110 protein-coding genes, 3 tRNA genes, 2 rRNA genes and 3 pseudogenes are annotated in these 98,367 nt (G+C 47.9%); 93 read left to right on the top strand and 25 right to left on the bottom strand.

Going from position 1 to position 98,367, the window contains the following annotated elements:
* The first annotated feature begins 188 nt into the window (after positions 1–188).
* The 5 genes from rrf (HPC37_RS04655) to HPC37_RS04635 all read left to right on the top strand — a co-directional run bounded on the left by rrf (HPC37_RS04655) (position 189) and on the right by HPC37_RS04635 (position 2,209).
* Positions 189–304, top strand: a 5S ribosomal RNA gene (rrf, locus tag HPC37_RS04655).
* A 49-nt stretch (positions 305–353) separates the two neighbouring features.
* Positions 354–469 (top strand): 5S ribosomal RNA (gene rrf / locus HPC37_RS04650).
* A 12-nt stretch (positions 470–481) separates the two neighbouring features.
* A tRNA-Asp gene (locus HPC37_RS04645) sits at positions 482–558 on the top strand.
* A gap of 7 nt (positions 559–565) precedes the next feature.
* A tRNA-Trp gene (locus tag HPC37_RS04640) sits at positions 566–641 on the top strand.
* 281 nt (positions 642–922) lie between these two features.
* The gene (locus HPC37_RS04635; protein WP_208122028.1) at positions 923–2,209 is read left to right on the top strand and encodes a tyrosine-type recombinase/integrase; all 1,287 of its coding nucleotides are present in this window, start codon (positions 923–925) and stop codon (positions 2,207–2,209) included.
* Between the two features lie 194 nt (positions 2,210–2,403).
* On the opposite strand, the gene HPC37_RS04630 is transcribed toward HPC37_RS04635, so the two are convergent.
* Complete coding sequence (locus HPC37_RS04630; protein ID WP_208122027.1) at positions 2,404–2,673, bottom strand: hypothetical protein; 270 nt, start codon at positions 2,671–2,673, stop codon at positions 2,404–2,406.
* Positions 2,670–2,981 carry a DUF6378 domain-containing protein gene (locus HPC37_RS04625; RefSeq protein ID WP_208122026.1) on the bottom strand — a complete coding sequence of 104 codons (312 nt, stop codon included), beginning with the start codon at positions 2,979–2,981 and terminating at the stop codon, positions 2,670–2,672. Before HPC37_RS04625 ends, HPC37_RS04630 begins: the two co-directional genes overlap by 4 nt.
* Before the next feature lie 229 nt (positions 2,982–3,210).
* Here HPC37_RS04625 and cspE point away from each other — a divergent pair, with 229 nt between their 5' ends.
* Complete coding sequence (gene cspE, locus HPC37_RS04620; protein ID WP_208122025.1) at positions 3,211–3,420, top strand: transcription antiterminator/RNA stability regulator CspE; 210 nt, start codon at positions 3,211–3,213, stop codon at positions 3,418–3,420.
* A gap of 105 nt (positions 3,421–3,525) precedes the next feature.
* Here the strand turns inward: cspE and HPC37_RS04615 are convergent, their stop codons facing one another.
* Positions 3,526–4,347, bottom strand: coding sequence for a KilA-N domain-containing protein (locus HPC37_RS04615; RefSeq protein ID WP_208122024.1), 822 nt, complete (start codon positions 4,345–4,347; stop codon positions 3,526–3,528).
* A 380-nt stretch (positions 4,348–4,727) separates the two neighbouring features.
* On the opposite strand from HPC37_RS04615, the gene HPC37_RS04610 reads away from it, so the two are divergent.
* The gene (locus tag HPC37_RS04610) at positions 4,728–5,231 is read left to right on the top strand and encodes a YagU family protein (protein WP_208122023.1); all 504 of its coding nucleotides are present in this window, start codon (positions 4,728–4,730) and stop codon (positions 5,229–5,231) included.
* Positions 5,232–5,338: 107 nt separating this feature from the next.
* Here the strand turns inward: HPC37_RS04610 and HPC37_RS04605 are convergent, their stop codons facing one another.
* The 10 genes from HPC37_RS04605 to HPC37_RS04560 form a co-directional block, all read right to left on the bottom strand.
* The gene (locus tag HPC37_RS04605) at positions 5,339–5,812 is read right to left on the bottom strand and encodes a hypothetical protein (protein ID WP_208122022.1); all 474 of its coding nucleotides are present in this window, start codon (positions 5,810–5,812) and stop codon (positions 5,339–5,341) included.
* Positions 5,813–5,943: 131 nt separating this feature from the next.
* Positions 5,944–6,393: a single-stranded DNA-binding protein gene (gene ssb / locus HPC37_RS04600; RefSeq protein ID WP_208122021.1), complete on the bottom strand. Its 450-nt coding sequence runs from the start codon at positions 6,391–6,393 to the stop codon at positions 5,944–5,946.
* Positions 6,394–6,402: 9 nt separating this feature from the next.
* A complete protein-coding gene (locus HPC37_RS04595) occupies positions 6,403–7,014 on the bottom strand; it encodes a Sak single strand annealing protein (RefSeq protein WP_208122020.1) in 612 nt (203 codons plus the stop codon).
* Positions 7,014–7,502 carry a siphovirus Gp157 family protein gene (locus HPC37_RS04590; protein ID WP_208122019.1) on the bottom strand — a complete coding sequence of 163 codons (489 nt, stop codon included), beginning with the start codon at positions 7,500–7,502 and terminating at the stop codon, positions 7,014–7,016. Before HPC37_RS04590 ends, HPC37_RS04595 begins: the two co-directional genes overlap by 1 nt.
* Positions 7,503–7,512: 10 nt before the next feature.
* Positions 7,513–7,743, bottom strand: a complete 231-nt coding sequence (locus HPC37_RS04585; RefSeq protein ID WP_208122018.1) for a hypothetical protein — start codon at positions 7,741–7,743, stop codon at positions 7,513–7,515.
* Positions 7,733–7,858, bottom strand: a complete 126-nt coding sequence (locus HPC37_RS11085) for a hypothetical protein (RefSeq protein ID WP_282435394.1) — start codon at positions 7,856–7,858, stop codon at positions 7,733–7,735. Before HPC37_RS11085 ends, HPC37_RS04585 begins: the two co-directional genes overlap by 11 nt.
* Positions 7,846–8,208: a hypothetical protein gene (locus HPC37_RS04580; RefSeq protein ID WP_208122017.1), complete on the bottom strand. Its 363-nt coding sequence runs from the start codon at positions 8,206–8,208 to the stop codon at positions 7,846–7,848. Before HPC37_RS04580 ends, HPC37_RS11085 begins: the two co-directional genes overlap by 13 nt.
* Positions 8,205–8,474, bottom strand: a complete 270-nt coding sequence (locus HPC37_RS04575; RefSeq protein ID WP_208122016.1) for a hypothetical protein — start codon at positions 8,472–8,474, stop codon at positions 8,205–8,207. Before HPC37_RS04575 ends, HPC37_RS04580 begins: the two co-directional genes overlap by 4 nt.
* Before the next feature lie 89 nt (positions 8,475–8,563).
* The gene (locus HPC37_RS10910; protein WP_235961410.1) at positions 8,564–9,385 is read right to left on the bottom strand and encodes an antA/AntB antirepressor family protein; all 822 of its coding nucleotides are present in this window, start codon (positions 9,383–9,385) and stop codon (positions 8,564–8,566) included.
* Between the two features lie 513 nt (positions 9,386–9,898).
* Positions 9,899–10,153: a hypothetical protein gene (locus HPC37_RS04560; protein ID WP_208122015.1), complete on the bottom strand. Its 255-nt coding sequence runs from the start codon at positions 10,151–10,153 to the stop codon at positions 9,899–9,901.
* 971 nt (positions 10,154–11,124) lie between these two features.
* Here HPC37_RS04560 and HPC37_RS04555 point away from each other — a divergent pair.
* Positions 11,125–11,586 carry a sce7726 family protein gene (locus tag HPC37_RS04555; protein ID WP_208122014.1) on the top strand — a complete coding sequence of 154 codons (462 nt, stop codon included), beginning with the start codon at positions 11,125–11,127 and terminating at the stop codon, positions 11,584–11,586.
* A gap of 225 nt (positions 11,587–11,811) precedes the next feature.
* On the opposite strand, the gene HPC37_RS11360 is transcribed toward HPC37_RS04555, so the two are convergent.
* The 3 genes from HPC37_RS11360 to HPC37_RS04540 form a co-directional block, all read right to left on the bottom strand.
* A complete protein-coding gene (locus tag HPC37_RS11360; RefSeq protein ID WP_345790005.1) occupies positions 11,812–12,438 on the bottom strand; it encodes a beta family protein in 627 nt (208 codons plus the stop codon).
* A gap of 26 nt (positions 12,439–12,464) precedes the next feature.
* Positions 12,465–12,884 carry a beta family protein gene (locus HPC37_RS11355; RefSeq protein WP_208122013.1) on the bottom strand — a complete coding sequence of 140 codons (420 nt, stop codon included), beginning with the start codon at positions 12,882–12,884 and terminating at the stop codon, positions 12,465–12,467.
* Between the two features lie 81 nt (positions 12,885–12,965).
* Complete coding sequence (locus tag HPC37_RS04540; protein WP_235961408.1) at positions 12,966–13,556, bottom strand: LexA family transcriptional regulator; 591 nt, start codon at positions 13,554–13,556, stop codon at positions 12,966–12,968.
* A 204-nt stretch (positions 13,557–13,760) separates the two neighbouring features.
* On the opposite strand from HPC37_RS04540, the gene HPC37_RS04535 reads away from it, so the two are divergent.
* The 11 genes from HPC37_RS04535 (at position 13,761) to HPC37_RS04485 (ending at position 19,958) form a co-directional block, all read left to right on the top strand.
* Positions 13,761–13,970: a helix-turn-helix transcriptional regulator gene (locus HPC37_RS04535; RefSeq protein WP_208122012.1), complete on the top strand. Its 210-nt coding sequence runs from the start codon at positions 13,761–13,763 to the stop codon at positions 13,968–13,970.
* A gap of 20 nt (positions 13,971–13,990) precedes the next feature.
* Positions 13,991–14,257, top strand: a complete 267-nt coding sequence (locus HPC37_RS04530; protein ID WP_208122011.1) for a CII family transcriptional regulator — start codon at positions 13,991–13,993, stop codon at positions 14,255–14,257.
* Positions 14,258–14,625: 368 nt separating this feature from the next.
* Positions 14,626–14,787: a hypothetical protein gene (locus HPC37_RS04525; RefSeq protein WP_208122010.1), complete on the top strand. Its 162-nt coding sequence runs from the start codon at positions 14,626–14,628 to the stop codon at positions 14,785–14,787.
* Positions 14,784–15,542 carry a hypothetical protein gene (locus HPC37_RS04520; protein WP_208122009.1) on the top strand — a complete coding sequence of 253 codons (759 nt, stop codon included), beginning with the start codon at positions 14,784–14,786 and terminating at the stop codon, positions 15,540–15,542. Before HPC37_RS04525 ends, HPC37_RS04520 begins: the two co-directional genes overlap by 4 nt.
* Before the next feature lie 70 nt (positions 15,543–15,612).
* Positions 15,613–16,191 (top strand): hypothetical protein, encoded by a 579-nt coding sequence (locus HPC37_RS04515; RefSeq protein ID WP_208122008.1) that lies wholly within the window; start codon positions 15,613–15,615, stop codon positions 16,189–16,191.
* Positions 16,188–17,618 carry a replicative DNA helicase gene (locus HPC37_RS04510; RefSeq protein ID WP_208122007.1) on the top strand — a complete coding sequence of 477 codons (1,431 nt, stop codon included), beginning with the start codon at positions 16,188–16,190 and terminating at the stop codon, positions 17,616–17,618. The genes HPC37_RS04515 and HPC37_RS04510 overlap by 4 nt, the downstream gene beginning before the upstream one ends.
* A complete protein-coding gene (locus HPC37_RS04505) occupies positions 17,615–18,142 on the top strand; it encodes a DNA N-6-adenine-methyltransferase (RefSeq protein ID WP_208122006.1) in 528 nt (175 codons plus the stop codon). Before HPC37_RS04510 ends, HPC37_RS04505 begins: the two co-directional genes overlap by 4 nt.
* Positions 18,139–18,558 carry a recombination protein NinB gene (locus HPC37_RS04500; protein ID WP_208122005.1) on the top strand — a complete coding sequence of 140 codons (420 nt, stop codon included), beginning with the start codon at positions 18,139–18,141 and terminating at the stop codon, positions 18,556–18,558. Before HPC37_RS04505 ends, HPC37_RS04500 begins: the two co-directional genes overlap by 4 nt.
* A 2-nt stretch (positions 18,559–18,560) precedes the next feature.
* Complete coding sequence (locus tag HPC37_RS04495) at positions 18,561–19,157, top strand: recombination protein NinG (protein ID WP_208122004.1); 597 nt, start codon at positions 18,561–18,563, stop codon at positions 19,155–19,157.
* Positions 19,157–19,534, top strand: coding sequence for a hypothetical protein (locus HPC37_RS04490; protein WP_208122003.1), 378 nt, complete (start codon positions 19,157–19,159; stop codon positions 19,532–19,534). The genes HPC37_RS04495 and HPC37_RS04490 overlap by 1 nt, the downstream gene beginning before the upstream one ends.
* A gap of 190 nt (positions 19,535–19,724) precedes the next feature.
* Complete coding sequence (locus HPC37_RS04485) at positions 19,725–19,958, top strand: hypothetical protein (protein WP_208122002.1); 234 nt, start codon at positions 19,725–19,727, stop codon at positions 19,956–19,958.
* On the opposite strand, the gene HPC37_RS04480 is transcribed toward HPC37_RS04485, so the two are convergent.
* Complete coding sequence (locus HPC37_RS04480; protein ID WP_208122001.1) at positions 19,951–20,424, bottom strand: hypothetical protein; 474 nt, start codon at positions 20,422–20,424, stop codon at positions 19,951–19,953. The two genes, HPC37_RS04485 and HPC37_RS04480, sit on opposite strands and share 8 nt — an antisense overlap.
* A 111-nt stretch (positions 20,425–20,535) precedes the next feature.
* Here HPC37_RS04480 and HPC37_RS04475 point away from each other — a divergent pair, with 111 nt between their 5' ends.
* From HPC37_RS04475 to HPC37_RS04365, 24 genes and pseudogenes are all read left to right on the top strand, one after another.
* The gene (locus HPC37_RS04475) at positions 20,536–20,751 is read left to right on the top strand and encodes an HP1 family phage holin (protein WP_208122000.1); all 216 of its coding nucleotides are present in this window, start codon (positions 20,536–20,538) and stop codon (positions 20,749–20,751) included.
* Entirely contained in the window at positions 20,748–21,275 is a 528-nt protein-coding gene (locus HPC37_RS04470; RefSeq protein ID WP_208121999.1) for a lysozyme, read from the top strand. The genes HPC37_RS04475 and HPC37_RS04470 overlap by 4 nt, the downstream gene beginning before the upstream one ends.
* Positions 21,257–21,604, top strand: a complete 348-nt coding sequence (locus HPC37_RS04465; RefSeq protein ID WP_208121998.1) for a DUF2570 family protein — start codon at positions 21,257–21,259, stop codon at positions 21,602–21,604. The genes HPC37_RS04470 and HPC37_RS04465 overlap by 19 nt, the downstream gene beginning before the upstream one ends.
* On the top strand, positions 21,510–21,797 hold the full coding sequence (gene lysC, locus HPC37_RS11240) for an Rz1-like lysis system protein LysC (RefSeq protein WP_427915956.1): 288 nt from the start codon (positions 21,510–21,512) through the stop codon (positions 21,795–21,797). Before HPC37_RS04465 ends, lysC begins: the two co-directional genes overlap by 95 nt.
* A 261-nt stretch (positions 21,798–22,058) precedes the next feature.
* Positions 22,059–22,528: pseudogene (locus HPC37_RS04460) on the top strand (DUF1441 family protein).
* A complete protein-coding gene (locus tag HPC37_RS04455; protein ID WP_208121997.1) occupies positions 22,528–24,636 on the top strand; it encodes a phage terminase large subunit family protein in 2,109 nt (702 codons plus the stop codon). Before HPC37_RS04460 ends, HPC37_RS04455 begins: the two are co-directional and overlap by 1 nt.
* Positions 24,633–24,860, top strand: a complete 228-nt coding sequence (locus tag HPC37_RS04450; RefSeq protein WP_208121996.1) for a hypothetical protein — start codon at positions 24,633–24,635, stop codon at positions 24,858–24,860. The genes HPC37_RS04455 and HPC37_RS04450 overlap by 4 nt, the downstream gene beginning before the upstream one ends.
* Positions 24,857–26,347 (top strand): phage portal protein, encoded by a 1,491-nt coding sequence (locus tag HPC37_RS04445; RefSeq protein ID WP_208121995.1) that lies wholly within the window; start codon positions 24,857–24,859, stop codon positions 26,345–26,347. Before HPC37_RS04450 ends, HPC37_RS04445 begins: the two co-directional genes overlap by 4 nt.
* The gene (locus tag HPC37_RS04440) at positions 26,340–28,292 is read left to right on the top strand and encodes a ClpP-like prohead protease/major capsid protein fusion protein (RefSeq protein WP_208122033.1); all 1,953 of its coding nucleotides are present in this window, start codon (positions 26,340–26,342) and stop codon (positions 28,290–28,292) included. Before HPC37_RS04445 ends, HPC37_RS04440 begins: the two co-directional genes overlap by 8 nt.
* A gap of 506 nt (positions 28,293–28,798) precedes the next feature.
* A complete protein-coding gene (locus HPC37_RS04435) occupies positions 28,799–29,122 on the top strand; it encodes a DUF2190 family protein (RefSeq protein ID WP_208121994.1) in 324 nt (107 codons plus the stop codon).
* 49 nt (positions 29,123–29,171) lie between these two features.
* Positions 29,172–29,420 (top strand): phage tail protein, encoded by a 249-nt coding sequence (locus HPC37_RS04430; RefSeq protein WP_235961401.1) that lies wholly within the window; start codon positions 29,172–29,174, stop codon positions 29,418–29,420.
* A 2-nt stretch (positions 29,421–29,422) separates the two neighbouring features.
* Positions 29,423–29,953, top strand: coding sequence for a phage tail protein (locus HPC37_RS04425; protein ID WP_208121992.1), 531 nt, complete (start codon positions 29,423–29,425; stop codon positions 29,951–29,953).
* 7 nt (positions 29,954–29,960) lie between these two features.
* Positions 29,961–30,359 carry a phage tail terminator protein gene (gpU, locus tag HPC37_RS04420; protein WP_208121991.1) on the top strand — a complete coding sequence of 133 codons (399 nt, stop codon included), beginning with the start codon at positions 29,961–29,963 and terminating at the stop codon, positions 30,357–30,359.
* 9 nt (positions 30,360–30,368) lie between these two features.
* Positions 30,369–31,019 (top strand): hypothetical protein, encoded by a 651-nt coding sequence (locus tag HPC37_RS04415; RefSeq protein WP_208122032.1) that lies wholly within the window; start codon positions 30,369–30,371, stop codon positions 31,017–31,019.
* A 61-nt stretch (positions 31,020–31,080) separates the two neighbouring features.
* The gene (locus tag HPC37_RS11235) at positions 31,081–31,770 is read left to right on the top strand and encodes a DUF4035 domain-containing protein (RefSeq protein ID WP_427915955.1); all 690 of its coding nucleotides are present in this window, start codon (positions 31,081–31,083) and stop codon (positions 31,768–31,770) included.
* 82 nt (positions 31,771–31,852) lie between these two features.
* Entirely contained in the window at positions 31,853–32,098 is a 246-nt protein-coding gene (locus tag HPC37_RS04405; protein ID WP_208121990.1) for a hypothetical protein, read from the top strand.
* 64 nt (positions 32,099–32,162) lie between these two features.
* Complete coding sequence (locus HPC37_RS04400; protein WP_208121989.1) at positions 32,163–34,310, top strand: tape measure protein; 2,148 nt, start codon at positions 32,163–32,165, stop codon at positions 34,308–34,310.
* A gap of 70 nt (positions 34,311–34,380) precedes the next feature.
* On the top strand, positions 34,381–35,298 hold the full coding sequence (locus tag HPC37_RS04395; RefSeq protein ID WP_235961397.1) for a phage tail tape measure protein: 918 nt from the start codon (positions 34,381–34,383) through the stop codon (positions 35,296–35,298).
* 11 nt (positions 35,299–35,309) lie between these two features.
* A complete protein-coding gene (locus HPC37_RS04390; protein WP_208121988.1) occupies positions 35,310–35,549 on the top strand; it encodes a hypothetical protein in 240 nt (79 codons plus the stop codon).
* 54 nt (positions 35,550–35,603) lie between these two features.
* Positions 35,604–35,930, top strand: a complete 327-nt coding sequence (locus HPC37_RS04385; protein WP_208121987.1) for a phage tail protein — start codon at positions 35,604–35,606, stop codon at positions 35,928–35,930.
* Positions 35,931–36,065: 135 nt separating this feature from the next.
* On the top strand, positions 36,066–37,220 hold the full coding sequence (locus tag HPC37_RS04380; RefSeq protein ID WP_208121986.1) for an ATP-binding protein: 1,155 nt from the start codon (positions 36,066–36,068) through the stop codon (positions 37,218–37,220).
* Between the two features lie 17 nt (positions 37,221–37,237).
* A complete protein-coding gene (locus tag HPC37_RS04375) occupies positions 37,238–37,510 on the top strand; it encodes a hypothetical protein (protein ID WP_208121985.1) in 273 nt (90 codons plus the stop codon).
* Positions 37,511–37,584: 74 nt separating this feature from the next.
* Entirely contained in the window at positions 37,585–38,046 is a 462-nt protein-coding gene (locus tag HPC37_RS04370) for a type I restriction enzyme HsdR N-terminal domain-containing protein (protein WP_235961395.1), read from the top strand.
* 317 nt (positions 38,047–38,363) lie between these two features.
* Positions 38,364–39,161, top strand: coding sequence for a BRO-N domain-containing protein (locus HPC37_RS04365; RefSeq protein WP_208121984.1), 798 nt, complete (start codon positions 38,364–38,366; stop codon positions 39,159–39,161).
* A 13-nt stretch (positions 39,162–39,174) separates the two neighbouring features.
* Here HPC37_RS04365 and HPC37_RS04360 read toward each other — a convergent pair whose 3' ends face one another.
* The gene (locus HPC37_RS04360) at positions 39,175–39,333 is read right to left on the bottom strand and encodes a hypothetical protein (protein WP_208121983.1); all 159 of its coding nucleotides are present in this window, start codon (positions 39,331–39,333) and stop codon (positions 39,175–39,177) included.
* Between the two features lie 103 nt (positions 39,334–39,436).
* On the opposite strand from HPC37_RS04360, the gene HPC37_RS04355 reads away from it, so the two are divergent.
* A complete protein-coding gene (locus HPC37_RS04355; protein ID WP_208121982.1) occupies positions 39,437–40,153 on the top strand; it encodes a phage minor tail protein L in 717 nt (238 codons plus the stop codon).
* Here HPC37_RS04355 and HPC37_RS04350 read toward each other — a convergent pair.
* Positions 40,097–40,846 carry an NYN domain-containing protein gene (locus HPC37_RS04350; RefSeq protein ID WP_208121981.1) on the bottom strand — a complete coding sequence of 250 codons (750 nt, stop codon included), beginning with the start codon at positions 40,844–40,846 and terminating at the stop codon, positions 40,097–40,099. The genes HPC37_RS04355 and HPC37_RS04350 overlap by 57 nt on opposite strands.
* Positions 40,847–41,016: 170 nt before the next feature.
* Here HPC37_RS04350 and HPC37_RS04345 point away from each other — a divergent pair, with 170 nt between their 5' ends.
* From HPC37_RS04345 to HPC37_RS04315, 7 genes are all read left to right on the top strand, one after another.
* A complete protein-coding gene (locus tag HPC37_RS04345; RefSeq protein WP_208121980.1) occupies positions 41,017–41,745 on the top strand; it encodes a C40 family peptidase in 729 nt (242 codons plus the stop codon).
* Positions 41,688–42,344, top strand: coding sequence for a tail assembly protein (locus HPC37_RS04340; RefSeq protein ID WP_208121979.1), 657 nt, complete (start codon positions 41,688–41,690; stop codon positions 42,342–42,344). The genes HPC37_RS04345 and HPC37_RS04340 overlap by 58 nt, the downstream gene beginning before the upstream one ends.
* Before the next feature lie 10 nt (positions 42,345–42,354).
* Positions 42,355–42,708: a hypothetical protein gene (locus HPC37_RS04335; RefSeq protein WP_208121978.1), complete on the top strand. Its 354-nt coding sequence runs from the start codon at positions 42,355–42,357 to the stop codon at positions 42,706–42,708.
* Positions 42,633–47,102 carry a TipJ family phage tail tip protein gene (locus HPC37_RS04330; RefSeq protein ID WP_427915957.1) on the top strand — a complete coding sequence of 1,490 codons (4,470 nt, stop codon included), beginning with the start codon at positions 42,633–42,635 and terminating at the stop codon, positions 47,100–47,102. Before HPC37_RS04335 ends, HPC37_RS04330 begins: the two co-directional genes overlap by 76 nt.
* A gap of 126 nt (positions 47,103–47,228) precedes the next feature.
* Positions 47,229–47,564 carry a hypothetical protein gene (locus HPC37_RS04325; RefSeq protein WP_208121976.1) on the top strand — a complete coding sequence of 112 codons (336 nt, stop codon included), beginning with the start codon at positions 47,229–47,231 and terminating at the stop codon, positions 47,562–47,564.
* Between the two features lie 15 nt (positions 47,565–47,579).
* Positions 47,580–48,347: a hypothetical protein gene (locus HPC37_RS04320; protein WP_208121975.1), complete on the top strand. Its 768-nt coding sequence runs from the start codon at positions 47,580–47,582 to the stop codon at positions 48,345–48,347.
* A gap of 59 nt (positions 48,348–48,406) precedes the next feature.
* Positions 48,407–48,736, top strand: coding sequence for a hypothetical protein (locus HPC37_RS04315; RefSeq protein WP_208121974.1), 330 nt, complete (start codon positions 48,407–48,409; stop codon positions 48,734–48,736).
* Between the two features lie 157 nt (positions 48,737–48,893).
* Here the strand turns inward: HPC37_RS04315 and HPC37_RS04310 are convergent.
* The 6 genes from HPC37_RS04310 to lptC all read right to left on the bottom strand — a co-directional run bounded on the left by HPC37_RS04310 (position 48,894) and on the right by lptC (position 52,151).
* Positions 48,894–48,970 (bottom strand) — tRNA-Arg (locus HPC37_RS04310).
* A 7-nt stretch (positions 48,971–48,977) separates the two neighbouring features.
* Positions 48,978–49,832, bottom strand: coding sequence for an RNase adapter RapZ (gene rapZ / locus HPC37_RS04305; protein ID WP_208121973.1), 855 nt, complete (start codon positions 49,830–49,832; stop codon positions 48,978–48,980).
* 1 nt (position 49,833) lies between these two features.
* Positions 49,834–50,331, bottom strand: a complete 498-nt coding sequence (locus tag HPC37_RS04300; RefSeq protein WP_208121972.1) for a PTS sugar transporter subunit IIA — start codon at positions 50,329–50,331, stop codon at positions 49,834–49,836.
* Positions 50,332–50,342: 11 nt separating this feature from the next.
* Complete coding sequence (gene lptB / locus HPC37_RS04295; RefSeq protein WP_208121971.1) at positions 50,343–51,068, bottom strand: LPS export ABC transporter ATP-binding protein; 726 nt, start codon at positions 51,066–51,068, stop codon at positions 50,343–50,345.
* Positions 51,069–51,076: 8 nt separating this feature from the next.
* A complete protein-coding gene (lptA, locus tag HPC37_RS04290) occupies positions 51,077–51,589 on the bottom strand; it encodes a lipopolysaccharide transport periplasmic protein LptA (RefSeq protein WP_208121970.1) in 513 nt (170 codons plus the stop codon).
* Positions 51,570–52,151: an LPS export ABC transporter periplasmic protein LptC gene (gene lptC, locus HPC37_RS04285; RefSeq protein WP_208121969.1), complete on the bottom strand. Its 582-nt coding sequence runs from the start codon at positions 52,149–52,151 to the stop codon at positions 51,570–51,572. Before lptC ends, lptA begins: the two co-directional genes overlap by 20 nt.
* A 176-nt stretch (positions 52,152–52,327) precedes the next feature.
* Between lptC and HPC37_RS04280 the strand changes: the two genes are divergently transcribed.
* The 42 genes and pseudogenes from HPC37_RS04280 (at position 52,328) to rnhB (ending at position 97,811) form a co-directional block, all read left to right on the top strand.
* Positions 52,328–53,125: an ATP-binding cassette domain-containing protein gene (locus tag HPC37_RS04280; protein ID WP_208121968.1), complete on the top strand. Its 798-nt coding sequence runs from the start codon at positions 52,328–52,330 to the stop codon at positions 53,123–53,125.
* Positions 53,122–53,904 (top strand): lipid asymmetry maintenance ABC transporter permease subunit MlaE, encoded by a 783-nt coding sequence (gene mlaE / locus HPC37_RS04275; protein ID WP_208121967.1) that lies wholly within the window; start codon positions 53,122–53,124, stop codon positions 53,902–53,904. The genes HPC37_RS04280 and mlaE overlap by 4 nt, the downstream gene beginning before the upstream one ends.
* Positions 53,905–53,917: 13 nt before the next feature.
* Complete coding sequence (gene mlaD, locus HPC37_RS04270) at positions 53,918–54,415, top strand: outer membrane lipid asymmetry maintenance protein MlaD (RefSeq protein ID WP_208121966.1); 498 nt, start codon at positions 53,918–53,920, stop codon at positions 54,413–54,415.
* A 24-nt stretch (positions 54,416–54,439) separates the two neighbouring features.
* A complete protein-coding gene (gene mlaC / locus HPC37_RS04265) occupies positions 54,440–55,075 on the top strand; it encodes a phospholipid-binding protein MlaC (RefSeq protein WP_208121965.1) in 636 nt (211 codons plus the stop codon).
* Between the two features lie 7 nt (positions 55,076–55,082).
* Positions 55,083–55,394, top strand: coding sequence for an STAS domain-containing protein (locus tag HPC37_RS04260; protein ID WP_208121964.1), 312 nt, complete (start codon positions 55,083–55,085; stop codon positions 55,392–55,394).
* 8 nt (positions 55,395–55,402) lie between these two features.
* A complete protein-coding gene (locus HPC37_RS04255; RefSeq protein WP_208121963.1) occupies positions 55,403–55,663 on the top strand; it encodes a BolA family protein in 261 nt (86 codons plus the stop codon).
* A 19-nt stretch (positions 55,664–55,682) separates the two neighbouring features.
* Complete coding sequence (murA, locus tag HPC37_RS04250) at positions 55,683–56,945, top strand: UDP-N-acetylglucosamine 1-carboxyvinyltransferase (protein WP_208121962.1); 1,263 nt, start codon at positions 55,683–55,685, stop codon at positions 56,943–56,945.
* Between the two features lie 160 nt (positions 56,946–57,105).
* Complete coding sequence (gene lon, locus HPC37_RS04245) at positions 57,106–59,514, top strand: endopeptidase La (protein ID WP_208121961.1); 2,409 nt, start codon at positions 57,106–57,108, stop codon at positions 59,512–59,514.
* Positions 59,515–59,641: 127 nt separating this feature from the next.
* Positions 59,642–61,510 carry a SurA N-terminal domain-containing protein gene (locus HPC37_RS04240; protein WP_208121960.1) on the top strand — a complete coding sequence of 623 codons (1,869 nt, stop codon included), beginning with the start codon at positions 59,642–59,644 and terminating at the stop codon, positions 61,508–61,510.
* A gap of 215 nt (positions 61,511–61,725) precedes the next feature.
* Entirely contained in the window at positions 61,726–62,475 is a 750-nt protein-coding gene (gene rpsB, locus HPC37_RS04235) for a 30S ribosomal protein S2 (protein WP_208121959.1), read from the top strand.
* Between the two features lie 130 nt (positions 62,476–62,605).
* Positions 62,606–63,454 carry a translation elongation factor Ts gene (gene tsf, locus HPC37_RS04230; RefSeq protein ID WP_208121958.1) on the top strand — a complete coding sequence of 283 codons (849 nt, stop codon included), beginning with the start codon at positions 62,606–62,608 and terminating at the stop codon, positions 63,452–63,454.
* A 97-nt stretch (positions 63,455–63,551) separates the two neighbouring features.
* Positions 63,552–64,280, top strand: a pseudogene (gene pyrH / locus HPC37_RS04225) (UMP kinase); the annotation flags it as partial.
* Between the two features lie 56 nt (positions 64,281–64,336).
* The gene (gene frr, locus HPC37_RS04220) at positions 64,337–64,894 is read left to right on the top strand and encodes a ribosome recycling factor (protein WP_208121956.1); all 558 of its coding nucleotides are present in this window, start codon (positions 64,337–64,339) and stop codon (positions 64,892–64,894) included.
* Positions 64,895–64,995: 101 nt separating this feature from the next.
* Complete coding sequence (gene ispC, locus HPC37_RS04215) at positions 64,996–66,183, top strand: 1-deoxy-D-xylulose-5-phosphate reductoisomerase (protein ID WP_208121955.1); 1,188 nt, start codon at positions 64,996–64,998, stop codon at positions 66,181–66,183.
* Between the two features lie 57 nt (positions 66,184–66,240).
* Positions 66,241–66,984, top strand: coding sequence for a polyprenyl diphosphate synthase (gene uppS, locus HPC37_RS04210; RefSeq protein ID WP_208121954.1), 744 nt, complete (start codon positions 66,241–66,243; stop codon positions 66,982–66,984).
* Positions 66,977–67,846: a phosphatidate cytidylyltransferase gene (locus HPC37_RS04205; protein WP_208121953.1), complete on the top strand. Its 870-nt coding sequence runs from the start codon at positions 66,977–66,979 to the stop codon at positions 67,844–67,846. Before uppS ends, HPC37_RS04205 begins: the two co-directional genes overlap by 8 nt.
* Before the next feature lie 8 nt (positions 67,847–67,854).
* A pseudogene (gene rseP, locus HPC37_RS04200) lies at positions 67,855–69,193 on the top strand (sigma E protease regulator RseP).
* A 48-nt stretch (positions 69,194–69,241) separates the two neighbouring features.
* The gene (gene bamA, locus HPC37_RS04195; protein WP_208121952.1) at positions 69,242–71,659 is read left to right on the top strand and encodes an outer membrane protein assembly factor BamA; all 2,418 of its coding nucleotides are present in this window, start codon (positions 69,242–69,244) and stop codon (positions 71,657–71,659) included.
* 94 nt (positions 71,660–71,753) lie between these two features.
* Positions 71,754–72,302, top strand: a complete 549-nt coding sequence (locus HPC37_RS04190) for an OmpH/Skp family outer membrane protein (protein ID WP_208121951.1) — start codon at positions 71,754–71,756, stop codon at positions 72,300–72,302.
* Between the two features lie 6 nt (positions 72,303–72,308).
* Positions 72,309–73,334: a UDP-3-O-(3-hydroxymyristoyl)glucosamine N-acyltransferase gene (gene lpxD / locus HPC37_RS04185; RefSeq protein ID WP_208121950.1), complete on the top strand. Its 1,026-nt coding sequence runs from the start codon at positions 72,309–72,311 to the stop codon at positions 73,332–73,334.
* A 45-nt stretch (positions 73,335–73,379) separates the two neighbouring features.
* Positions 73,380–73,847 (top strand): 3-hydroxyacyl-ACP dehydratase FabZ, encoded by a 468-nt coding sequence (fabZ, locus tag HPC37_RS04180; protein WP_208121949.1) that lies wholly within the window; start codon positions 73,380–73,382, stop codon positions 73,845–73,847.
* A gap of 9 nt (positions 73,848–73,856) precedes the next feature.
* Positions 73,857–74,645, top strand: a complete 789-nt coding sequence (gene lpxA, locus HPC37_RS04175; protein ID WP_208121948.1) for an acyl-ACP--UDP-N-acetylglucosamine O-acyltransferase — start codon at positions 73,857–73,859, stop codon at positions 74,643–74,645.
* 288 nt (positions 74,646–74,933) lie between these two features.
* Complete coding sequence (gene mraZ / locus HPC37_RS04170; protein WP_208121947.1) at positions 74,934–75,392, top strand: division/cell wall cluster transcriptional repressor MraZ; 459 nt, start codon at positions 74,934–74,936, stop codon at positions 75,390–75,392.
* A 114-nt stretch (positions 75,393–75,506) separates the two neighbouring features.
* Positions 75,507–76,469: a 16S rRNA (cytosine(1402)-N(4))-methyltransferase RsmH gene (rsmH, locus tag HPC37_RS04165; protein ID WP_208121946.1), complete on the top strand. Its 963-nt coding sequence runs from the start codon at positions 75,507–75,509 to the stop codon at positions 76,467–76,469.
* On the top strand, positions 76,466–76,789 hold the full coding sequence (gene ftsL / locus HPC37_RS04160) for a cell division protein FtsL (RefSeq protein WP_208121945.1): 324 nt from the start codon (positions 76,466–76,468) through the stop codon (positions 76,787–76,789). Before rsmH ends, ftsL begins: the two co-directional genes overlap by 4 nt.
* Before the next feature lie 6 nt (positions 76,790–76,795).
* Positions 76,796–78,628, top strand: coding sequence for a peptidoglycan glycosyltransferase FtsI (ftsI, locus tag HPC37_RS04155; RefSeq protein WP_208121944.1), 1,833 nt, complete (start codon positions 76,796–76,798; stop codon positions 78,626–78,628).
* An 8-nt stretch (positions 78,629–78,636) separates the two neighbouring features.
* Positions 78,637–80,100, top strand: a complete 1,464-nt coding sequence (gene murE, locus HPC37_RS04150; RefSeq protein ID WP_208121943.1) for a UDP-N-acetylmuramoyl-L-alanyl-D-glutamate--2,6-diaminopimelate ligase — start codon at positions 78,637–78,639, stop codon at positions 80,098–80,100.
* A 9-nt stretch (positions 80,101–80,109) separates the two neighbouring features.
* On the top strand, positions 80,110–81,480 hold the full coding sequence (gene murF, locus HPC37_RS04145) for a UDP-N-acetylmuramoyl-tripeptide--D-alanyl-D-alanine ligase (protein WP_208121942.1): 1,371 nt from the start codon (positions 80,110–80,112) through the stop codon (positions 81,478–81,480).
* Positions 81,474–82,556 carry a phospho-N-acetylmuramoyl-pentapeptide-transferase gene (gene mraY / locus HPC37_RS04140; protein ID WP_208121941.1) on the top strand — a complete coding sequence of 361 codons (1,083 nt, stop codon included), beginning with the start codon at positions 81,474–81,476 and terminating at the stop codon, positions 82,554–82,556. Before murF ends, mraY begins: the two co-directional genes overlap by 7 nt.
* 9 nt (positions 82,557–82,565) lie before the next feature.
* Entirely contained in the window at positions 82,566–83,873 is a 1,308-nt protein-coding gene (gene murD / locus HPC37_RS04135) for a UDP-N-acetylmuramoyl-L-alanine--D-glutamate ligase (RefSeq protein WP_208121940.1), read from the top strand.
* Positions 83,873–85,060, top strand: coding sequence for a putative lipid II flippase FtsW (gene ftsW, locus HPC37_RS04130; protein WP_208121939.1), 1,188 nt, complete (start codon positions 83,873–83,875; stop codon positions 85,058–85,060). Before murD ends, ftsW begins: the two co-directional genes overlap by 1 nt.
* Before the next feature lie 9 nt (positions 85,061–85,069).
* Entirely contained in the window at positions 85,070–86,119 is a 1,050-nt protein-coding gene (gene murG / locus HPC37_RS04125) for an undecaprenyldiphospho-muramoylpentapeptide beta-N-acetylglucosaminyltransferase (protein WP_208121938.1), read from the top strand.
* A 12-nt stretch (positions 86,120–86,131) separates the two neighbouring features.
* Positions 86,132–87,571, top strand: a complete 1,440-nt coding sequence (gene murC, locus HPC37_RS04120; protein WP_208121937.1) for a UDP-N-acetylmuramate--L-alanine ligase — start codon at positions 86,132–86,134, stop codon at positions 87,569–87,571.
* 9 nt (positions 87,572–87,580) lie between these two features.
* A complete protein-coding gene (locus HPC37_RS04115; RefSeq protein WP_208121936.1) occupies positions 87,581–88,507 on the top strand; it encodes a D-alanine--D-alanine ligase in 927 nt (308 codons plus the stop codon).
* Between the two features lie 105 nt (positions 88,508–88,612).
* Positions 88,613–89,299: a cell division protein FtsQ/DivIB gene (locus tag HPC37_RS04110; RefSeq protein WP_345790003.1), complete on the top strand. Its 687-nt coding sequence runs from the start codon at positions 88,613–88,615 to the stop codon at positions 89,297–89,299.
* 22 nt (positions 89,300–89,321) lie between these two features.
* Entirely contained in the window at positions 89,322–90,602 is a 1,281-nt protein-coding gene (gene ftsA / locus HPC37_RS04105; RefSeq protein ID WP_208121934.1) for a cell division protein FtsA, read from the top strand.
* A 72-nt stretch (positions 90,603–90,674) separates the two neighbouring features.
* Positions 90,675–91,838, top strand: a complete 1,164-nt coding sequence (gene ftsZ, locus HPC37_RS04100; RefSeq protein WP_208121933.1) for a cell division protein FtsZ — start codon at positions 90,675–90,677, stop codon at positions 91,836–91,838.
* Positions 91,839–91,870: 32 nt separating this feature from the next.
* The gene (lpxC, locus tag HPC37_RS04095; protein ID WP_208121932.1) at positions 91,871–92,788 is read left to right on the top strand and encodes a UDP-3-O-acyl-N-acetylglucosamine deacetylase; all 918 of its coding nucleotides are present in this window, start codon (positions 91,871–91,873) and stop codon (positions 92,786–92,788) included.
* Between the two features lie 57 nt (positions 92,789–92,845).
* A complete protein-coding gene (locus HPC37_RS04090) occupies positions 92,846–93,703 on the top strand; it encodes a phosphoribosylaminoimidazolesuccinocarboxamide synthase (RefSeq protein WP_208121931.1) in 858 nt (285 codons plus the stop codon).
* 91 nt (positions 93,704–93,794) lie between these two features.
* Positions 93,795–96,074, top strand: coding sequence for an ATP-binding protein (locus tag HPC37_RS04085; protein WP_208121930.1), 2,280 nt, complete (start codon positions 93,795–93,797; stop codon positions 96,072–96,074).
* Positions 96,071–97,225, top strand: coding sequence for a lipid-A-disaccharide synthase (gene lpxB / locus HPC37_RS04080; protein WP_208121929.1), 1,155 nt, complete (start codon positions 96,071–96,073; stop codon positions 97,223–97,225). The genes HPC37_RS04085 and lpxB overlap by 4 nt, the downstream gene beginning before the upstream one ends.
* Positions 97,212–97,811 (top strand): ribonuclease HII, encoded by a 600-nt coding sequence (gene rnhB, locus HPC37_RS04075; protein ID WP_208121928.1) that lies wholly within the window; start codon positions 97,212–97,214, stop codon positions 97,809–97,811. Before lpxB ends, rnhB begins: the two co-directional genes overlap by 14 nt.
* Positions 97,812–98,367: the final 556 nt, after the last annotated feature.

Here is a 98,367-nt window from a genome sequence, read left to right as displayed (position 1 = left end):
AGAAGACAGAAGACAGAAGACAGAAGACAGAAGACAGAAGACAGAGTGAAGTAGACAAAGACAAACAAACAAAGCTCAACGAGTTTGACAGAATTTAGCTTGTGACCAAGAAGAACAAAGAAGTACAGAAAAGTACAAAAAGTACAAAAAGTACAAACAAAAAACAAAGCAACGGATAACAGAATTATCCCGGCGGCGATAGTGCAGTGGTCCCACCTGACCCCTTGCCGAACTCAGAAGTGAAACGCTGTAACGCCGATGGTAGTGTGGGGTCTCCCCATGTGAGAGTAGGACACCGCCGGGTTTTTATTTTATAAACAGATTTTTAAAGTCTTTTTATAAAATAAAAAATTTTTGGTAGCTATAGTGCAACAGAACCACCTGAACCCTTGCCGAACTCAGAAGTGAAATGTTGTAACGCCGATGGTAGTGTGGGGTCTCCCCATGTGAGAGTAGGTCACTACCAATTACCAAATTCAGCGGAGTGGTAGTTCAGCTGGTTAGAATACCTGCCTGTCACGCAGGGGGTCGCGGGTTCGAGTCCCGTCCATTCCGCCAACGCTTTAGGGGCGTAGTTCAATTGGTAGAGCACCGGTCTCCAAAACCGGGTGTTGGGAGTTCGAGCCTCTCCGCCCCTGCCATTAAAACCCAATAAAAGCCACTTACAGAGTAAGTGGCTTTTTTGTTTTATAACCGATTAAAAAATTGGCGAACGTGGTCGGATTCGAACCGACGACCTATCCCTTAGGAGTTGAGCGGATTTCTTGTTACAGTGTGTTTTGTCTCGTTCATTTCCGATTAAATATATTTAAAAATCAACAAATTAATCGATATAATCTTATTTAATGGTGTTTCACGTTGTTTAGCGTTTTTTTATTCTGTATAGTCTATAACTAGTAGTCAACTAGTAGTAGGCAAAATAATGAAAGCTAATACCTCGTTCGTTTTCACAGATTCCAAGATAAAATCGCTCAAGCCCGCTGAAAAGCAATACCACGTTTGGCATAACGACGGATTGAAGGGCCGTGGCTCGCTAGGATTGCGTGTAAACTTGAGCGGGCAGAAAGTCTTTGTTTATCGCTACTACTTAAATGGCAAACCTAAGATTATCTCGTTAGGGTCTTATCCTAGCATATCCCTACATGAGGCCAACCAATTAAAAAATGAGGCGGCCAGAATCTATATTGATGAGATAAAGCCAGAGTCATCATCAGATCTCAATCGTATATTGAAGAAAAGCGAAAGGCAACAGCTCGGCACTGTGCGAGATTTGTTTAATGCTTATCTTGATGATATGCGGCATAGAAATCGCAGAACAGTTGACGATGTGGCTAACTATTACGATTATCTACTTGCGCGAAAGAAAGAGTACGGACTTGACGGCGATATGTTGGCGAAAGATGTAACCGCCGGCCATATCACCTTTTTATTGTCACGCTACATCAAACGCGGGGCTTATGTTGGCGCAAACAAAGTCCACTCCGTATTACATGCCGCCTTTGCGTTCGGGTTACGACATGACAACGACCCTGCCATGCTCGGCATTGAGAGAGTGAAATTTGCATTGACTGGCAATCCTGTGTCACTAGTGCCAAAACAAAAGGGGGCTAGCAAGGCACTGGATAGGTTCTTATCATGGGCTGAATTAAGGGATTTGTTAGTAGATGCGGCTAAGTCACAGAAAGATTTAGAGATGTCTTACAACTTGTCTCGTTTGATCTTGCTGTGCTTGTTCACAGGTGGGCAGCGGACAATTGAAATATTGAGAATGACGTTCGACCACGTCGACTTTGAAAGGCAAGTTTTTAATATGACGCCAGATGACGTAAAAACGCGGACTCACCACATTGTTTATTTATGCGATACCGCGATTGATGTGATTGAGGAATTGAGAGAAGTGAACGGCGGGGAAGGGTATTTATTCCCAAATACGAAAAATGACGATCATATAGGCACTGATGTCGTTAGCCGAGCATTGAGCCGATATATTAAACGGAAAGGCCTTAAACCGTTCACTATGCGCGATCTACGGCGTACATTTAAGACGTTAGCTGGAGAGTTGGGAATAAGCCCTGAAATGCGCGATAGAGTGCAATCGCACACAATTCAGGGTGTATCATATAAGCATTACGACAGGTATTTATATTTGAAAGAAAAGAAAGAAGTAATGGAGCTGTGGGAATCAAAGCTGCTGGCATTACTCCCGTGATTGCGGGTTGTTTTCGTGCCAATCTAAAATTTGCTGCTTAGTCCATCCAAGCTTTACACCGCTGTTTGTGTAATGCGGTTTTGGGAAGTCTCCTCTGTTAACCCATCGCCAAAGTGTCACGCGTGTTTTGTTGATTATGCCTGACACTTCTCTATCGTTAAAATAACGCACGTCTTTAAGATTCAATCCTGACATTACAAATCTCCTGTTTCAAACCACATACCAAAAGAAAAATCATCGCGAAAGTGTCGGTAAGCAATCAGTGCAGCCCTTGCTGGCGTTTTGCTCTTGCTTATCGATGTCATGCACGCAATGAGCTGTGTGGCGTTAAGTTGCTTGCGGTAGTGTTTCGCTAGCTTTGCTACGGTATCATCGGGCGTGCGAGATAACTGCGCAGCAAGGCAAAGGGTAGTGAAAAACCCTAGAAACTTTTTCACCTGATATTCTTCAGCGGATTCGGTCATACTGCGCCATGCTCCCTAGTTACAATGTAAGGCTCTACCGGCTGAACAATTTCTTGTTCGTCTACCAGTGCAAGCCACCCACCCAACGTGGCATAACCAACGATATCTCGCCAGTGGTCCACCTCGTTGGCATTGCCGTGGATGATGCGCACCAGTTTGGCAGCCATCATGGTGGCAGCGTAATATTGCACGCTGTCGAGTGCGGTGGATTTGTTAATCTCACGCATAAAGGTACGAAAGGTTGTTGCGCCAACGGTGAAATCGCCGTGTGTTTCTGCGCGTTCGGTTAATGTGTTTTTGATATTCATTTGGTGTTACTCCGATTTATTTTAAAATAAAGCTTGTTTTAATATGATATACGTGTTCTAATGCATACCAGCTAGACAGCAGTACGATAAAAAGTAGTTATTAAAGTTCTTCCTCGAAACATTCTGTATCTTGAAAAGTTCTATAATTCCAACCTCTATATAATGCAGCGTTAATAGCATTACGCTTGGTTTCAAGCATACAAATTAATTAAAAAAGTAAGGAAGACACATGTCTAAATTAAATGGCTTAGTAAAATGGTTCAATTCTGATAAAGGTTTTGGTTTTATCACTCCTTCAAATGGCGGAAAAGATCTGTTTGTACATTTCTCTGGCATTATTGGTAATAACTACCGTTCATTAAACGAAGGCGATAAAGTTGAGTTTAATGTACAAGATTCACAACGTGGCCCTGCTGCGATTGATGTTGCTGTTATCTAAACAGAACAAAGAATATAAAAGAGCACCCATTACGGGTGCTTTTTTTTATGTGTAATAAGAAACCGCCACACGATTTTCGAGTGAAAAGTGCGGTCGGTTAGTTAGTTAAGCGTTGATATATCTCAGTTGTGGTGTTTGTAGCTGCGTGGTAGCGCGCTCAAATTCATCTATCCAGTAGTTGAATTCATGGTGTAAGTCAAACAGCCCAGCGGCTAAGTCGTTGCGCTGGTAGCGTTCGTAACCCATAGCCTCGTGAATGGCGCGCAAGCCTTTCTCAGCTCTCTCAGCGTTTCTAATCGTCAAGCGGTGATATTTCACTAAGGCTTCGGCGATAAAACGTGGCACTTGCACCATGTCTTCTTTCGGCAAAAGCGCGGTCGGTGGCGTTATGCTGTTGATGAATTGAATGGCTTGCTCGTATTTTGCTTTTGGCAATTCATCGTAGCGTGGAATGTTGAAGTGGTTTTTCAAGCGTTCATAAATGGTTTGCCAGTGTAGCCCTGTGCGATAGTGGGCTTGTTTGACCGCACTTTGAATTTGGCGCTGTTGTTGCTCGTTGATTTTGTCGCTGCCTAGTTTTGGGATATTGTTTAATGCCATAAAGGCACGAATGACGATTAAGTGAAATTTCGGGCTGATCCACATTGCATAGGCAAGCACGAGTTCTTGGCAAACGTATGTGCCACCGTTGCGCCCTTCAATTGTTTTCAGCACACTGTTAGAATTATCACAGTGGTTGTTTTCTAAACTGCGCAGATCTGCGCAGTTTAATTCAATCTCTTTGATTAAGCCCTGAGTTTGATCTAACCGGATAAATTGATTAGGACGATGTTTATCTTCGTTACCACTGGCTTTGTGTAAATCGTTGAGTGAGAAAAGACCGTCAAGGGTGCGGACGTTGGTGTTGAGAATAGTTAAGTTTGTCATAATGTAATCCTTGAGTATTTGTTTAAAACAAGCCACTTTTGAGAATGGCGTCGGGAGGCTCAAAAGCCTACTCAAGGAAAGGCTGGACTTATTCCCCATAAGGGTGTTGTATTCGTCGCCCTCCCGACATAGTCAGGATTACGGACATAAAAAAATCGCCTGTTGGCGATCTGATTACTACCGCCTTGAGTTTTAGGTTTTGAGACCTCAAGGCTGATAGTAGTATAAATTGGGGGTGGTGTCAATTGAGCTCAATAGAATATCTATTTGAGCACATTGCTGTGATAGTGTTAGTATGTTCTAGTCATCACTTATGCGGCTGTACTAGCTGTGTAGAAATGATTAATTCAAAATAAAACTTATATACTGTGGAGAATGAAATGAACAAACTAACAAATCTAAGCCCTAAACGCTATGGTCTAGCAGTTATACTAGGCATAATCACAGGGATAATTTCAGGCATGGTTAAATCTGGTAGTGAAGGATTTATGCCGCCAAGAACACCAGATAGAGTAGCACCACCTGTACAAATGTTACATGATATGGGGATAGATCCAAGCACCTTGATCTATACATACTCTGAACAAGCGATTCAATGGGGAGGTATGTTTATTCATTATGTATTCTCTATAGGGTTTGCTGTTCTTTATTGTGTTCTAGTAGAAATATATCCTAAAGTAAAACTATGGCAAGGTATGCTATTTGGACTTTTTGTGATGATTTTCTCTCATGGTATTCTATTGCCTTTACTTAACTTATCCCCAGCCCCATGGAACTTACCGTTTGATGAAATTCTATCAGAGGTTATCGGAACAGCTTTATGGATGTGGACTATTGAAGTATTTAGAGCTTACCTTAGAAACTGCTGCGTGGCTAAATATTAAATACGAAAATACTTTAACAGTTTTATTTCCTACAACTAAAGCCCTTTATAGGGCTTTAGTTGCAGAAGAACAGACTTGAACTGACAATTCACTATAAAAAGTGAGCTTTATTTTTCCTCTACCTTGTAATTCAACAGTGCTTTCGTCATCGCAATTGCGCCCTCTTCTGTTTCAAAGACTAGGCCTTTCTGGACAAGTTGCCTATCAAAGTAATCATCTTTAAAAAATGTGCCGAATTTATGATAAGTATCACTTCCCCAAGAAGCATAGTAATAATCTTCACCGTCTTCCCAAGTCTCTTCCGTTACACAAGGTGGTACTTCAATGCCGTTGATAATGCGGTTAGGCTCTTCCCACATTCCAACGATATTGAACTTTTCTTTCATAAAGGAATTTCGAAGTTCACCTTGCTCATTCCAACTACCATTCCAAACACTACCGCTTTCGTCAATAAAGTAACCTAGCAATTTATAATCACATTTATATGTATCAGGTATAACACCCAAAATAAAAGCCTTGTGTCCGCCATGCAACTTCACTGGCTCACCCGCCAACGCTTTTTCCAAATCAAACGGTTTCATCTTTACCTCCATATTCCATAGCCAATGCCGACACCTATCAAAAGCCAAATAATACCAGATAGGCGCAGCGTGATTTTGTATTTCATACCTTCTCCTTCACCGCTGGTTAAGCAACGGTTACGCAATTTGCCCTAAAAAGGGATGTCATCCGCAAACGGATCGGTTTCGTCGGTCGCCAAGATAGGCTTTGGCGCGCTTTTCGGTTTCGGCTGCGCTTTCGGTTGCGGTTTGGCTTGCGCGTTATCGCCTTTGCTGCCGAGCATTTGGAGGTCAATCGCCACGATTTCGGTTATGTGGCGCTCAATGCCGTTTTGGTCTTGCCATTTGCGGTAGTTGAGTCTGCCTTTTACGTAAACCTGCGCGCCTTTGGTGAGGTATTGCGCCACGATGTCGGCCAGCTTGCGGTAGAAAACAATGCGGTGCCACTGGGTGTTTTCGCGCTTTTCGCCGCTTTGTTTGTCTGTCCAGCTCTCCGATGTGGCCACGCTGATGGTCGCCACTTTCTCGCTGTTGTTGAGGGTTCGCACCTCTGGGTCATTGCCTAAGCGGCCAATGATGATGACTTCGTTAACTCCTGCCATGATTTGCTCCTATAAATTTGCCAGTTGATTAAGGCGTTCGTCGTAAATGTTGCCCGCAACCTCAAGGTTGTGCGGTTCGTGTTTTTCAAAGTGCGGTTGTGCTTTTGCCCACAGCTCGTTTAAATCTTCGATGTTGTTAATCGCTTCGGCGCGCTGGCTGAAACTCTCAAGCAACTTCATTGATGGCGTAGGGTTTGCCACCGCTTTCGGTTCGTCCTCGCTTGGCATATCCTCGCCTGCGTAGATGTAATGGCCTAGCCCGCACATCGCAATCGCTTTGGCTAAGCAGCGCATATAAGTCTTATTGAGCTGAGTGGAATTAGGGTTGATGACAGGCGCGTTTTTGTGATCCATCACCGGTAGCCACATATAACGCTCAAAGGATTGCTCACCCTTGCGCAATACTAGCGTCACGCCCACAATCACGCTGCCGTTAGGCAAGATTTTGTCTTCATGTAGGCGGTATTCGCTTTCGGGGTAGTATTGCATCAGCACGCCCCATGCCCACGCCCATGAGAGGTATGTGAGGGCATATTGCCCCGCGCCTTTGGTTTCGGTTTTGTCGTTCACATTAATGGCGGAGAGCGTTTCCCACGCCTCTTGTTGCAGTGATTTTTCCATTATGAAATCCTCAAAGTTCGTGTTTCAACTAAGCGCGCGCCGTCGATGTATTCGCCGTCTTTCAGTGCTTGCTTGATCGCGGTTTTATCAGGCTCGATCTTGGTGCGTAAATATTTTACCGGCAGGGCTTGCTCGTTGGTAATCTCCACTGTGTTTAAACTCGGTTTGGAGAGCGTGATTTTGAATAACGGGCATTCAATCTTATCAATGCCCGTGGCGTCCATGTTCGTCTTGAGGTAGTTTTTCAGCCACGCAATCTGCTTGGTGCGTGCGACTTTCAAGGCCTGTAGGCGCTTGATTTCGGCGTCGAGCATTTCAATCTCGCCCTCTTGGTTTTTGATGTGGTGCACCAATTGCACGCCCTTTTGCTGAAAATCGTCGTCGATATTCTCAAGTGCGGTTAGCACGTCGGGGTTGGTGGCAAAATCGGGGCTGTCGAGCAGCTCCAGCAGGTTTTGGTATTGTTCCGTGATTTGGTAGAGTTTCATTGCTTGCTCCTCAAAACGGCAATCCGTCGTCATTGTCGCCCCACGCTTGTATGTCGTAGTGGCTGGCGATTTCGCCTTTGGCAAAGTCTTCGTAATGCACGCGGTCAACTAACACGTGCAGCTCGCCCACGTCCATCACCTCAAGCAAGCGCCTGACCAGTTCTTCGCAAAGTTCCTCTTTTAGTTGGCGGACGGCGGCCAATTGGTCGGTCACGCTTTGCACACGTTGATCAATGTTCATCGTCTATCTCCTCATCTTCGTCTTCGTTTTCTTGATCGTCGTCTTCATCGTCCCACCATTCGGGGTAGGAAAGTCGCCAGCTGTCGTAGCCGGGGAGGTGTTCTAATCCAGGCATCGTAATTCCTTTTCTAATTGGTGGATAAGTGGATTCGTCGCAGTGCGTCGCTGTAATGGGCGAAAGTCTTTCATTGGGGTTGGCGGATTAAGTTTCGCAATCACCTTTGGCCCGGTATCGGTTTGTGCGGCGACTTCTTTCTTGGTGATGCTCTTTATCCAGTTGTTCGGGTTATGTCGGTTATGCCCTGCGATAAGGCGATTTAACCAAGCGCGGACTTGGTCGTTGTTTGCCAACATTGTCGTGCGCTTGGCTTCTTTGCCCAACCGCTTAACCACGCCAAATCGATGGGCGCGCTGTTTGTGGATTTCAAAGCTAAAACCCGCCTCTTCGCGTGAGAAAATAATCATCGCTGCATTTCCGCCACTTTCTGTCTCAAATACACCTCAACCTCAGGTGTAAGGTCACTTTGTAGTTCACCCTCTTCCTCGTTCCATATTTCGCTTGCTTGTGCTAAATCGTCGGTGGTTGGTACATAGCTAACAGTGTGGTTGTAGTAGTCGGTGTCTTTGGCTTCTTGCGGTTGTGGCGCGCAGCTCACGGCAAGGGCAGCGGCAAGGCAGAAAAGCGCAATCCATTCAATTACCCAAAGTGGGGAGAAGAGTTGTCTTAACATAATTGTTTCCTTTTTAATCAAATTGCTAAATTCAGGGTGCAAGAAACCGCCACACGATTTTCGAGTGAAAAGTGCGGTCGGTTTGTTAGTTAAGCGTTAATGTATCTCAGTTGTGGTGTTTGTGGCTGCGTGGTGGCGCGCTCAAATTCATCTATCCAGTAGTTGAACTCGTGGTGTAAGTCAAACAGCCCTGCGGCTAAGTCGTTGCGCTGGTAGCGTTCGTAGCCCATAGCCTCGTGAATGGCGCGCAAGCCTTTTTCGGCTTTCTCGGAGTTTCTAATGGTCAACCGGTGGAATTTGACTAATGCCTGCGCCACTTTGCGCGGGATTTCGACTACGTCAGCTTTCGGCTCTGGCAAAAGTGCGGTCGGCTTGTCGATGAGTTCGCCCTCAAGCACCAACTTGTGCACATAGGCCACCGCTTTGGGTAAGTCGGCTTTGTCGATGTCTTCGATGGTGTCCACGTTCATGTATTGATGAACGAGGTTGTAAGCATCGGAGTAGATCAATCCTTTTTTGCTGACTAACATATTCACTGCATTGCGTAAGCCTGTGCGGTCGTCGGTGGTGGTTTTATTTTCTAACCGCGCTTGCCCTTGTGCTTGACGTTCGCAGTTGATGAAATATTTGCGCACCATACGCCCTTTTTCGTTACGCTCGACCATGGCTAGCTCTTTGCCCATATCGAGGGTGATGTGGTATTCCTTGCGTGGGCGTCCGTTGGTGCGCTCGGCAACGATGATGTAATCTTCGTTTTCGGTGAAGCCGTAGTCGGCAATGCGGTTTGTTATCCAATTTCTAAATTCTGATTGTACTTGCAAAAATTGGTGTAGATCGCGCGCATTACATAAAAGTGCGGTTTGGTTGTTGAGTTGTCCGTTGAAAACAGAAACAAGATTTGTATTTGTCATTTTGAGTTTCTCACGTTTAAGTTTAAAAACTCATCACCGACAGAGGTCAAACTGTAATTGGTGATGAACTAGACAGAATTGACCTTACCGTTAACGTGAGTACACGGCGACCCTTTCGGATCTCCTATCTAGCTCATCATTGGATTTTTTGACAAATTTGTCAAAAAAGGCTTTGTTTTGCCTTTCGGTAAAAATTTACCGAAAGTTTCTGAGCTGATTTTCGGCTATAAAAAAGCCGCTTTTGAGCGACCATTATTCTTCACCGCTCACGTTATTTCAGGAGGTCAATCCTGACTTTCGTTTGAAAGTGAGATTATCTTAATCCGAAGTAGGGCAGTTTGTCAATGAATAACTGCCACGAGGGCGATTATTCATTTGTTCAATTTGCTTGATTAAGCAATAGCAAGCCACCCTAAAGCAGGGCTATGTCTGATGTCATCTATCCAAGGAGTATCTGCGATAAGGTGGCTTGATATAGGCTAAAAAGCCCACCGAAGTGGGCAAGCAGTTGCATTAAATTCTGATTAATTCTCTAACTCCGCATTTAATCTTTTCATGACCTCGTGCGGTAATAAATGCTGGCTTGCTATAAGCGGTATAATTCGCCACGTCAACGCGTTTCACTTCACGGCTAGCCAATGTTACGGCTTTAGTGATTTTGTCACTTTGTGGGCGTGCTATGAGCGTTTTTTGGCGGCCTGCAATGCGTTTAGCTTGCTTAATCGACTTCGCATAAGCCTTGCGTTCGGCTTTGGTGTAGATACTCATTGTCTAACTCCTTTCTCTTTCCATTACTAACCGCACTGTCTAACATTTCCCTCAAGTCTCGGCGTATGATGGCGGCATTGACCCGCTTCGGCGTCACAATCGGTTCTCTGTAGTGCGGTTAGGAATGAAAATGCGCTTTACTGGCCGTTCCAGCGTGGTAGCTGTAGCGCTAACTTAAACCCACTTAATCAGTTGCATGGAAGGTATTAGTTAGAGTGCCTTTCTTTATCCTTGTAAGGCTCAAGTCCCTTATTGCCTCTCACAACGATAAGGATTTATAATGGGAATACCCCAACAGATGCTAGGGATTTCCACCATGAATTTTGATAAATCACTTACCATCTTGTTTGAGGAAACTGATATGAAAAAATTAACATTTTGGCTAAATTTGTTTATTTTAACGTGGATATTTTTACCGTTGTCTGTGAAAGGGTGGATAAACAAAATCGAATTACCGTTATTGCCTGACGGCTATCTATTGCTTTTCGTAACAATCACTATTTCAACTGGCATTTACTGCCTTATAGTTGCCATTTTTAGCACTAGGCTTACTAACAAACCCTAACTAATACCTTCCAAATTTTTAAAGAGCGTTGAGATGTGTATCTCGTTTTGATGGGTGTATTATCACAAAATGTGATTTAATAGTCAATACATAATGTGATAATTTTTTGTAGATTTGATTGCATAATGTGATATTTGTTTGGTTTTTAAAAGATTATTTTTTGGAATTTTATGCTTGATTGATTGTTTTTTAATCGATTGTGCTGTGCCCACGCGCCCAAACCGCACTTTTTCGCACAAAGTCGAACTAACGACAGTGCTTAGTTTGAGTTATAGGGGCTCAGAAAACTGGCTGAGCTAAAGGGGTAGATTAAGAAAGGGAAGAGGCTATCAATCATTGGGCTAATTTGGTCATTTAACTGCCAACTGCAAGGATTCTACTGTTTTATGCAAAAAATAATGATAATATGTGCAAAAAAGTTGACATCCAAGATTTGCTTACAATGAATGAGATAGAGATAAGAGAACGATTAATCAAGAAATTGTCCAAGATACATCCGAAGAATACGGAGTTCTTGGCGGAATTGCCTATTGCCAATTTTTCTCGCCGGATTGATCTTGTTATGGCTAATGGAAAACTCTCAGGATTTGAAATAAAAAGTGAACAAGATACCCTAAAACGGTTAGAGGGGCAGATTGAAGTTTATACGCAATATTTTGAAGATGTAGTGGTGGTATGTGCAACTAAACATCTACAAGGGGTAATGAATATTACACCTCAAAATGTGGGAATATGGGAGTTTACCGGCAAGAAATTTATTACACACAGATCCCCATTGACGAATGGGAGATTAGAAAGTGAAAAATTTTTGAGTTTTCTTAATGTAGTAGGATTAAAACAATTACTGAGAAAAATAATCTTAAAGTAACTGGTCTAAAATCAGAGCTTATTGATAGAGCTTTAAAATTGGAACGTATTACAATTCGTTCTTTTATATTAGATTATCTAAAACAACAATTCCCTTTAATGGAAAAACACAGACAAGATAGACAAATAAAAAAATTAATTGAAGATAAAATCTGTGATTTGAGTGTGAATTATACTACAGAATCACAGATTTTATCTGATGAAGAGATCAATCGTCGAGAAAGATTTAGACGAATTCGTCAAGCTCACCATGCAAAGATGTTAACGATATTTGGTGACGCATATGAGTATTTGCCCTAACCCCAACCCATTTTGAAGGAGACTTGCCAAAAACTTGACCTTCTGATGCTTCAATTATTCGGTCTTTTCCCCAACAGTCAGGAATATAGTTAATCATTCCGCTATTGACTATATGTGTAGCAACAGGTTGATATCCTTCTCCATGTTGTGTTGGCATCCTAAATATTCCCCAAGAGCTATCATCAGTTGCAAAGTCAATCCTGGCGGACCATCTACCTTCACTATCAGTAGAGCTTATTGGGATCGGATGGATCGAAGCGTAATCACCATATAAGACTTCATATTTTTCCGAAATCTTATAATATAACTCAAGTTCCTTTTGTTGTATGTATCCTGCCTTTATTTCATTAGTAGTAAATTGAGGCGTTTCAATCATTCCTATTGCGGGAGAAGATGGAAAACTTGCTGATAATGATACTATATTTAATTGTTCGACCTCTTTTTTCAGGGTTTGTAAAATTGTCTCAAATAGATTGTAACTATTGGTTAAATCAGATATATAACTACAATCAATAAATATTATTGCGTTCTGTGGTTCATCAAGAGCAACAATAGCATTAATCGCTAATTCGGCTTCTGTTATAGTACGGACTCTAAACGCAATTTTCCCTTTTTATTTTCTAACTCTAATGCTTGTCTAGTGATATATCGCTGATTTTCATTAAATAAAATAGCAGGAATGGCATTTTCATATCTGGCTGTAAATTTCTGCCAATTTACATAATTCTGATCGGAGTCAAAAATTTTCTTCTCTTCTACTGTGATATGATTTAGTATCTTTTCAGAAATAGGGGGGAATAAAATAAACCTACCATCATATTTTTCCAAAATTCTGTCTAAACTTGCCGTTAATTCTGAGCCTTTCCTATTATGCAAAACAAAAGAAGGAATAATTAATGATTTATCAGATTCAGATAAATTAAGAAACGCATCTTCCTCTGAATTTCGTGTATGTAATAGAGGATAGTAACTATAGTTTTGGAAGTTTACATCAGTCATAATTTCTCCTTAGTTGTGCCTAGTTTCTGTTTCAATCTGCCTGCCACCTATAACATCCACCTATGCTCAACCGCCACGCATCTACCGTTTACGCCTAAAGATACGGTGCTCCACCATCGTGCCAATGATAACGAGCGGCTCGGTGCGGGAGCTTTTGACGCTGTAATCATCGTTGAGCGGGATGAGCTGAAAGTGATTGTTGCCGTTGTCGTCGGTGCCGTCGGCTTTGTATTTTTTGAATGTCGCTTCTTCGCTGCCGTTTTTCGCCACCACAAATTCACCTGGCAATGGCGTGACGTTTGGGTCGATGATGATAACATCGCCTTCTTTAAATTCAGGCTCCATCGAGTCGCCCTTAATGCGCAGCGCAAAGCTATTTTCGGATAAATCTTGGTCGGTCAATATGCACTCGTAGCCGTCGGCGTCGCCTAGATCAAAAATCGACTCCATATTGCCCGCTTGCACATAGCTGATGATAGGCACTTTAGTCGAACCTAATGACGCAGGAATAAAGTTAGTGTCGCTAAAGGCGAGGTCGGACGGTGATACGTTAAACACTTGCGCTATGACCTTGATGTCGGTCAAGTCAGGAGTTCTGTGGCCGTTTTCATAGTTGGCAATTCTTGACTGACCCCATTTTGATCTGTCGCGCTTATCAAGCTTGCCACACATCTCCGCAAGGTCATTCTGTTTTAATCCTAAATTCTTACGGAATTCCTTAATTTTTCGCCTAATGATTTCATAACCTACCCCTTAATCAGATAGTTAATATTATCACGCTATGTTATCAACAACAAAGCACAGTATGCATTGCAATCAATCACAAAAAGTGATTTAATATAGGTTGTAAAAATCACAAAAAAGGATATTTCAATAATGAGTAACCTTGCACAGATTCGGAAGAAAGCAGGATTAACCCAATATCAAATCGCTGACGCGTTAGGCTGGAATCAGCCGCGCATTGCCAACTACGAGAAGGGCATTAGAACGCCGTCGGTTAATGATTGCCACAAGTTGGTGTCTTTTTTTGCAAATCATGGCGTTAAGACAAGCATTAACGAGCTTTTCCCACCTGTTGCTAACTAACTTATCAAGAGATACCTGCAATGGCACGCAATGAATTAAATAAAGCTGCAATGGAAATTGCAGACAAGATTTATCGTAAATTTGCCACGCGCACAGACGCTGATATAGCGCGTGAAATTGGGATAGATCCAAGCACACTATGTCGTTTCAAAACGGAACATTTAGGCAAATTCTGCGCTTGTTTGGCAGAGTTAGGCTTAACCGTGGTCGACGTGGAAACGGCTGACAAAGAACGCGAGGCGCTGCTGATTTTGGCGCAACGTGGGCTTGAAAGTATGCGGAAATAAATCAGTGAAGACAGCGGTCTGCTTGAAGTTGGAATTGGGGCAATAAAAAAAGCCGCTAATGAATGGAGCTAATATTAGCGGCTGCCAATTGAATTAAAAGGAAAAAACTCTAATGATCAGAGTGGCTACTATTATGCACGAACTTACAGATGGGCGCAATAAAAAAAAGCCTCTACGAGTTCAGGTAGAGGCGTTAACACTAAGTACAGGAAAATCAAATTTATCCCGACCCTCATCAAAGGATCGGCTTGATTTTATCAAAAGGTGTGGGATTGTCAACAAAAAAAAGCCACCAGGGAGGATTGGTGGCGGAGTATATGAGGTCATTTCATAAAACATTATGCATCAAAATCAATACGGGAGTAATTATGACAAAAGACGAACTAAATATCAATACCCTAAAAGAATTACCGATGTCGGTAAGGGAGAGGATCTTATTTTCAATAATTTTGAAGTGGGCCTCTTTGGGTATGACAGCCAAGCAATTTAGAGCAAGAGCAGCGATAGCGCGTAAGGAGTTAGGTCTATGAAAGCCACAGATTGGTTAAAAACGTCAGGCAATGTGATTGCTTATTACCCTAAATTGGCCAAACCGCTTGGTAGTGTTAACGCAGCTATTTTATTTGGACAACTGTTTTACTGGCAAGACAAGGCCACCTCTGAATTAGGTGTTTACAAAACACAAGAAGATATCGAAAACGAAACGGGATTGAGCCGGCGTGAACAGGAAAGTGCGCGTAAAAACTTGCGTGATCGCGGCATTCTCATCGAGACCCACAAGCGATTAGAGCACCGCTTATACTTCAAACTTGATCTCGATAAATTTAACGAAATGATGGAAGAATATGCCACCGTTAGCCAATGTAACAATGCGCCACCAGCTAATGGCGGAAATAGCCAGCCCCCAATGGCGGAAACCGACATTCGGGAAGCAACAAAACCGCCATTCGTTATACAAGAGATTACTACAGAGAATACTACAGAGATTACTACACAGGATAACCACCTTAATCCGCCTGCTGGGCAAAATATGGCTAAAGTTTTGCGAGATGAAATTGCAGATCTCGTCGAAGGAAAGTTTAATAGTGATAATGCGAAGGAATTGCACGATGATGTTGAGCAGCTCTTAAAATTCCATGGGTTTAGCGTTGAGAGAGAATATCTAGTTGATGATCGTGGTGACGGTTATCGTGGGCGAGTTGATTTAGTTGTTGAGCGCGATGGAGTGAAAGTTGGTGTTGAGCTCGACTTTAAAAACCCAAGAAAAAATCGCTGTTCAAATTAAATAATTTTTAGCAGGACTTGTTATTCTGCGCGATGCTGAAATTTACGGCAGAGCTGAAATTGGCAATACGTTGATTGTTCCAGCGTCAAGCGATGAGAAACCTCGCTTCACTGCTAAAAAGCAAAAATTCTCAGCAGAGCAAATCGAGCTGCCAGACTGGATAAACCGTGATGACTGGATTGCGTTTTGTGAGCATCGAAGAGAAATCAAAAAGCCGTTGAACGAACGCGCGGCTAAGCTAGGCATTAGCTCACTACAAAAACTCAAAGACGCTGGCGAAAATATTACCGCGGTGATTAACCAAACAATTTTCAACCGCTGGGCAGGTTTTTACGCACTCAAGCACGATGATGGCCTTGCCAAACAATCCGCTGCTGAAAAATTCCCAGAGCTGGATTGTTCGCAGGTGATTACCGACTTCAACGAAATCCTTTCGCAACGCTTTGAGCCGGTGGAGCTTAACGCGATCACGCGTGAAAAAATTCTTTCGCTCGCTGCGGTGATGAAAAACCAAACCAACAGCGCATTCCGCGGATATTTCGCCAAGTTCAACGAGGTGGCGAGTGATTTTTACAAATCGGGCAAGGTGGGGTTTAGTTTCGTGATGAAACCTGAAACCATGCAACGCGTGAAGGAGCGTGCGCTATGAGTCAAGAATTAATCATTCCGCACAACACCAGCGCCGAGCAAGCCGTTTTAGGCGCGTGTTTGATTAACGCGAATCAAGACCAAGTTCGCGCCGTGGTGAGCAACTTGCGCGCCGAGTGTTTTTACACCTACGCCCACAAGGTGATTTTTGAACAAATCCAGCACTTGCTCAACCGCAATCAAAACGTGGACTTGGTCACGCTGGATAACCGCCTCAACGCTGTGAATTTGAGCCAAGACACTGGCGGCTTTGCCTACCTTGCCGAGATGGCGAAAAACACGCCTAGCGCAGCAAATATTAACCGTTACGCGGAGATTATCAAAACCGCTCACCTCCAGCGTTGCGCGATTCAGTTATGCCAAAGTGCGGTCGGCGATTTGTTCACCTTGCCAAACGGTGTTGAGCCTGATGAGGTGCTTAATCGTATTGGCCAACAGCTTGACGCTTTGCGTGAATCGCATGAGCGCAACGAATCGCAAGGACTTCGACCATTGCGAGAGGTGGCGGACGTGTGGCTTACCGAGCAGGAGGAGCGCAAAACTAACCCTGACAGCGTGCGCGGTATTACTACGGGCATTGCTTCGCTTGACGCGCTGTTCTTCCCAAAATACTTGTTGCCTGGCACGTTGTTCGTTATCGGCGCGCGGCCGAAAGTGGGCAAAACCAGCCTTTACACGCAGCTGGCGCTCAATTGCGCGGTGAACGAGAAAATGCCTGTATTGATGTTCAGCCTTGAGATGCCGAGCAAACAAATCTTTGAGCGAATGCTGGCGCAACAAGGGCGGTTCAACACCAATATTTTCTACTTGCCCGCCGAGAAGGTGAGAGAGGGCGCGCTAGATACCGCGTGGGGCAAAGTCTCAAACGCTATGCAGGCGCTGTTTGAAGAAGATTTGTTATTCCTCGATGACACGCCCGCGATTGATTTGACCTACATCAAAAGCCAATGCCGCAAAATGCACAAAAAGTGCGGTCAAGTCGGCCTGATTGCGATTGACTACCTCACTTTGATGAACGGTGAGAAAGCCGAACGAAATGACCTAGCTTATGCTGCTGTTACCAAAGGCCTGAAGGCATTAGCTAAAGAGCTCAACTGCGTAGTGGTATTGTTGACCCAATTAAACCGCGGGCTTGAGAGCCGAGCAGATAAACGCCCAATCCCAAGCGACAGCCGTGACACAGGGCAAGTAGAGCAAGAATGTGATTACTGGCTAGGCATGTATCGTGAATCCGTTTACAAGCCGAATGCTGACCCTACACTGACCGAGTTGATACTGCGATCAAACCGTCACGGCAGTACGGGCACAGCGTACGTTGACATGAAAAACGGTGTGATTTACGACATTGAAAACCAACAGGCGGCACAAGCGCGGGCAGAAAACATCAATCACGCTAAGGCCAGTAACAGCGAGGACGAATTTCTATGAGTAATGGCTTCGACAAAAACACCTACCGCACGCCGCGGTATTTGGTCAACTGGATTGCGCGCCGCTTTGGTGGTGTGTGGGTTGACGGTTGCGCTAATGAGCACAATGCGGTGTTTGATGTGTTTATCGGCGAGGGTAGTGCATGGCCTGATTTTTTGGACTTTGACGAGATGGAAATTGAATTAGCTCATGGTGCTTTGGATATTGCATTTTTCGTCAACCCACCGTATTCAAACCCTAAGCCATTCGTTGAGCGCGCGGCAGCATTGCGCAAGCAAGACTTTTTGGTGGTGATGTTGTTACCGGCGGATAAATCCACCCATTGGTATCAAGTCATTCAAGACAACGCCACGGAGGTAATCAATATTATCGGTGGCCGCATTAATTTTCTTCACCCAATCACTGGCGAAGAAGTCAAAGGCAACAACAAGGGGTCAATGGTTGTTGTTTTCGATCCAATGGTTAATGGATTGGTGACACGGCAAGCGCGGTTAGATTTTATCAAAAAGTGCGGTGCGGAATGAAACAACGCTTTTTTCTTCGTAACCAGCGCATTAAAGACAACGCGAAAGAAGTGTTAGAGAAAGCACCAACGGACAATGAAAATCCGTTGGTACTGGAAATAAAGCCGCTCACACGCACGCTAGAGCAGAATGCGAAATTGCACGCGATGTTGACAGATATTTCAAAGCAATGTGAATTTCAAGGCAAAAAGCACAATGTGGAAACGTGGAAGACGATAATGGTGTCAGCGCATGCTATCGCCACAGGCAAGCCCGCCGAAATGGCCATAGGGCTTGAGGGTGAAGTGATTAATCTACGCGAAAGCACGGCGCAAATGAGTGTGAAACGGCTGGCAAGTTTAATCGAATACGTGCAAGCGTGGGGCGTTGGAAACGGCGTGCATTTCAATGATAGATTTGGATTTTATGGGTATTGAGAATGACGACGCAGAAAAAAACAAAACCACTAAACCGTAAATGCGTAATCTGCGGCACTAAGTTTCAAACCTACGACATAAAAGTGCGGTGGTGTTGCCCTGAATGCGGCGCAAAATTCGCCCTCAAAATGCGCCAGCGCCAGCGTGAGAAACTGGCGAGGGATAAGGCGAAGCAGGAAAAAGAACACCTACAAGCGCGCAAAATGCGCCTTAAAACGCGCGCAGATTGGCTGAGAGATGCGCAAAAGGTTTTCAATGAATATATCCGCTTGCGTGATGCGGATGCGCCTTGCATTAGTTGCGGGCGTTTTCACACAGGGCAGTGGCACGCGGGGCATTATCGGTCAGTGGGGGCTGCGCCAGAGTTGCGTTTTAATGAGGAAAACGTCCACAAGCAGTGTCAGCCCTGTAATAACCACAAGAGTGGCAATATCGTTGAGTACAGGATAAACCTTATTAGAAAAATCGGTGTTGAGCGTGTGGAATTTTTGGAGCGCAAAGATCACCCGCCATTGAAGCTAGAAGTGGACGAGATTAAAGACTTGATTAAGGTTTACAAGGCTAAGGTTAAAGCGTTGAAGTGTGAGAGGGGGTTGTAGTGGATATTGATGTGCAGTTAAGACGATGGGGCAAAGGTGCAGTGCTACGTCCAGAAATGGATTATCTCGGCAAGGCGATTGGTATGTGTGGACTGCCTAAACCTAGCGGCATACCAATGATGAGCGATGACGAGCGCGAATTGTTCGATAATGCTATTGCGGTGCTCATTCGTGAAAACTATGAGTGGTACGAGATGATTATTGGGTATTATGCGCTAGATTATGATTTAAAATCATTACTTGAGTATTTTGAGCTTGGTAAATCTCGTTTTTATGAAGAGTTAGCAAAGGCAAAAAATTTCATCTATGGCGCAGTGATGGCTCAAAGGAGATGGGACGTTAAGATAGTGAAAGGCAAAGCATATTTTTACGCATAGATTAAAAAATATACTTGCGTCCGGACGAAAATTGTCGTATTATGTAATCATCAAAATTAAAGTATATACAGAAAGCTGATAGAAATATCGGCTTTTTTTGTATCTATTGGTCCGCCCATTTGGCGTATCAATGACGAAAGATTAAACAAAGCCTCGATCTAACGGTCGGGGCTTTTATTTGGTGATTACTATGGAAATCACATTAGGCGATACAATAAAGGTTAATGGCGAAGAAGTACCAGAATATATGCTGAAGGCACTTCATGAACATTTGAAAGTTAAATATGAAGATATTGGTGCCGTTTCTTGTTCTCACAGCACTTTAAATGGAGTTTCAATTAAACCTGAATATTCTACTGAAGCAAGTAATTTAGACGCAGATAAACTTAGATCATTGGTCTGGCCTAGCTATATTATTAAGTGATTTTTTGTGAATAAAAATTAGTAACAGGGTCGTATTTCATCTTGGGGTACATCAAACATACGACTTGTTTCACCAGAGTTTCGTCAGTGATGTTCATAAATGCGTGGGCTAGCTCCTCTAGGCAGGCTACAACCTGAAATTCTTTTGAAAACTTCTGGACGCGATTCATATAGTAAAAAATGCTTCCATTGTAATGAATATGGAAAGCGTCAGCCCTAAGCGAAAAATTCAGCGTAAAGTGCTCTGATTTTAATGCGAGCGCTTCATCAAAAATAAAGTGAATAAACACTCTTTTGTTTATGTCTGCAAACTTGCAGATGATGTTTGCGGCTTCGATGAAGGGTTCAAAGATAGAGTAAACGGATTGATCTGCCTTAAATGGTATAATATCAAAGAAATTACGATATTTTGGATTGATGCAATTCAATATATCTTGCTCTGTGATAAGAGCAGAAATAGTAGACATTTTAAACCTCTGCTAGTTTGTTAGTGTTGCAACTTCATTCTAGCAGAAACTAATCACTAGCCTAGCAGAAATGCTGGGCTTTTTTATTGCCTCGTGATAAGGGGGCGGAGTATGAAAATAATGAAAGATGCACCAGTTGAATCACTTGTTTATGGTTGGATCACAGCTTTCTTTGGTGCGTGGACCATCAGCGAGTGGGCGATCTTGATCGGTATTATCGTCACAATATGTGGCTACTGGCGAGAGAGCCGTTACAAAAAGAGAATGTTGGAGCTAGAAGAAATTAGGGCAGGCATTCGCGATAAACATGGGAAGCTCATAGAATGAAATCATGGAAAAAAGCGGGCTCTATTTGCGTGGTCGGTTCAATCATAGCCTTGGTGTTGGCAGATTTCAGTGGCGAAACACGCACGCGCGAGCCTGGATTGGAATTGATCGGTAAAGCAGAGGGCTGTCGACGTGACCCATATCATTGCCCATCTAATGTTCTCACTGTTGGCATTGGTTCAACTGCATCATCGGGTGAGCCCATAGACCCTAACAAGCGATACTCTGACAAAGAGATTGCCAAGAGATGGGTAGAGGACATCAAGCGGGCAGAGGAATGTGTAAATCTCCACGCTAACGGAAGACTATTACCACAAGGCGCATTTGAGGCGGCCACTTCTATCACGTTCAACGTAGGCTGTGGCGCAATGCAGAAAAGCACGCTATTTAGATATGCCCGACAAGGCAATATCAAGGCAATGTGCAATGAGTTCCCGCGATGGAAATATGCAGGCGGTAAAGTTTTACCGGGGCTAGTTAAGCGACGTTCAGCGGAGAAGGCGTTATGTTTAAGCTCGATTTAAAACTCACAGCGATTCTATCAGTTATTGCGATTATGGCGCTTGGCTCACTTTATGTGTCAAGCATCAAAACAAAGTTATCTCACTATCAATCGTTAAGTATTCAACAAGCCGAGCAGTTAAAAACATTGCAGCAATCTTTGGAGCGTAAAGATGAGCAACTTAAACAAGAGCGAGAAGCCACAGAAAAGCAAACCGCGATTGAAAGTAAAAGCACTGAGAAAGCACAGGCTGATAATGAGGTTATTCGTCAATCGTTACTATCGCAGGATTGTGCTCATCGTCGCCTGCCTGATGATGTTATTAAACGGCTGCGCACAACAACCAATTGAGCGCGTAGAGTATTTATTTCCACCACAGATATATCTTATTCCTTGTACACAAACAGACTTCACGGGCACAACCTACGGAGAGGCTATAACCTATCTTCGCAAGGTTCAGTATGAGCGAGAAGTGTGCGCAAGCAGATTAAGTGGTGTGATTGACTGGTATAACGAAAAGAATCGAGAGTCTAGCTTACCTTAGGGCTAGGCTTTTGACAGGCGGCTTTATTAGGTCGCCTTTTTTATTTGGCATTTGGAAGTTTCCAGAATTTTCCAGAGATTTCCAGATTGGTTCGATTTTGTTACTCTAGCTCAAAAATGTTCAATAAAACTAAAAGGTACTCCTGACGGGTGGGGTAAACCACGGGGTCGGAAGTCGCGGTTTTTGGCAGTTTTTTGAGCTTCTAGGCATCATCATCAATTAGCACTTTTTCAATTTTTCACGCAACTGGTTGGTTTAATTATGGAAAACCTACATGAGTTAAAACTCAATATTAATCAGATTGCGGATTTAGTCGGAATGCACCGTCAGACGGTATCTCAACGCGTGGCGGGACTGACTCCCGCAATCGGTAGTAATCAAAAGAAAAGCTCTATTCCCTCGCGGATTTAATCAAGATGGGATTAGCACAAAAGATGACCGCTGATGTTGACAGCCTTTCCCCCTCTGACAAGCGCGCATTCTGGCAAGCAGAAAATGAGCGGTTGAAATACGAGCGCGAAACGGGTGAATTAATCCCTGCTTATGAAGTAGCGCAAGAGATGAGCGTATTGGCGAAAGCGATTGTTCAATCCTTGGAAACGTTGCCAGATATTTTAGAGCGTGACGCAGGTTTGCAGCCAAGCGCGCTTGTTCGTGTGCAGCAAATTATTGATGACCTGCGCGATCAAATGGCTCTCTCAATTCAAGAAACAAAGAGTGAGGAAGAATAATGTTTGCATCTGCTCAAGATATTCGGCGTGATGTTGGCAATCTTATAAAAGCACCTCGCCGAATGAAAGTGTCAGAGGCTGTAGCGGAATATATGCGCGTACCAGTTGGTGGGGGTAACTCAGTTAAATGGGATAAAAATACGGCTGCTTACATCCTTGAGCCAATGGATTGCCTTGCCTCGCGTGAATATGATGCGGTGATATTTGTCGGCCCAGCGCGGACAGGTAAAACAATTGGATTGATTGATGGTTGGATCACTTATTCAATCATCTGTGACCCCTCGGACTTTCTACTGGTACAACTGACACAAGAAAAGGCCAGTGAGCATAGTCGCAAACGGCTTGACCGCACTTTTCGTTGTTCGCCTGAAATTGCCAAGCGATTAAGCCCGCGTAAGAATGATAACAACGTCCACGACAAATACTTCCGCGCAGGAAACTTGCTCAAAATCGGTTGGCCATCAATTAATGTGTTGTCATCATCGGATTACAAGTATGTTGCGCTGACCGATTACGACCGTTGGCCAGAAGATGTGGACGGCGAAGGTGATGGATTTTCCTTAGCCTCGAAGCGGACGACAACATTTATGTCGGCTGGCATGACCTTAGTAGAGAGTTCACCGGGGAAAGACATTGTCGACATCAAGCACCATCCAAAAACAACGCATGAAGCACCGCCAACGACAGGCATTTTAAGCCTTTATAACCGTGGTGACCGCCGTCGCTTTTATTGGAAGTGCCCTCACTGCGGAGAATGGTTTGAACCGTCTATGGCTAATATGGTGGGGTTTCGCGCCGATAACGACTTCGTTAAGGCTAGTGAAAATGCACGATTACAGTGTCCTCATTGCCAAGCATTGATTGAGCCGCATCAAAAGCGTGAATTGAATATCACAGGCCGTTGGCTAAAAGAAGGGCAATACCTTGATAAAGACGACAACCTTCATGGTGAAGCTCGGCAATCTCGCATTGCGTCATTTTGGCTTGAAGGACCAGCTGCGGCGTATCAGACATGGGCGCAGTTAACCTATAAATTACTCTCTGCCGAACACGAATACGAGATGACAGGCAGCGAAGAAACGCTCAAAGCGGTGATTAATACCGACTGGGGATTACCGTATTTACCGCGCGCTGCACTTGATCAACGAGGTAGTGATGAGCTGATGGCACGGCGTGAGGAGGTTGATAAGCGCACGGTGCCAGCAGGTTGCCGCTTTTTAGTGGCTGCGGTGGACGTACAAGGCGGCAAAAATCGTCGCTTTGTGGTGCAAATCGTGGGCTATGGCGAGAATGGGGAGCGATGGGTAATCGACCGATACAACATCAAATATTCATTACGTAGCACTCAAGACGGGGAATGTTTACCCATCGATCCTTCTTCCTACTCCGAAGACTGGGACTTGCTTATCTCAGATGTCCTAGAGAAACGTTATCGACTCGCAGACTATGAGCATCGTTACATGCCCATTCTGGCAATGGCAGTGGATAGCGGCGGCGAGGACGGAGTAACCGACAACGCCTATAAGTTTTGGCGTCAGTGTCGGCGAGATGGCTACGGCAAGCGGGTGTATTTGGTTAAAGGTGATAGTACAAAGCGGCAAAAGCTGATCACAAAAACCTACCCAAATAACACTCATCGTAGCGACCGTCACGCCGCTGCACGGGGCGATGTGCCGTTGTATTTATTGCAAACAGATCAACTCAAAGATCGCATTCACAACGCGCTTAATCGACCAACGGAGGGGGCTAACTATATCCACTTCCCTAAATGGCTCGGCGAATGGTTTTTTGAGGAATTGACCTATGAAGAGCGTGGCGCAGATGGTAAATGGCGTAAGCCTGGTAAGGGAAACAATGAGGCCTTTGACTTGTTTTGTTATTGCCATGCGGTGGCCATTTTAAGAGGGTACGAACGCATTCGTTGGGATGATGAAAAGATGGTGCCATCGTGGGCAAAATTAGCCGATATTAACCCTGACATTGTCCGTGAGGGAAGCCAAAGTGAAACACAACCCCCAATTGTGCCAGAACGTGTTACAGCGCAGAAACAATCACAACCTAAGCCGGTCAATGACTGGCTTGGAGCAAGTAAAAAGGGATGGTTATGAGTGAATTAGATCGCGCAAAAGAAATGCTAGAGCATTATCGCAACGCTGAAATTGCCGTACTCAAGGGCAAAACAGTGTCATTCAATGGCCGCACGGTGAGTTATGAATCGCTGTCAGAAATCCGCAAAGGTATGAATTTTTGGCAAGGGCGCATCAATGAGTTGCAAAATGCCCTGTTGCGCACCCGTGGCATGCCGCAATACAAATTGGCGAGGTTTGAATGAATTTCGTAGAAAGAACAATTAAGGCTATTTCGCCAGGGTGGGCGGCCAGCCGCAGCAAGAGTAGATATATGTTTAATGCCTACGAAGCGGCGATGCCATCACGAATCCATAAAGCGACACGTGAATCTATGGGAGCGAATACATCTGTTCAACAAAGCAGTCAGTCATTGCGAGAACAGGCTCGCGCTTTAGACCAAAATCATGATCTTGTGATTGGCATTCTCGACAAAATGGAAGAGCGAATTATTGGCTCGAAAGGTATATATGTTGAGCCGCAACCGCTAGACAGACAAGGCAGTGTGCATGAAAAATTGGCGAAAGAGATTCGCGCCAAATGGGCAGAATGGGCCGTATCGCCAGACGTAACAGGACGATTCACCAAACCGCAATTAGAGCGCATGTTACTTCGCACATGGTTGCGTGATGGAGAAGTTTTTGTGCAGTTGGTGAAGGGGAAAGTTGTGGGGCTTGATTACGCCACCTCAATTCCGTTTGCGGTGGAAGCATTAGAGCCTGACTTTATTCCGATGACGAACGAGGGCGATACACTGGTTCAGGGGATTTATCTCAATGCCTGGCGTCGTCCGACGGGTTATCAGGTCTATTTGCACAACCCACAAGAATCAAATGCATTGCAAAGCAAAGTTAAACGTGTTGATGCGGAGAATATGTTGCATTTGGCGTTCACTAAGCGGTTACACCAACTACGTGGCGTGAGTATGTTACACGGTGTCATTGTTCGCTTATCTGATTTAAAAGATTATGAGGAATCAGAGCGAGTGGCTGCACGTATTGCAGCAGCCATGACAATGTACATCAAGAAAGGCGATCCGCAATTCTATGATGATGCACTTATTGAGAAAGAAAAGCGTGAATTTTCTATCGCACCTGGCACGGTCATTGATGACTTAAAACCCGGTGAAGATATTGGGCTGGTGAACTCTAATCGTCCAAACACAGGGCTTGAGAGCTTTCGCAATGGTCAATTGCGCACCATTGCAGCGGGTACACGCTCGAGTTATTCCAGTATTGCCAGGGATTACAACGGCACATATTCATCTCAACGCCAAGAATTGGTCGAGAGTTTTGAGGGATATGCGGTGCTTCAGGATTGCTTTGTGGCTCGCATTACACGCCCGATGTATCGTGAGTGGCTGCGCATAGCGATTGTTAGCGGCGAAATTAAGGTGCCTCGCGAGCTTGATCAAGACACCCTATTTAATGCGGTTTACTCAGGCCCAGTGATGCCGTGGATTGACCCCGTCAAAGAGGCAGAGGCATGGCGCAAGCGTATTATTGGCGGACTATCAACGGAGAGTGAAGCCATTCGTGCCAGTGGCAACAATCCAGCCGAAATTAAACGCCGGCGTGCAGCAGAAGTGGAAGAAAACCGCAAGCTCGGGCTGAAGTTCGATACTGATTTAACTAATACGCAAGGAGTTTCAAGTGAGCAAAAACTCGAACAGTCAGAAAAAGACAATGAATAAAACATGGTATCGCATTAATGCAAAGGCAAATGCCAGTGCAGAGATTACGCTTTACGATGAGATTGGTGATTGGGGAGTAACAGCCAAGGAATTCAGAGACGATTTAAAGGCACTGGGGGAGGTGCAGAACATTGATTTGCATATTCACTCACCTGGCGGCGATGTATTTGATGGGATGGCGATATACAACCTGTTAAAAAATCATTCAGCGAAAAAGACCGTCTACATTGACGGTCTTGCTGCATCTATGGCCAGTGTTATTGCGATGGCGGGTGATACGGTCATCATGCCAGAAAACACAATGATGATGATCCACAAACCGTGGGGCATTCAAGGTGGCGATGCCAACGACTTACGTAAATATGCCGATTTGTTGGACACCGTGGAAAATACACTTACTACAGCTTATGTCAGCAAAACTGGCAAAAGCGCCGAAGAATTAGCAGAGATGCTAAGTGCAGAAACATGGCTCACAGCACGCGAATGTGTTGAGCATGGATTTGCAGATCAATTAGCCGAACCAATGTCGGTGATGGCTTCACTTAAATCTAAGAAACTAGAGGAATATAAAAATATGCCTAAAGATATGAAAGATAAGGTAACGGAGCAACCGACAGCGGTTACTGTTGAAACTCCGGCCGAAAAACCACAAGCAAAAGCGGAAACTGTAAAAGCTCCAGAAGCTAAAAAAACAGGCGACGTACTTGCAGCGCAAAAACAACGTGTCGAGAGCATCAAAGCAGTGTTTGCGCCATTCAACGGTAAATATGATTCACTTCAAATCGAATGTCTAGGGGACATTTCAATGACAGCAGAGCAAGCAAAAGACAAACTCCTTGCCGAATTAGGCAAAGGTACAACTCCAAGTGTTTCAACAGCGGTGTATGTGTCAAACGGTAACATCGTTGGTGACAGTGTGAAAGCCTCTTTGTTGGCTCGTGCAGGCTTTGAAACCGCAGAGCAGGGCAATGCCTACAACAACATGACATTGCGTGAATTAGCGCGTGCGTCATTGGCTGACCGGGGTGTTGGTATCTCTACGCTTAACCCAATGCAAATGGTCGGCTTGGCGTTTACTCATTCCACAAGTGATTTTGGCCAAATCTTGATTGATGTTGCGCACAAATCTGTATTGAAGGGTTGGGCAGAAAGTACAGAGAATTTTGAGCAATGGACTCACAAAGGCTCGCTCACCGACTTCCGACCTGCCTATCGTGTGGGCTTAGGTGGCTTTGATACCTTGCCACAGGTGCGTGAAGGAGCCGAATACACCTATGTGACCCTTGGTGATACCGGTACGCACGTATCGCTGGCGACCTACGGTGGTCTATTCAGCCTAACCCGTCAATTAATTATCAATGACGACATGCATATGCTCACCCAAGTGCCTTATAAGTTAGGCCAAGCTGCACGCGCAACCATTGCTGATTTGGTATTTGCACAATTAACTGGCGACCCAACTATGGCATACGACGGCAAGAAGTTGTATGCGTCAGATCACAAAAATACCGTAACAAACGGACACATTGATATTACCACCATCGACAAAGCAATCCAGTTGATGAATGCGCAAAAATCCTTTGATGGTAAACAATTGGCCATCGAGCCTGATTTAATGTTGGCTCCGACATCGCTTTACACCAAAGCAAAACAAGTTATCGGGTCAAGCTCTGTAGAGGGTGCTGATATTAACTCTGGCATCATCAACCCATTGCGTGATGTAGTACCGGTTGTGAAATCTCAACGCTTACAAGCAGCGAACGAGAAGATTTGGTACTTGATCAACAAAGAGGCTATTGAGGTGAGCTATTTGAATGGCGTGGAAACCCCGTTCATTGACCAACAAACAGGCTTCACTGTGGATGGTGTAACCACCAAAGTGCGCATTGATGCAGGCGTGAATGTACTCGATCACCGAGGCATTGTACGAGTTACTAATCAGTAACAACAGCCACAAACGAGAAAACCCCAGCTACCGTTAATAGTTGGGGTTTTCTTATTTAAACCTTGATATAGAAGGATTAAATAATTGTGATCAAGTATAACCCAAAACATCAAGTAAAGGTAGAGGGAAAAATGAACGAGATTGACGCAGGTATTGTAGGCAAACGTTACGCCTTATCCGCAATCATTGCGGCTGTCGGAATCCTTTTAATTGGATTGTCTTTCTTTCTAAAAGTGTTTATTTAGGGTGGTTAATTCTCAAAAACGAGAAACCCCAGTTATTTGCAGTGACTGGGGTTTTTCATTTCCAACTTTTCCATACAAAGAGGAAACGAATTAAGTGAATTTTAACATAGCAAAGGAGATTCGCAAAATGTTATCGATGATGGATAAATCAAAAAACATCAACCGCTTTATGTGGGGGATTTTGCTTATCGCTTTTATCTTTTCAGCAGCGGCGTTTATTAATGCTATCCGCTGGTGGTAATTCAAAATAAGGAGCTAATTATGGCTAAAAATTATATTCAAGATGGTCAAACAATTGATTTCACCGCCACCAAAGCGGTAAAAAGTGGTGATGTCGTTGTGCTAAATGATTTGATCGCAATTGCAGTAACCGACGTAGACAACAAGGCTATTGGTACAGGTATTGTACATGGTGTTTGGAATGTTAAAGCCAAACAGTCTGATGATATCAAACAAGGTGATGTGCTTTATTGGTCTGACACTGATGGTGCAACTAAAACACAAGCCAGCAATAAACGACTTGGTATTGCTTGGGCTGCTTCGGGGACATCATCTACAACGGTTGATGTAAAAATCAATGCCTAGCCCATTTGATGAAGCGTTAGCACATGCGGACGTTGTTATATCGGACACTATGATGTCGCCTTGGCAGATTGGTGGCGAGGAATACCCTGCGGTGTTTGATGAATCCCCTCACTTGTTCGAGGGGATCGTACAATACCACGAAGAATACCGCGTAAACGGTACAAAGCGCACGCTGACACTGTTCAAAGCGAGTGGTTATCGCCCACAGGTGGGGCACTTAGCCACACAGGGTGATAAGCAATTTGTCGTTAAAGTGGTGGAATATCAAGACCAACTCATTATTCTGCATTTGGAGTAGTTATGAGCATTGAACAAGACTTGCGTCAAATTCAACGAAATATGAAAACCATGACCACAAAGGTCAATAAAGCCGCCGCCAAGTCAATCAACACCTTGGCGAAAAAAGCCAAGCAAGAGGCGACAAAAACGGTGGCGAAAGACCTCGGTGTGAACGTGAAAACATTGCGTGGGCGGACACGTCAACGCAAAGGCGAGCGTGCTACCGCAAGCCGTTTAACAGCGCAAATGCGGGTTAATCTCAAACCTATGCCGCTGATCCGCGTACTGGAAAGCAAGCGTAACCGCGTTTGGGTGGGGCAAGGTGGCATCATGGTAGGCAAGTTTGCTGTTAAACGCGGGTTTGTTCAAACATTAAAGAATGGCCGCACGCATATTATGCAACGTGCAGGGCGTGCGCGCTATTCCATTGATGTGGTCAAAATTCCACTGCGCGACAAGCTGAAAAATGCTTATCGTAAGGCGTTAGCAACCTACCCTGAAGATGTAAAACGTGAGTTAGAAAGCCGACTATCATCGGTATTTAAAGTATGAGGCGACAATGTTAATACACAAAAAAATCCGTGAGCAGGTTGCACAACAACTTGAAACGCTTGGCATTGATGGGCAAGTTTTCGCAGGGCGACCGCCGTTTATCGACCTTGACAACACACCGCTGACAATTGCAGTCATCATTGATGAAGCGCAAGCCAGTGAGGAAAGTCTGTGTGACAGTGAATGGCAAGCAGTTTTAAGCGTAGTGATTTATCAGCGCTCATCGGTTGGCGAAGCACCACTTGATGAGCTGGCGGAGAAAATTGCCAACCATTTGGACCATGCATTCGAACAGGAGCAATTAAATTGTTTAAATGAGATGTATTTAATGGGTTACCAATATGATCAAGATGCTCAAAAGCGTACTTGGTTAATTGCGAGCCTGCAATATCAAATTCATTATTAAGGAGTTAATATCATGGCAAAAACAACGCCTTTTCAAGGCACAAAACTTTATTTAGGCAAAGGGGTAGAGGCTGAAAAAAGCATTACAGCCTGTGAGGTGACCCCAAATGCTAAAATTACGATTGCGGATAGTGGCTATAAGAAAGGCGATCTGATTTTAATTTCAGGGCTGGGGGCTTTAGATGGCTATTACCCTGTTAAAGATGTTAAGACAAATGTCATTACACTAGCAGATGAAGTTGACTGGTCGGAACAAGACCGCCCAACAGTATTTACGGATGCCAAAGCACGTCGAGTAATCTGGTCTGGTAACTTCTGTGCGGTGAAAAACATTGAAAAAGACGGTGACACCTTGAGTGAGGAGGACGTTACCACAATGTGCAGTGAAGGCACAGAAACCGAACCAGGTGATATTGAATTTGGTTCGTTAAAACTGACTTTCTTCTTTGTGCCAGCTACCGAGATGCAATCAGATTTACGCAAAAAATTCTATGGCAAAGAAACCTTCCCTTATTTGATTGTATTTAAAAACGACCAGGGTTCACTTTACGGCACAGGGTTTATCCAAACGGGAGCGAATATCAGTGGTGAAGTGAAAGGTAAGTTTGAAAGTGGCGTTACGATTAAGCAATCCAAACGGGATTACTTATTGCCAGCTTAAATTATATTTTGACTATAAACGGCTCTAATGGGCCGTTTTCTATTTTTGTAAGGACAAAAACATGAAACAAGGTACACGTGAAACGCTATTGATGATTAAGCCTAAATTAACGCCAGTGGAAATCCAAGGTGAGCAATACTTTTTGCGTGAGCTGAGCGTAGGTGAGGCAAATAAAGAACTTTACGGTCAGCGCGCAGAGTTGATTAAAATCGCGCAAGTTCAGGGGATTGAATTGGATATGGAAGATGAACTAGCGTTAACTATGCAGTTACGCAACGTTTATGACCCATATAAATTAGCGCGGTCTATCGCACAGCGGCTATGTGATGAACAAGGGAACCGATTGTTTGACCCAGAGAATCAGAACGATTTGGATCAAATCCGCTCGCTAGACGGCTCAGTAATGGGCGCAATTAATAAAGTCCTGAGCGAGAATGCTGAAAAAAAACTTACCGAGCGCCGAAAATTCCAAATAACACTCTCATTAGCGTTGGGAAAAACGCTAGAAGAGATTGAGAATATGCCCGAAAGTCACTTTCTTGAATACCAAGCGTTTTACCAAGAACAACCTTTCGGGCTATGGCGCGAAGATTATCGTACTGCACAAATTACACACTTATTGGCAATGGTTAATTCAGATCCTAAAAAAGGTAGATCGAAGTTATCCGACTTTATGCCGTTTTTTCAAGAGCAAAGCGTAGTTGATGATGAGCATGATGATGGTAGCGAGGATTTCTTGGCTAACAGATAGTGTGCCCACCGATTTCTCTTGAGTTTTGACCGCGTTTTGATAGAGTAGAAATATAAATATCAATATCAATGCGAGGTGGGATATGGAATACATCTTTTTAGGATTTCTCCTTAGTTTAAGGGTATTTGGGGTTATGGTTGCCATCTTTCTTTTGGCCTTGTCAGGGCTCGCACTGGGAGCGATGGTGCCTATTAATTACCCAGTTATAAAGGGCCTAGTAGTGTCCACCCCTGTGCTTTTGGTGATGTTTTGGCTATTAGGGGCACATTTTTATTCAAAATGGAAATTGGAAAAAGAGACAGTTCGCCATAAATGGTGGGAAAAATAAAGCATTACATCGTGTTGATATAAGGCTGTGCATCTGCGCAGCCTTTTTTTATGGGAGCAATTTTATGGCGTCATTAGGCGATTTGGCGATCAAGCTTGGCTTGAATAGTACAGAGTTTCAAAATGGGCTAGTTAAGGCAGAGCATAACATGAGGCGATTTGCGGATAGAACGCAGGGCTATTTAAAAAATATAGAAAATGCGGCCAACTCGTTAAACAGCACAAATAAGTGGGCAAGGAAGGGCTTTTTTGCTGGCATTGCAACCACAGGTGTGAAAGCATTAGTTCAATATGCAGACGCTTACACTGAAATTGGCAACCGTATACGCTTGGTAAGCTCCTCGTCGGTTGAAAGTGCGAGGGCGATGGAATCAGTGTTTGCTATTTCAACACGCACCAATCAGGCTGTGAATGCGACTGCTGAAGTTTATCAGCGATTTGCACAAAACGCTAAAACATTAGGCATTAGTCAATCACAGGTGGCAAGCCTTACTGAAACGGTATCTAAAGCGGTGGCGGTTTCAGGTGCAAGTGCAGCATCAGCACAAGCAGCGTTAATGCAATTCGGGCAGTCATTAGCCAGTGGTGTATTTCGTGGGCAAGAGTTTAACTCCGTAATGGAACAAACACCAGGGCTTGCGATGGCAATTGCACGTGGATTAGGTGTAACAACAGGTGAACTGCGCAACATGGCCAACGCTGGCAATCTCACAATGGACGTGATTATCCCAGCACTTGAGAAAGCCAAAGCCAGTGTAGATAAAGATTTCTCAACTCGTGTATTGACGGTTTCCGCTGCTTTTGAAAACTTGAAGACAGCTACAACAAAATGGGTGGGTGAAACCAGTGATAGCCTAAATGCCGCACGGGGATTGGCAAGCGGTATCGATCTTCTTGCTCGCAATTTAGAGCATATTATTCCGTTAGTCGTCGGTGTTGGTGGCGCACTTGGTGGTGTTAAACTCGTACAATATATCCACGCCACATTAGCTTCTGCCGCAGCTGAACGGCAAAGAGCCGGTGCATTAGTAGGTAGTATTAAGGCTGAACAAGGTAAGATTGCAACAGAGTTAAAGGCAACTCAAGCCTACATTGCTAACCTAACTGTACAGATGAACCTCGCTAAAACCGAGCAAGCAAGGGTATTGCTTTCAACTGAATTACAAGCACAAACTGCTCGCGAAACTGCGTTAATCAATGCACAAACAGCAGCTACCGAACGCCTTGCGGTGGCTACAAAATCTGCGAGTATTGCAGGTAAAGCACTGGCAATGGTAGGTGGCCCGTGGGGTGCGCTGGCAATAGGGGCAGGATTTGCTATATCTGCGATTTATGAGTTTATTCAGTCTTCAGAAGAGGCGAAGCGCAAAACGTTAGAATTAGCTGATTCGATTGATGTTACAGCAGATGCGTTAGCTAAAATGACCACTCAAGAGGCTGATGCGAACGCCACATTACTTACAGAATCTATTCGAGTGCAGGAAGAAGAGCTTAAAAAACTCACTGCGGAATATGAAAAAGCAAAACGCGCAGCAGCAGAAACTTCGGATGTAATTGTTGATGCTTTCTATGGCGTTTCTAGCATTGTTCCAAAATCCTCAGCTGAAATTCGTGAAGCAAAAGCGAAAGAGGCGCAGGCGTACAAAGATGTAAAACAAGCTCAGGATAAGCTAAAGGAATCGCAGAAAAAACTGAACACATTAACACAAGAGCATGCGAATATTGTTCAGCGGGATTTGCTCAATGCATTAGGTGGAGCGAGTACTGCGGTTACCAATCTTTCGCCAGAGCTACAAGAATTTGCGCTAAAAATCCTTGATGTGAACAGCAATGTGTTGGAATTGACGCCAAATATCAAAGCATTAACTGCTGCAACGCTTCAACTAGCAGGTGCTGCTGTAAGTGCGGTAATAGGCATGAATGGGTTAAATCAATTCTCCTTGTCAGCTGGTGCAGCAAAAGAAGTTGAACGGTTAAACCGTCAAGCCAAAATAAATGGTGCTAAGACTGATGCAGATCGCATTAAATACCGCGTTGAAGATTATAAGGCTAACCTAAAAGAGCAAGCAAATAAAAAAGGTTATTCTGATTACGATATTGAGCAGTTGAGCCGGGCTTATCAACGAAGTCTTGAGGCTGACATTCATTCGAAAAAGGAAAATCGTCAAAAGGAAGTAAGCACGATCCAAGAAAAACTGGCTTACCTTTTTTGATGAGATAAAGCGTAGTAATGCAGACTCTCTCACCGAGATTGAGTTAGATTATCAGCGCACCTTTGCCAAGTTGAAAGAGTTTGAGCAAAAAGGTGTAGTTAATGCGCAAGAGTCAGCCGAAGCGAAACTTCAAATTGAAGAGAGGTTTAATAAAGAGCGATGGGCATTGGCAGAAAAATACGATGCCAAATTAGCCGCTAATCGTAAGTATCAAGAGAATGTTAGTGAGATTCAAAATCTACATTCTCTGGGGCGTCTAACCGATACACAAGCTAACCAAGCGATTCAAAAAGAAGAGTGGAGTAAGTGGCTTGCAAATGCAGACAAATCAGATCCATTGAATGGATTAACTAAAGGATTGCATGATTTTGGTGATAGCGTTACCGACGTTATGGGCAACGTTGAAAACATCACCTCGAACGCCATTAATGGAATGACTGATGCGCTTACTGATTTTGTGATGACGGGGAAAGCGGATTTTAGGGATTTTGCGACCTCAATCATCAAAGATATTCAGCGTATGATTATCAAGATGATGATATTTGAGGCCATAAAAGCTGGTGGCAAAGCAATGGGTTTTGATATGTCCTTCATGGGAAGTTATGCCACCGGTGGCTATACGGGGCATGGTGGTAAATATACCCCCGCTGGCGTAGTGCATAAGGGGGAATATGTCTTTACCAAAGAGGCGACCGCACGGCTAGGACTGGATTATCTCAATAGCTTGAACTACGGTCGAAGTTTTGCGAATGGTGGTGGGGTGGCAATTCCTAATATACCGAAAATACGGTCAGTCGCCAGTCGTGGTGATATAAAGGTAAACGTTATTAATAACGGAGAGCCAGCGACAGGACAGGTCACATCGAAAGAGAAAGATGGACAGTTAGAAATCACTGTTGAGTTAATAAAGCAAATGGATAGAATAGCGGATGAACGCTACAGAAAAAATCAAATAAATGATTTTAGGAGTGGCGGAGCATTCAAATAAAGGAGGAAATAATGGATATAAACAATTTTATTGTTTCGACAAACAACAGAAGCATTCTCACTGCACTTTTAGCTGTTTTAACTAAAGAGCAGAGAGAAGTTTTAGGGAAAAGTTTGGAAAACGTCATGGGCGGAATTAACGAAAGATGTAAAGAGTTAGAGTTCAAAGACTCTAGTGGGTTAGCAAAGAAGCTCCAGGATGATATGAATGACTTCATAAGCGTCATCAAGCAATCTTGTGACATTAAATAACTATATAACCCTAGAGATGCCAGCTTAACTAGCTGGCATTTTTTTGGAGTAATTATGAAAACATTCCCTTTCTGTGTAAGACCATCACTCACAATAAACAGTGAGCCTCGTGTTAATAAGGTGCAATTCGGTGACGGCTATCAACAACGTCAACGCAAGGGCATAAACAATCTTTTGCGATCTTATCCCGTAGTTGTAAAGGTCAAAAATGAAGAGCGGTTTCAAGTCGACCGCTTTTTTTCTGATTGCGCGGGGGTTGAGGCGTTTTTGTATAACGATCCATTTTTGGGCAAAGCGGTGAAAGTTGTTTGCACCAAGTGGACCGCTAGTATGGGTAGAACACATACAGAATTTAACTGTGAGTTTGAAGAGGTGATGTAGTTCCAAGTTAGCTATTTAACAAACTACCTTTAGCTATCAACCCCGCTAGTCGGGGTTTTTTATTGCCTGGAATATGAGTCAAGTCACAAATTCATCCATAGCGGCATACCTATCTAAAATAAAATGGAATATAATATGAGCATCATTTTTGAGCACAAGAATCTCCTAGATATGCAGATAAACATTCAAACGAAGATAGACCATTTGCAACGGTTAGCTAACACCTCAGTATATGAAGGGGTGTCTGAATTGATATGGAATAGCTTGGATGCAGATGCCAACGTTATTGATATTCATATTTATAAAAATGATTTAGAAGGTATAGACAAAATCACCATCAAAGATGATGGGGTTGGGATAGAGCACCAGTTGGCCCATGACTCTTTCGGAACATTGGGCGGCTCATGGAAGCAAAACTCCCCTAAAAGTGCACAGGGGAGGGGGCTTCACGGACAAAAAGGTGAAGGTCGTTTTAAAGGATTTGCCTTAGGACAAAAAATTACATGGGAGTCTACTTACAAGGAAGGCAAGTCTTTAAAGAAATTTAGCATTACTTCTAATAAGGACTCCTTGGACTCCGTTGATATCACTGATGAGAGTCCAGTTTCAGGGGTGAAAACGGGGACTTTAGTTACCATTGAGAACATTGAGAGCAAGGTTGATTCCTTATCAAAAGAAAAATTGATAAATAGGCTAACCCACATCTTTGCAGGTTATCTGTATCAATATTCGCAGGTAGAAATTAGAGTTAATGGAGAAAAGATTGATCCGTCTGTACTAATTGAACTTGATGACACAATCATGCTTGATGGTGACCTTGGTAAGATAAAGCTGATTATATGGAAGACTAAGGGAGAGTCTGACTTTTTCTTATGTAAAGATGATTTTTCTTGCTTATGTGAGCACAATGTTCAGCAACGTATTAGACGTGCTGGCTATACATACTCTGTTTATCTTGCAAGCCAGATCATTAATGAACTTAATATTGCTAATGGAATGGGAATAATAGACTTAGATGATAAAGGCAAGGAATTAATCGACCATTCTATTGATAAACTGAATGAATATTTCAGAAAGAAAAAAGCTGAAGATGATGCTAAAAGACTCCAGAACTGGATAGACGAGGGGATATATCCATACGATACTTCAAAAGCGATAACAGATATTGAAATCGCTGAGCGTCAGGTGTTTGATATTGTTGCGACTCAGGTTGAGGATAACTTGCCTAAGTTCAAAACTAGCGATATAGAAACAAACAACTTACATTTAAGCTCATTTCTCAGGCTTTAAAAGACAATCCTGAGTCAATGGAAAAGATTCTAACAGAAGTTTTAAATTTAAGTGGAGAGGATAGAGAAACGCTAAGTAGGTTACTTGATAACACAACTCTTTCATCCATTATTAAGGCATCTAAAGTTGTTGCTGATAGATTAAATTTAATAAGAGGTCTAGAAGAACTGCTTTTTGATAGAAACAACAAGAAAGCTCTTCTGGAACGAGACCAGCTACATAAGATTTTAGAAAGGAAACTTGGGTTTTTTCTGAGGATTTTCAATTCTCGGGAAGTGAAAACTATCTAAATGAAATATTAGAGAAGCATAGAGAGAAACTAGATTATTATGATAAAGATGCTGATATAGCAAAGCCAGTATTGATGTCAGATGGGAAAAAAGGCCGTGTGGACTTATTATTCCATAAAGCAAGATCACCTAGAGAAGGCTATACTGATTATCTGATTGTTGAACTGAAGAGGCCATCTCAGAAAATAGACGATGAGGTTATCACCCAAATTAAAAAATATGCATATGCTATAGCTGAAGAAGATCGATTTGATAAACAAAAGACATCATGGACATTTATTGCAGTATCAAATGAATTTAATAGTTATGCTGAAAATGAAGCTTCTCAGAATAACAAAGTCAGGGGGTTGATACAGGACCTAGAGAGGCTGAATTTAAAAATTTATATTATGAAGTGGGCTGAAGTGTTAAATAATGCAAAAACAAGAATTAACTTCTTTAAGCGGCAGTTGGACTTTGATGCAACAAAAGAGACTGCTAGAGAATATTTAAAAGAGAAGCACTCAAAATACTTACCAAGTACATTTGAGAAATAAGCATAAGCCTGCCAAAGCAGGCTTTTTGTTGACAAGTCGCCCTAACTCTTCTATATTTAACTTCAAGGTGTCGAAACCTTAACTGACAGCGGCGACCCGCACCCGATAGCATAGCGGTTTTTTTATGCCTGAAATTCATAACTCCTTTCTTTCCAAAAGAATTGTAGGGCAAAAATCTCTCAATGTCGGGAGGGTGAGGAATACAATACCCGAAAGGGGAATAACTCCAGCCTTTCTGTTAGTGGGCTTTCGAACCTCCCGACCACCTAATGTCGAAACAGGTGGATAATCGAAATAACTAACAGAGGAAAGTCATCATGACTAATCAGACCCAACTTCAAACCTTCAACTTTAAATCTAATATCGTTCGTGCCGAATTAATTAATGAACAACCGCACTTTTGCTTGAAGGATGTATGCGATGTGTTTGGCATTAAAAACTCGCGAGATCTTGCAGCTAAAGTTCTGGACCCAAAGGGAGTAGATAGTATCTACACCCTTACAAACGGCGGGAAACAAGAGCTGACATTCATTAATGAGCCAAACTTATATCGGATCATTTTTAAATCACGCAAAGCCGAAGCGGTAGAGTTTCAAAACTGGGTATTTAATGAAGTGCTACCTCAAATTCGCAAAACAGGCAAATACGAAAAAACACAAACTACCGTAGATGATCGCACTGGCCTACGCAATGCTGTCAATATGCTAGTGAGCAAGAAAGGCTTGATCTACTCCGATGCTTACAATCTCGTTCATCAATACATGAACGTAGAAAGCATTGAGGACATAGACAAAGATGATTTGCCAAAAGCGGTTGCCTACTGCCACAAAATTATCCTCGAAGGTGAGTTGATTGATAAGTCAGAACCTAAACAGGTATTGCTAACGCCTGACCAAGAAAAACACCTTATCAATATGTGGCTTGCCATAACTCGGTTGAACGAATCGGTATACCATACGTTACGAATCTTCAAACTCGTAGAAACGCGTCAGCTAAGAAGTTTACAGTTTAACTATAATGTTTGTGAACGCTACATAAAAAGCTCACTGCCTTTCTTTCGTGAGCTTGTAGATAAAAATAAGCCAAATAAACTTGAAAAGCCTACATATGTGTAGGCAGATAACCTAGTTACATGGGATATTTGACATAGTAATCCCTGATTAACTCTTCAACAAACTGCCTTTCAGCTTCACTGCACCGGTCTAGCTGATGGGTAGTTATTGCATGCCATACTTCGTTAGGGAGATTACCTGGCAAAGTAGCAAATAAGTATTGTTTAAAAGTCATAAAGCCTCCTTTGGTTGGTTCGATGTGAGCCTACCAAATGGGGGCTTTTTTGTATCTAGTGTTTGAGTGATTGCACGATCGTGATCGCAAAAAAGGAAAATTCATGCCACAAACCATATCAACAGAATACAAACTCGAGCTATCCAAGATTGAGCAGAATGCGCTATTGGATTTATACGAAATTGATATGCGCGGACTGTTTAACTCAAAGGGCAAGCAGGGCGAGATTTACCGATTCTATAACGGTACAAACGAGTTAAGAAAGCCGATTATTTGGAAAGGTGAGGAGTACCAGCCTTATCCTATCCAAGTCACTGGATTTGAGCTTTCAGGGCAAGGGCCAAGTAATCGGCCAACCTTAACACTCGCTAATTTATTCGGGTTAATCACTGGCATTGCTAGCCAATTTGATGAGGGTATAGGCGCAATAGTGCGCCGTCGCCAAGTCTATATGCACTACCTTGATGCAGTAAACTTCCATGGCGGTAACAAGCGCGCTGACCCTACGCAGGAGTTGGTTAGCATTTATCTAATTGAGCAACTCACATCACTCAAGGCAGAAACAGCCACATTTACGTTATCGCTACCGACGGAAACAGATAACATATTGCTGCCAGCTCGTGTGATGACTGCTGACACTTGCCCTTGGATTTATCGAGGTGTCGAGTGCGGTTATACCGGTGGCCCAGTGGCGGACGAGAAAGACCAGCCGACCGATGACCCGAAAAAGGACATGTGCAGCCACTGCTCAACAGGGTGCAGGTTACGCAACAACACTGCTAACTTTGGCGGATTCCCGAGCATTAATAGATTGGGGTAGTGTCTTATTTTTATTCTCCAGTTTTTTGTCTTTCTTAGGTATGTATGTGCTACGCAGCCCATCAATATGTTCATTTAATTGAGAGGGAATGTTCTGTCTAATAGGGTCCAGAATAAAATCTACGCCTTCTCGTCTAGCAAGTTTTGCTGCGGGGACAAAGTCTGAATCCCCAGCGATTAGAACTATTTGGTCTACCTGTTTCTTTAACGAGAGAGTGGTTATATCGATGCCTATTCTCATATCTACACCCTTTTGGCGAGTATTAATAATAACATCGTCATCAGTAAGCGGTGATTGAGCGAGATCCCGAGCGCCCTTAAGAATTTGTTGAACAATCGCTGGTTTTATTACCCATTCGGCTTCTTTTGACAGATCGCCTAAACGTAGAGCCAGTTTGCGCTTTTTAAGCAATCTTTGGTGGAGTTCTAATCGAAACACAGCTTCATTAGATTTGGAAAAGTCGGTTGACCTTTTAGATATAGGATAGTGCATTTTCTTTTCTAACGGCGGGCAGTCATAGAAAAAAATACGATATAACTGCAATTTCCGATGGCTATTTTTTTCCTTTAAATGAAGCATCGCACAGCGAACAACCATGTCTGCTATACGTTCTGCATTATAGTAATTATCTGGTTCAAAGTGACGAATCCGCTTAATGAAATAGGCGCCGTCAATAAGAATTGCTGTTGCCATTGTGTTAGCCCTAGACACTACATAGAAAAAAACCCTGAGGTTCGGCACATCATCGGGATGGTTGATAATGGCTTACTGCTTCAGGGTGGATTGCTTAAGAGTATATAGGGTAAGGTTCATAGATGTCAACATTATTCATCAGTGGACATCAGTAAACATAAGTAAATATTATGAAACTACAAGATACAATATTAAATTACTCAAAACAACAAGAGCCGCGCGAAATGTGCGGCTTTGTCGTATTTGATGGGGATAAAAAAATATTCCTTCCTTGCGAAAACATCGCAGACGACGGCGAAAACTATTTTGAAATCCACCCTGATGATTGGCTTAAAGCTCAATTATACGACGGCATAGTGGCACTGGTTCACTCTCACCCCGACGGCAAGCCGATTTTATCGGAGGCCGACCGCCAAATGCAGGTGCAATCTGCTCTTGATTGGTGGGTTGTATGTAACGGCGAAATTCACAAATACCGCAATATCGCGCCGTTAACGGGGCGTGAGTTTATCCATGGCGAACAAGACTGTTACAGCATTGTGCGTGATGCTTATATGCTCAGTGGCCTTGATTTACCCGATTTTGAGCGGTGGGATGATTGGTGGTATGACAACCGCACTTTGTATCTTGAGAACATCGAGAAATGCGGGTTTTATCAAGTTGATAAGCCACAAATTGGTGATGTCATTCTGATCACAATCGGTGCGGATGTGCCAAATCATGCGGCAGTCTATCTTGGCAACAACTACGTTATTCACCATAGCCCGAAAAGGCTATCTAAGCGCGACTTGTACGATGGCTACTGGCTAAAACACACGCACAGCATTTGGAGAAACAAGCGATGGTTACAGTTAGATTTTACGGCGATCTTAAACGATTTGGCGATAAGTTCGAACTAAATGTTAAAGACACTGCCGAGGCGATTAGGGCGTTGATAGTGCAAATTCCTAATCTACGTCAAGCAATGCAGCGGGGCTGGTACAAAGTGCGGTTAGGAAGCAAATATCTGACGTATGAAGGTCTCAGAGAGATTTATCACAAGCTCAAAGACGGCATGACTATTCACGTTACGCCTCTTTTGAAAGGTGCAAAAAGTGGTGGTGCATTTGGAATAATTGCCGGCATTGCCTTAATCGGAGCGGCGTTTGCACTTGGTCCTTTAGGATTAGGGCTTATGGCTAGTAATACCGCTTTAATGGTTGGCGGCTTTGGTGCGTCAATGTTATTGGGTGGCGTTTCTCAAATACTAATGAAACCACCAGCCATGCCAGGCGTTGGCGACAGCAAAGAAAAGAAACAGTCTACATCATTCTCTAACTTATCCAATCTTGTTGCGCAAGGCCGGCCGGTTCCCCTGGCCTATGGGCGCATTATGGTGGGGTCATTGGTGATTTCACAAGGGTTGGAAACCTACGATGTGGAAGATGAAATTGAGCAGGCGGCTAATATTGATACCGGTAACCGCGGCATATTTGGTAAAGGCGATAGTTTATTTTAAGAGGTAAATCATGGGCAAAGGTGGCGGCGGCGGACATACTCCGTATGAGCAACCCGATGACAATCGTTCAAAACAGCGGGTAAAAATTGTTGAGGTGATTTCAGAAGGTGAAATCAAAGGCCTTGTTGATGGCGTGAAATCCGTTTATTTGAACAAAACGCCTATTCAAAGCGCAGATGGCGAATATAACTTTAAGAACCTCAAGGCGCGCGGGCGTATTGGTACAGCGAGCCAGTCCGCAATGGGTGGATTTAATGCGTCTGAAAGTGAGGTGAGTGTTGGCGTAGAATTAAAAAAGCCAATCCAATCACTCGTACAGTCAACAATAATAAAATCACTCGCCTGCGCATTACCGTTGGCGTAAAAGCGTTGTTTGAACAAAAAGACAATGGCGATACTGTGGGCGCACGTGTTGATTTAAGCGTTCAGGTGGGTGAAAGAGTTTACCCTGTCACATTCGACGGAAAGCATAGCAGTCAATATTTACGCCAAATTGTTGTGACAGATTTACCAAAAGCACCATTCAACATCACAGTTACACGCGTTGATGCTGACAGCAAAAGTCAGCGACTGCAAAATGCCACCTTGTGGGCAAGCTATACCGAGGTTATCGATACTGAATTAACTTACCCAAACACTGCTGTCGTTGGCATGATGTTTGATAGTGACTACTTCAATGGCTTGCCACAACGCAACTATGAAATCTACGGCATCAAAGTCAAAGTGCCTAGTAACTACGACCCTATTGCGCGCACCTACGATGGTTTATGGGATGGTACATTTAAACTAGCGTGGACAAATAACCCTGCGTGGGTGTTCTATGACCTCATGACTAATGCTCGTTACGGCATGGGCAACCGCTTAGGCGAGTTTGGCGTGGATAAATGGGCGCTTTACGCCATTTCGCAATACTGTGATGTGAGCGTGCCTGATGGCTTTGGTGGTAATGAGCCGCGCATGACGTGTAACTGTTGGATTACCGAGCAGCGTCAAGCCTACGAGGTGATTAATGACCTTGCTAGCGTATTCCGCGCCATGCCGGTATGGAATGGCCAACAGCTCACCGCCATTCAAGACCGCCCAGCTGACCCTGTTTGGGTATATACCAACGCCAATGTTGTAGAGGGCAGTTTTGAACGCAGCTTTAGTGCTGGTAAAGCTCGCCATACAGCCATTCACGTTGAATATCTAGATGCGCATGATTTTTATGAGCGCAAGATTGAGTATGTGGCTGATGACAATCTAATCAGACGCTTTGGGCTCAATGTAAAGAAAGTCACTGCGTTCGGCTGCACTTCACGTGGGCAAGCGCACCGCTTAGGCAAATGGATTCTTGAAACTGAAAAGCTCGAGAAAGAGACCATCACCTTTAAAGTTGGCCGAGAAGGGTTGATGCACTTGCCAGGCGACATCATTAAAGTTGCCGATAACCAATATGCAGGCACTACTATTGGCGGGCGCATTGTGTCCGTTGATGGCAAAAAAGTCACACTTGACCGCGAAATTACTATCAATGGCAAGTCTACTTTGTCCTACATCAATGCTGACGCCCAAAGTGCGTCTACTGACATTGCGAGCGTTGACGGTGCAGTTGTAACTTTAAAATCTGTGCCAAAAAACTTGCAGGTAGATAATGCCTGGTCATTATCAACCGCTGAAGTGCGAGAAGGCTTATACAAAGCCATTGCAATTAGCGAAGATGAGGGCGGTATTTACACCATTACTGCCCTTCAACACGAGCCGCAGAAAGAAAAAATTGTGGACAATGGTGCGCACTTTGAGCCGCGCAGCACGACTTTGTACACCGGGGCTCCGCAAAAATTGAGTGAGGTGGCTGTATCTGTCGCCCCTGATGGCATAGTCTTGACCTGGGAACAGCCAAGCATTGTGGGCATTGTGACCTATGAAATCAAGCTGTATCGAGATGGAAAGCTCTATCGTACATACACTGACGTCAAAGATTTAAGCCTGCGATTTGAGGGGCTGCCGAATGGGCATTACACCGCCGTTATTCGCGCAAAAAATCAAGCGGGGCAATACTCCGAGCCGACAACAAAATCGTTTGATATTGATTTGACAATCAAGAACCTCATTGCAGTACCGCAATTCTACGCCATCAGCTTGTCTTGGGATTTGCCGAAAACTGCAACTCTGGGCTATGTGACCGAGTTGTGGGCGAGTAAAGAGCATGACAACTTTGAGCGTGCGCAAAAGCTAGTGGATTTAGCCTATCCACAATCTGATTACACTATTGGCAATGTCGAGCTATCTGACACGTACCATATCTTTGTTCGTTTACGCGATACCAAAGGCTCTACCGGTGAGCCGGTTTACGTGACGGGACAATCTGACCACAACCCTGACAATATTGTCACAATGCTTGAAGGGCAAATTACGCGTAGCCAATTGGGGCAAGAGTTGATTGCTCAGCTTCAATCTACCGATGACGCTATTGAGAAAGAAACCCGCGACCGAATTGCTGCGCTGCAAAGCGAAAGCCAAGCGCGTATTCGTGCCATTCAAAAAGAATCGCAAACACGTGCTCAGGAGATACAGAGAGAAGCACAAGCGCGGGGAACGGCAATCAAGCGCATCGAGGACAAGACCGACAATCAAGCTAAGCTGATCGAGAACGCTACAGCCAGAGCGGGAGAGGCATTGAGTGGGTTGCAGGCCGAAAGAACCGCTCGTGCGGAAGGTGACAGAGCTAATGCCGAATTGGTAGAAACAGCAAACACCAAGATCCAAGGTGTCGAGAGTGCGGTTGATAGTGTAAGACGGACAATTGCTGAGAAAGATAAGGCAACATCAGAAAGTATTACTTCCTTAGAGAGCCGCTTTGATAACCTCAGTGTTGGTGGTCGTAACTTACTAAGAAACTCAGACTTCAGATTTGGGTTTAACGCTTGGGGGCGGCTTTTTCCTAAAGTGAGAAGGGTGGAGTACTCTAACAGAACGATTATACGTGTTGATGCAGCGTCAGATGCCCAAGGTTCAGCAATTGGGGTTCACACCTCCAACGAGCATAAAAAGATGTCGCTTATTCAGGGTGAAACTTACACGTTGTCGTTCAAGGGGCAGGCCACATTTCCGCGGTGGAACTACATTTACTTGATGAATGACGAGCTATCTAGGAATACAAGGTTAGACACCATCGATGCCAGTGCTAGTTTCCGCTCTAGTTACAAAATAACATTCACCGCGCCTGAAACATCTGATTCATACTACATATTGATAGGTGTGCAAGGTGCAAGCGGTAGTGATTGGTTTACCATTTACGATCTGAAAGTAGAGCGTGGAACGGTCGCCACTGACTGGTCTTTAGCGCCTGAGGATATCGATGCTGATTTCACCGCAACCAGTGCCCAAATTACTACCCTTGAGCGGACTGTGTCCGAGAAAGATAAGGCACAAGCAAGCAGGGTGGCTGATTTAAGCGCGAGCCTTGATAGTAAGGAGCGCGCTATTAAATCTCAAATTACTGGGATTGAAAGCTCCGTTTCTGAAAAGGATAGAGCACAGACAGAGAGAGTAAATCAGTTAATATCTGATATTAACAGCAAGGATCAAGCCGTCGAAGCTCAAATTACCGAGCTTGCCAATACTGTCAGCAAAAAGGACGAGGCTCAAGCCGAAAACTATCATTCGTTGTCAAGCCGAATTGATAATATTAGTATCGGTGGGCGGAATTTGTTAAGGGATTCTGTTTTCAGCGAATACTCAATATGGGGTGGTCGGAGTGAAGTGTCTGTTATAGGAGAGAGGTATGACAGGATTATTAAAATCACATATCCCGATTCTGACCCAACAGGAATCGCCACTCCAGTAAAATATAGAACTACTCGCGTAGTAAGAGGAAGAGAATACACCCTATCTATGAGAGCTTGGTCAGAAGATGGCCACGATATATTAGACTATGTATTCTTGATGAGGGAAGACGGGAGAAACCAATTCATTAACCCAATATCTATTAGTAGTGATATGGATATTATAAGGTTTGCGACTTTTACATCTGATTTTACTTCAGAACGAGCATTTATTCTCATAGGAAGTAGAAATCTGAATGGGAAAAGTATAAACATATCCAAAGTTAAATTGGAGTTAGGAAACAAGCCTACCGACTGGTCGCCAGCACCTGAAGACACAGATACCGCAATTACTGCCACCAATGCAAAAATCACCACGCTTGAGCGCACGGTCACAGAAAAAGACCAAGCGCAGGCGAGTAAAGTGAGCGCATTAAGCGCCAGCCTTGATAGCAAAGAGAAAGCTATTAATGCCAAAATCACCGCGGCACAGAAAGCTACTGCAACGCTTGAAGGTAAGGTCAATAGTACCTACACCCTCAAAACCGAAGCCATTGCAGGCGGTCGAAAAGCCATTGCAGGGATTGCGTTAGGTGCATCAGCGGATAATAACACTGCTGAAAGCCAAGTAATTGTGATGGCCGACAAATTCGGGATTGTGAAGAACAAGTCGGATGGTACTGTAACTAATTTAATGTCAGTACAGCAGTATGAAGGGCGTTCAATGCTTGCAATGAATGGAGATATTATTACTAAGGGGGTTGTACAAGGAGCTAAATTTGATGGTGGTGAGATAAGTATTGGGAATGGCCGTTTTAATGTTTCTAAACAGGGGCATGTTTCGATCCGTGCTAACCCTGAAAAGAATATTGGTTTATCAATGAATAATGACAGGATAGTTGTCTTTGATGAAAAAGGTAATCCGCGTGTTATTCTGGGAAAATTTTTCTAATGATAATTTGTTTGACAATAGCAGCCGCCTTCAGGCTGCTTTTTTATATCTCGTTAAAACGAGAGAAGAAAGAGGGCGAAATGGCTGGATATGGTATTCAAGTAAAAACTAGCAGAGGGATGGAAAATGGGATTGCTGTTAACGGTGTTGTCAGCGGTATATTCCGATTTAGAAAAACTTTCCCATTCCCAAAAGGAAATGAAACTATTTCTCTTGATTTGGGTTTTAAGCTGGGCCATACCCCCCAGAGAGATTCTTATTGTTGATGAGCCTCTTGCTTATCCTGGTAATGATTTTGCAGGCACTCAATTGTTTTATTTTGCTATTGTTGGGGATAAGTTAAAACTTGCACCATATAGAGGCCATAATACGGGGCAAGAATTACCTAACAGCACATACGCATGGGTAGATCCAATAAATAAGAGAATGGTTCTATCAAAAATAATTATTGTAGTTGCCTGATATAGGATTTATTTCATGAGTGAATATAGTTTATCTGTTGATGGAATTAAAGCGCTTTCAGAGCCATGTTATTATTTAAGCCATATTCTTGAATTTAGCATTACATCTGGTGAGCCTATCAAAAGTCTAAAATTTCGTAGTAATAAGAGCCTACCACCCGATATAAAAATTGGCTCATTAGGATTTCCAACAGTGAATATGGACAGTGCTGAAGCTGCTAAAATAATGGGTGCTCCCCTGATTTTTATGAAATTCATGGGAGATACCCATAGTGATACTAAATCAGGTTTTGGGTTTCGCTATGATATTAATGGTCGACGGAAAATGGTTTTCGAAACTTATGGTGGGTTTAACGTGGGTATTCGTGATCATACACAATCAGGTATTTATTTTATCCCCTCGCCATTTTGGAATTTTAAGCTTTATTGTTGTTATCCTGTGCATTCTGCGAAGTTATGGGGGTATGGTATAGCGACGCTAGATGAACAACAACGGGTAACTTTTGTGTCAGCATCAAGCGAAGAGATTGTTTATGTTAGAGGGCTTAAAATAGGCAATTACAGCAGCGGAAGATTATATGCGCCCCTTACAAATCGCACTGAAGGAGGTGTTAGATATTTTGATGCGTCAGATAAAAATGGGGGATTCGCAGGCGCAAGGTGTTTATGTGCGAAACAAATGCGCTCAGTGCGTAGAGCGAGAATGCTGTCAATAGCAGATTTTACCTCAGATGAAGAGCGAATAATGCACGATAATGGGCGTTATTTTGTATTAACTCGATGATCTTTTAACAACCGCACTTTTAAGAGTGCGGTTTTCTTTTATTAAACTAGGAGTAAATTATGAAATACATCGAAAAAGCAATTGAAGATGAACAAACAGGCGCAACTGCTAAATATCATGAAATCACAGCGTTAAACATTGATTACACCAGTGATTACGCCACAGTGACTGTTGGCTCGTATGTGTCACTAAAAGCAAGGAAGGCGGGCAAGTCAGCACTGTCATTTAACAGCTTCACCTTGCAGCCACTGCCTGACCGCGCAGAAAATCCGCATGATTGGGCATTGACACAGCTTATTCAAACCAAGCCTGCGGAGTTCGTGCCTGATGATTATCCTGGCTATGTGAATCCACACACATTTGCTGATGGTGAGATTAAGGAAGGATAGAACACGATGTAATTTATTCATATTTGCGCCCCTGTTTGACATAAATCAGCAGGGGCAAAGCTAGGTCGAAAAGCAGTATTATTTGATTAACTAGTAATATAACTAGTAGTACGTCTAAATTAGTAAGAGGGCTATCTTTATAACCCAATGAAAAATTTGGCGAACGTGGTCGGATTCGAACCGACGACCTATCCCTTAGGAGGGGATTGCTCTATCCAGCTGAGCTACACATTCGCGGGTGTTATTTTTTGTGGTGCATGAGGGAGCGGTGCTGTATTTGCACGTTTTTTCCGCGGCCTTGGAAATATTCGCCAAGTTGTTGGGCGATGTAAACCGAGCGATGCTTGCCACCTGTGCAGCCGATGGCAATGGTTAAATAGCTGCGGTTATTTTGCTCGAGCATCGGCAGCCAGGTTTCAATGTAATTGCGCGTGGTGTAGATGAAATTGTGCACTTCGCTGTGGCGATTTAAAAAGTCAATCACGCCTTCATCAAGCCCTGTTTGTGGGCGCAGCACGGGGTCCCAGTGTGGGTTGGGTAGAAAACGCACGTCAAAAACATAATCAGCGTCAATCGGGATGCCGTATTTAAAGCCAAACGATTCAAACACAATATTCAGCGGTTTATCGCCTGTGCCTTGGATAAATTGGCGCAATTTTTCGGCCAAATCATGGGTTGAAATGGCGCTGGTGTCGATGACGAGATCCGCGTGTTGAAAAAGCGGATCAAGGCGCTCACGCTCAAGGGCAATGGCGCTGTCCAGTGGGATGTTTTCAATTGAAAGTGGATGCAGCCGGCGCGTATCGCTGTACCGGCGAACCAGCACATTTTTATCAGTATCCAGAAAAATAATTTTGACGTTCACGCGCTCTGGCAGTTGTGCGAGCACTTGGTTGAGCACGTCTGGATCGTGCGGCATATTGCGGATATCTAAGCTGATGGCGACCGCACTTTGGTTTTGCGCCAAGATGTCCACCAGCTGATTCAGCAGCGCCAGCGGCAGGTTGTCGACACAATAGTAGCCAATGTCTTCTAATGCACGTAGCGCAACAGATTTTCCTGAGCCTGAACGGCCGCTGATGATGATCAATTCCATATCACGCCTCCGTCTCGGTTGTTAATGGCGCTTGCGCCGTTTGTTGGTCAAGGTTGTCAAAAATATGCCACAGTTCATCGTCAGAGGTGGCATTGCGCAGCTGCTTGGCTAGCGTTTTTTGTGTTAACTTTTGTGCAATTTCTGGCAGCAGTGGCGCGTACGCTTGGGCGTTTTCGGCAGGCAAAAAGAGAGCAAAAATCAAATCCACCTCTTTGTTGTCACCTGCGTCATAGTTGATGCCGTTGGCGAGTTGCAAAAAAATGCCTGTAGGCGCTTCTACATGTTCCGTTTTGATATGCGGCAGTGCTATCCCCGCGCCAAGTGCGGTGCAGCCGACTTTTTCACGATCGCATAACGCTTCCAAGAGCGGGTACTTTTCTTGCGCTTTGTCTTGCTGGGTAGCAAAAATGTCGCAAACGATTTCCATCAAACGTTTTTTGCTTGACGCCAGTACACCTTGGCGCACGGTTTGCGGGCTGAGCAGTTGCGTTAATTGCATGTTGGCATCCATTACAATTTGAATTGATCACCGAGATAAAAGCGTTTCACATCCTCGTTGGCGAGCACTTGCGCTGGTGTGCCGGTGGCCATCATATGGCCTTCTCGCACGATGTAGGCGCGCTCGCACACATCCAGCGTTTCCCGCACGTTGTGGTCTGTTATCAGCACACCCAAGCCACGTTCTTTGAGGTGCAAAATGATTTTTTTAATATCAATCACCGAAATCGGATCAACACCAGCAAACGGCTCATCAAGCAGGATAAACTTAGGATTGACGGCCAGCGCGCGAGCAATTTCGACTCGCCGGCGTTCACCCCCAGAGAGGGATTGGCCAAGATTGTCACGAATATGTTCAATGTTAAACTCGCTGATAAGCTCCTCGGCGCGGGCTTTGCGCTGGCTGTTGTCGAGATCTTTACGCACTTGTAGCACGGCCATCAAGTTGTCGTAAACACTCAACCGACGAAAAATAGACGCCTCTTGCGGCAAGTAGCCAATGCCTTTTTGCGCGCGGTTGTGCATCGGCAGCAAGGTGATGTCTTGCCCGTCGATGTCAATCAGCCCGCTGTCGCTTTTGATTAAGCCAACAATCATATAAAACGTGGTGGTTTTACCCGCGCCATTTGGTCCGAGCAGGCCGACGATTTCACCTGAGTGAATATCCAAGCTCACATTTTGCACCACTTGCCGGCCTTTGTAGGCTTTGGCGAGGTTTTTTGCTGTCAAAATTGCCATAACGTGCCCTATTTTTGTTGTAATTGCGCTGGGTAAAGCACGGTTTTGACGCGGCCTTTGCCGTTGTTTTTGGCGATCATTTGTTGTTTTTGCACATCATAGGTGATGATCTGCGCGTCGATTTGGCTGTCTTCTTGCTTAAGCTGGGCGTTGCCTGTGAGTTTTAAAAATTGTGCACCAACATCATAGTTCACTTGATTAGCGCGGCCATGGATGATTTTGCCGTTGTCTAACTGCTGTTGGAAGGACACCGGCGAGCCATAGGCGGCCACCTTTTCTTGCCCGTTTTTGTCATTTTCGCCTGGGCGGGTGATGGTCACTTTGCCCGCTTTGATCAAAATCGACCCTTGGGTGATCACTACATTGTCGGAGAAGGTCACCACATTGTGCTCCAAGTCAAGGGATTGATTATCAGAGCTGATATTAATCGGCTGTTGAGTGTCGTCTTTTAACGCATAGGCCGACACAGAGCACAACAGCGCCGCGGCAAGGGTGAGTGAGTTAGTGAGTGTTAATTTCATATTGTGTTTTAACCTGCTCTTTTAATGTCGCAATTTGTTGGCGCAAATTCCCCGTGAGCACATTGCCTGTGGTGGTGAATTGTGGCCCATGAATACTAACCATTGTATCAGATGTTATATCTTGTGTCGCGATGTTGACGACCGCACTTTGGGTTTTTAGCGTTTGAATGCGGCTGTCGGGCAGCAAGCTTTGCACCAGCACATTGTCTTTGAGATAAAGCATTTTGTCTTTGCTCAGTGTGGCAGCATCAGCACTTAAGCGCCAGCTTTTTTCCAGCTCGCCGGTTTGCTTGTTTTTTTGATACAAAAACACCTCAGGGGCATCAAACTGCGTTTCGCCATTATGTTGAAAATAAATCACTTTGCTGGCATCGGCCACGTATTGCTTCACCCCGTCGATGGCGTAAACGGTGGTTTGCATCTCTTGAGCGATGTAATCGGGCGCATCTTGCGGCTTGATTTTAGCGCGCTCAAGGCTGTCATCTTGTTGATTCAAAGTGAAATACCAGCCGCTGAGGGCGAGGGCGATAATCACTAATAAAATGTTCCAGCGTGAGGTCACGTTGTTATCCTTTCAATCACTTTTTTGCGTATTTTAGCATAAAGGCAGCAAAATGTGCGCTCGATTTGCTCACTGTGTTAAAGTTGACATTCTGCCTGAATTCATAGAATATCACAGCACATTTTGCCTTGGCCGCGCTTTGTGAAATAATAGGCGCAGGCAAAAGAAGGATTTTTATGACAGATTATTTAGTGGAAGTGAACAATCTCAGCTTCAAACGTGGCGAGCGGGTGATTTACGACAACTTAAATTTAAAAGTTGAAACGGGCAAAATCACCGCCATCATGGGCCCGTCTGGGATTGGTAAAACTACGCTTTTGAAATTGATCGGCGGGCAAATCGCCCCTGATGCGGGTGAGATTTTGTTCGATGGTGTGGATTTGACCGCACTTTCAACCCGCAAACTCTACCAGCTGCGCAAACGCATGGGCATGCTGTTTCAGTCAGGTGCGTTGTTCACCGACATGAGCACGTTTGACAACGTAGCGTTTGCTCTGCGGGAGCACACCCAGCTGCCTGAAGAATTGATTGCCCAGCTCACCTTGATGAAATTGCAAGCCGTTGGGCTCCGTGGTGCGGCGCACTTGATGCCATCAGAGCTGTCAGGCGGCATGGCGCGGCGTGTGGCGTTGGCGCGGGCAGTGGCGCTTGACCCGGATTTGGTGATGTATGATGAGCCGTTCACCGGCCAAGATCCGATCAGCATGGGGGTGATCATCAGCCTCATCAAGCGGCTCAACCAAACCTTGAAGCTGACCTCGATTGTGGTTTCTCACGATGTGCAAGAGGTGCTGAGCATTGCGGATTACGCCTATATTGTGGCGGATAAAAAAGTGATCGCCCAAGGCACGCCCGAGGCACTGTCGCAAAGCCAAGACCCGCGGGTGCAGCAATTTTTGGCCGGCCAAGAAGACGGCCCGGTGCAATTTCATTACCCTGCTGCGCAGGCCTACACAGATGAGTTATTTTTATGATTGAATGGGTTGCAAGCGTTGGCCGCTGGGCCATTAACAGCCTCAAATCCCTTGGGCGCTCGGGCATGATGCTCTACGGCGCACTCGTGGGCGTGCCAAACCCGAAAACCTACTTCCCGCTGTTTATCAAGCAACTTTATGTGCTCGGCGTGCAGTCGATGCTGATTATTTTGCTCTCGGGGTTGTTTATCGGCATGGTGCTGGGGCTGCAAGGTTATGTGGTGCTCTCAGGATTTTCAGCCGAAACCAGCCTCGGCCAGTTAGTGGCGCTGTCGCTGCTGCGTGAACTGGCCCCTGTTGTGACCGCACTTTTGTTTGCTGGCCGCGCGGGTTCGGCGCTAACGGCGGAGATCGGCTTGATGAAAGCCACCGAGCAGCTCTCCAGCATGGAGATGATGGCGGTTGACCCCTTGCGCCGCGTGATTGCACCGCGCTTTTGGGCGGGTGTGGTGAGCATGCCGCTATTGACCGTATTGTTCATGGCTGTGGGCATTTGGGGTGGCGCGCTGGTGGGCGTGGATTGGAAAGGAGTTGATAGCGGTAGCTTTTGGTCGGTGATGCAAAGTGCGGTCAGCTGGGGCACGGATATCGGCAACGGCATGATCAAAAGTGCGGTTTTTGCCATCACGGTGGTGTGGATTGCGCTGTTTAACGGCTATAATGCGCTGCCAACCTCAGAGGGCATCAGCCGCGCGACCACCAACACCGTGGTGCAGTCCTCACTGGCTGTGTTAGCACTGGATTTTATTTTAACCGCGATGATGTTCGGCGGGAATTAGAGAAGGAAAAAACATGCGTCAAGCAGTAAAATACGAATTTTGGGTTGGGCTCTTTTTATTGTGCGCCATCGCCGCCCTAGTATTCTTGGGGCTGCGAGTGGCCAATGTGCAAGGCTTTGGTGAAAACAAAACCTACACCGTGCAGGCCACATTCACCAATATTGGCGGGCTGAAAGTGCGCTCGCCGGTGAAAGCCGGTGGCGTGGTGATTGGCCGGGTGAGTGAAATTGCGCTCGACCCGCAAAGCTATTTGCCGCTGGTGAAAATCAATATTGATCAAGCCTACAACCATATTCCCGACACCAGTTCATTGTCGATCAAAACCGCGGGTTTGCTCGGTGAGCAATACATCGCGTTGAATATTGGCTTTGACGATGGCAGTGTTGCTATGTTAAAAAATGGTGATACGATCCACGACACCACCTCAGCGATGGTGCTGGAAGATTTAATTGGGCAATTTTTATACGGCGATAAACAAGCCAGCCCGGATGGGCAAACCAATACACAATAAAGCCGCACGCTTTAAGGAGAAACTATGTTAAAACACGCACAAAAATTATTGAAACTCGGCGCGCTGCTGCTGACAGGCTTGCTGGCCTTAAACGTGGCGCAAGCGCAAGACACACCGTATTCATTAATGAAAAACGCGACAGACAAATTGTTTAATGACATCAATGCCAATCAGGCTAAAATTAAACAAGACCCAAACTACCTGCGCACCATCGTGCGCAATGACTTGATGCCGTTTGTGCACGTCAATTATGCTGCGTCATTGGTGCTGGGCCAGCATTACCAAAGCACCACACCGGCGCAGCGCACGCGCTATTTCAACGCGTTTGGGCAATTTATTGAACAAACTTACGCGCAGGTGCTCACGTTGTATAAAGGGCAAAAAATTCAGCTCGAGCAAGAAAAGCCACTGGGCAATCAAACCATCGTTAGCCAACGGGTGAACATTATGCAACAAGGCGCTGCGCCTATTCGTTTGGATTTCAAATGGCGTAAAAACACCAAAACCGGCCAATGGCAAGCCTATGACATGGCTGCCGACGGCGTGAGCATGGTGGAAACCAAGAAAAACGAGTGGAGCAACATTTTGCGCACCCAAGGCATTGATGCGCTCACCGCGCAAATTGAAAAAAGCGCCGCCCAGCCGGTTGTGATTAAGTAGGTGCATTTTGGCATTGCAATGGCACAGTAGCCGTACTGAACACGGCGCCACGCTCGCTTTTCAAGGCGCGCTAACCCGCGAGAGCCTCCAGCCGTTGTGGCATTCGCGCGAGAGTTTGGTTGAGCACGGATCGCTAATTGATATTGACCTGCGTGAGCTCAGCCAACTCGATTCTGCGGGCTTTGCGCTGTTGTGCGACATCGTGCATTTTTATGCCCAAAAAGGGCAAGTGCGGTTGCACCATGCGCCAGCGATTTTGCGGGATTTGGCGCTGCTGTATGATTTGGATACTTGGCTGGATGCCTTTATTGTTGAATAGGATAAAACATGGACGCAACAGAAATTGAAGCTATTTTGCGCGAGGCACTTGCTTTGGATGAAGTGTACGTGCAAGGTGAAAACGCCCATTTTAATGTGGTGGCGGTGAGTGATCAATTCGCCGAGATGAGCAAAGTGAAACAACAACAGCTGATTTATGCCCCATTAATGGCGCATATTGCCAGCAATGATATTCACGCCTTGTCAATAAAAACGTATACTAAAGCAAAATGGAAACAAGCATGCCTGCTCAACGGCGTGCAAGCATAATCGACGTTAAGGATAAAAAATGGAAAAGTTTCGGGTTTATGGGAAAAGTTGTTTAAGTGGTGATGTTGACATTTCAGGTGCGAAAAATGCAGCATTGCCTATTTTGTTTGCGGCCATTTTGGCTGAAGAACCCGTCACTTTGACCAACGTGCCTGATTTGCGCGATGTCACCACCACCTTGAAAATCCTTACCACCTTGGGCGTGAAAGTGGACAAACGCGATCGCAACACCATCGCCTTAGATGCAAGTGCGGTCAACCATTTCGTCACCCCGTATGAACTGGTGAAAACCATGCGTGCCTCAATTTGGGCACTCGCGCCACTGGTGGCCCGCTTTGCCCAAGGGCAAGTCTCCCTGCCTGGTGGCTGCAACTTGGGCGCGCGCCCTGTGGATATGCACATTTCAGGCTTGGAAAAACTCGGCGCTGAAATCAAACTCGAAGACGGTTATGTGAAAGCCAGCCGCCAAGCGCGACTGAAAGGCGCGCACATTATTATGGATAAAGTCAGCGTGGGGGCAACCCTTTCGGTGATGATTGCCGCCACCTTAGCCGACGGCAAAACCGTGATTGAAAACGCCGCGCGCGAGCCTGAAATTGTGGACACTGCCGAGTTTTTAAACACGCTCGGCGCCAACATTCAAGGTGCAGGCACGGATATGATCACCATCGAAGGCGTTGAGCGCTTAGGTGGTGGCGAGCACAGCGTGATCCCTGATCGCATTGAAACGGGCACATTTTTGATTGCCGCGGCTGTATCGGGTGGCAAAATCACCTGCCACGGCACGCGCGCGAATACACTCGATGCCGTGCTGGCGAAATTGCAAGAAGCGGGCGCGAAAATTGAGGTGACCGAAGATACCATCACGCTGGATATGCAAGGAAAGCGGGCCAAATCGGTAAACGTGCGCACCGCACCACACCCAGGTTTCCCGACCGATATGCAAGCGCAGTTCACATTGCTCAACATGGTGGCTGAAGGCACAGGCATTATCACCGAAACCATTTTTGAAAACCGCTTTATGCACGTGCCTGAACTGGTGCGCATGGGCGCGAAAGCGGATATTGAAGGCAACACTGCGATTTGCCACGGCGTGGAGACACTGCACGGCACGGAGGTGATGGCCACCGATTTGCGCGCTTCCGCCAGTTTGGTGATTGCAGGGTGCATCGCCCAAGGGGAAACCGTGGTTGACCGCATCTATCACATCGACCGCGGCTATGAGCGGATTGAAGAAAAACTGCAAAAGCTCGGCGCCCGAATTGAACGTTTTAGCGAATAAATGTGTAAAAGTGCGGTCTTGACCGCACTTTTTTTCTCCAGCCGCTGTCAATTTCAAACAGACACAGTAAACTGGCGTGAAAAATCATAAACAGGCTTGAGTTCACAATAACCACCCCCATATAGCCTATATTAACGACAATTTTCAAGAGAGAAGAATAATGAGTGCAAGAACAACCACCAAAAAACAGATTCCCGTGTTGACACTGCGTGACGTTGTGGTGTTTCCCTATATGGTGATGCCATTATTCGTTGGCCGTGACAAATCCAAAAACAGCCTCAACTACGCCATGGAAAACGGCAAAGAGCTGCTGCTGGTGGCGCAAAAAAATCCTGACCAAGAAAACCCGCAGCGCGACGATATTTATGACTACGGCACCTTGGTGAGTGTGATCCAACTGCTTAACTTGCCTGATGGCACCGTGAAAGTGCTGGTGGAAGGCAAAAAACGGGCCAAAATCAAAACCTACGACGACGATGGCGAGCGCATCAGCGCGGATGTCAGCGTGCTGCCTGATGTGCTTGGCGACGAGCAAGAGCTGGAGGTGTACAGCAAAACGGCACTTGATGAATTTGAGGCCTACATTGCCAGCAACAAAAAAGTGCAGCCAGAGGTGCTCAGCGCGCTGCGCAAAATTGCCGACCCTGTGCGCTTAAGCGATAGCCTTTCTGCCCATATGCCGGTGGCAATTAAGCACAAGCAAGCGTTGTTGGAAAAAAACAACGTGTGCGAGCGCTTTGAGTATTTGATTGTCACCATGCAAAGTGAAATGGCGCTGCAAGAAGTGGACAAGCGCATTCGCGACCGTGTGAAAAAACAGATGGAAAAAAGCCAGCGCGATTACTACCTCAACGAGCAGATGAAAGCGATCCAAAAAGAGCTCGGAGAAGGGGAAGGTGGCAACGATGAAATTGACACTCTGCACGGCAAAATTCTCAGCGCTAAAATGCCAAAAGAGGTGCAAGAAAAGGCCGAAAGCGAGCTGCAAAAACTGAAAATGATGTCACCAATGTCGGCTGAGGCCACCGTGGTGCGCAGCTACATTGAATGGCTGGTGCAAGTGCCGTGGCACAAACGCAGCAAGGTGAAAAAAGATTTAGATAACGCGCAAAAAGTGCTCGATGCCGACCACTACGGGCTTGAGCGCGTGAAAGAGCGCATTTTGGAATATTTGGCGGTGCAAACCCGTTTAAATCAAGTCAAAGGGCCAATTTTGTGCTTGGTGGGGCCACCGGGGGTGGGTAAAACCTCACTGGGGCAATCCATTGCCAACGCCACAGGGCGCAAATATGTGCGCATGGCGCTCGGCGGCGTGCGTGATGAGGCGGAAATTCGCGGGCATCGTAAAACGTACATCGGATCATTGCCAGGCAAATTGATGCAAAAAATGGTCAAAGTTGGCGTGAAAAACCCACTCTTTTTACTCGATGAGATTGATAAAATGTCATCGGATATGCGTGGCGACCCAGCCTCAGCGCTGCTTGAGGTGCTTGACCCAGAGCAAAACAACGCCTTTAGCGATCACTATTTAGAAGTGGATTATGACTTATCGGACGTGATGTTTGTGGCCACCTCAAACTCCATGAACATCCCAACGCCACTGCTGGACCGTATGGAAGTGATTCGCCTGTCAGGTTACACCGAAGATGAAAAACTTAACATCGCCAAGCAGCATTTGCTCGCCAAACAAATGGCGCGCAACGGCTTGAAAGAGGGCGAGCTCAGCGTGGACGACAGCGCGATTTTAGGCATTATCCGCTACTACACGCGCGAGGCAGGTGTGCGCTCGCTGGAGCGTGAAATCTCTAAAATCTGCCGCCGCGCGGTGAAAACCTTGCTGACCAATAGCAAGAAAAAATCCCTGCGCGTGAGCGAGAAAAACTTGCACGACTACCTCGGCGTGAAACGCTTTGAATACGGCAAGGCTGATACCGAAAACCGCATTGGTGAGGTGACAGGCCTGGCGTGGACAGAAGTGGGCGGTGATTTGCTCACGATTGAAACCGCCAGTGTCGCCGGCAAAGGCAAACTGGTCTACACTGGCTCCTTGGGTGATGTGATGAAAGAATCCATCCAAGCGGCGATGACGGTGGTGCGCGCGCGGGCAGAGCGCCTTGGCATTAATAGCGATTTTCACGAAAAACGCGACATTCACGTCCACGTGCCTGAAGGGGCTACACCGAAAGACGGCCCAAGTGCGGGGATTGCGATGTGTACCGCACTTGTCTCAAGCTTAACGGGCAACCCAGTGCGCGCCGATGTGGCGATGACAGGCGAAATTACCTTGCGGGGCAAAGTGTTGCCAATTGGCGGCTTGAAAGAAAAATTGCTCGCTGCCCATCGCGGTGGCATCAAAACGGTGTTGATTCCAAAAGACAACGTGAAAGATTTGGAAGAAATCCCCGACAACGTGAAAAAACAGCTGACCATTCACCCGGTGGAAACCATCGATCAGGTGCTCTCTTATGCCTTGGCCAACCCACCTGAAGGAGTAGAGATTGTCAAGCCGGTGATGGCGCCAGCAAAAAAACGCTTGCGTAAAAGCCCAAGTGCGAAAACGGTGAATTAATCCCAAAGCCAAGCTGTGTGCTTGGCTTTTTTAAAAGTGCGGTCGGGCGGTTGACAGCGTTGGCAAAGTAGCCGATCATAAGGGCTTTGAACTGCGTGATGAGAACAATAAAAAAGGTAAATCAATTATGATGGAGAAATTGAGCAACGGCGTTGGTGGCTGGGTGTGGAAAGTCATTTTCGCACTGGTGTCCGTGTCGTTTGTGCTAGGCGGTGTTGGCACCTATTTGGTGGGGCGCGTGGATACCTCGGCGGCGAAGGTCAATGGTGAGGAAATTAGCCAACGGGCGTTTCAAAATGCGCTGCAACAACAAACGCGCAGCATGGGTGAGCAAATGGGGCCACAATTTGCCCAATTGATGGATTCACCCGAGTTTGTGGCGAGCCTGCGCCAAGATGTGATCAACAATTTGGTGGATGACACCCTGCTGGCGCAATACGTCAACGAGCTTGGTTTGGCGGTCAGTGATGAGCAAATCAAACGCTATATCGTCAGCCAGCCTGCCTTTCAAAAAGACGGCAAATTTGACAACGAGCGCTATCAACAATTTTTGCGCGTCAACGGCCTGAACGCGGATTATTACGCGCAAAGCCTGCGTGGTGGGATTGTGATGAGCCAACTGCAACAAGGCTTGCTGGGCTCGCAAACGGTGAGTGAAGCGCAACTGGCAGCACTCAACGAGCAGCTTTATCAAACCCGTGAGGTCAACTTGACTGCACTGCCAATCGCGAAAATCCAAGCTGCTCAAAGCGTGAGCGATGAAGAGGTGAGCGAATATTACAAAGCGCATCAATCCGCCTTCGCCGTGCCTGAGCAGGTGAAAGTGGAATTTATTGACATCGCCAAGCCTGATATTGAAAAAAATATCAACGTCACTGATGTGGAAATTGCGCAGTATTATCAAGATCATAAAAGTGATTTTGCACAAAACCGCCAGCATTTGGCGCACATTCAAGTCGGCAGTGAAGAGCAGGCCAACGCGCTTTATCAACAGTTGCAACAAGGCGCGGATTTTGCTGAGCTGGCCAAAGCGAACTCGACTGATAAGCTAAGTGCGGTCAATGGGGGCGATCTCAGCTGGAGCAAAGCGGGCGCCTTCCCTGAAAAATTTGAACAAGTGGCCAACACCACCGCAGTGGGCGAGGTGAGCAAACCCGTTGACGTGGACGGCGCTTATCACATCATTAAAGTGATCGCGCGTGAAGACAACGCACCAAGCTTGGAACAAGTGAAAGGCCAAGTTGAGCAGGCGATTCGCAATGAACTTGCGGCAACGGATTTTTACCGCGTGGAAAAAGAAGCCGCGGAAAAAGCCTTTGAAAACCAAGCCTCGCTTGACGATGTGGAAAAAGCAGTCGGCAAAAAAGTGCAAACCACGGGCTTTTTCACCCGTCAAGACGTGCCGGCGGAGCTGAACTTTTCCAACGTGGTGTATAACATTTTTGATACTGATTTGTTGCAAGGCGGGATGAACTCAGAGGCCATTAATGTAGGTGATCAGCACTCCATTATTTTGCGTGTAGTGGATCATAAACCAGCTGGCACTCGTAGCCTTGAAGAGGCCAAAGCCGACATTGTGGCTTACCTCAAGCAAGAAAAGGCGCAAGCCGAGCTGATGAGTCAAGCCAAAAGTGCGGTTGACGCGCTCAACCAAGGGCAAAAAGCGACGTTGCCTGAGGGCGTGAGCTTGAATGACAAGGTGGAAAAATTTGTCTATCTCAACACGCAAGATGCGCAGCTGCGTGATGGCATTTTCAGTATTCAACCCAAAGCGCAAGGGGATTACGCCGTGGTGCGCAATGGCCAAGGTGAGGTGTTTATCGCCAAGCTGCTTGAAGTCAGCCAAGGCAAGGCCGATGAAAAACAAGCGCAAGCCATTCGCGAGGGCTATTTGCAAAACGAGCAGCGCCAAGCGTATCGTCGCTTAATTCAAGCGTTGCGCGATAAAGCAAAAATTGAGATTAACAATGAGTTTATCTCACAGCGCGACAACTAGAATGGTAATCCCCACCTCGGTGGGGATTTTTTTGCCACGAGAAAAGGGTGGCCATTTGGTTTGAATTATGGTATAAATTGCGCCGTCTATGCTTTTCGGCAAGACGTTGATTAATGAAAACATCACACACATATCACACACTGCTTGTCGGGGTGCCAAACGGTCGATAAGGCAGGATATGTGGAGGCTAAACCCCAATATAGAAGGAAATTATTATGGCACAAGTTTCAATGCGCGACATGCTGCAAGCAGGCGTCCATTTCGGTCACCAAACTCGTTACTGGAATCCAAAAATGAAATCATACATCTTTGGACCACGCAACGGCGTTCATATCATCAACCTTGAAAAAACCGTTCCTATGTTCAACGACGCGTTGGCAGAGTTAACTCGCATTGCGAGCAACGGCGGTAAAATTTTGTTTGTTGGTACTAAACGTGCAGCCACTGAAGCCGTGCAAGAAGCCGCAGTAAGTTGTAACCAATTCTTTGTGAACCACCGCTGGTTGGGTGGTATGTTGACTAACTGGAAAACAGTGCGTCAATCCATTAAACGTTTGAAAGATTTAGAAGCTCAATCTCAAGACGGCACATTTGACAAATTAACCAAAAAAGAAGCTTTGATGCGCACCCGTGAAATGGAAAAACTTGAGCACAGCTTAGGTGGTATCAAAGATATGGGCGGTTTGCCAGATGCGATCTTTGTGATTGCCGCTGACCACGAGCATATCGCGATCAAAGAAGCCAACAACCTTGGCATCCCAGTTTTCGCGGTGGTGGATACCAACACCAACCCAGACGGTGTTGACTACATCATCCCAGGTAACGATGATGCCGCTCGCGCAATTCAATTGTATTTGACAGCAGCAGCGGCTGCGGTAAACGAAGGTCGTGAGCAATCAAAACCACAAGTTACCGAAGAAAGCTTTGCAGCTGAGGCAAAAGAAGAAGCTCCAGCAGCAGAATAAGTTGCAGCGTGACGTAATAAGGCAATTTGCCCTTATTAACCACACAATGAATATTGGGTTAGCAGGGGGCTTTAGGGTTCCCTGCTTTTTTATATAAAGTGCCCTTGCGCACTGATAAGAGGATTAAAACATGGCTGAGATTACAGCGTCATTAGTAAAAGAACTTCGCGATCGTACCGGCGCGGGTATGATGGAATGTAAAAAAGCATTAGTTGAAGCAAACGGTGATATCGAATTGGCTATCGACAATATGCGTAAATCAGGTCAAGCCAAAGCGGCGAAAAAAGCAGGCCGTGTGGCAGCAGAAGGTGTAATCATCGCACGCATTGACGGTGGCTTTGGTGTGTTGGTTGAAATGAACTGTGAAACTGACTTTGTGGCCAAAGATGCTGGCTTCCAAGCCTTGGCGAACAAAGTCGCAGATTACGCACTGGCGAACAAAGTCAGCGACGTTGAAGAATTAAAAGCGCACTTTGAAGACGAGCGCGCTGCTTTAGTGGCTAAAATCGGTGAAAACATGAACATTCGTCGTGTGGCGAGCATCAGTGGTAACGAAGTGGGTTCATACCTGCACGGCGCCAAAATCGGCGTGTTAGTTGCTGCTGAAAGCGCTGACCAAGAATTGTTGAAACACATCGCGATGCACATTGCAGCCAGCCGCCCAGAGTATGTTAACCCAACTGACGTGCCAGCGGATGTGGTTGAACATGAGCGTCAAATCCAAGTGGATATCGCCATGCAATCAGGCAAACCACGCGAAATCGCAGAAAAAATGGTGGAAGGCCGCATGAAGAAATTCACCGGCGAAGTGTCATTGACTGGCCAACCGTTCGTGATGGACCCATCAAAATCAGTAGGCGACTTGCTCAAAGAAAAAGGTGCAACAGTCACAGGTTTTGTTCGCCTTGAAGTGGGTGAAGGCATCGAGAAAAAAGAAGACGACTTTGCCGCTGAAGTAGCGAAAATGTCTCGCGTGTAATGCACGCAAACAACAAAAGGCGAGGAAACTCGCCTTTTTAGTATAAAAGTGCTGATGAAATGGCCTATTTCACCAACATTTTTGAAAGGAGAACAAGATGAGCGACAAACCCGTATATAAACGCATTTTATTAAAACTCAGCGGTGAAGCCCTTCAAGGCGATGAAGGATTTGGGATCGACCCATCGATTTTGGATCGCATGGCGAAAGAAATTGACGATCTGGTGAAACTCGGTGTGGAAGTCGCCGTGGTGCTGGGTGGTGGTAATTTGTTCCGGGGTGCTAAGCTTGCCAAAGCGGGCATGAACCGCGTGGTGGGCGACCATATGGGGATGTTGGCCACCGTGATGAACGGCTTGGCCATGCGTGATGCAATGCACCGTGCGGACATGAACGCCAAATTGATGTCGGCCTTTCCGCTCAACGGCGTGTGTGACACCTACAGCTGGGCGCAAGCCATTCGCTTATTGCGCCAAGGGCAAGTGGTGATTTTCTGTGCGGGCACAGGCAATCCGTTTTTCACCACCGATTCTGCTGCGTGCTTGCGCGGGATTGAAATTGAAGCTGATGCGGTGATCAAGGCCACCAAAGTTGATGGCGTGTACGACAGTGACCCGGCCAAAAACGCCAATGCCAAATTATACAAGCACCTCAGCTACCAAGATGTGTTAGAGCAAGAACTGCAAGTGATGGATTTAGCCGCATTTACGCTTGCGCGCGATCACGGCATGCCAATTCGGGTATTCAACATGAATAAACCTGGCGCGCTCAAACGTGTGATTTTAGGCGAAGATGAAGGTACCTTGATCGACGATAAAAATAGGTCGAATAGGCAGGCGAAATCCAGTAAACTAACGCTAATGTTTTCAAAAAAAGGACAATTATGTTAAACCAAATTCGAAAAGACACAGAAGAACGTATGGAAAAGAGCGTGGATGCATTCCGCTCACAAATTGCTAAAGTGCGCACAGGCCGCGCACACCCAAGCCTGCTTGACGGCATTATGGTGGAATATTACGGCGCGCCAACCCCGTTGCGCCAAGTGGCGAACGTAGTGGCAGAAGATGCCCGCACGCTGGCTATCACCGTGTTTGACCGCTCATTGGGCGGTGCGGTGGAAAAGGCGATCATGAGCTCTGATCTCGGCCTCAACCCGTCATCAGCAGGTGCGGTTATTCGTGTGCCATTGCCACCGTTGACTGAAGAGCGCCGCCGTGATTTGGTGAAAGTGGTGCGGGGTGAAGCCGAGCAAGGCCGCATTGCCGTGCGCAACATTCGCCGTGACGCCAACGATCAAATCAAAGCATTGTTGAAAGACAAAGAAATCAGCGAAGACGATGACCGTCGCGCACAAGACGAAATCCAAAAACTGACCGACGCCTACGTCAAAAAAGTCGACGACGTATTGGCCGACAAAGAAAAAGAACTGATGGAGTTCTAATCCCTCAAGGCGCTGAAATCAGCGCCTTTTTTATGCCAAAGCCATAGTCCGCGGGCCGTTTTGCCGTTATAATAAGGCAAATTATTCAACTGTGATGCCCTATGCAAAATATTACCCTTCTTGGCTCCACCGGCTCGATTGGCAAAAGCACCCTTTCGGTGATTGCCCACAATCCAGACAAATTCCGCGCCTTTGCTCTCGTGGGCGGGCAAAATGCCACCTTAATGGCCGAGCAGTGCCAGCAGTTTCAACCGCACTTTGCCGTGATGGCCGACGAGCGCGCGGCGCAAACCTTGCGTGAGCACATCAAGCAACTTGGGCTGAAAACCGAAGTGCGCGCAGGCGAGCAGGCGATTTGCGAGATTGCCGCCCACCCACAAGCCGACCAAGTGATGGCAGCGATTGTCGGTGCGGCGGGGCTGGCGCCCACCTTGGCGGCCATTCAAGCGGGCAAAAAGGTGCTGCTGGCCAATAAAGAGTCGCTGGTCACCTGCGGGCAGCTGTTTATTGATGAAGTGGCAAAGTGCGGTGCGCAGCTGCTGCCTGTCGACAGCGAGCACAACGCCATTTTCCAAGCGCTGCCGCCCTCCGAGCAGGCGCGCGTTGGGCATTGCCAGCTCGAACAAGCGGGCATTAACCACATTTTGCTCACCGGCTCCGGCGGGCCATTTCGTCAAACCGCACTTTGTGATTTTGACGATATCACGCCTGCGCAAGCGGTGGCGCACCCGAATTGGTCAATGGGGCAGAAAATCTCAGTGGATTCCGCCACCATGATGAACAAAGGGCTGGAATACATTGAAGCGCGCTGGCTGTTCAACGCCAGTGCAGAGCAGATGGAGATTATCATTCACCCGCAGTCGATCATTCACTCCATGGTGCGTTATGTTGACGGCTCGGTGCTGGCGCAGCTAGGCAACCCAGATATGCGCACGCCGATTGCGCACGCCATGAGCTACCCTGACCGCACTTTATCGGGTGTGGGCGAGTTGGATTTTTTCAAGCTCAAAGAACTAACCTTTATCGAGCCTGATTTTGCCCGCTACCCGTGCTTGCAATTGGCGATTGAAAGCTTTGCCGCGGGGCAATATGCCACCACGGCGATGAATGCCGCCAATGAAATTGCCGTGGAGGCCTTTTTAAAAGGCAAAGTGCGGTTCACCGACATTGCGAAAATCAACCGCCAAGTGGTGGAGAGCCTGCCTGCGCAAACCATCAGCGAGATTGCCGATGTGTTTGCCATCGACCGCAAAGCCCGTGCGCGTGCGCGTCAATTGGTGGCGATTTAACATTCTCAGCCCCCTTAGCTTGTGATATAGTGGGTGAAATTTTAGGTTGGGATTTCTATGACAGCAACACCAAAAGCAATGCCAAAACACGTTGCCATCATCATGGACGGCAATGGCCGCTGGGCGAAACAGCGCGGCAAGCTGCGCGTGGCCGGCCACAAGCGGGGTGTGCAAGCCGTGCGCAGCGCGGTGGCCTATGCCGCCAAAGAGGGCATTCACTCCCTCACACTCTATGCTTTTAGCTCCGAGAACTGGTCGCGCCCGGCTCAAGAGGTGGACCACTTGATGGATCTATTTATGTGGGCGTTGCAGCGTGAGGTGAAAAAGCTGTGTGAAAACAACATTCAGCTGCGCATTTTAGGTGATGTGTCGCGCTTTAGTGACGCGCTGCAAAAAAAGATCGCCCACGCCCAGCACTTAACGCAGGCCAACACGGGGCTGATTTTAAACATTGCCGCTAACTACGGCGGGCAGTGGGATATTGTCCAAGCCGCGCAAAAGCTCAGTGCCAAAGTGCGGTCAGGCGAGCTTGAGGTGGAGGCGATCGACGCGGCATTATTCAACGCGCATTTGATCACCGCCGAGCAGCCGAGCGTTGATTTGCTGATTCGCACCAGTGGCGAGCAGCGGATCAGCAACTTTTTACTCTGGCAAATTGCCTACGCAGAGCTGTATTTCACCGATTGCCTGTGGCCTGATTTTAATGAAGACGAATTTGCTAAAGCCATTGTGGCGTTTAACCAACGCGACCGTCGTTTTGGCGCAACTCAAGAGCAAATAAAAGGAGCGCAAGATGCTTAAGCAACGTGTCATGTCCGCCATTGTGTTACTCGCCTTTGTCCTACTCGCGCTGGTGTATTTCTCGCCTTATGCTTTTGCGCTCACCATTGGCGTGATTGTGATTCTCGGCGTGTGGGAGTGGTGCCAGTTTGCCAAACACAAACGCGACATCTGGCGTTATATTGTCACAGGGCTAAGTGGCTGCTTGCTCTATTTAACGCTCTATGCTTATCAAGATAAAATCAACGCTGGCATTGTGCTCAGCGCCAATAATAGCTGGCTGTTATACGCCGCCATGGCCTGGTGGCTGACCGCACTTGGCATGGTGCTGACCTACCCAAATTCTGCCAAATATTGGGACAAACCCGCGCTGTGGCAGCTGCTGTTTGGCTTTTTAACACTGGCGCCGTTTATGCTCGCGCTGTTGACGCTGCGTTTGTACAACTACAATCTCAACCCGTACAGCGGCTTGATTTTGTTGTTATATGTGCTGGTGCTGGTGTGGGTGGCGGATTCGGGCGCCTATTTCTGCGGCCGCGCCTTTGGCAAACACAAACTCGCCAGCCTTGTTTCCCCGAAAAAAACCTGGGAGGGGCTTGTTGGCGGTGTGGTTTGCGCGCTGATTATCGGCGTGGTTTATGTCAAACTTACGCCAGCGGATTTCATTTTGCGCCAAGTGCCGCTTGGCACGTTGTTGTTGATCTCTTTGGGCACCGTGCTTATCTCCATTTTGGGGGATTTGACGGAAAGCATGTTCAAACGTGATGCGGGCATCAAAGACAGCAGCAACCTGATTCCTGGCCACGGCGGTGTGTTGGATCGCATCGACAGCCTCACCGCGGCATTGCCGTTTTTCTGCTTAATGTTTTATTGGTTGACGTAAGGATACGCATGAATTTTTTGTGGTCGCTCGCCTCGTTTTTGTTGTCATCAGTGTCTTGGTTTTTGTCCACGAGTTTGGGCATTTTTGGGCGGCGCGCCGCTGTGGCATCAAGGTGCTGCGCTTTTCCCTCGGCTTTGGCAAGGTGCTGTTTCGCCGCAAGGATAAACTGGGCACCGAATTTGTGGTCTCGCTTATTCCACTCGGCGGCTATGTGCGTATGCTCGACAGCTCCGCTGAGCCCGTGCCGGCCTATTTAAGCCAATACGATTACAAACAAAATCCGTGCTCCAGCGCGCGTTTGTGATTGCCGCCGGCCCCTTGGCGAACTTTTTATTCGCCATTTTCGCCTATTGGGTGATTTTTATGGTTGGCATCCCTGCCGTGAAGCCAGTGATTGGCCAGGTCGCGCCCGAGTCGATTGCCGCCCGTGCCGAGCTTGCCCCCGATATGCAAATTCGCGCCATTGATGGCGAAACGGTGCATGACTGGAACGACATCAATATGCTCCTCACCGCGAAGCTGGGCAAACCCGCGGTGAAGGTGAGCGTGGCAAACGTGGATTCTGAGCAGCTGCGCGACCGCACTTTAGATTTAAGCCAATGGCATTATGACCCACAAAAAGAGGCGGCGTTCACCGCGCTGGGCATCACGCCAGTACACAACGAGGTGCAACTGGTGGTGAGCAAAGTGACTGACAACTCACCGGCCCAACGTGCAGGGCTGAAGGTTGGGGATGAGATTCTCACCATCAACAACCAAACGCTCGATTGGCAAGGCGTGGTGCGTATCATCGAGGAAAACCTCAACCGCACTTTGGATGTCGGGGTGCTGCGCCACGGCGAGCGGCTCAATTTGGCGATTACACCTGAGCTCAACAAGCAAGACAAAGCCTACATCGGCTTTGCGCCGACGGTGAAACCCTTGCCTGAAAAGTATCGCAGCGAGCTAAAATATGGTATGCTAGAGGCGCTTTGGCACGGGGTTGAAAAAACCTGGCAGTTGAGCGTGGTGACAGTCAAACTGGTGGGCAAATTAATCACCGGTGACATTTCGCTGAAAAATATCGGCGGGCCGATTGCCATTGCCCAAGGCGCGGGCATTTCATCTGAAATTGGCCTGCTGTATTATTTAAGTTTTATGGCGCTGATTAGCGTCAACCTCGGCATTATGAATTTGATTCCGCTGCCGGTACTCGACGGCGGGCATTTGCTCTTTTTGGCCGTTGAGGGCGTGCGCGGCAAGCCAGTGTCTGAACGGGTGCGGGAGATCTTTTTCCGCATTGGCGCAACCGCACTTTTAATGTTGACGGTGTTTGCCGTTTTTAATGATATCATTCGTTTTATTTAAGGCTGATGGCCACAACGTACTAACAATTTAGGATAGGACTCAGGGACAATGAAAAAACTTTTCGCAACCAGTTTACTACTCGCCAGTAGTTCCGTCTTGGCGGCTACCTTCACCGTGCAAGATATCCGCGTGGAGGGCACAGACCCCGTCACGGCACAGCGCATTCGCGCCGCCTTGCCTGTGAAAGTGGGCCAGCGCGCTAATGATCAAGATTTATCCAAAATTGTGCGTACTTTGTTCCAACGCAACAATATTGATAACGTGGTGGCCCGCCGTGACGGCAACACCCTTGTGGTCGAAGTGCAACCGCGCCCATACATCACCGAGCTTGACATCAAAGGCAACAAACAAATCCCGAAAGACGCTCTTGAAAGCAACTTGCGTGATAACGGCATCGCCAAAGGCGAGATTTTGCAACGCGACAAACTGGAAGCCTTCCGCGCTGAGCTGGAAAAACACTACCACACCATGGGTTACAACAACGTAGAAGTGAAAACCGTGATTGATGATCTCGGCCAAGGCCGCGCCAAGTTGACCCTTGATATCACAGAAAACAAATCCTCTTTGGTGAAAACCATCAATTTTGAAGGCAACAACACTTTCAGCGACAGTAAATTGTTGCAACAAGTGGATATTCAGCCCGATGTGTCTTGGTGGAATATTTTTGCCAGTAGCCGTTTTTCAGAGCCAAAATTTGAAAAAGATTTGAACACCTTGCGTGATTTTTATCTCAACCAAGGCTATGCCAAATTCCGCATTCTTGATACCGATGTCAAACTCAGCGACGACAAAAAGAACATCGACATCACCATCAAAATGGATGAAGGCGAAAAATACACCATCAATGATGTCAAAATTATCGGTGACACTGCGGGCATGAACGCTGAACTCAACCAACTGTTGGCTAATGTAAAACGCGGCGAGCAATTCCGCGGTAGCACCGTGCGTCGCATTGAAGAGGGGATTAAATCCACCCTCGGCGAGCGTGGCTATGCCAACCCGCAAATTCATGTACAACCAGAGTTTAATGATCCACAACATTCCGTAGATTTGATTGTGGTGGTGGAAGCTGGCCGCCGCTATTATGTGCGCAGCATCCGCTTTGAAGGCAACGACGTGAGTGCGGACTCCACCTTGCGTCAAGAAATGCGCCAGCCAGAAGGTGCGTGGCTCAATACCGCACTTTTAGATCAAGGTAAATACCGCTTAGAGCGCACAGGCTTTTATGAAACCGTGGATATGCAAACCTTGGCTGTGCCGAATGTTGACGACCAAGTGGATGTGGTTTACAAAGTGAAAGAGCGCAACACCGGCAGCATCAACTTTGGTGTGGGTTACGGTACTGAAAGCGGCTTGAGCTACCAAGCGAGCATCAAACAAGACAACTTCCTCGGCATGGGCTCATCAGTGAGCTTGTCGGGCACCAAAAACAAATATGCCACCAGCGTGAACCTCGGCTATAACGAGCCGTACTTCACTCGCGATGGCGTCAGCCTCGGTGGTAATGCGTTTTATGACAAATACGACTATTCAGACTCCAGCACCACGGCGGCCTATTCGCGTACAAGCTACGGCCTTAACGGCACGTTGGGCTTCCCAGTCAATGAAAACAACTCCTACTATTTAGGCCTAGGCTGGGTGCGCAACAAACTTAAAGATATGTATCCGGAATACAACCGTGCGCTTTATCTCAGCTCTATGAACATTGACAAATGGACGGTGAAAACGGATGACTTTGAGTTCAGCGCCGGCTGGAATTACAACACCTTAAACCGCGGCTTCTTGCCAACAGACGGCACGCGCGCCAGCCTTGGTGGTAAAATTACCATCCCTGGCTCGGATAACAAATACTACAAAGTTAACGCCGATGTGGTCACCTTCAAACCATTGAACTATGACCAAACTTGGGTGCTGATGGGTAAAGCAGGATTGTCTTACGCCAAAGGCTTTGGCGGCAAAGAAATGCCGTTCTACCAAAACTACAGCGCCGGCGGCATCGGCAGCTTGCGCGGCTTTGCCTACGGTGCGGTGGGGCCAAAAGCGATTTATCCAAACTGTAATGATGGCGATCGCAACACCCCTGTTACTACCAGCAAAAACGCATACCACTGCATCAACAACGATGTTATCGGTGGTAACGCCATGGCAACGGCGGGTGTGGAATTGATCATGCCAACCCCATTTGTCAGTGACAAAAACCAAAACGTGGTGCGCACCTCGGTATTCTTAGACGCCGCCAGTGTGTGGAACACCAAATGGAAAAAAGGCACACGCAAAGAGTTTGACATTCAACAAGGCCAAATTGCCAACTACGGCAACCCTAAACGCGTGCGCGCGTCCGCCGGCCTTGCCTTCCAATGGAACTCACCGATTGGGCCATTGGTGTTCTCGTATGCCAAACCGGTTAAAAAATACGAAGGTGATGAAATTGAACAATTCCAATTTAGCATTGGTGGCACGTTCTAATTCATTATAAAAAAAGAACTTTTTATTAAAAGTGCGGTCTTAAACAATGTGGCAGAGCAATCTGCCCGTTAACAACATAAAAAAGGATGTAACTATGAAAAACACCATGAAAATGGCAGGATTAACACTCGCATTAGCGCTTACTTCAGCTTTTGCACAAGCGGAAGAAAACATTGCTTATATCGACTCAGCAGCCATCTTCCAAAGCCACCCAGACCGCGAAGCGGTGGCCAAAAAAATTGATGACGAACTCAAAGGCCCAGCTGAAAAATTGCAAGCCGCTGAGAAAAAAATCGTTGATAAAATGAAAGCACTGGAAAAAGAAGCACCAAAACTTCGCCGTGCCGACATTCAAAAACGTGAAGACGAAATCAACAAATTGCGTCAAAGCTATCAAGAACAAGTGAACGCCTTCCAGCAAAAAAATGAAAAATTGCAATATGAAGAGCGTGCAAAATTGTTGCAAAGCATTCAAGAAGCAACCAACGAAGTGGCTAAAGAGAAAAACTACACCTACGTGATTGACGCCAACGCGCTGGTTTATGCCGCCGATGGCAAAGACATCACCAAAGAGGTGTTGGACCACATCAAACCTGCTGAAAAAGCACCAGCGAAAGCGGAAGAGAAAAAAGCAGGGAAGTAATCCATCATGGCAAGTTTTAGCTTAAAGCAACTTGCAGAGCATGTGAAAGGGCGCTTGCGCGGTGATGCAAGCGCCACAATCGCGCGCATTGCACCCCTTGACCGCGCCACAGCCGATGAGCTGAGCTTTATTACCAATGCCAAACTGCGCGAGCAACTCGCCCAAAGCCAAGCGGGCTGCCTGTTGGTGAAAGAAGACGACGTGCCGTTTTGTGCACCAGAGAGCAACCTCATCATCACGCCAGACCCGTATGTCGCCTATGCCAAAATCGCCCAGCTGATTGACACCACACCCGCGCCTGCCTGTGGCATTGCGGCAAGTGCGGTGGTGGCACAAAGTGCGGTTTTAGGCCACAACGTGAGCATTGGTGCCAACGTCGTGATTGAAGCTGGCGCCGTGCTGGGGGATAACGTGGTTATCGGCGCGGGCTGCTTTGTCGGCCAACACGCGCGCATCGGCGCACACACCAAATTATGGGCCAATGTGAGTGTCTACCACCGCGTGGAGATTGGCGAGCACTGCTTGATTCAATCCAACACCGTGATCGGCGGCGACGGCTTTGGCTACGCCAACGAGCAAGGCAAATGGGTGAAAATCCCGCAAACGGGCAGCGTGAAAATTGGCAACCATGTTGAAATTGGCGCGTGTACCTGTATTGACCGCGGTGCGCTTGACGACACCGTGATTGAAGATAATGTGATCATTGATAATCTCTGCCAAATTGCGCACAATGTCCACATTGGCACGGGCACTGCGGTGGCCGGTGGCGTGATTATGGCCGGCAGCCTCAACGTGGGGCGCTATTGCTTGATTGGTGGCGCAAGTGTCATCAACGGGCACATGAGTATTTGCGATGGCGTGACCATCACTGGCATGGGCATGGTGATGCGGCCAATCGACAAGCCTGGGGTTTACTCCTCTGGCATTCCATTGCAAAGCAACAAAGAGTGGCGCAAAACTGCCGCGTTAACATTGAATATCAGTGACATGAACAAACGCCTCAAAGCGTTAGAAAAAGAGAATAAAAAATAACCGATAGGGTGAAGTAGTACCTTTCGCAACCTTAAGGAAATCACAGTGACAGAGCAAGTTGAAACATCAAAAGAACAAAAAATTGTAGACATTAACGAGATCATGCAGCTGTTGCCGCACCGTTACCCTTTCTTACTCGTTGATCGCGTAATCGACTTTGAAGAAGGCAAGTGGCTCAAAGCGGTGAAAAACGTGTCTGTCAATGAGCCGTGCTTTACAGGCCACTTCCCGCAAAAACCGGTGTTTCCAGGGGTGTTGATTCTTGAAGCCATGGCGCAGGCAACGGGCGTATTGGCGTTTAAAACCCGTGCTTTGCCAAAAGATGAGTTGTTCTATTTTGCCGCCATCGATAATGCCCGCTTCAAACGCCCAGTAGAGCCGGGTGATCAAATGATCTTGGAAGTGCACTTTATCAAAGAACGCCGCGGCGTGACCCGCTTTACTGGCGTGGCCACGGTTGATGGCAAAGTTGTCTGTGAAGCCGAGCTAATGTGTGCCCGTCGGGGTATGTAAGGAGCAAGCATGATCGATCCATCTGCCAAAATTCACCCACAAGCCATCGTCAGCGATGGCGCCAAAATTGGTGCAGAGGTTGAAATTGGGCCGTTTTGTGTCATCGGCCCTGAGGTTGAAATTGGGGCGCGCACCAAATTGAACTCCCACGTGGTGGTCAACGGCAACACCACCATTGGCTGCGACAACCAAATCTTTCAATTTGCCAGCATTGGTGAGGTCAACCAAGACCTGAAATATCAAGGTGAGCCAACCAAAACCATCATTGGCGATCGCAACCGCATTCGCGAAAGTGTCACCATCCACCGTGGCACTGTGCAAGGTGGCGGTGTTACCCGTGTCGGTGATGACAATTTGCTGATGATCAACGCCCACATCGCCCACGATTGCCAAATCAAAAACCACTGCATTTTGGCCAACAATGCCACCTTAGCGGGCCACGTTGAGCTTGACGATTTTGTGATTGTCGGTGGCATGTCGGCCATTCATCAGTTTGTGATCGTCGGCGCCCACGTGATGCTTGGCGGCGGCTCGATGGTCAGCCAAGATGTGCCACCTTATGTGATGGCGCAAGGCAACCACGCACGCCCATTTGGCGTTAACCTTGAAGGCCTAAAACGCCGCGGGTTTGACAAACAAGCCATGCGCGCGGTGCGCAGCGTTTATAAGCTGATTTACCGCAGTGGCAAGAGCTTGGAAGAAGTCATCCCAGAAATTGAGCAACTCGCTGAAAGCGAAGCGGCCGTGAGCTTTTTCCTCTCCTTCTTCAAACGCTCCACCCGCGGCATTATCCGCTAACCTCCCAACCGCACTTTGGTCAAAAGGCAAAGTGCGGTTTTGTCAATTTTTCTGAGCACATTCTCTTTTATGCCGAATGGCAGCAACCCATTTCACCTGGCTAAATTCGAGCAATAAATAACCGCTTTTTGATTATAGCCTCATCAGCGCGAGGGGATTTTATTGCATAAAAACGCACAAAAACCTTGCAACGCAGGGGTTATGATAATAAACTTAGGCAAAAGGTGGGAAAAAGTGGGATTTAGTGGAAGTTTTTCCTGAATTGACGTAAATTGAAAAGAGCAGATTATGTTTCGTGGCGCAACATCCATCAGCTTAGATAGCAAGGGGCGGTTTTCCGTGCCGACGCGTTATCGTGCTGAAATTTTGGCGCAAAACGACGGGCAAATGGTCTGCACTGTGGATATCCGCCAGCCGTGCTTGCTGCTCTACCCGCTAAACGAGTGGGAAATCATTGAGCAAAAATTACTCGGCTTGTCGAATTTTGATACGCATCAGCGCCGTTTGCAGCGTGTGATGCTCGGCTTTGCCACCGAATGCAGCTTGGATAAAAATGGTCGGATTTTGCTCAGCCCAACCCTGCGTGAGCAAGTCAAATTGGAGAAAAACATCAAGCTGGTCGGCCAACTCAACAAATTTGAGCTGTGGAGCGAGGCGCGTTGGAACACGCAAATTACCGAAGATATTGAATTGGGCAGCAGCGATGCCTTTTTCGCCACCGAAGAATTAAAGACGCTGTCACTGTAAAAATAGAGAAAGACTCATCTTTCCAACAGTGGTGGTAGCACTAGCAGGGCAAGCGGCGTATATTTATACGCCGCGAACCCATTTTACCAAATACGTTTACATGAGTTCACTGTTATGAGTTCGTCGCCAAATGCCAACACAGGTCATATTACGGTGCTGCTGAATGAAGCCGTAGCAGGCCTTGCCGTGAAAGAAAACGGCATTTATATTGATGGCACATTTGGCCGCGGCGGACACAGTCGCAAAATCCTCTCACAACTTGGCGAACACGGCCGGCTGATTGCCATCGACCGTGACCCACGCGCCATCGCTGAAGCCAAAACCATCACCGACCCGCGCTTTTCCATTATCCACAGCCCATTTTCCACCTTGGATAGCATTTGCGCGCAGCATAACTTAACCGGCAAAATCGACGGCATTTTGCTCGATCTTGGCGTGTCTTCGCCACAATTAGACGACGCTGAGCGCGGCTTTAGCTTTATGCAAGACGGCCCGCTGGATATGCGCATGGACCCAACCCAAGGCTTAAGCGCGCAAGCGTGGCTCGAGCAAGTCTCCATTGCTGATCTCACCTGGGTGTTGAAAACCTTTGGCGAAGAGCGCTTTGCCAAACGCATCGCCACCGCGATTGTTAGCTACAACCAACTGGCGAAAGAAAATGGCCAGCCGACGCTCAACCGCACTTCACAATTAAGCCACTTGATTGCCCAAGCGGTGCCGTTTAAAGACAAACACAAGCACCCTGCCACCCGCACGTTTCAGGCCATTCGGATTTTTATCAACAGTGAACTCGACGAACTTGAAACCGCACTTTGTGGGGCGCTGAGCGTGCTGCGCTCAGGCGGGCGGCTGTCGATCATCAGTTTCCATTCGCTTGAAGATCGCATGGTCAAGCACTTTTTCAAAAAACAAAGCAAAGGGCAAGAGATTCCAAAAGGGCTGCCAGTGCGCGACGACGAGTTTGACCGCGGGCAAACCTTGAAATTAATTGGCAAAGCCATCAAACCCAGCGCGCAAGAAATTGCTGCCAACCCGCGCTCACGCAGTGCGGTGCTGCGGGTGGGGGAAAAGCTATGAACGTGAGCGAACGCCACCCGCTGCGCAAGCTCATTATTGATGACTTGCTGGCCTCAAACAAAATTGCGCTGGCGCTGCTGCTGGCGGTTTTGCTTAGTGCGGTCGGCACCATTTATATGATTCACCAAACCCGTCAGCTCAACGCGCACAACGGGGAATTGATTTTGGAAAAACGCGCGTTGGAAAACGATTATGTCAACCTCAAGCTTGAAGAGCACGCCCTCGATGACAATGTGCGCATTACCGGCGTGGCGCGCAAAATGCACATGGGCGAAATTGCCAACGAGCAGCAGGTTATTATCATTGAGCCAGGTCACTAGGGTAGCATGATGAAATTTTTCTCGAAAAAACATCAACGAAAAGGCGCACAGTTTAATAAAAAAGCGCCTGCGGCTATCAAACAAAATGCCGCGGTGGAAAGCGCCTTTATCAAATGGCGCTATTACATCGTCATTGCTGTTATCTTTGCTGCGATGGCGGTTTTGTTGGCGCGCGCGGTGGATTTGCAGATCAACAACGCCGATAAAATGAACTACGAGGCGGATAAACGCTCACTGCGCACCCAAGCGCTGCGCTCCGCTCGTGGCATGATTTTAGACCGCAATGGCAAATGGCTTTCGGTGAGTGTGGAGATGTACTCTTTGGTGGCCGACCCTAAAGTGATTTTTGAAAAAGGCTCACTGCAAGACGAAGCTCGCTGGAAGGCGCTGGCCGATGCACTGAAAATCCCGTATAAAAAAATCAAAGCCAAAATCAGCAAAAACCCGAAAAGCCGCTATATTTATCTTGCCCGCCAAATCACACCTGAGGTGGCCAAATACGCCCGCGAGCTGAAAATCCAAGGCGTGCAACTCACGCCAGAGTTCCGTCGTTTTTATCCAAAAGTGGAAGAAACCGCGCATTTGATTGGCTTCACCAACATTGACGGCGAGGGCATTGAAGGGATTGAGAAAAGCTTCAACAAATTGCTGCTCGGCCAAGACGGCTCCCGCACTTACCGCAAAGACGGCCAAGGCAACATGGTAGAAGCGGTGGATGACACGCAAAAATACGACGCGCACAATGTCACCTTGAGCATTGACGACCAATTGCAATCCATGGCGTATCGCTACATTAAAGAAGCCGTGATTGAAAACAAAGCCGAGTCTGGCACCATTGTGCTGGTGGATATCCGCACTGGCGAAGTGCTCGCCATGGCTAATGCGCCGTCATACAACCCAAATAACCGCAACACCACCGTGAAGGCAGATTTGCGCCGCAACCGCGCCATCACCGACACCTTCGAGCCAGGCTCCACGGTCAAACCGTTTGTGGTGTTGACCGCACTTCAACGCGGCATTGTGAACAAAAACTCAGTGCTCAACACCCGCCCATTTACCGTCAACGGGCACACCATTCACGATGTGGCCAACTACGACAAACTCTCAATTGCCGGCATTTTGCAAAAATCCAGTAACGTGGGTGTAAGCCACCTCGCCTTAGCGATGCCACCGACCGCGCTGGTGGAAACCTACGAAAAAGCGGGCTTTGGCAAAGCCACCGATCTTGGCTTGATTGGTGAGCAACAAGGCATTTTGCCACACCGCAAACGCTGGGCCGACATTGAGCGCGCCACCATCTCTTACGGCTACGGCTTGATGGTCACACCAATCCAGCTGGCACGCGCCTACGTCACCTTGGGCAGCTTTGGCATTTATCGCCCGCTGTCGATCACCAAAGTTGACCCGCCAGTTATCGGCACCCGCGTGTTTCCTGAAAAAACCACCCGCGATGTGATTCACATGATGGAAACCGTCGCCTTGCCAGGCGGTGGTGGTGTGGCGGCCGCCGTGAAAGGCTACCGTGTGGCGATCAAAACCGGTACGGCGAAAAAAATTGAAGACGGCAAATATGTCAATAAATACATTGCCTACACCGCAGGGGTGGCGCCGGCGAGCAATCCGCGCTTTGCTTTGGTGGTGCTGATTAATGAACCAAAAGGCAGCAAATATTATGGTGGTGCCATCTCCGCGCCAGTGTTCTCGAAGGTGATGGAATTCACCTTGCGCTCACAAAACATCAAGCCGGATGCCATCAGCGAGAACGACACCGCCACGCGCATCATTCGCCTTGATCAACAACAATCGGCGGTGGCCACGCCATCTCAGCCAATGAACTAGGAGGCGAAATGCAGCGTTTGGCCAATTGGCTTGCACTTGATCAATTACCCAACCTTCGCCTGCGAGACATGCAGCTTGATAGCCGCGCGGTGGGGCAAAACGATGTGTTCGTCGCACTCAATGGCCACAGTGTGGACGGGCGCAAATTCATCCCGAACGCGGTTGCCCAAGGAGCCGCGCTGGTGCTGGCGCAAACCGATGACCCTGAAAAAGAGGGCAGCATCACTTATCAAGAAAACGTGCCCGTGGTGCACGTTTTTGCCCTTGAGCAAAAGCTCAGCCAGATTGCAGGGGATTTTTATGCCAACCCAAGCCGTGATTTGTGCGTGATTGGTGTCACCGGCACCAATGGCAAAACCACCGTGGCGCAGCTGCTGGCGCAATGGCTGGAGCTGTTAGGCACGCGCTCGGCGGTGATGGGCACCATCGGCAACGGGCTTTATGGCCAAGTGAAAAGTGCGGTCAACACCACCGGCTCCGCCGTTGAGGTGCAGGCCAATTTGCACGAGTTCAAAACCCAAGGCGCTAAAGCCGCGGTAATGGAGGTCTCCTCCCACGGTTTGGTGCAACACCGGGTGGAGGCGCTGCGCTTTGAGGCGGCGATTTTCACCAATTTAAGCCGCGATCACCTAGATTACCACTACACCATGCAAGCCTACGGCGAGGCGAAATTCCGCTTGTTTTCTGAATTAGATGTGAAACATCGCATCATCAACATTGACGACCCACTTGGCAAACAGTGGTGTGAGTGCTTGCCAAGTGCGGTTGCCGTGAGCAGCCAAGGCCAACGCATGGCCGACCGCACTTTTGTCTGCGCCAGGGAGGTGACCTACCACGCCCAAGGCGCGCGGATTGAAATTGATTCTAGCTGGGGTGAAGGCGTGTTGGAAAGCCGCCTGATCGGCGCGTTTAATGTCAGCAATGTATTGTTAGTGACCGCCACCTTGTTGCAACTTGGCCATCCGTTGACCGCACTTTGCGAAACGGCAGCGCAACTGACAGGCGTGTGCGGGCGGATGGAAGTGTTCAGCGCGCCCAATTGCCCAACTGCGATTGTGGATTACGCCCACACCCCTGATGCGTTAGAAAAAGCCTTGCACGCGGCACGCATTCACTGCCACGGCAAATTGTGGTGTGTGTTTGGCTGCGGTGGCGACCGCGACAAAGGCAAGCGCCCATTGATGGCGCAAGTGGCCGAAAAATGGGCTGATTGCATTGTGATCACCGACGACAACCCGCGCACAGAAGATGCCAAGCAAATTCTTGCCGACATCGAGCAAGGCTTGAGCGCTCAGGCAAATGCGCGTAGCATCAGTGGCCGTGAACAGGCGCTGGAATACGCAATCAGTCACGCCCAAGCCGATGATGTGGTGCTGGTGGCGGGCAAAGGTCATGAAGATTACCAAATTATCGGGCGCGAGAAGCACCATTTTTCCGACCGTGAAATGGTCGAGCAGTTTTTAAACCAATAGACGACAAATATGATTAGACTGACAACGGCACAGCTTGCAGAGATCCTCCACGCCGAGTTAATTGGTGCGGGCGATGTGGCCTGCACCGCGGTGAGCACCGACACGCGCAAGCCGTGCCCCAACGCATTGTTTTTTGCCCTCAAAGGGGAGAACTTTGACGCGCACAACTATTTAGACGCCGCCGCCGAGCAAGGCGCTGTGGCGCTGGTGGTGGAAGCACCCAACCGCACTTTAAGCGTGCCGCAACTGGTGGTGCGTGACACCCGCTTAGCCCTTGGGCAGCTCGGCAAATGGCTGAAAGCCGAACTGAAGCCGAAGACGGTGGCGATGACCGGCTCTTCTGGCAAAACCACGGTGAAAGAGATGACCGCGGCGATTTTGTCGCAAAAGGGCAAGGTGTTGTTCACCCAAGGTAATTTTAATAATGATATCGGCGTGCCGCTCACCTTGCTCAATTTAACGCCTGAGCACGAATTTGCCGTGATTGAGCTTGGCGCCAATCACAAAGGCGAGATCGCTTATACCACCTCACTGGTAGAACCTGACGTGGCGCTGGTGAATAACGTCGCACCCGCCCATCTTGAGGGCTTTGGCTCCCTTGAAGGCGTGGCGCAAGCGAAAGGCGAAATTTACCTCGGCTTGCCTGCCGACGGCGTTGCCCTTATCAACGCCAAATGCCACTACAGAGACAGTGTCTGGCGGGAAGCCATCGGCGCGCGCCAATGCCTGACTTTTGGGTTAAGCGACAGCGCGGATTACACCGCGCGCAACGTCAAACTCCACGCCAGTGGTGCCACGTTTGAGCTGGTCACGCCACAAGGGGCTATCGCCATAAACTCGCCATATCTCGGCGAGCATAACGTCAGCAACGCGCTGGCGGCTACCGCGTTGGCGATGCAAGCAGGCGCGAGTTTAGAACAAGTGAAAGCCGGCCTTGAGCAGCGCAACAGCGTCAAAGGGCGGTTATTCCCTGTGCCGCTCAACGAGAATGTGTTGGTGATTGATGACAGCTACAACGCCAATGTGGACTCCCTCAAAGCCGCCATTGCGGTGCTTGCGCGCGCGCAAGGCAAGCGGATTTTAGTGGTGGGGGACATGGCCGAGCTGGGCGAAAACACCCAAGCCTGCCACCGCAGTGTGGGCGAGGCCGCGCGCGATGCCCAGCTTGACGGCGTGCTGAGCTTTGGGAAAGAAAGTGCGGTAATCAGCGCACTGTGCCACGGGCAACATTTCACTGACAAAACCGCACTTTGCCAGGCGTTGTGCCAAGCGATTGAAAAGTGCGGTTTAGCAAACGAAAAAATGGTCATTTTAGTCAAAGGGTCGCGCTCACAACGGATGGAAGAGGTGATCGCGCAATTAAAGGATAAAGTATGTTAGTTTGGTTGGCTGAATATCTGGTTCAATACCATACGATTTTCAATGTGGTGTCTTATCTCACCTTCCGCTCCATTGTGGCGCTGTTGACGGCGCTGATGATCTGCTTGTGGATCGGGCCGAAGGTTATCCGCCGTTTACAAATGCTGCAAATCGGCCAAGTGGTGCGCCACGACGGGCCAGAGAGCCACTTTAGCAAACGCGGCACGCCAACAATGGGCGGGATTATGATCCTCTTTTCCATCGGTGTGAGCACCTTGTTGTGGGCGGATTTAACCAACAGCTACGTCTGGTGCGTGCTGTTTGTGCTGTTTGGCTACGGCGTGATTGGCTTTTTTGATGATTACCGCAAAGTGGTGCGCAAAAACACCGACGGCCTGATTGCCCGCTGGAAATATTTCTGGCTCTCGGTGGTGGCACTCATCGCTGTGTTTTGGATGTATGCCATCGGCAAAGACACCGCCGCCACCCAGCTGGTGGTGCCGTTTTTCAAAGAAGTGATGCCGCAACTGGGGCTGTTTTATGTGGTGCTGGCTTATTTTGTGATTGTTGGCACCAGCAACGCAGTTAACCTCACCGACGGCTTAGACGGCTTGGCGATTATGCCAACCGTGCTCGTTGCAGGCGCCTTTGCTTTAATCGCGTGGGCGACAGGTAATGTGAATTTTGCGCAATACTTGCACATTCCGTACATCAAACTCAGCGCCGAGCTGGCGATTGTGTGTACTGCTATCGTAGGCGCGGGCTTGGGCTTTTTGTGGTTCAACACCTATCCGGCGCAAGTGTTTATGGGCGATGTGGGCTCGCTGGCACTCGGCGGTGCGCTGGGTGTGATTGCTGTATTGGTGCGGCAAGAATTTTTGCTGGTGATCATGGGTGGCGTGTTTGTGATGGAAACCTTGTCGGTGATTTTGCAAGTCGGCTCGTATAAAATCCGCAAGCAGCGCATCTTCCGTATGGCGCCAATTCACCACCATTTTGAGCTCAAAGGCTGGCCTGAACCGCGTGTGATTATCCGTTTTTGGATTATCTCGCTGGTGCTGGTGTTAATTGGCTTAATCACGCTGAAATTGCGTTAAGGGCAGGCGATGGACTATCAAGGCAAAACCATTTGTGTTGTCGGGCTCGGCCAAAGTGGCCTGTCAAGCATTGACTATTTGACAAAGTGCGGTGCCCGCGTGCTCGCCATCGACACCCGCGCGAGAGAAAAATTTAACGGCACGCTGCCAGCAGGCGTGGAGGCGCATTTTGGCAGCCTGAATGGCGAGTGGCTCAACGCGTGTGATTTAATCGTGTTAAGCCCCGGTGTGGCGCTGGCGAAAGATGAAATCCAAGCGGCGATCGCCGCCGGCGTTGACGTGGTGGGCGACATTGAGCTTTTTTGCCGCGCCACAGGCAAGCCGATCATTGCGATTACTGGCTCCAACGGCAAAAGCACTGTCACCACCTTGGTTTATGAAATGGCCAAAGCCGCAGGCATCAAAGTCGGCCTGGGTGGCAATATTGGCATCCCAGCGCTCTCGCTGCTTGAGGGCGATTATGATCTTTTCGTGCTTGAGCTTTCAAGCTTCCAGCTCGAAACCACCTCATCCTTGCGCGCGGTGGCGGCGACCATTCTCAACGTCAGCCCCGATCATCTCGATCGCTACAACGGCAGCCTGACACTTTATCAACAAGCGAAAATGCGCATTTACACAGGCGCACAACACGCTATTTTCAACGCGCAAGATGCACTGACCAAACCGCAAAGTGCGGTCAACGCGATCAGCTTTGGCGTCGAGAATGCCGATTATTGCCTGCAGCCAGACGGCGAGCGCACCTGGCTGTGCGCTCAAGGTGAGCGTGTGCTTACAACGCGCGATCTCGGCATTGTAGGCCGCCATAACGAGCTCAACGCCTTGGCGGCACTGGCGCTGGCGGACGCGGCGGGCATTGCGCGCACAGGCGCGATTGCCGCGCTGAAAAGCTTCAAGGGGTTAGATCACCGCTTCCAGCTGGTGCACCAACACAACGGCGTGCGCTGGGTGAATGACTCCAAAGCCACCAACATTGGCAGCACGCAGGCGGCTCTGCACGGCTTACAGCTCGACGGTACCTTGCATTTACTGCTCGGCGGGCTGGGCAAAGGGCAAGATTTTAACGAACTCAAAAGTGCGGTCGCGCCTGAGTTTATCCAGCTTTATTGCTTTGGGCAAGACGGCGATTTGATGACCGCACTTTCACCGCGCACGCAACGCTTTGACACCATGGCAGAGGCCATTGACGCCATCCGCCGCGTGCTTAAGCCAGGTGACATGGTGTTGCTCTCGCCGGCGTGCGCTAGCTTTGACCAATTCAATGGCTTTGAGCACCGCGGAGAGGTGTTCAAGGCGCTGGCACAAAAGGAGAGCCGCTGATGACATTAAGTGCTCGCCTGCGCGCGGCCAGCCAAAAATGGTTCACCCTCACGCCCGATCATCTGCTTTATGATCGCACTTTGCTGTGGCAATTCATCTCGCTGATGGCGATTGGTTTTGTGATCATCACCTCGGCGTCCATCTCTGAGGGCAGCCGCCTTTACGACGACCCGTTTTATTTCGCCATCCGTGAGATGATGTACATCGCTATGGCCTGCCTAGTGGCCTTTATGTTCGTGTTTATCCCTGTTGAAAAATGGGAAAGATGGAGCCCGCTTATCCTGGGTATCACGATATTGCTGCTGATTGTGGTGCTGGTGCCCGGCATCGGCAAATCGGTTAACGGCGCGCGGCGCTGGATTGGCTTGGGCTTTTTGAATTTTCAGCCAGCGGAATTTGCCAAATTTGCGATGATTTGCTACCTCTCAAACTATTTTGTCCGCCGCTATGAACAAGTGCGGGAAAAACAATTGAGTGCGGTCAAGCCGGCCATTGTGCTGGTGGTGCTGGCCTCATTTTTGCTGCTGCAACCCGATTTCGGCAGCTTTATTGTGCTGGCCATCATCGTGTCTATTATGTTGTTTCTGGTTGGCGCGAAACTGATGCAATTCTTGGTGCTGGCGGCGCTGGGCATGCTTGGCGTTTATTTCTTGATTTTAAACTCCGCCTATCGGATGAAGCGCCTAACCTCCTTCGCCAACCCTTTTGATGACCCGTTCGGCGCGGGCTTTCAGCTTACCAACTCGTTGATTGCCTACGGCCGCGGTGAGTTTTTTGGCACCGGCCTTGGCAATTCCATTCAAAAATTGGAATACCTGCCCGAGGCGCACACTGACTTTATCATGGCGATTCTCGGTGAAGAATTTGGTTTAATTGGTATTTTCTGCGTGCTGGTGCTGTTCGCGCTGATGCTGCTGCGCATTCTCAAAATCGGCAAAGAGTCTTTGCTCTTAGGCCAGCGCTTTGGTGGCTATTTTGCCTTTGGCGCGGTGGCGTGGTTTTTCTTCCAAGGGTGTTATAATTTAGGCATGACCATGGCGGTGCTGCCGGTCAAGGGCTTTACCTTTCCGTTTATCAGCTACGGTGGCTCGAGTTTGATGGTCAGTGCCTTGGTGGTGGCGGTGATTTTGCGCATCGACCACGAAAACCGCCTAGCCCGCGCCCACGCCCACCTGCGAGAGGATTAAGGAGAATAAATGGAACAAAAACGCTTATTAGTCATGGCCGGTGGCACCGGTGGGCATGTGTTCCCTGCCATTGCCGTGGCGCGCAAATTGCAAGCCCAAGGCTGGCAGATTTGCTGGCTGGGCACGCGCGATCGCATGGAGGCGCAATTGGTGCCAAAGCACGGCATTGATATCAAATTTATCAAAATTTCTGGCCTGCGTGGCAAAAAGCTGACCGCACTTTTGGCCTCGCCGTTTGCCATCACCCGCGCGGTGTGGCAGGCGGTAAAAATCATCCGCGACTACAAGCCCCACGCCGTGCTCGGCATGGGCGGCTATGTGTCAGGCCCAGGTGGCATTGCCGCTAAACTGTGCGGCGTGCCGATTGTGCTGCATGAGCAAAACGCCGTGGCGGGCTTGACCAATTCCTGGCTGGCCAAAATCGCCACCCGCGTGCTGCAAGCCTTCCCCAATGCGTTTAAAGACGCTGAGGTGGTGGGCAACCCTGTGCGCGAGGAGTTTTTCCAACAAAGCGAACCCAAAGTGCGGTTTGCCCACCGCGACGGCGCGCTGAAGGTGCTGGTTGTTGGTGGCAGTCAAGGCGCGCGCGTGTTAAACTTCTTAATGCCTGAGGTGGTCAAAAAAATGCCTGAATTACGCATTCGCCACCAAGTGGGCAAAGGCAACGTGGAGGCCGTGCAGGCGTTTTACCCTGACGGCGCCGAGGTTGAGGTGAGCGAATTTATTGACGATATGGCCAGCGCCTACGCCGAGGCCGATGTGATCCTGTGCCGCAGTGGCGCGTTGACAGTGTGTGAGATTGCTGCCGTCGGTGCGGCGGCGGTGTTTGTGCCATTTCAGCATAAAGATCGCCAGCAATACCTCAACGCCAAGTTTTTAGCCGACAACAACGCCGCGGAGATTATCGAGCAAGCGCAGCTCAACCCTGATCGCATGGTCGGCTTGTTGCAACAGCTTGACCGTGCGCGCTTGTCTGACATGGCGCAGCAGGCCAAAATGCAAGCCACGCCCGATGCTGCCCAAAAGGTGGCGGATGTGATTGTCAGCGTGGCAAAATGAAAGTAGGAAACAATGAATAATAACGAATTACACAAAAATATCCGTGACATCGTGCCGAGCATGCGCCGCGTGCAGCAAATTCATTTTGTCGGCATCGGTGGCGCGGGCATGGGCGGCATTGCCGAAGTGCTGCTTAACGAAGGCTACAAAGTCACCGGCTCTGATATTAACCAAAGTGCGGTCACCGAGCGCTTGCAAAAATTAGGCGCGACGCTCTATTTCCAACACGCGGCTGAAAACGTCACCAACGCCAGCGTGGTGGTGGTCTCCAGCGCGATTAAAAACACTAACCCTGAAGTGCAAGCTGCTCGCCAAGCGCGCATCCCCGTGATTCAGCGCGCGCAAATGCTGGCAGAAATCATGCGCTTTCGCCACGGCATTGCCATCGCCGGCACCCACGGCAAAACCACCACCACAGCCATGATTGCGATGATCTACGCCCAAGCAGGGCTAGACCCGACATTCGTCAACGGCGGCTTGGTGAAATCTGCCGGCACCAACGCGCACTTAGGCGCCAGCCGCTATTTGATTGCCGAAGCTGATGAAAGTGACGCGTCGTTTTTGCACTTGCAGCCGATGGTGTCGGTGGTCACCAATATCGAACCTGACCACATGGAAACCTACCACGGCGATTTTACCCGCATGAAGCAAACCTACATCGACTTTTTGCACAATTTGCCGTTTTATGGCTTAGCGGTGGTGTGCGCCGATGATGCCACGATTGAAGAGCTGATCCCACAAATTGGTCGGCAGGTGATCACCTACGGCTTTAGCGAAAAGGCCGACTACCGCATTGAAAACTACCGCCAAACGGCTTTTCAAGGCCTTTATGACGTGGTGTTCCCAAGTGGGGAAACACTCAGCGTGGTGCTCAATGTGCCAGGCAAACACAACGCCCTCAACGCTACCGCCGCACTCGCTGTGGCGAAAGAAGAGGGGATTGACAACCAAGCGATTTTGACCGCACTTTCTGATTTCCAAGGCGCGGGGCGTCGCTTTGACCAGCTCGGCACCTTCCAACGCCCATGCGGCGCGGTGATGCTGGTGGATGACTACGGCCACCACCCAACCGAGGTGGACGTGACCATTCAAGCAGCGCGCGCAGGCTGGCAAAACAAACGGGTGGTGATGCTGTTTCAACCCCATCGCTACTCCCGCACGCGCGATTTGTTCGATGATTTCGTGCAAGTGCTTTCCAAAGTTGATGTGCTGCTGATGCTCGACGTTTACCCCGCTGGCGAAGAGCCGATTGCCGGAGCAGACAGCCGCGCGCTGTGCCGCTCGATTCGCAACCTTGGCATGGTGGACCCAATCCTAGTGTCGGATCCGGCCAAATTGCCTGAGATTATGGATCAAGTGCTGCAAGACGGCGATTTAGTGCTGGCGCAAGGGGCGGGCAATGTGAGCAAACTTTCGCGCCAATTGGTTGATCTATGGACAACTCAACAATAAAAGAGCAGTGTGATGAAAACCTTACAACAACAAAAAATCGCCGTGCTTTATGGCGGCAGCTCAGAAGAACGCAAAGTGTCACTGGCCTCGGGCAGTGCGATTATCGAGGCTCTGCGTGAGGCGGGGTTTGATGCCCACGGCGTGGACCCACAAGACTACGCGCTGGCCAATTTAAAACAAGACGGCTTTGATCGCGTGTTCAACATTTTGCATGGCCGCGGTGGTGAAGACGGCACTGTGCAAGGCTTGCTGGAGTGCATCGGCGTGCCGTACACCGGCTGTGGCGTGCTCGCCTCGTCGTTAACCATGGACAAATTACGCACCAAATTGTTATGGAAAGGCTTAGGCCTGCCGATTGCCGAGATGGAAGTGGTCACCCGCGAAACGGCCAACGCGTTGGATGTTGATGCCGTGGTCGCGCGTTTGGGCTTGCCGCTGATGGTTAAACCCTCCCTTGAAGGCTCAAGCGTGGGGCTGACCAAAGTTGACAGCGCCGAGCAACTCAAAAGTGCGGTTGACTACGCACTCGAATTTGACCAAACCGCACTTATCGAAGAGTGGCTGGCAGGTGCGGAGTATTCCGTGCCTGTGCTTGGCGGCGAGGTGCTGCCGGCGGTGAAAATTGTGCCCCAAGGCGAATTTTATGACTACGAGGCGAAGTATCTCTCTGATGCTACACAATATTTTTGCCCAGCAGGCCTGAGTGAGGCGCGTGAGCAGGAGTTGCGCGCATTGGTGAAAAGAGCCTACGACAGCGTGGGCTGCCGTGGCTGGAGCCGAATTGACGTGATGGAAGATGGCAACGGCGCGTTTCGCTTGGTGGAGGTGAATACCAACCCAGGCATGACCAGCCACAGCCTGTTCCCGATGTCGGCTAAAGTACACGGTTTGAGCTTTAGCCAACTGGTGGTGAAAATTTTACAACTGAGCGAATAATATGGCTGTTAAACCGCGTCCAAAACCGAAAAAGCCAAGGTGAGTGTAGGCGAGAGCGGCTTTAAGTTTTTTCCGCTTAAATCGCTATTTGTGGTACTATGTATAGTGCTTGCATATTTCGCCTACGCCCATTGGGATGAGTTTTTGGAAAAACTGGATGACAAACCCATTAGCGCGTTTGGCCTGATCGGCCAGCCGAAATACACCACGTTTGAGGATATTCGCAGCAGTTTGACCCAATTTGGCGAACTGAAGGGCTATTTTTCTCAGGATGTCAGCAAAATTAAACAACAAATTGAGCTGATGCCGTGGGTGCGTGGCGCGCTGGTGCGCAAAATTTGGCCGAATAAATTAAGCATTGCGGTGGCCGAATATATCCCTGTGGCCTATTGGAACGACAACCAGTTGCTGGCCGCCGATGGCGCGATATTCAGCCTGCCGCAAGAAAAGCGCCAAAATTTGGTGCTGCCGATTTTGCGCGGCAATGATTTCCAAAGCCGCGATGTGCTCAGCGCTTGGCATCAAATCAGCCAGGCGTTGAAAGCGAAAAATATGACCTTGCAGTCATTAGAGATTGACGACCGCGGCGCCTGGCAGGTCACGCTCGATTCTGGCGTGAGTTTGAAACTTGGGCGCGGTGAGTGGAAGCAGAAAATTGACCGCTTAGCGACAATTTTCCCGCAAATTGAGGTGCCTGAAAATCAGGCGATTGATTATATTGATTTACGCTATGCAAGCGGTGCGGCCGTGGGCTTTCGCCCGATCAGCGCACCTGAGCAGCTAACCGAATAACCATGGGCAAGAAGTGACAATTATGGCAAAAATCGTTGATTCAAAAATAAAAGTGGGTTTGGAAGTCGGCACGTCCAAAGTCGTTGCCGTTGTAGGTGAAGTGCTGCCCGATGGCGTAGTTAACGTGCTTGGCGTGGGCAGCAGCCCGTCAAAAGGGATTGACCGCGGCAGCATCACTGACCTTGACGCGGTGGTCAACTCCATTCAACGCGCAATTGAAGGTGCGGAATCCATTGCCGATTGCCAAATTGTTAGCGTATCGCTCGCCATCACCGGCGATCACATCTGCAGCCTTAACGAAAGTGGCTGGGTGCCGATCGGCAACGGTGAGGTCACCCAAGATGAAATTGATGATGCCATGACCATTGCGCAATCGGTTAAAATCGGCGAGGGCTTGAGCATTTTGCACGTGATTGAACAAGAGTTCTCCGTTGACAATCAGCCGAATATTAAAAATCCGCTCGGGCTGCAAGGCGTGCGGCTGCAAGCGCAAGCGCACTTGATTGCGGCTAATCAAAACCTGCTGAACAATTTGAAAAAGGCCGTGGAGCGCGCCAACCTCAAAGTGGATGAAGTGGTGTTCTCAGGCCTGGCCTCAAGCTATTCTGTGCTGACTGAAGACGAAAAAGAGCTTGGCGTATGCTTGATTGACATCGGTGGTGGCACGATTGACATCATCGGCTACACCAACGGTGCGCTGCGCTTTAGCAAGGTGATTCCTTACGCGGGCAACCGTGTGACCGACGACATCGCGTATGTGTTCAGCACCTCACGCATTGAGGCAGAAAAAATCAAAGTCGCCTTTGGCAGCGCGATCAATTTAGGCAAAGACGAAGAATTGCGTGGCGAAAGCGAGAAGAAAATTGAAGTGCCAAGCATTGGCAACCGCCCACCGCGCGTGCTTAAACGTGGCATGCTATCAGAGGTGATTTCAGACCGCTACAGTGAGCTTTTGGGCTTGGTGAACAATGAATTGGCCAAACTCAAACAAGAGCTGGATGCCAAGCACATTAAATCTGACATGATCGCAGGCGTGGTGCTCACCGGTGGTGGCGCCCAAATTCACGACATTCTCGCGTGTGCTGAAAATGTGTTCGGCCCACAAGTGCGGGTGGGAACTCCGCTGAATTTGACGGGTCTAACAGACTATGTCAACAAGCCGCAATACGCCACCGTGCTGGGGCTGTTGCAGCACAATCACGACGCGCCCGATGATTTAACCCGCCAAGATAAGGGCGGAAATGGCTTTAATTTGCTCGGCAGTGTGAAAAAAATGGCCAATTGGGTGAAAAATCAGTTTTGATAATTGACGCATTTAGCTTAGAATAGAAACAATTAGCAAAAAATTAGAAAGCAAACATAATAGGGAGAATCTATGTTTGAGCCAATCGAGTTTGAAGATATTTCCGATGCTGTAATTAAAGTCGTCGGCGTTGGTGGCGGCGGTGGTAATGCCGTTAACCACATGGTGCAAGAAGATATGCACGGTGTGGAATTTTATTCAATCAACACGGATGCTCAAGCATTGCGCAAAAGCCTCGTGCAACAAACCATTCAAATTGGTGGCGCCACCACCAAAGGTCTAGGTGCAGGGGCTAACCCGAATGTTGGCCGCCAAGCGGCAGAAGACGACAAAGAAGCCATCCGCAGCTGCCTTGATGGCGCCGATATGGTGTTTATCGCAGCCGGCATGGGCGGTGGCACGGGCACGGGTGCTGCACCTGTGGTGGCGCAGATTGCCAAAGAACTAGGCATTTTGACAGTCGCCGTGGTGACAAAACCATTTGGTTTTGAAGGCAAACGTCGCATGAGCTTTGCTGAGCAAGGCATTAAAGCGCTGTCGCAACACGTGGACTCATTGATTGTTATCCCTAATGACAAATTATTAAAGGTGCTAGGCAAAAACATCTCCCTAATCAATGCCTTTGCAACCGCAAATGAAATTTTACGCAACGCTGTGCGCGGCATTTCTGAGTTGATCACCTCACCGGGTTTGATCAACGTTGACTTTGCAGACGTGCGCACCGTGATGCAAGAAATGGGTAACGCCATGATGGGTACTGGTATCGGCCAAGGTGAAGCAGGCAGTGGCCGTGCAGACCAAGCCGCGCAAGAAGCGGTCGCCAGCCCATTGTTGGAAGATATCGACCTCTCAGGTGCGCGTGGCGTGCTGGTCAATGTTACCTCTGGCCCTGATTTGAGCTTGGATGAGTTCTACACTATTGGTGATACCGTGAAAGCCTTTGCTGACCCAGAAGCGACCATTGTGGTGGGTTCAAGCTTGGTGCCAGAGATGGAAAACGAAATCCGTGTCACCATCGTGGCAACTGGCATCGGTGGCATGCGTGAAGCGGAAGAAGTGGTGCTAGTTAAGCCAAACACAGGCTTTGACAACGCCAATTTAAATTCGCCAACTAACAACGGTTACGCGAGCGGAAATTACAACAATAAAAGTGCGGTCGGCGCTGAAGCCCCTGCACCAAAAGAAGAAAAAGATCTTTTTGATGTGCCGTCTTTCTTAAGAAAACAAGCAGATTAATTACCGCACTTTTAGTGCTAAGTGAAACGGTTATGTTAAAACAACGAACACTCAAACAAAGTATTAAAGTCACTGGCATCGGGTTGCACAGTGGCAAAAAAGTCACCCTGACATTGCGCCCTGCGCAAGAAAACACAGGCGTGATCTATTGCCGCACCGATCTCAACCCGCCAGTGAGCTTTGTGGCGAATGCTGATGCCATTCGCGACACCATGCTTTGCACCTGTTTAGTCAATGACGACGGCGTGCGTGTGTCAACCGTTGAGCACATCAATGCCGCCCTTGCCGCCCTTGGCATCGACAACATTATCGTGGAAGTGGACGCGCCTGAAATCCCTATCATGGACGGCAGTGCCGCACCGTTTATCTACTTATTGTTGGACGCGGGGATTGAAGAGCAAAATGCCGCCAAACGCTTCTTGCGCGTGAAAAAACGCGTGCGCGTTGAAGACGGCGATAAATGGGCGGAGCTCAAGCCATACAGCGGCTTTAAGCTCAATTTCACTATTGATTTCAAACACCCAGCCATTGCGGAAAATGTCACGCACTATGAGCTGGAATTTTCAAGCCAAGCGTTTATCCAGCAAATTAGCCGTGCCCGCACTTTTGGCTTTATGAAAGACATTGAATACTTGCAAGCCCAAGGCCTCGCCCTTGGCGGCAGCTTAGACAATGCCATTGTGCTTGACGACTACCGCATTTTAAATGAAGATGGCTTGCGCTTTGAAGACGAACTGGTGCGCCACAAATTGCTTGACGCGGTGGGCGACCTTTACATGGCCAGCCACAACATTATCGGCGAATACAGCGCGTTCAAATCTGGTCATGGGCTCAATAACAAACTGTTGCGTGCCTTGCTCGCCGACAGTGAGGCGTGGGAGTACATCACCTTCGATGAAAAAACTCGCATCCCACAAGGTTATGTTGCACCAGCACAAATTATGATTTAATCAAACAAGCCATATTTTCGAATATGGCTTTTTTATTGGCAAAAAAGAGTACAGCAAATGGACATCAGCTTAGACAAAATTTATTCTGGCAAAGTGCGGGATCTTTACGCAATCGACGACAAACGTATGCTGATGGTGGCCAGCGACCGCCTCAGCGCCTTTGATGTGATTTTAGACGACCCGATCCCGCAAAAAGGCGAAATTCTCACCCAAATTTCCAACTTTTGGTTTAATAAACTCGCCCACATCATGCCAAACCACTTCACCGGCGACAGCGTGTTTGACGTTTTGCCCAAAGCACAAGCCGAGCAGTTGCAACACCGCGCGGTGGTGTGCAAGCGCTTAACGCCGATTAAAATTGAATCTATTGTGCGTGGCTATCTCACTGGCAGCGGCTTGAAAGACTACCGCAAAACCGGTGAAATTTGCGGCATCAAACTGCCTGAAGGCCTAGTGGAGGCGAGCAAATTGCCACAGCCAATCTTTACCCCATCAAGCAAAGCGGCGGTGGGTGACCACGATGAAAACATCACCTTTGAACAATGCGAGCAGCTCATTGGCAAAGAACTGGCCGCCCAAGTGCGGGAAAAGGCCATCGCGCTTTACACCGCCGCGGCGGAATACGCACTGAGCAAAGGCATCATTATTTGTGATACCAAATTTGAATTTGGTCTCGATGAAAACGGCACATTAACGCTGATGGACGAGGTGCTCACACCGGATTCTAGCCGTTTTTGGGCAGTGGAAAATTACCAAGAGGGCACCAATCCGCCGTCGTTCGACAAACAATTTGTACGCGACTGGCTTGAGCAAAGTGGCTGGAACAAACGCCCACCGGCGCCAAAAGTGCCCGCCGATGTGATTGAAAAAACAGTCGCAAAATACCGCGAGGCGCTCAACATCCTCACCGCGTAATCACCACAACCGCACTTTGCGCTCAAAGTGCGGTTGCTTTATGGCGTGCCTTTGCCTACAATCGGGGTAACTGCAATCACCAACAAGCCCCATGAAAAACGTCAAAACCTATTTGCAACGCTACATCGACTGGGTCATCCGCATCGGCAAAATCCGCTTTTCGCTGCTCGGGCTCATCTTCCTGGCCGGCTACGCGCTGATTATTCAAGCCATCACCACGCTGATTTTTACCGGCAACCTCTACTGGCAAGACATTATCCGCTCAGTGGTGTTTGGGCTGTGCTCCGCGCCTTTTGCGATCTATTTTTTCTCGGTGATTATCGAGCGCCTTGAACTAGCGCGCCAACGCAGTGAAAAAACGCTGGTGCAGCTGCAAACCTTGCGCGCCCACGACAACCAGCTCAACCGCGAACTCAACGACAAAAACCGCCAACTCAGCGCCGAGGTGAAAGAGCGCGAGCGGGTGCAACTGGAGCTTGAGCGCAACGCGCAATTGCTGCGCTCGTTTTTTGATGCCTCGCCGGATTTGGTCTTCTACCGCGGGGAAGACCACCGCTACCGTGGCGCCAACAAGGCGGTGGAGCGCCTCACCGGCAAAAGCGAGGCGGAGCTGAAAAATCTCACGCCGATGGATATTTTCAGTGATGAAAATGCCTCACAAGCCCAAGCCAGCGACATTTTGGTGCGCCAAACGCGGCGCAAGCTCAGCTACGAGCAGCATTTGACGTACCCTAACGGCCAGCAAGCGTGCTTTGAAATCGTCAAAGTGCCCTATTTTGACAAAGCCAGCGAGCAGTGCTTGGTGATTGGCTTTGGGCGTGATATCACCGAGCGGCGCAATTACCAAGCGATGGTGGAGAAAAATAGCCGCGATAAAACCCAGATGATGACCACCATCAGCCACGAGCTGAAAACCCCGCTCAACGGCATCATCGGCCTAAGCCGCATTTTGCTTGACGGCCATTTGACCGAGCAGCAGCGCGATTATTTACAGACGATCAAAGTCAGCGCCGTCTCCCTTGGGCATATTTTCAACGATTTAGTGGATTTGGAAAAAATCGAAACCCAACGCATTGAGCTGTCTGAAAAGCGTTGCGATTTCAATCAATTATTAAACGACATCAACAATATCGCCTCAGTGATGGCGGCGCAAAAGCAGCTGCAATTCAAGCTCGAACTCTCACCCAATTTGCCAGACTGGATTGAGGTGGACGCCATTCGGCTCAATCAAATTTTGTGGAACGTGATCAACAACGCCGTGAAATTCACCCAAAAAGGCTGGGTGAAACTGGCGGTCTCCAGCCAACAGCCTAATCGCTTGACCTTTGCCATCAGCGACAGCGGCATCGGGATTGCTGAAGATGAACTGGACAAAATTTTTGGGATGTATTACCAAGTGCGCGGTGATGCCAATATGCGCGCGCTCGGCTCGGGCATTGGGCTAAATGTGGCGAAAACCCTCGCGCAGCTGATGCACGGCGATTTAACGGTGCAAAGCACGCTAGGGGCGGGCACCACCTTCACCCTCGATATCCTCGCGCCAAGCCTTGCACCAGAAACAGATGCTGCGCTGCCGCCTAACATTGAAGCGCTGCACATTTTGCTGGTGGAAGATATTGAAGTCAACATTATCGTCGCCAAATCCATTTTGGAGAAAATGGGCTACCGTGTGGATGTGGCGATGAACGGCGCCGAGGCGTTGGCCAAATTTGAGCAAAACAGTTACGACTTGCTGCTACTCGACATTCAGCTGCCGGATATGAGCGGGTTTGACATCGCCCAAACCCTGCGCGCACGCTATGAAAACGATGAAATTGACTACCTCCCGCCGCTGGTGGCGCTCACCGCCAATGTGATGCGGGATAAAACCTATTATCTCGAGCACGGCATGGACGACGCGCTCGCCAAGCCGCTGTCACTTGATGCCCTCAACGCCACGCTGCACGCGCTGTTTGACGGCATTGAGCCAAGCACCAGCGCGGCGCTAAGCGAAAGCACTACAAGTGAGTTTGACCAACCGCTGCTCACGCAATTGCTCGAGCTGCTCGGCAAAGCGCAAGTGCTCGAAAGTTTAGCTCTGTTTGAGCGCAGCATGCCAAGCTACATTGGCGAGCTCAACACCGCCTATCAGCGCTTCCTCACCACAGGAGAAAACGCAAGTGCGGTCGGCGAGTGCGCGCACAAAATCAAAGGCGCGGCCGCCTCGATTGGGCTGGCCACGCTGCGCGATGTGGCTGAGCTGGCCCAGCACACTGAACGCGAGGGCTGGCGCGAGCACATCGCCCAGTGGGTGGCGCAAATGCAAGCTTGGCGCGCGGAGTTTGACCGCCTGCGCCAATGGATAGACCAACAAGCACAAGGAACACTATGACAACACAGCAGCCGTGCATCGCCATTGTGGCAGGGGAAGTCTCAGGTGATATTTTAGGCGCGGGCTTGATTGACGCGCTCAAAGCGCATTACCCCAACGCGCGCTTTATCGGCGTTGCCGGGCCGAAAATGCAGCAAGCCGGCATGGAAAGCCTGTTTGATATGGAAGAACTGGCCGTGATGGGGCTGGCGGAGGTGGTCAAGCACCTGCCGCGCCTGCTCAAAAGGCGCAAAGCGCTGATTGCCTATTTATTGGCGCAACGGCCGGATATTTTCATCGGCATCGACGCGCCCGATTTCAACCTCACGGTCGAGCGCGTGCTTAAAGACAACGGCATCAAAACGATTCATTATGTCAGCCCGTCGGTATGGGCGTGGCGGCAAAATCGCATTCACACCATCGCCAAAGCCACCCACCTTGTGCTGGCCTTTTTGCCGTTTGAAAAGGCCTTTTACGACCGCTTCAACGTGCCGTGCCGCTTTGTGGGCCACACCATGGCCGATGCCATCCCGCTGGAAGTTGACCGCACTTTAGTGGCGCAAACCCTTGATCTCGCGCCAGATAAGCGCTATGTCGCGATGTTGCCAGGCAGCCGCGGGGCAGAGGTGGCGTTTCTCACCCCGACCTTTTTGCACGCCGCGCAACAGCTTAAAGCGCGCTTTCCTGATGTGACGTTTTTGGTGCCTTTTGTTAACGCCAAACGCCGCGCCCAATTTGAGGCGATGAAACAACAACTTGCGCCCGATCTCGCGCTCACGTTGCTAAACGGCCACGCGCGCGAGGCGATGCAGCTGGCGAGTGCGACCATGCTGGCCTCGGGCACCGCGGCGCTGGAGTGCATGCTGTGCGGCTCGCCGATGGTGGTGTGCTACAAAATGAAGCCGCTGACTTACTTCCTCGCCAAACGCTTGGTGAAAACGCCGTATATCTCGCTGCCGAATTTGCTGGCCGATGCACCACTGGTGCCCGAGCTTATCCAGCATGACTGCACGCCGGAGCGCATTTGTGAGGAAATTGGCGCTATTTTAAGCAATCCTGATAAGGCGCAACAACTCAAAGTGCGGTTCAAGCAGCTGCATCAACACATCCGCTGCAACGCCGACGAGCAAGCCGCGCAAGCGGTGGTGGAGGTGCTCAATGGTGAAGTTTGACTATCCGCACAATGTGGGCCTCATCGCCGGCGTGGATGAAGTCGGCCGCGGCCCGCTGGTGGGTGCGGTGGTCACCGCCGCGGTGATTTTAGACCCCGCCCGCCCGATTGCAGGCCTAATGGATTCGAAAAAACTCAGCGTGAAAAAGCGACAAATGCTAGCCGAGGCGATCAAAGCCAATGCGCTGGCCTATGCCTATGGTCGCGCCGAGGCGTGGGAGATTGATGAGTTGAATATTCTCCACGCCAGCTTGCTGGCCATGCAGCGTGCGGTGGCGAATTTGCCTGTGCAACCGCACTTTGTGTTGGTTGACGGCAACCGCGTGCCGCCAGATTTGGCGCAACCTGCGCAGGCGGTGGTGAAGGGGGATAGTTTGGTCGCAGAGATTTCCGCGGCGTCAATTTTGGCCAAGGTGGCGCGCGATGCGGAGATGCTGGCATTGGATGCGCGGTATCCTGACTATGGTTTTGCGCAGCATAAGGGGTATCCGACGGCGTTGCATTTGGCGAAATTACGCGAGCTAGGCCCGTTGCCCGATCATCGTCGCTCTTTCGCCCCCGTCCGCCGCGCCCTTAAGGATGTTTAACCGCACTTTGGGTTTTCGTTGTTTTGTGCAGGCGCTCGGCGCGCGCTTGTTCATAACTTCGTTATCTCTATCGTTTTCTCCCTGTTCTCTTTCATGACTCCGTCATGGCGCTACGGTTTCGCCGTTGGTGACTTCCTTTCTTTGCTTGTCCAAAGAAAGGAAGCAAAGAAACGACATTTTGCCCCTGTCCATAAGATATTCGCTTAGCGCCAAATTACTAAGACTCGCTCGGGATCAAACCCTCCCTCGCCTAGCACTTTAGGCACACGCTCAGCATCTTATTCCGGGGGCGATCGTATAGCGAAATTTTTAATTTTGAAATGCAAAGTGCGGTCACCGCACTTTTAAACTGACTTTGAAACCGCACTTTTGATCTACAAAACACTGAATGTCGTAGTTCGGTCCGCCATTTTTCGCGCGGAAATGGAGCGGTTGGGTAAATTTCAAGGAAGCATTTAAGCGCCTGCATTAAATGCGACGTAGAAATTCCCAACAAGCGAGATTTCCTTAAAAATGGCAACGCCGTTTCTTTCCCCGATTTCTTTGGGCGAGCAAA

It is taken from the genome of Spirabiliibacterium mucosae (assembly GCF_014884965.1).
In the GTDB taxonomy this organism is placed as follows: domain Bacteria; phylum Pseudomonadota; class Gammaproteobacteria; order Enterobacterales; family Pasteurellaceae; genus Spirabiliibacterium; species Spirabiliibacterium mucosae.
Note: the sequence above shows the minus strand (reverse complement) of the source record. Positions and strands in the feature narration are given on the sequence as shown.

Coding starts and splice junctions, on each gene's coding strand:
- HPC37_RS04635 (WP_208122028.1), top strand. CDS start 923: ATGAAAGCTAATACCTCGTTCGTTTTCACAGATTCCAAGATAAAATCG.
- HPC37_RS04630 (WP_208122027.1), bottom strand. CDS start 2,673: ATGACCGAATCCGCTGAAGAATATCAGGTGAAAAAGTTTCTAGGGTTT.
- HPC37_RS04625 (WP_208122026.1), bottom strand. CDS start 2,981: ATGAATATCAAAAACACATTAACCGAACGCGCAGAAACACACGGCGAT.
- cspE (WP_208122025.1), top strand. CDS start 3,211: ATGTCTAAATTAAATGGCTTAGTAAAATGGTTCAATTCTGATAAAGGT.
- HPC37_RS04615 (WP_208122024.1), bottom strand. CDS start 4,347: ATGACAAACTTAACTATTCTCAACACCAACGTCCGCACCCTTGACGGT.
- HPC37_RS04610 (WP_208122023.1), top strand. CDS start 4,728: ATGAACAAACTAACAAATCTAAGCCCTAAACGCTATGGTCTAGCAGTT.
- HPC37_RS04605 (WP_208122022.1), bottom strand. CDS start 5,812: ATGAAACCGTTTGATTTGGAAAAAGCGTTGGCGGGTGAGCCAGTGAAG.
- ssb (WP_208122021.1), bottom strand. CDS start 6,393: ATGGCAGGAGTTAACGAAGTCATCATCATTGGCCGCTTAGGCAATGAC.
- HPC37_RS04595 (WP_208122020.1), bottom strand. CDS start 7,014: ATGGAAAAATCACTGCAACAAGAGGCGTGGGAAACGCTCTCCGCCATT.
- HPC37_RS04590 (WP_208122019.1), bottom strand. CDS start 7,502: ATGAAACTCTACCAAATCACGGAACAATACCAAAACCTGCTGGAGCTG.
- HPC37_RS04585 (WP_208122018.1), bottom strand. CDS start 7,743: ATGAACATTGATCAACGTGTGCAAAGCGTGACCGACCAATTGGCCGCC.
- HPC37_RS11085 (WP_282435394.1), bottom strand. CDS start 7,858: ATGCCTGGATTAGAACACCTCCCCGGCTACGACAGCTGGCGACTTTCC.
- HPC37_RS04580 (WP_208122017.1), bottom strand. CDS start 8,208: ATGATTATTTTCTCACGCGAAGAGGCGGGTTTTAGCTTTGAAATCCAC.
- HPC37_RS04575 (WP_208122016.1), bottom strand. CDS start 8,474: ATGTTAAGACAACTCTTCTCCCCACTTTGGGTAATTGAATGGATTGCG.
- HPC37_RS10910 (WP_235961410.1), bottom strand. CDS start 9,385: ATGACAAATACAAATCTTGTTTCTGTTTTCAACGGACAACTCAACAAC.
- HPC37_RS04560 (WP_208122015.1), bottom strand. CDS start 10,153: ATGAGTATCTACACCAAAGCCGAACGCAAGGCTTATGCGAAGTCGATT.
- HPC37_RS04555 (WP_208122014.1), top strand. CDS start 11,125: ATGTGCAAAAAAGTTGACATCCAAGATTTGCTTACAATGAATGAGATA.
- HPC37_RS11355 (WP_208122013.1), bottom strand. CDS start 12,884: ATGACTGATGTAAACTTCCAAAACTATAGTTACTATCCTCTATTACAT.
- HPC37_RS04540 (WP_235961408.1), bottom strand. CDS start 13,556: ATGTGTGGCAAGCTTGATAAGCGCGACAGATCAAAATGGGGTCAGTCA.
- HPC37_RS04535 (WP_208122012.1), top strand. CDS start 13,761: ATGAGTAACCTTGCACAGATTCGGAAGAAAGCAGGATTAACCCAATAT.
- HPC37_RS04530 (WP_208122011.1), top strand. CDS start 13,991: ATGGCACGCAATGAATTAAATAAAGCTGCAATGGAAATTGCAGACAAG.
- HPC37_RS04525 (WP_208122010.1), top strand. CDS start 14,626: ATGACAAAAGACGAACTAAATATCAATACCCTAAAAGAATTACCGATG.
- HPC37_RS04520 (WP_208122009.1), top strand. CDS start 14,784: ATGAAAGCCACAGATTGGTTAAAAACGTCAGGCAATGTGATTGCTTAT.
- HPC37_RS04510 (WP_208122007.1), top strand. CDS start 16,188: ATGAGTCAAGAATTAATCATTCCGCACAACACCAGCGCCGAGCAAGCC.
- HPC37_RS04505 (WP_208122006.1), top strand. CDS start 17,615: ATGAGTAATGGCTTCGACAAAAACACCTACCGCACGCCGCGGTATTTG.
- HPC37_RS04500 (WP_208122005.1), top strand. CDS start 18,139: ATGAAACAACGCTTTTTTCTTCGTAACCAGCGCATTAAAGACAACGCG.
- HPC37_RS04495 (WP_208122004.1), top strand. CDS start 18,561: ATGACGACGCAGAAAAAAACAAAACCACTAAACCGTAAATGCGTAATC.
- HPC37_RS04485 (WP_208122002.1), top strand. CDS start 19,725: ATGGAAATCACATTAGGCGATACAATAAAGGTTAATGGCGAAGAAGTA.
- HPC37_RS04480 (WP_208122001.1), bottom strand. CDS start 20,424: ATGTCTACTATTTCTGCTCTTATCACAGAGCAAGATATATTGAATTGC.
- HPC37_RS04475 (WP_208122000.1), top strand. CDS start 20,536: ATGAAAATAATGAAAGATGCACCAGTTGAATCACTTGTTTATGGTTGG.
- HPC37_RS04470 (WP_208121999.1), top strand. CDS start 20,748: ATGAAATCATGGAAAAAAGCGGGCTCTATTTGCGTGGTCGGTTCAATC.
- HPC37_RS04465 (WP_208121998.1), top strand. CDS start 21,257: ATGTTTAAGCTCGATTTAAAACTCACAGCGATTCTATCAGTTATTGCG.
- lysC (WP_427915956.1), top strand. CDS start 21,510: ATGAGGTTATTCGTCAATCGTTACTATCGCAGGATTGTGCTCATCGTC.
- HPC37_RS04455 (WP_208121997.1), top strand. CDS start 22,528: ATGTTTGCATCTGCTCAAGATATTCGGCGTGATGTTGGCAATCTTATA.
- HPC37_RS04450 (WP_208121996.1), top strand. CDS start 24,633: ATGAGTGAATTAGATCGCGCAAAAGAAATGCTAGAGCATTATCGCAAC.
- HPC37_RS04445 (WP_208121995.1), top strand. CDS start 24,857: ATGAATTTCGTAGAAAGAACAATTAAGGCTATTTCGCCAGGGTGGGCG.
- HPC37_RS04440 (WP_208122033.1), top strand. CDS start 26,340: ATGAATAAAACATGGTATCGCATTAATGCAAAGGCAAATGCCAGTGCA.
- HPC37_RS04435 (WP_208121994.1), top strand. CDS start 28,799: ATGGCTAAAAATTATATTCAAGATGGTCAAACAATTGATTTCACCGCC.
- HPC37_RS04430 (WP_235961401.1), top strand. CDS start 29,172: ATGATGTCGCCTTGGCAGATTGGTGGCGAGGAATACCCTGCGGTGTTT.
- HPC37_RS04425 (WP_208121992.1), top strand. CDS start 29,423: ATGAGCATTGAACAAGACTTGCGTCAAATTCAACGAAATATGAAAACC.
- gpU (WP_208121991.1), top strand. CDS start 29,961: ATGTTAATACACAAAAAAATCCGTGAGCAGGTTGCACAACAACTTGAA.
- HPC37_RS11235 (WP_427915955.1), top strand. CDS start 31,081: ATGAAACAAGGTACACGTGAAACGCTATTGATGATTAAGCCTAAATTA.
- HPC37_RS04405 (WP_208121990.1), top strand. CDS start 31,853: ATGGAATACATCTTTTTAGGATTTCTCCTTAGTTTAAGGGTATTTGGG.
- HPC37_RS04400 (WP_208121989.1), top strand. CDS start 32,163: ATGGCGTCATTAGGCGATTTGGCGATCAAGCTTGGCTTGAATAGTACA.
- HPC37_RS04390 (WP_208121988.1), top strand. CDS start 35,310: ATGGATATAAACAATTTTATTGTTTCGACAAACAACAGAAGCATTCTC.
- HPC37_RS04385 (WP_208121987.1), top strand. CDS start 35,604: ATGAAAACATTCCCTTTCTGTGTAAGACCATCACTCACAATAAACAGT.
- HPC37_RS04380 (WP_208121986.1), top strand. CDS start 36,066: ATGAGCATCATTTTTGAGCACAAGAATCTCCTAGATATGCAGATAAAC.
- HPC37_RS04375 (WP_208121985.1), top strand. CDS start 37,238: ATGGAAAAGATTCTAACAGAAGTTTTAAATTTAAGTGGAGAGGATAGA.
- HPC37_RS04370 (WP_235961395.1), top strand. CDS start 37,585: ATGTCAGATGGGAAAAAAGGCCGTGTGGACTTATTATTCCATAAAGCA.
- HPC37_RS04365 (WP_208121984.1), top strand. CDS start 38,364: ATGACTAATCAGACCCAACTTCAAACCTTCAACTTTAAATCTAATATC.
- HPC37_RS04360 (WP_208121983.1), bottom strand. CDS start 39,333: ATGACTTTTAAACAATACTTATTTGCTACTTTGCCAGGTAATCTCCCT.
- HPC37_RS04355 (WP_208121982.1), top strand. CDS start 39,437: ATGCCACAAACCATATCAACAGAATACAAACTCGAGCTATCCAAGATT.
- HPC37_RS04350 (WP_208121981.1), bottom strand. CDS start 40,846: ATGGCAACAGCAATTCTTATTGACGGCGCCTATTTCATTAAGCGGATT.
- HPC37_RS04345 (WP_208121980.1), top strand. CDS start 41,017: ATGAAACTACAAGATACAATATTAAATTACTCAAAACAACAAGAGCCG.
- HPC37_RS04340 (WP_208121979.1), top strand. CDS start 41,688: ATGGTTACAGTTAGATTTTACGGCGATCTTAAACGATTTGGCGATAAG.
- HPC37_RS04335 (WP_208121978.1), top strand. CDS start 42,355: ATGGGCAAAGGTGGCGGCGGCGGACATACTCCGTATGAGCAACCCGAT.
- HPC37_RS04325 (WP_208121976.1), top strand. CDS start 47,229: ATGGGATTGCTGTTAACGGTGTTGTCAGCGGTATATTCCGATTTAGAA.
- HPC37_RS04320 (WP_208121975.1), top strand. CDS start 47,580: ATGAGTGAATATAGTTTATCTGTTGATGGAATTAAAGCGCTTTCAGAG.
- HPC37_RS04315 (WP_208121974.1), top strand. CDS start 48,407: ATGAAATACATCGAAAAAGCAATTGAAGATGAACAAACAGGCGCAACT.
- rapZ (WP_208121973.1), bottom strand. CDS start 49,832: ATGGAATTGATCATCATCAGCGGCCGTTCAGGCTCAGGAAAATCTGTT.
- HPC37_RS04300 (WP_208121972.1), bottom strand. CDS start 50,331: ATGCAATTAACGCAACTGCTCAGCCCGCAAACCGTGCGCCAAGGTGTA.
- lptB (WP_208121971.1), bottom strand. CDS start 51,068: ATGGCAATTTTGACAGCAAAAAACCTCGCCAAAGCCTACAAAGGCCGG.
- lptA (WP_208121970.1), bottom strand. CDS start 51,589: ATGAAATTAACACTCACTAACTCACTCACCCTTGCCGCGGCGCTGTTG.
- HPC37_RS04280 (WP_208121968.1), top strand. CDS start 52,328: ATGACAGATTATTTAGTGGAAGTGAACAATCTCAGCTTCAAACGTGGC.
- mlaE (WP_208121967.1), top strand. CDS start 53,122: ATGATTGAATGGGTTGCAAGCGTTGGCCGCTGGGCCATTAACAGCCTC.
- mlaD (WP_208121966.1), top strand. CDS start 53,918: ATGCGTCAAGCAGTAAAATACGAATTTTGGGTTGGGCTCTTTTTATTG.
- mlaC (WP_208121965.1), top strand. CDS start 54,440: ATGTTAAAACACGCACAAAAATTATTGAAACTCGGCGCGCTGCTGCTG.
- HPC37_RS04255 (WP_208121963.1), top strand. CDS start 55,403: ATGGACGCAACAGAAATTGAAGCTATTTTGCGCGAGGCACTTGCTTTG.
- murA (WP_208121962.1), top strand. CDS start 55,683: ATGGAAAAGTTTCGGGTTTATGGGAAAAGTTGTTTAAGTGGTGATGTT.
- lon (WP_208121961.1), top strand. CDS start 57,106: ATGAGTGCAAGAACAACCACCAAAAAACAGATTCCCGTGTTGACACTG.
- HPC37_RS04240 (WP_208121960.1), top strand. CDS start 59,642: ATGATGGAGAAATTGAGCAACGGCGTTGGTGGCTGGGTGTGGAAAGTC.
- rpsB (WP_208121959.1), top strand. CDS start 61,726: ATGGCACAAGTTTCAATGCGCGACATGCTGCAAGCAGGCGTCCATTTC.
- tsf (WP_208121958.1), top strand. CDS start 62,606: ATGGCTGAGATTACAGCGTCATTAGTAAAAGAACTTCGCGATCGTACC.
- frr (WP_208121956.1), top strand. CDS start 64,337: ATGTTAAACCAAATTCGAAAAGACACAGAAGAACGTATGGAAAAGAGC.
- ispC (WP_208121955.1), top strand. CDS start 64,996: ATGCAAAATATTACCCTTCTTGGCTCCACCGGCTCGATTGGCAAAAGC.
- uppS (WP_208121954.1), top strand. CDS start 66,241: ATGACAGCAACACCAAAAGCAATGCCAAAACACGTTGCCATCATCATG.
- HPC37_RS04205 (WP_208121953.1), top strand. CDS start 66,977: ATGCTTAAGCAACGTGTCATGTCCGCCATTGTGTTACTCGCCTTTGTC.
- bamA (WP_208121952.1), top strand. CDS start 69,242: ATGAAAAAACTTTTCGCAACCAGTTTACTACTCGCCAGTAGTTCCGTC.
- HPC37_RS04190 (WP_208121951.1), top strand. CDS start 71,754: ATGAAAAACACCATGAAAATGGCAGGATTAACACTCGCATTAGCGCTT.
- lpxD (WP_208121950.1), top strand. CDS start 72,309: ATGGCAAGTTTTAGCTTAAAGCAACTTGCAGAGCATGTGAAAGGGCGC.
- lpxA (WP_208121948.1), top strand. CDS start 73,857: ATGATCGATCCATCTGCCAAAATTCACCCACAAGCCATCGTCAGCGAT.
- mraZ (WP_208121947.1), top strand. CDS start 74,934: ATGTTTCGTGGCGCAACATCCATCAGCTTAGATAGCAAGGGGCGGTTT.
- rsmH (WP_208121946.1), top strand. CDS start 75,507: ATGAGTTCGTCGCCAAATGCCAACACAGGTCATATTACGGTGCTGCTG.
- ftsL (WP_208121945.1), top strand. CDS start 76,466: ATGAACGTGAGCGAACGCCACCCGCTGCGCAAGCTCATTATTGATGAC.
- ftsI (WP_208121944.1), top strand. CDS start 76,796: ATGATGAAATTTTTCTCGAAAAAACATCAACGAAAAGGCGCACAGTTT.
- murE (WP_208121943.1), top strand. CDS start 78,637: ATGCAGCGTTTGGCCAATTGGCTTGCACTTGATCAATTACCCAACCTT.
- murF (WP_208121942.1), top strand. CDS start 80,110: ATGATTAGACTGACAACGGCACAGCTTGCAGAGATCCTCCACGCCGAG.
- mraY (WP_208121941.1), top strand. CDS start 81,474: ATGTTAGTTTGGTTGGCTGAATATCTGGTTCAATACCATACGATTTTC.
- murD (WP_208121940.1), top strand. CDS start 82,566: ATGGACTATCAAGGCAAAACCATTTGTGTTGTCGGGCTCGGCCAAAGT.
- ftsW (WP_208121939.1), top strand. CDS start 83,873: ATGACATTAAGTGCTCGCCTGCGCGCGGCCAGCCAAAAATGGTTCACC.
- murG (WP_208121938.1), top strand. CDS start 85,070: ATGGAACAAAAACGCTTATTAGTCATGGCCGGTGGCACCGGTGGGCAT.
- murC (WP_208121937.1), top strand. CDS start 86,132: ATGAATAATAACGAATTACACAAAAATATCCGTGACATCGTGCCGAGC.
- ftsA (WP_208121934.1), top strand. CDS start 89,322: ATGGCAAAAATCGTTGATTCAAAAATAAAAGTGGGTTTGGAAGTCGGC.
- ftsZ (WP_208121933.1), top strand. CDS start 90,675: ATGTTTGAGCCAATCGAGTTTGAAGATATTTCCGATGCTGTAATTAAA.
- lpxC (WP_208121932.1), top strand. CDS start 91,871: ATGTTAAAACAACGAACACTCAAACAAAGTATTAAAGTCACTGGCATC.
- HPC37_RS04090 (WP_208121931.1), top strand. CDS start 92,846: ATGGACATCAGCTTAGACAAAATTTATTCTGGCAAAGTGCGGGATCTT.
- HPC37_RS04085 (WP_208121930.1), top strand. CDS start 93,795: ATGAAAAACGTCAAAACCTATTTGCAACGCTACATCGACTGGGTCATC.
- lpxB (WP_208121929.1), top strand. CDS start 96,071: ATGACAACACAGCAGCCGTGCATCGCCATTGTGGCAGGGGAAGTCTCA.
- rnhB (WP_208121928.1), top strand. CDS start 97,212: ATGGTGAAGTTTGACTATCCGCACAATGTGGGCCTCATCGCCGGCGTG.